Here is a 110,852-nt window from a genome sequence, read left to right as displayed (position 1 = left end):
CCGAGCTTCGCCCTGCCGGACGTGCCCCTCACCCTCGAGACCCTGCGGATCCTGCTGCCTTACGCGGCGACGCTGGCGGCCGTCGGCCTGCTGGAGAGCCTGCTCACCGCGCAGATCGTCGACGACATGACCGACACCGGCAGCGACAAGAACCGCGAGTGCGTGGGCCAGGGCGTGGCCAACATGGCGTCAGCGGTGTTCGGCGGCATGGGCGGCTGCGCGATGATCGGGCAGTCGGTGATCAACGTCTCGTCGGGCGCCCGCGGCCGCCTGTCGACGCTGGTGGCGGGGGCGTTCCTGCTGGTGCTCCTCGTGGCACTGCAGGACCTGCTGGCCGTCGTGCCGGTGGCGGCGCTGACGGCCGTGATGATCATGGTCTCGATCAACACCTTCTCGTGGCGCTCGCTGCTGCGGTTGCGTACCAACCCGCTGCCCTCCTCGGCGGTGATGCTGGCGACCGTCCTGGTCGTGGTCGCCACCAAGGATCTCGCGATCGGCGTGCTGGTCGGCGTGCTGCTGTCCGGCGTGTTCTTCGCCGGCAAGGTCGCCCGGCTCAACCGGATCACGTCCGCCCTCTCGGCCGACGGCGGCACCCGGACCTACACCGTCGCCGGGCAGGTGTTCTTCGCCTCGGCCGGCACCTTCTCGGAGGCGATCGACGTGCTGGAGCCGGTCGAGCGCCTCGTGATCGACGTCCACGCGGCGCATTTCTGGGACATCTCGGCCATTGCGGCCCTCGACCGGGTGGTCCTCAAGGCCCGCGCCCGGAGCCGCGACGTGGCGGTCATCGGCCTCAACGAGGCCAGCGCGACCCTGGTGGAGCGGTTCGGCCGGCACGACAAGGGCGACGCCGCGGCGGTTCCGGCGGCGCACTGAGGCGGCGACCGGCCGACGCGTGGCCCCTTGCGCGGGGCCGCGCGCGACCCCATTCCCGGCGCGGGGCCGTTTTCGGGCCGGGAACAGGGATGGCAAAGCGGTGACGACGTTCTCTCCCCGCGAGATCGTGTCCGAACTCGATCGGTTCATCGTCGGGCAACACGACGCCAAGCGCGCCGTGGCGATCGCGCTGCGCAACCGCTGGCGCCGCCAGCAGCTGACCGGTCCGCTCCGCGAGGAGGTCGCACCCAAGAACATCCTGATGATCGGGCCGACCGGCTGCGGCAAGACCGAGATCGCCCGCCGCCTCGCTCGGCTCGCCAACGCGCCGTTCCTCAAGGTCGAGGCCACCAAGTTCACCGAGGTCGGCTACGTCGGCCGCGACGTCGAGCAGATCGTCCGCGACCTCGTCGAGGTGGCGATCGGCCTGACGCGGCAGGTGAAGCGCGAGGGCGTCAAGGCCAAGGCCGAGGCGGCCGCCGAGAACCGGATCCTCGACGCGCTGGTCGGCCCGACGGCGAGCCAGGCCACCCGCGACAGCTTCCGGCGCAAGCTCCGCAACAGCGAGCTTGACGACAAGGAAGTGGAGCTGGAACTGACCTCCGGCGCCCCCGCGGGCATGCCGATGTTCGAGATTCCCGGCGTTCCGGGCGCCTCGATGGGCGCGATCAACATCGGCGACATGCTCGGCAAGGCGCTCGGCGGCCAGCGCGGCAAGCCGCGCCGTGTGCTTGTGCGGGACGCCTACGCGCCGCTGATGGCCGAGGAATCCGACAAGCTGGTCGACGACGAGGCGCTCGTCCGCGAGGCGATCCGCGAGGTCGAGAACAACGGCATCGTCTTCCTCGACGAGATCGACAAGATCTGCGCCCGCGAGGGCCGCTCGTCCGGCGACGTCTCGCGCGAGGGCGTGCAGCGCGACCTGCTGCCGCTGATCGAGGGCACGACCGTCGCGACCAAGCACGGGCCGGTGAAGACCGACCACGTGCTGTTCATCGCCTCGGGCGCCTTCCACGTCTCGAAGCCGGCGGACCTCCTCCCCGAGTTGCAGGGCCGCCTGCCGATCCGGGTGGAATTGCAGCCGCTGACGGTGGACGATTTCAAGCAGATCCTGACCGCCACCGAGGCGAGCCTTCTCAAGCAGACGGTCGCGCTGATGGAGACGGAGGGCGTCACCCTCACCTTCTCCGACGACGCCGTGGACGCCCTCGCGCGGGTCGCCGTGGAGGTGAACTCCTCGGTGGAGAATATCGGCGCGCGCCGGCTCCAGACGGTGCTGGAGCGGGTGATCGACGAGATCTCCTTCACTGCCACCGATCGGTCCGGCGAGACGGTGCCGATCGACGCGGCCTACGTGCGCGACCGGGTGCAGGATCTGGCCTCGAACGCGGATCTGAGCCGCTTCATCCTGTAAGGGCCTGTCACGGACGACGCCGGGCCGGCGGACGCTCCGCTGGCCCGGGACAACGAGCCGTGCGCGCGGATGGCGTGTGCCATGAGGCCGAGCGTGGGCCGCGGCGGCCCCGGCATCTGCTATGCCCGCGCCAGGTCCCGGTCCTCAGGAATGTCGCCCCCGTGTCACGCAACAGGTTCGGCCTCGGCGATACGGTGCTGTCCGTGGCGGCGCTGGTCACCGGCATGGTGTCGCTCCAGTGCGGCGCGACCTTCGCCAAGAGCCTGTTCCCGGCGCTCGGCGCGGCGGGGACCTCGGCCCTCCGGGTCGGCTTCTCGGCGCTGATCCTGATCGCCGTCTGGCGGCCCTGGCGGCGCAGCCTCCCGGCGCGCGAGGCCGGCTGGATCGCCCTCTACGGGACGGCCCTCGGGCTGATGAACCTCCTGTTCTACCTCGCGCTGGCACGGCTGCCGCTCGGACCGGCCGTGGCCATCGAGTTCGTCGGGCCGCTGGCGGTCGCGCTGATCGCATCGCGCCGCCGCTCGGATTTCCTGTGGATCGGCGTGGCGGTGGCGGGGCTCGCGCTGCTGCTGCCGATCGCCGGCGCGGACGGCCTCGACCCGGTCGGCGTCGTCCTCGATCTCGGCGCGGCCCTGTGCTGGGCGCTCTACATCCTGTTCGGGCAGCGCGCGGGGCGGATCGACGGCGGCCAGGCCGTGTCCCTGGGCATGCTGACGGCGGCCCTCGTCGTGGCGCCGTTCGGCGTGGCGGAGGCCGGACCGGCCCTGCTCGCGCCCGGACTCCTCATAGCCGGCTTCGCGGTGGCGCTGCTGTCGAGCGCCCTGCCCTACTCGCTGGAGATGGTCGCCCTGCGCCGCCTGGACCGGAAGAGCTTCGGCGTGCTGATGAGCCTGGAGCCCGCCGTGGCGGCCTGCGCGGGTCTGGTCCTGCTGGGAGAGCGAATCAGCGCCGTCCAGTGGCTGGCGATCGCGCTGGTGATCGCGGCATCGGTGGGAATCACCGTGAGCGCGCGGCGCGCGGCTCCGCCGGCGGCCGTCCTGGAAGCTTGATCCCGGAGAACTACTTGCCCGCCAGGACGCGCGAGGCGACGTTGATGTATTTGCGGCCGGCTTCCTGCGCGTGCAGCACGGCGTCGCCGAGCTTCTCCTCGTCGCGGACGCTGGCCAGCTTGATCAGCATCGGCAGGTTGATCCCCGCCACGACCTCCACCGATCCGCCGTTCATGCAGGACAGCGCGAGGTTCGACGGCGTGCCCCCGAACATGTCGGTCAGCACCACCACACCGTCCCCGGTATTCACGCGACAGACCGCGGACATGATGTCCCGGCGTCGCAACTCCATATCGTCCTCCGGCCCGATCGTGATCGTTTCGATCTGATCCTGTGGACCGACCACGTGCTCCAGCGCGGCCTTGAACTCGGTCGCCAGGAGTCCGTGGGTGACGAGCACCATGCCAATCATCGACACGTGTTCCAACGTCCTGTGTGTGCCGCCATGTTGTGCATCGCACAGCCCCCCACAAGGCGATCGCGACTTTTTTGCCCGGACATTGGTGCGATCATGCCACGGCCGCCGCGTGTGCGCCATGGGGGATACCAGTCTTGGGCGAATCGAGGCGCCTGTGCGGCTGCGAAGTCACGGCCGCGGCTTTCGCAGCGCCGCACGAACTAGGAGCGGTGCGATGCCGGCCGCCCGCGCACCCCGATCGAGGACGAGGCGCGGAACAGCGAGGCCGAGGATGTCGGCGGGTTCCGGCGGCTCGGGCAGGCGCGGTGCCGTCTCCACCAGGTCGACGGCGAGATGCAGCACCGCCTCCGGCCGCACCGCCAGGCCGAGATCGGCCGCCGACAGGATCCCCTGGCCGCGGACCTCGACACGTCCGGCGAGCGCGGGATGGGGACTGGCCGTGATTCGCCCGTCGCGAATCGCGCAGACGACCCGGTCGTCCGCCACGAAGGCGCCGTCCGGCGCGGCGGCGAGCAGGAGCGCGAGGCTGGACTTGCCCGCACCCGAGGGACCGCGAATCAGGATCCCGACCCCGCACAGCGCGACGCAGGCGCCGTGCAGGGTGACCATCAGGCGTGGAGCTGCCGCGGCGCCGCCGGCAGGCGCACGATGAAGCGGGCGCCGCGCACCGTCGGCTCGCCGTCCTCGTCGGGGGCGCCGGGCCGGTTCTCGGCGCGGATCGTGCCGCGATGGGCCTGGACGATCTGGCGGGAGATCGACAGGCCGAGGCCGGAGTTTTGGCCGAAACCCTGCTCCGGCCGGTCGGTGTAGAAGCGCTCGAAGATCCGCTCCAGGGCGTGCTCCGGGATGCCAGGTCCCTCGTCCTCGCAGATCATCTCGACCTCGCCGCGCACGCGGCGCAGCACGACCCGGACCTTCGCGTCGGTCGGCGAGAACGAGCGGGCGTTGTCGAGGAGGTTGTTGACCACCTGCCCGAGCCGGCTGTCGTGGCCGATGATCGTGAACGGCGCGTCCTGCTCCGAGCCCGTCGCCTCGACGTCGAGCTGGATCAGGCAATCCTTCGGGCGCCGGCGCTCGTTGGCGACCGACACGACGGTGGTGAGCAGCCGCCGGAGATCGACGCGCCGGGCCTCGGCGCGGGCGAGCTCCGCGTCGAGGCGCGAGGCGTCGGCGATGTCGCTGATCAGACGGTCGAGGCGCTTCACGTCGTGCTGGATGATCGCCATCAGCCGGCCACGGGACTCGTCGGTCTTGGCGAGCGGCAGTGTCTCGACCGCGCTGCGGAGCGAGGTCAGCGGGTTCTTCAACTCGTGGCTGACATCCGCCGCAAAACTCTCGATCGCGTCGATCCGCCGGTAGAGGGCCTGAGTCATGTCGCGCAGGGCGCCCGACAGGTGGCCGATCTCGTCCGTGCGTTCGGTGAAGTCCGGGATCTCCTCGCGGGTCTTGATACCCATGCGGACCTTCTCGGCGGCCTCCGCGAGGCGGCGGACCGGTCCCGCGATCGCCCCCGCCAGCAGGAACGAGAGCACCACCATCACCGCCGAGGCGACGAGGAAGACCTGCAGCAGACCGAACCGCTCCGAAGCGATGACCCGGTCGATGGCGTCGCCCTGAGTCGAGATCAGGAGGGCGCCGCGGACCGAGCCCGCCCGGTGGATCGGCACCGCCACCGAGACCGTGGTCTCACCGAGCTTGTTCCGGCGCACGAGGCTGCCGCGATTGCCGCCGAGCGCCGCCTGGACCTCCCGGAGCGAGTGCCCGTTCACCGGCCCCGTCTCCTCGGTGGTCTCGGACCGGCTGCGGAACAGGCCGCCGAGCTTGGACTGGACCGCCTCGAAGGCGGATTCGAGGATGCCGGGCTTGTGGGGCTTCGGCTCGAGCGGGTCGGGCCGGCTGGCATCGCCGCGCTTGAACAGGGTGCGGGTGTCGAACAGGAGGCCGCCCTCCTGGTCGTAGACCCGGGCGCGGTTGCCCGTCGGCGTCACGAGGCGCGACAGCAGCGGCGCCACCTTCTCGGGGTTCAGCGAGAAGGCGAGCGGCTGCGATTCCTCCTCCGCCGCCTCGCCGGCCTGCTGCTGGAGCAGCTTGTCGGGATCGATGCGGATCGTGTCGGTGTCCACCGAGGCCGAGGCGGCGATCGCCCCCGCGATGATCTCGCCCTGGATGGCGAGGCTCTGGATCCGGGCCTGGATCAGGCCCTGGCGGAACTGGTTGAGGTAGAGGAACCCGACGAGGAGCGCGATCAGCCCGACGAGGTTGAGGACGACGATGCGGCGCGTCAAGCTCGACGAGGCGCGCTGGCCGACCGCCTCCCACACGGCGCGGGGCCAGCCGAGCGGTCGGGACAGGGTCTGGGCCAGGGAGGCGCGGGGCGGGGCATCCTCGGTCTGGGTCTGGGTACGTGCGGCCACGGGGCTGATCCTGGAGATCACGCCTCCTTGAAGCGGTAGCCGACGCCGTAGAGCGTCTCGATCATGTCGAAGCTCTGGTCGGTGACCTTGAACTTCTTCCGCAACCGCTTGATGTGGCTGTCGATGGTCCGGTCATCGACGTAGACTTGGTCGTCGTAGGCCGCGTCCATGAGCGCGTTGCGGCTCTTCACGACGCCGGGGCGCTGGGCGAGCGCCTGGAGGATCAGGAACTCCGTGACCGTCAGCGTCACCGGCTCGCCCTTCCACGTGCAGGTGTGCCGCTCGGGATCCATCATCAACGCGCCGCGCTCGAGCGACCGGGCCGCGACCTCGGCCTCGCCGCGGGGCGTGCTGCCGGGGGCCTCCTTGGCGAAGCGCCGGAGCACCGCCTTCACCCGCTCCACCAGCAGGCGCTGCGAGAACGGCTTATGGATGAAGTCATCCGCGCCCATCTTGAGGCCGAACAGCTCGTCGATCTCCTCGTCCTTCGACGTCAGAAAGATCACGGGAAGGTCAGATTTCTGCCGCAGGCGTCGGAGAAGCTCCATCCCGTCCATGCGCGGCATCTTGATGTCGAAGATCGCGAGATCGGGCGGGGAGTGGCGCAGACCGTCCAGCGCGGAGGCCCCGTCCGTGTAGGTCTGGATGCGGTAGCCTTCGGTCTCCAGCGCGATCGACACAGAGGTGAGGATGTTCCGGTCGTCGTCGACGAGGGCGATGGTCGGCATGCGCGGTCCCTGACTGAACGGGCTCAGGCGCGGTCCCGGCTCTTCGCACAGGCCGCGCCACGTCCCGGCCCCGAGGGGGCAGACAAAAACGCGAACCGGGCAGTTTGGGCGCAGCCCGGCACACGCAAAGGGACAGGTGCTTTAGTACGGCCGATCGGAAAAAGCGAGCGGCGGTCATAGCTTGGCCGTAACACGGGAGCGCACCGGTCCTTCCGCGGCCCATCTGACGCGGTCGCGGTGCCTCGCGCCGCCGACGCTGCGCCGCTAACGTGGCGGAGAAACCGGGCGGCTGTCCGGAGGGGAGGAATCGCGCATGGGCGAGACGATCGACACGGGTCCCGGCGCGGGCGGACCGGCCCGTCCGCTGCCGGCCGAGGCGGCGCCGTTCGACGCGATCGGCCTGGCGCGCACGCTCCTGCGCAGCGTCCGGTCCGGGGCGCTCGCGAGCCTGGAGCCGGACGGCACGCCCTTCGCCTCCCTCGTCACCATCGCCACCGACGCGGACGGCACGCCGCTGATGCTGCTGTCGCGGCTGTCGGCCCACACCCGCAACCTGCTGGCCCACCCGCGCTGCTCGCTGCTGTTCTCGCAGGGTGGCAAGGGCGACCCGCTCGCCCATCCCCGCCTGACCGTGGTCGGACGCGCTCTGCAGACCGCCGAGGCGCGGGCCCGGGAGCGATTCCTGGCCCGGCACCCGAAGGCCAAGCTCTACGCCGATTTCCCGGATTTCGGATTCTTCGCCCTGGCGCCGGAGGCCGGCCACCTCAATGGCGGCTTCGCCAAGGCCGCGACCCTGACCCGCGACCAGCTCCTCCTCGACCTCTCGGACGCGCAGGCGATCGTGGCGGGCGAGCGCGGCGCCGTCGAGCACATGAACGCCGACCACGCCGACGCCCTGGCGCTCTACGCCGCCGGCGCCGGCGGCGCGGCCGACCTGCCCTGGCGACTCACCGGCCTCGACCCCGAGGGCATGGACCTGATGGCGGCCGACCGCACGGTGCGCGTCCCCTACCCGGAGCGCGTCACCGACATGGGTGCGCTGCGCAAAAGCCTCGTTGCCATGGCCGCGCGGGCGCGCGCGACCGGTGCGGACGCGTAAACGCGCAAGGACTTGGCGATCAGGCATGGCGAAAGGTCGCTGACCGCCCCATATCGGCCCCATGAGCGATACCCAGACAGATACCTACCCCTTCAGCCTCGACGTGGAGCCGGTCGGCGAGAGCGGCTCCCTGTTCCAGTGGAGCATCCGCAAGCACGGCAAGCTGCACCAGCGCTCGGACCGGAAGCATCCGACCGAGGCCAAGGCGCGCTCCCACGGCGAGGCCGAGATCGAGCGACTGATCCGCGACCGCGGTCGCTGAGCCGGATCGCTCCTCGGCGCCAGACACGATCGTGACCCGGGGGCCGGCTCGTTCCGGCCCCCGTTCGCTTGCGTGCGATCACCGACCGGGCCCGCTCTCCCCCGGGGCGCTCAGGCCGCGCTTGGCGCCTTCCCGCCGCGCTGCTATCTCGCGCGGGAGCCGCTCCATCCGAACACGTCCCGACGTCAGACGGTGCGCGCCGGCGCGCGCCCGAACGGAATGCCGATGACAGCCCCGATCGACACCATCCGCAACTTCTCGATCGTCGCGCATATCGACCACGGCAAATCGACCTTGGCCGACCGGCTGATCCAGGCCACCGGCACGGTCGCGCTCCGCGACATGAGCGAGCAGATGCTCGACTCGATGGACATCGAGAAGGAGCGCGGCATCACCATCAAGGCGCAGACCGTGCGCCTGGAGTACAAGGCCCAGGACGGCAAGGACTACGTCCTGAACCTGATGGACACGCCCGGCCACGTGGACTTCGCCTACGAGGTCTCGCGCTCGCTCGCCGCCTGCGAGGGCTCGCTCCTGGTGGTCGACGCCTCGCAGGGCGTCGAGGCGCAGACGCTCGCCAACGTCTACCAGGCGCTCGACGCCAACCACGAGATCGTCCCGGTCCTCAACAAGGTCGACCTGCCCGCCGCCGAGCCGGACCGGGTCAAGGAGCAGATCGAGGAGGTGATCGGCCTCGACGCCTCCGATGCCGTGCCGATCTCGGCCAAGACCGGCCTCAACATCGAGGCGGTGCTGGAGGCGATCGTCACCCGCCTGCCGCCGCCGAAGGGCAGGAGCGACGCGCCCCTGAAGGCGCTCCTCGTGGACAGCTGGTACGACGCCTATCTCGGCGTCGTGGTGCTGGTGCGGATCATCGACGGCACCCTCAAGAAGGGGATGACCATCCGCATGATGGGTGCCGACGCCGTTTACGGCGTCGACCGGATCGGCGTGTTCCGGCCGAAGATGGCCGACATCGACGCGCTGGGACCGGGCGAGGTCGGCTTCTTCACCGGCTCGATCAAGGAGGTGGCCGACACCCGCGTCGGCGACACGATCACCGAGGACAAGCGCCAGACCACCGAGATGCTGCCGGGCTTCAAGGAGGTCCAGGCGGTGGTGTTCTGCGGCCTGTTCCCGGTGGACGCGGCCGAGTTCGAGAACCTGCGCTCCGCCATGGGCAAGCTCCGGCTCAACGACGCCTCGTTCTCCTACGAGATGGAGACGTCGGCGGCGTTGGGCTTCGGGTTCCGCTGCGGCTTCCTCGGGCTCCTGCACCTGGAGATCATCCAGGAGCGGCTGGAGCGCGAGTTCAACCTCGACCTGATCTCCACGGCGCCCTCGGTGGTCTATCACCTCAAGATGCGCGACGGCGAGACCAAGGAGCTGCACAACCCGGCCGACATGCCGGACATCATGAAGATCGAGACGATCGAGGAGCCGTGGATCCGCGCCACGATCCTGACGCCCGACGAGTATCTCGGCGGCGTGCTGAAGCTCTGCCAGGACCGCCGCGGCGTGCAGATCGACCTCAACTACGTCGGCAAGCGCGCCATGGTGGTCTACGACCTGCCGCTGAACGAGGTCGTGTTCGACTTCTACGACCGGCTGAAGTCGATCTCGAAGGGTTACGCCTCGTTCGACTACCACGTGTCGGATTACCGCGAGGGCGACCTCGTGAAGATGTCGATCCTGGTGAATGCCGAGCCGGTGGACGCCCTCTCGATGCTGGTCCACCGCACCCGCGCCGAGTCGCGCGGCCGGGCCATGTGCGAGAAGCTGAAGGACCTGATCCCCCGCCACCTGTTCCAGATCCCCGTCCAGGCGGCGATCGGCGGCAAGATCATCGCCCGCGAGACCATCCGGGCGCTGTCGAAGGACGTCACCGCCAAGTGCTACGGCGGCGACATCTCGCGCAAGCGCAAGCTTCTCGACAAGCAGAAGGAAGGCAAGAAGAAGATGCGCCAGTTCGGGCGCGTCGAGATCCCCCAGGAGGCGTTCATCGCCGCCCTGAAGATGGACGATTGATCCAGCTCGTCATTGCGAGCGGAGCGAAGCAAACCAGCGTCGCGCGACATCGGTATGCGTGGCGCGACTGGGTTGCTTCGCTGCGCTCGCAATGACGGTGGTGCCGCTTACCCCGGCGGCAGCACGTCGATCTGGATGCCCGCGTAGTACGCCGCGAGATTGGCGATGTCGGCGTCCGACAGTTCCTTCGCCACGACGTTCATGATCTCGTTCTGCCGCTTGCCGTCGCGGTACTCGGTGAGCGACTTCACGAGGTAGGGCTCAACCTGCCCGGCGAGGTTCGGCGCCTCCGGCAGCTTCGAGAGCCCGTCCATGCCGTGGCAGGTCTGGCAAGCGGTCGCGCGCTTCTTGCCCGCGGCCGCGTCGCCGGCCTGCGCCGAGAGCGGGACGAGGATGGCGGCGAGGACGAGAAGCGGGCGGATCATCGGGCGGGCTCGAGCTCTGAGATCAGTGAAGACTCGTCCGCTCGCGTCGGAACGGGACGCGCGCGCCCTCTCCCGCGGGTGAGAGAGGGCGCGTTGCGGCTCTCCGCGACCTGGCACCTCACGAGCGGAGAGGCGCCAGGTCACAAGAGACTACTTCTCGTAGGAGATCCGGTAGATCGCCCCGGCGGAATCGTCCGAGACCAGCAGCGAGCCGTCGAGCATCACCGCGACGTCCACCGGGCGGCCGAGATACTCGCCGTCGCCGGTGAGCCACCCTTCCGCGAACGGCTTGACCGATTCGACCTTCCCGTCGGCGCCGAGCTTGGCGAACATCACCCGGGCGCCCACCGGCTCGGTGCGGTTCCACGAGCCGTGCTCGGCGATGAAGATCCCGCCCTTGTAGGCGGCCGGGAACTGCTTGCCGTTGTAGAAGGTCATGCCGAGATCGGCCGCGTGCGGCGGCAACTCGGCCTGCGGGGCGACGGCGTCGGCCGGCGGGGTCTGGTCCTTGTACTCGACTGTGCGGACCGAGCCGCCGCCGAACCACGGGAAGCCGAAATTCTCGCCCGCCTTGGTGGCCCGGTTCAGCTCGCCCGGCGGCTTGTCGTCGCCCATGCCGTCGACCTGGTTGTCGGTGAACCACAGCGACTTGTCGGTATTGAAATCCATCCCGACCGAGTTGCGGATGCCGGTCGCGTAGACCTCGCGGTTCTTGCCGTCGGCGTCGATGCGGATGATGCCGCCGATGCCGGTCTTCTTGTAGAGGTCCGCCTTCTCGGCGGGCGGCACGTTGTAGGGCTGGCCGAGTGCGATGTAGGTCTTGCCGTCCGGCCCGACCCGGCAGACCCGGGCGGTGTGGTTGAAGCTCTCCTCGGAGGCCGGGATCAGCTGTCCCTGCTTGACCAGCACGCCGGCTGCGACGTCCGGGTTCTCGTAGAAGAACTCGGCGGCCGGGAAGGCCAGGACGCGGTTCTGCTCGACCACGGTGAGCACGCCGTCCTTCGAGAAGCAGACGCCGTTCGGGATCTTGAACGTGATGCCCGGCGCGAAGGGGCGGACCTCGTCGGCGACCCGGTCCTTGTCGCGGTCGGTGACCGTGTAGATCTTGCTCTTGCGCGTGCCGACAAACAGTACCCCGGCATTGGGACCGACCGCGATGGCGCGGGCATCCGGCACCACCGCGTACAGGTCGATCTTGAAGCCGTCCGGCAGCTTGATCTTCGACAGGTTCTTGCGGATCGCGTCGGGGCGGCGGCCGGTCTGCGGGATCTCCGCGGCGGCCTGGGTGTCGGTGCTGTGGAAGCCCTGGAGCTTCTCGAGATCGTCGGTCTTGGCCTTGGTCTCGGCAGGGGCCGCACCCTGCGCCAGGGCGGGGAGCACCGCCGCCGGCATGGCCACGCCCGCGAAGAGCGCGGCGAGAAGCAGAGATCGCATCGATAGAATCCTCCCGGCGGCCCTTGGACCAGGGCATTACCGGGAAGGAACGATAGGGGCGCCGCAGAGACCGGCAAGCCGCGCCGGTGACGCGGCAGGAGCCCTGTCGCTGTCCGCGGGGTTTCCGATCGTCACCTCAGTGGGGTCGCACCCTCCGTCATCGCGAGCGAAGCGAAGCGACCCAGGGCAGCGCGACTTCGAGGCGCTCAGCGCCGCCCTGGATTGCTTCGCTTCGCTCGCAAAGACGGGAGGACGACCGGAACTGGCCTCAGGCGACCTTGCGTGGCACGAGGCGCTCGCTGCCCAGGGCGACGTCGGCCCCGGACACGCCGGATTCGGTGTACTCGGCGTCCTCGTTCACCCGCCAGACGTCGTGCCGGCGCCGGCCGCAGAGGATGTTCTCCACGGTCAGCATCGCGGTCATCATCGCGTGGTCCTGGTTGTTGTACTTGTGCATGCCGTTGCGGCCCACGAGGTGCAGGCTCGGAAAATCCCGCTCCAGCTCCCGCCGCACGGTGACGACGTGGCCGGCATACTCCTCGTCGTAGACCGGGTAGGCCTTCGGCTGGCGGACCACGCAGGCATCGACCACGTCGGCCGGGTCGATCAGGCCGATCTGCCCGATCTCGCGCTTGGCGAGCTCCACCAGCTCGGAATCGTCGGCGTTCCAGAGTCCGTCACCCTCGAAGCAGAAATACTCCAGGCCCAGGCAGGTGTGGTCCGCGTCCGGCACCATCTCGGGCGACCACGACCGGAAGTTCTGCACGCGGCCGACCTTCACCGACGGGTCGTGGATGTAGATCCAGTTGTCCGGGAAGTTCTTGTCCGACTTCGCGATGAGCGCCACCGTCAGGAAGTCGCGGTACTTCAGCGCCCGGGCGTTGAAGGTGCTGAGCGGCCGCGGGCGGATGGCGTCGACGAGCTCGCGGACCGGCGCGGACGAGACGACGTTGCGGGCCGTGAAGGTCTCGCGGCTGCCGTCCGAGCGGCGGGCCGCCACCGTCCAGATGCCGGTGCCGGCATCGTAGCTGAGGGAGTCGACGCCGCGGTCGAGCTTCAGCTGCCCGCCCTGGGCGCGGATCTTGGCGGCTGCCGCCTCCCACATCATGCCGGGGCCGCGGCGGGGATAGCGGAACGACTCGATCAGAGTCTTGATGACGGGGCCGCCGGCCTTCGGCGCCTTGCGCAGGCCCAGCGACCGCTTGATGCCGTCGCGGATCGCCGCGCTGAGGTCGAGCCCCTTGATGCGCTGCGCCGCCCAGTCGGCCGAGATCGCGTCGCACGACATGCCCCACACCTTCTCGGTGTAGGTCTTGAAGAAGATCGAGAACAGGCGCTCGCCGAACTGGTTGCGGACCCAGGCATGGAAGGTCTTGGGCTCCGCCACCGGCCGCAGGCGGGCGTAGAGGTAGGAGGCGACGCAGGCCGCGCTGGTGAGGATCCCGAGGTTGCGCAGAGCCTCGAAGGCCTTCAGCGGGTAGGCGTAGTAGCGCCCGCGATAGTAGATCCGCGACAGGCGCGGGCGCTCGATGAAGTCGTCGGGGAGGATCTCGTCCCAGAGATCGACCACGGCCTCGGACTTCGAGAAGAACCGGTGGCCGCCGATGTCGAACAGGTAGCCGTTGTGCGAGACGGTGCGCGAGATCCCGCCGACCTGCGCCGGATCCCGCTCCAGGACGGTGACGGAGCGGCCCTTCTTCGACAGCAGGTAGGCGGCAGTCAGACCCGCAGGCCCGGCGCCGATCACCAGCGTCTCGGTGTGGTGGCTCATCCCATGCTCCGGCGATTGGTGCGGCGCGCGACGCGCAGGACGCCGACCGGTCGCCAGGATGCCCGGTCGTGGTTAAGGAATCGCTGGCGCCGCGGGGCCGGATCGACGGCCGGGCCGCGCATCCGGTGCCCTTTGACCGCGCGTTAAGCGGAACCGCGCGAGCATGCCGGCGAGGGCATCGACCGCCCGCCCGGGTGATCCACCAACCATGCCGGCTCCGGCGCTACCCCTCTCCCGACCGCGCGGGCGGATCGAGGCCCGCACGCTGCTGTGGATCCTCGCCGCCCTCTGCATCGCGACGATGAACGCGCCCCACGCGGTTTGGGAAACCATCCAGCACCTGCGCGTCCCGGATACCGACGACGCGATGCGCCTCGTGGAAGTGCGCGACCTGCTGGCCGGCCAGGGCTGGTACGACAACGTCCAGTACCGATTCCTGCCCCCGGGCGGCGTGCCGAGCCACTGGTCGCGCCTCGTCGACGCGCCCATCGCCGGCCTGATCCTGGCGCTCACGCCCCTGACGGGCCCCGCGCTCGCAGAGGGCCTGACGGCGGCACTCTGGCCCGTGCTGCTCTTCGGGGTCTACGGCTGGCTCCTGTATCGCGGGGTCCGGCACAGCTTCGGCAGCCGCGCCGCGCTCCTGGCCGTGATCGCGGCCACGCAGACATTCGGTGTGACGATCCAGTTTCAGGCCGGGCGGGTGGACCACCACAATCTGCAGATTCTCTCGATCCTCGGTCTCGCTTTCTGCATGATCCGCGGCGGCCTGCGATCCGGCCTGATCGGCGGGATCCTGGCAGCCGTGTCGCTGGCGATCGGGCTCGAGGGCCTGCCCTTCGTCGCGCTGGCGGCACTCTTTCTCACGGGCGACTGGTGCCTGCGCGGACGGCCCGCGCTGGCGTCGCTCGCGGGCTTCGGCCTGGGTCTCGGCCTCGCCGCCCCCGCGCTGTTCGCCGTCCAGACGGCCCCCTCGCTCTGGGGTGTCTCCCACTGCGACGCGCTCTCGCCACCCTGGCTCTGGCTCACCCTGGGCGGCCTCGCCCTCGCCGCGATCGCCGCCGCCGCGGGCGAGCGCCTCGCGACGGTCCCGGCGCGCCTCGCCCTGGCGGGCCTCGCGGGCAGCGTCCTGCTGGCCGGGTTCGCCGCCGCCTTCCCGTCCTGCCTCGGCGGCCCGTTCCCCGACATGCCGCCGCAGGTGCGGATCCACTGGCTGCTCACGGTCAACGAGATGGCGCCGCTGGCGAAGTTCGTGGCCCTCGGCCGGTGGGAGGCGCTGGTCTTCTACCCGGTCGTGATCCTCGCGAGCCTCACGGCCGCCGGGATGGCGTGGCGCGGCCCCGAACGCCGGGCCTGGTCGGTGGTCGCGCTGTTCCTGTGGCCGGGGCTGATCCTCGGCGTCGCGCAGTTCCGCGGACTCTACATCGTCTCCGGCTTCGTGCCGCTGGTGGCGGGTGTGGTCCTCGACCGCGCGCTGGCGCGGGCAGCCCTGCCGGCCGGGGCGCGGCGCTGGCCCGTCGCGCTCCTCGGCGCCGCGATGGTCAGCAGCCTCTGGATGATCCCGTCGCTCCTGGCGGAGACCCTGGCGCCCGGCCTGCGCACCGCGCCCGACGCGGCCGAGACCACTGCCTGCCTCGGCGATGCCGCGGTCCGCCCCCTGGCGCACCTGCCGGAAGGCACGGTGCTCGCCCCGATCTTCATGGGGCCGTCGATCCTCCTCCGTACCCCGCACCGGATCGTCGCCGCGCCCTATCACCGGGCCATTCCCGGCCTCACGGCGGCGATCGAGGGGCTGGGCGGCACCGAGGCCGACCTCGACCGGGTGCTGACGGCGTTCGACGTCCGCTACCTCGTCGCCTGCCCTGCCCGGCCGGCCGAGAACCTTCAGGCGGAGACGGCGTTCGCCACGCGGCTCGCCGCGGGCGCGGCCGGGAGCGCGCGCCTCGTGCCGCTGGACGTGCCCGGTCCCCTCAAGGTCTGGCGCGTCGCGCCCTGACGATCAGAGCAGGCGCCGATCGAGGCGGATGATCCGGCAGGGATCGCCGGCGCGCGCGGCCGGCGCGTGCGGGGCGCGGATCAGCAGGGCTTCGGACCGTCCGAGGACGGCGAGCATCGACGAGTCCTGACGCCGCTCGGCGGTCGCGACCGGTAGACGGTCGGGCTCGAGGGCGAGGCTCGCCCGCATGTAGTCGGCCCGGCCGTCATTCTCCGGCATGTCGCGGCCGAGCGTCGCCGGCTCGCTCCGGTCGGCACCGGCCCGCGGATCACCCTGGAGCGCGCGGATGGCGGGCACCACGAACAGGAGCCCGCACACGATGGACGAGACCGGGTTGCCCGGCAGCCCGATGACCAGCATGTCGCCGAGGCGGCCGTGCATCAGCGGCTTGCCCGGCCGGAGGGCGACCCGCCAGAAGCCGAGCTCCAACCCCTCCTTGGCGAGCGCGGCCTGAACCAGATCGTGGTCGCCGACGGAGGCGCCGCCGAGGGTGATCAGCAGGTCGGCCCGCGCCGCGCGGGCGCGACGGAACGCGTCCGCCAGGGCGTCGTGGTCGTCCCCCGCGATGCCGAGATCGACGATGTCGGCGCCCGCCTCCGCGGCGAGGGCACCGAGCGCGAGGCTGTTGGAGGCGACGATCTGGTCCCAGCCGGGCGTCGCGCCCGCCTCCACCAGCTCGTCACCGGTGGCGAGGATCGCGACGCGCGGCCGGCGGCGGACCGTGAGGCGCGGATGACCGGCCGCCGCGGCGAGCGCCAGCCGCCGCGCATCGAGGCTCATGCCGGCCGGGATCAGGGTCTCGCCGGCGGTAAAGTCGAGGCCGGCCCGGCGGATGAACCGCGCCGGCTCCACGGGCTCCAGGACGCGCACCGCGCCCGCCTCGGCGGCGGCGTTCTCCTGGATCAGGATCGCGTCCGCGCCCTCCGGCACCGGAGCCCCGGTGAAGATCCGGACCGCCTCGCCCGGGCCGATGCGGCCGGAGAAGCCGTGACCGGCCGCGCTGGCGCCGATCAGCCGCAGGATCGCCCCGACCTCCCCGGCGTCGGCGCCGCGCACGGCGTAGCCGTCCATGGCGGAGGCCGGGAACGGCGGCTGGGTCCGTGAGGCGACGACGTCCGCGGCGAGCGTCCGGCCGCAGGCCTGCGCCAGCGGGACGGTCTCCGGCTCGACCGGCGCGGCGACGCTCGCGAGCACCCGCGCCAGCGCCTCGGCGACCGGGATCAGGCCGCTCATTCCGCCGGGGCCCGGTAAGTGCCCGAGCGGCCCCCGTCCTTGGCGGTCAGCCGGATTCCCTCGATCCGCATGCCGCGATCGACCGCCTTCACCATGTCGTAGACCGTGAGACACGCCACCGAGACGGCGGTCAGCGCCTCCATCTCGACGCCGGTCGGGCCCTGGACCCGGACCTCGGCGGCGATGCGCAGGCCCGGGAGCGCGTCGTCGGGCTCGCACTCGACCCGCACCTTCGACAGCAGCAGCGGGTGGCAGAGCGGGATCAGCTCGTGGGTGCGCTTGGCCGCCATGATGCCGGCGAGCCGGGCCGTGCCGATCACGTCGCCCTTCTTGGCGTCGCCCTCGCGGATCAGGGCCAGGGTCTCCGGCCTCATCACGATCTGGCCTTCCGCCCGGGCGGTCCGGTCGGTGGCGGGCTTGTCGGTGACGTCGACCATGTTGGCCGCGCCGCTGGTGTCGAGATGGGTCAGCGTCGAGCCCGGCCGCATGCCTTACGCCTTCTTCCGCGGCTTGCCGCCCTTGGCCTCCGCGGCGCCGAACAGCAGGGCGCGGGCCGCCTCCGCGACGTCCGGCTGCCGCATCAGGCTCTCGCCGACCAGCACCACGCCGAGGCCGTTGTCCCGCAGCCGGACCACGTCGGCGTGGTCGCCGATCCCGCTCTCGGCCACGGCGATCCGGTCCGCCGGGATCCCCGGCGCCAGTCGGATCGCGGTCTCGAACGAGACCTCGAAGGTCTTGAGGTTGCGGTTGTTGATGCCGATCAGCGCCGTGCCGAGGGGGATGGCCCGCGCCAGCTCGGCCTCGTCGTGCACCTCGACCAGGACGTCCATCCCGAGGAGGTGTGCCGTCTCGACCAGGGCGACGGCCTCGTCGTCGTCGAGGCAGGCCATGATGACCAGGATGCAGTCGGCGCCCCAGGCCCGGGCCTCGTAGACCTGATAGGGCTCGAACAGGAAATCCTTGCGCAGGACGGGCAACGCGCAGGCGGCGCGCGCCGCCGTCAGGTACTCCGGCCGCCCCTGGAACGAGGGCTCGTCGGTCAGCACCGACAGGCAGGTGGCGCCGCCGGCCTCGTAGGCGGCGGCGAGGCTTGCCGGGTCGAAATCGGCGCGGATCAGGCCCTTCGAGGGCGAGGCCTTCTTCACCTCGGCGATGAGCGCCGGGCGGTCCGCGGCGAGGTGGCTCCGGATCGCCGCCGCGAAGCCGCGCACCGGCTCCGCCTGCGCGACCTTCCGCTCCAGCTTGGCGAGCGGCACCCGCAGCTTCGCCTCGGCGATCTCGCGGCGCTTGTAGGCCTCGATGCGGGCGAGGACGTTCGGCCGCTCGGTCGGCGTCCCGGCGCCGGTCTCCGGGGTCGCCTCGTGCGTCAGCGAGCTCATCGGCCCTCCTGCCCGTTGGAGTGGTCGTTCGAGGCCCGGACGAGGCGGACGAGCGTCGCCCGGGCGGCCCCGGAATCGACGGCATCCTGCGCCTGCGCGACGCCGTCCGCCAGGGCCTGCGCGGCCCCCGCGACCACGAGCGCCGCCCCCGCGTTGAGGACCGCGATGTCCCGGTAAGCGTTCCGCGCACCCGCCAGGACGGCCTCCAGGGACCGCGCGTTGTCGGCCGGGTCGCCGCCGCGCAGCTCCTCGGGCGCGCGCAGCGCCAGACCGAAGTCGCGCGGGTCGATGGTGAAGTGGGACAGCCGCCCCTCGTCGAGGGCGACAACCCGCGTCGGACCGGTGACGGTGATCTCGTCGAGCCCGTCGGACCCGTGGACGGTCCAGACCCGGCGGCTGCCGAGCTCGGCCAGGACCCGCGTCAGCGGCTCCGCGAGCGCCTCCTGGGCGACGCCGAAGAGCTGGTAGCCGACGCCGGCCGGGTTGCTCAGCGGCCCCAGCAGGTTGAAGATCGTCCGCACGGGCAGTTCGGACCGGACCGCCGCGACGTGGCGCATGGCCGGGTGGTGGGCCTGCGCGAACAGGAAGCAGAGTCCGGCCTCGGCGAGGCAGCGGGTCTGCGCGGCGGGGTCGAGCCCGAGCCGCACGCCCAGGGCCGCGAGCACGTCGGCGGCGCCGGAGCGCGAGGTCGCCGCCCGGTTCCCGTGCTTGGCCACCGGCACGCCGCAGGCGGCCACGACGATCGCCGCCAGGGTCGAGACGTTGACGCTGCCGGAATGGTCGCCGCCGGTGCCGACGACGTCGACGGCGTTCGCGGGCGCGGCGACGCGGGTCATGCGCGCCCGCATGGCTTCGGCCGCGCCGACGATCTCCTCGACGGTCTCGCCGCGCACCTTGAGGGCGGTCAGGAAGGCGCCGGCCTGGACCGGCGTGACCTCGCCCGACAGCAGGTCGTCGAAGGCGGCGCGGGCCTCGGCGCGGTCGAGGGCGAGGCCCCCGGCGACCTTCGCGAGATGGGGTCTGAAGCTGTCCATGGGTTCTTACGGAGGGCCGCCCCGGCCCCCGGCGTCAATGCACGTCGGCACGCGTCCTGTCACGCGCCGTGTTCCAGGCGGCGGCGAGATCGAGAAAGTTCTTCACGATCTCCGTGCCGTGCTGCGACCGGATGCTCTCGGGATGGAACTGGACGCCGTGGAGCGGCCGGTCGGCGTGCTCCAGGCCCATGATCAGGCCGTCGGCCTCGGCGGTGACCCGCAGGGCCGTCGGACAGGTCGCGCGGTCGACCACCAGGGAGTGGTAGCGCGTCGCCTCGAAACTGTCGTTCAGGCCGCGGAACAGGCCGCGCGCGCCGTGCCGGATGGTCGAAACCTTGCCGTGGAGCGGTAGCGGCGCGCGCACGACGTCGCCGCCGAAGGCCTGGCCGATCGCCTGGAGGCCGAGGCACACGCCGAAGATCGGGATCTCCTCGGACAGGTCGCGGACCACGTCGAGGCAGATCCCCGCCTCCGTGGGCGTGCACGGCCCCGGCGACAGCACGATCGCGTCGGGCGCCTTGGCGCGGATGTCGGCGATCTTGAGCGCGTCGTTGCGCGCGACCTCGACCGCGCCGCAGAGCGGCCCGATCAGGTGCACGAGATTCCACGTGAAGGAATCGTAGTTGTCGATGACGAGGACGTTGGGCATCGCGGCGGCACGCTCGGGCATGCAGGCGATGTGACCGCTCGCACCCGCGCGGTCAACCGTCGGCGTCGGACGGCGGCGCAGCCGCGCGTCTGCCCTACTGGCCGCGCTTCGCCTGGGCGGCGAAGCGCACCGCCTCCTCGGCGGCCCGGAACAGCGCCTTGGCCTTGTTGACGCATTCCTGCTGCTCGGAGGCGGGATCGGAATCGTAGACGATACCGGCCCCGGCCTGGACGTGCATGGTCCCGTCCTTCACCACCGCGGTGCGTAGGACGATGCAGGTGTCCATCTCGCCCCGCGCGCCGAAATAGCCGATGCAGCCCGCGTACGGCCCGCGCTTCTCGCGCTCCAGCTCGTCGATGATCTCCATGGCCCGCACCTTCGGGGCGCCCGAGACCGTGCCGGCCGGGAATCCCGCCGCCAGGGCGTCCAGGGGATCGTGGCGCGGGTCGAGGTCGCCCTCGACGTTCGACACGATGTGCATGACCTGGCTGTAGCGCTCGATGAAGAACGAGTCGGTCACGCGGACGCTGCCGATCCGCGAGACCCGGCCGGCGTCGTTGCGGCCGAGGTCGAGCAGCATCAGGTGCTCGGCCCGCTCCTTCGGGTCGGCGAGCAGCTCCTCGGCGAGGGCAGAATCCTCGGCCGGGGTCGCGCCGCGGCGGCGCGTGCCCGCGATCGGGCGGACCGTGACCACGCCGTCGCGCACCCGCACCAGGATCTCCGGCGAGGAGCAGACGATCTGGAAGCCCTCGAAATCGAGGTAGCAGAGGAACGGCGCCGGGTTGGTCCGCCGGAGCGAGCGGTACAGGCTGAAGGCCGGCAGCGTGAACGGCGCCGAGAACCGCTGGGACAGCACCACCTGGAAGACGTCGCCCGCGACGATGTACTCCTTGGCGCGCGCCACCATGGCGAAGAAATCGTCCGGCGGCGTGTTCGAGACCGGCTCGGGCGGGGCGACCGCCGACAGGTCCACCCGCGCCTCGATCGGCAGCGGGCCCTCGAGGGCGGCGGCGACCCGGTCGACGCGCTGCAGCGCGTCCTCGTAGGCGGCCCGGGCCGCGGTGCCGGGGGCGGGCCGGATCGGCGAGACGACCGTGATGACGTCGCGGATCGAATCGAACACCACCATCACCCGGGGGCGCACCAGGATCGCGTCCGGCACGCCCAGCGGATCCGGGTTCGGCTCCGGCAGCCGCTCCATGGCGCGGACCATATCGTAGCCGAGGTAACCGAACAGGCCGGCGGCCATCGGCGGCAGGTCCTGGCCGTCCGACTCGCCGATGGCGCTCTCGGCAATCAGGGCCCGCAGGCTCGCCAGCGGCGCCCGCGAATCCGGCTCGAACCGCGTGAGATCGGCCCCCCGCGCGATCGCGGGCGCGCCCGCCCGGCAGCGCCAGATCAGGTCCGGATCGAGGCCGATCATCGAGTACCGGCCGCGGACGGCGCCGCCCTCGACCGATTCGAGCAGGAAGGCCGGCCCGGCATGGCCGGCGCGCAGCTTGAGGAACGCCGCCACCGGCGTCTCGAGATCGGCGACGAGGCTCACCGCCACGAGGCTCGGCTGCCCGGCCTCGTAGCGCGCCGCGAAGGCCGCGTAATCGGGCGCGTCGGCCATGCCTCAGTACTCGCCGCCGATGGCGCGCCGCAGGGCCGCCGGATCGACCTTCACGCCGGCGTTCTTCTGGACCTCGCTGATGTACTCGGACAGCACGTCGTCGGCGAGCGCCGCCTGGAAGCTCTGCGTGATCTGCTTGTCGCTCGGGCTGTCGGCCACGAAGGCCGGCACCGTCGCCGCCGTGACCTTGAAGACCGCCCGCGAATCGCCGGCAGCCGCCGTGCCGGCCTTGCCCACCGGGGTCGCGAAGATCAGGTTCACGACGTCGGCCGTGAGCATGTCCTTGGCTTGGTTGCGGGCGAGATCCTGCGCCTCCTGCAGGTTGACGCCGACCTCCTGGGCGGCGGCCTCCATGGTCTCGCCCTTGTTGATCTTCTCGACGAGCTCGCGGCCCTTGGCCTGGAGGCGCTTGGCGATCTCGGTCGCGCTCCAGCCGGCCTTCACGCCGTCCTTGACCTCGTCGAGGGGCTTGTCGTGGGCGGCGTCGATCCCGGTGACGTCGTACCAGACGTAGCCGCCGGTCTTGGTCCGCAGGGGCTCGTTGTCGCCGCCGATCTCGGCGCGGAACAGGGCCGGCAGGGTGGTCTCGGGGTCCGGGATGTCGGTGATCCGCTGCCCGTCCGGTCCCTTGCCGTTCACGTCCACCGCCTTCACGGCGACGACCTTGAGGCCGCGCTCGGCCGCGATGTCGGCCAGCGGCTTGGCGCCGGCCCGCTGGTCCTCGATCGCGTCGCGGGTGGTCTCCATGGCGTCGCGGGCGCGGGCCAGGGCGAGGGCCTTGCGGATCTCGCCGTCCACCGCCTCGAACGGCTTCACCGTCCCGGCCTCGATCTTGGTCACGCGCAGCAGCACGGTGCCGAACCGGCCCTGGACCGGCTGGCTCACGCCGCCCTCGGGCAGCGCGAAGGCGGCGTCGGCGACGGCCTTGTCGAACAGCTCGCTCTTGGTCAGCGTGCCGAGGGTCAGGTCCTTCTCGTCGGTGCCGCGCTCGGCCGCCACTGCGTCGAAGGTCTTGGAGCCGTCCGTGATCGCCTTGCGGGCCGCCTCGGCGGCGGCCGCGTCGGGGAACACGATCTGCTGGATCGTGCGCTTCTCGGGCGTGCCGTAGCGGTCCTTGTTCAGCGCGTAGGCGGCGCGGGCGTCAGCCTCGGTGATCGCGTCGGGCTTCGCCATCGCTTCGGGCTCGACCACGAGGAGGTTGGCCGCCCGGAACTCCGGCGCCCGGAAGCCGGACTTGTTGGCCTCGTACCAGGTCTTCAACTCGTCGTCCGTCGGCTCGGGGATCTGGCCGGCCACCGAGGGCGTCAGCATCAGGTAGGCGGCCGCGCGGCGCTCGGTGGTGTAGCGATGGACGGCCTCCCGCATGGCGAGCGGCACGTGCAGGTCCGACGACACCGCCTCGGCCAGCTGGAGGCGGGCGATCACCGAGCGCTGCTCGCGCACGAACAGACCCTCGTTGAGGCCGGCGCGCTGCAGGGTCTGGTAGAAGAGCTGCGGCTCGAACTGACCCTGCTGGTTCTGGAAGCTCTTCTCCTCGTGGATCGCCTTGATCACCGAGGAATCCGGCACCGTGAGGCCGAGATCGTGGGTCTTCTGATCGAGGGCGGCCTCGGTGATCAGCTGGGACATCACCTGCCGGTCCAGGCCGAGCATCCGCGCCTGGTCGGGCGTCAGCGGACGCTTCAGCTGGGTCTGATAGCGCTGCAGCTGGTTCTGGTAGGCTTGGCGCACCTGCTCGGCCGTGATCGGCGTGCTGCCGACCGTGGCCACCTTGTTGCTCGCGCCGCCGCGGAAGAACTCCTCCACCCCGAAGATGCCGACACCGGCGATCAGCAGCGTGAAGATGATCGTCAAGACGATCTTGCCGAGCCAGTGCTGGCTGGCGTTGCGGATGCCCTGAAGCATGGTCTGTGATCGAGTACCTTCGGCAGCCGCCCCGTCACCGGGCCGGCGCTGTCCCTGAGAGCCGACCGCGATAGACCATTCGCGTCCACAGGCAAAGGCTCGGGCGGTCCCGGCCGTTTGCACGCTCAAGCTCGCTCTGGTAGGCCCCGGCGACTTCGAGAAAGCCGCGGCGGAGCGAGGGCAGGAATGACGCAGTCTGGGCGCAAGCCGCTTGTCGCCGGCAACTGGAAGATGAACGGGACCCGGGCATCCATCCAGGTTGTCGAGGCGATTCGCGACGGGCTCTCGCCGGACCTCGCGTCGCGCATCGACGTGCTGATCTGCCCGCCTGCGACGCTGATTGGATCCTGCGTGGCGGCGGCGGCCGGATCGCCGATCGCGATCGGCGGCCAGAACCTGCACGCCCGGCCGAGCGGCGCCTTCACGGGCTCGATCTCGGCCGAGATGCTCGCCGATCTCGGCGCCAAGTACGTGATCGTCGGCCATTCCGAGCGCCGGGCCTACCATCACGAGACCGACGACGGGGTCCACGCCAAGGCGCTGGGCGCCCGCCGCGCCGGCCTGTGCGGCATCGTCTGCGTCGGCGAGACCATCGAGGAGCGCGAGCAGGGCCGCGCCCTCGACATCGTCCGCGCCCAGCTCGCCATCGGCCTGCCGAAGGGCGCGACGGCGGCCGACACGGTGATCGCCTACGAGCCGGTCTGGGCGATCGGCTCCGGGCGGACGCCGACGCCGCGCGACATCGCCGAGGTCCACGCCTCCCTGCGGGAGATGCTCGACAAGCTCGTCGGCGACGAGGCGCAGAAGATCCGCATCCTCTACGGCGGCTCGGTGAAGCCCGGGAACGCCAAGGAACTCCTGTCGGTGGACAACGTCGACGGCGCGCTCGTGGGCGGCGCGAGCCTCGTGGCGGAAGACTTCCTGGGGATCTGCGCCGCCTACGCCTGAGCGCGGGCCCGCGAAGCCTGGCTGGGCGCGGCGCGACAGACGCGCCGCGCGACCGTCAGATCTTGAAGGCCTGCCGGGCGAGCAGCCGCCAGCGGCCGCCGTCGCTATGCCAGACCTGCATCACGCCGATATGGACCGGCGACGTCTTGCCGCCCGAGACCACCTCGCCGGTGAAGACGTGGCGCGCGATGGCGTCGTCGCCGACCACCGAGACGGAGCGGTCCGACAGGGTGATGCTCGGGAAGGTCGAGCGCTTGCTGGTCAGCGTCTCGATGAAGGCCGCCTTGTCCTGCACCTGACCGCTGGAATGGCCGTAGCTCAGCCCGTCGAGGGTCAGGGCGTCGAGGGCTGGACCGTCGGCGGCGAGGAGAGCCTTGGTGAGGGCGTCGACCGCCTGCTCGACCGCGGCGCCCCGGGCGGAGGGATCGGTTCCGGCCGCGGAGCCGGAGCCCGGGCGGATCAGGACGGGTGCGGCGATGGCGGCGGCGAGCGCCGCACGGCGTGACACGGACATGGCTTGCCTCCCGGACCGGGCGGCGCGTTCGGTCGGCCGCCCTGCCCCGGCAGAGAGCACGGTGCGCCGACGAAGGCGAGGGTCGGAGCGGACAGTCGGCCGCGCGCGTCAGGTTGGCGGCGGGCGACCGGTGGTGTATGCCGTCGCCAAATTCCGGCCGGTCCGCCCGAAGCGTCCCCCGAAGCCCCCGCCGCACGCCCGTGCGTCGGGGCGGTTCGTGGACGATCGCGGGCCCCGGCCCTCGTGCGTTCGTCTTCCGGTGCCCGCTGCCGGCGCGCGGCGCTGAAGAAGATCCTGGAACACCGATGCAGACCGTCCTGATCGTCGTCCACCTCATCATCGTGCTCGCGCTGATCGGCGTCGTGCTGCTCCAGCGCTCCGAGGGCGGACTCGGGCTCGGCGGCGGTGGCGGCGGTGGCGGCGTCGGCGGGTTCATGACCGGCCGCGGCCAGGCCAACGCTCTGACGCGGGCCACCGCGATCCTGGCGGCCCTGTTCTTCGCCACCAGTCTGACCCTCGCGATCCTGTCGCACCGCTCGGCGGCGCCGAAGTCGATCCTCGACACGGGCGCGCCGCAGACGTCCGGCCAGCCGGCCAAGCAGCCGACCGGTGCCGACAACCTGCTCGACACGCTGCGCCAGCAGCAGGACCGGGCGCCCGCGAACGCCCCGGCCCAGCCGGCACCGGCTCCGTCGTCTCCCGCGCAGCCGGCGGTTCCGGAAGCGCCGCAGTCGCGCTGACGGCGCGCGCCACCGGCGGCGCAGCGTCCGACCCTTGTCCCGACGGACCGGCGCTCGGCCGGTCCACGCCATGCGTTCCGCGATCCCCAGCCCATGCGCGGGCCGGGGCCTCCGTCGTTTGGCAAATGCCAGCAGCTTCTTTATGGACCGAGGCCCATGACGCGGTACGTTTTCATCACCGGCGGCGTGGTCTCCTCCCTCGGCAAGGGCCTCGCCTCGGCGGCCCTGGCGGCGGTCCTCCAGGCCCGCGGCTACCGGGTCCGGATGCGCAAGCTCGACCCCTACCTGAACGTCGATCCGGGCACGATGAGCCCGACGCAGCACGGCGAGGTGTTCGTCACCGACGACGGCGCCGAGACCGACCTCGACCTCGGGCATTACGAGCGCTTCACCGGCGTTCCGGCGAGCCGGGCCGACAACATCACGACGGGCCGGATCTACCAGGACATCATCGCCAAGGAGCGCCGCGGCGACTACCTCGGCGCCACGATCCAGGTGATCCCGCACGTCACCAACGCGATCAAGGACTTCGTCCTCGACGGCAACGACAGCTTCGACTTCGTGCTGGTGGAGATCGGCGGCACGGTCGGCGACATCGAGGGCCTGCCGTTCTTCGAGGCGATCCGGCAGCTCGGGCAGGAGCTGCCGCGGGGCACCTGCTGCTACGTCCACCTGACGCTGCTGCCCTACATCCCGTCCGCCGGCGAGCTGAAGACCAAGCCGACCCAGCACTCCGTGAAGGAGCTGCGCTCCATCGGCATCCAGCCCGACATCCTGCTCTGCCGCTGCGACCGGCCGATCCCGATGGACGAGCGGCGCAAGCTCGCGCTGTTCTGCAACGTCCGCCAGACCGCGGTCATCGAGGCCCTCGACGTGGCCTCGATCTACGAGGTGCCGCTCTCCTATCGGACCGCGGGCCTCGACCGGGAGGTGCTCGGCCACTTCGGCCTGGAGCACGGCGAGGAGCCGGATCTCGGCCGCTGGCAGACCATCGCCGAGCGCGTGCGCAATCCCGAGGGCGAGGTCTCGATCGCCATCGTGGGTAAGTACACGGGGCTGAAGGACGCCTACAAGTCGCTGACCGAGGCGCTGACCCACGGGGGCATCAGCCACCGGGTGAAGGTCAATCTCGAGTGGATCGAGGCCGAGGTGTTCGAGCGCGAGGATCCGGCGCCCTTCCTCGAAGGCCTCAACGGGATCCTCGTGCCGGGCGGCTTCGGTCAGCGCGGGGCCGAGGGCAAGATCCGCGCGGCCCGCTACGCCCGCGAGAAGCGCATCCCCTATCTCGGCATCTGCTTCGGCATGCAGATGGCGGTGATCGAGGCGGCCCGCTCGCTGGCCGGGATGCCGGAGGCCAACTCCACGGAGTTCGGCGACACCGCCGAGCCGGTGGTCGGCCTGCTCACCGAGTGGCTGCGCGGCAACGAGCTGGAGCGGCGCGCGGCGGCCGGCGATCTCGGCGGCACGATGCGGCTCGGCGCCTACGAGGCGAAGCTCGACCCCGAGTCCAAGATCGCCCAGATTTACGGGTCCGATCAGATCTCGGAGCGCCACCGCCACCGCTACGAGGTCAACATGGCCTATCGCGAGCGGCTGGAGGCCAAGGGCCTGCGCTTCTCGGGCGTGTCCCCCGACGGCCTGTTGCCCGAGACGGTGGAGCATGTCGGGCACCCGTGGTTCATCGGCGTGCAGTTCCACCCGGAGCTGAAGTCGCGTCCGTTCGAGCCGCACCCGCTGTTCAAGGGCTTCGTCGGCGCCGCGATCGAGCAGAGCCGCCTGGTCTGAGGCCGCGGCGGCGCGCCGCTGCTCGCGCGGCGGCCCGCGGCCCTATATCCTCGGTGCCGTGACCGAGATCCTCTTCTACCATATGCAGCGGCAGCCCCTGGAGAAGGTGCTGCCGAACCTCGTCGAGCGCTCGCTGGACCGCGGCTGGCAGTCCGCGATCCAGGCGGCGAGCGAGGAGCGCCTGCAGGCGCTCGATGACCACCTCTGGACTTATTCCGACGAGAGCTTCCTGCCGCACGGCACCGACCGCGAGCCCGACGCCGCGAGCCAGCCGGTGGTGCTCACGCTCCGGGACGTGAATCCCAACACCGCCTCGATCCGCTTCCTGGTGGAGGGCGCCGACCTGCCGCCCGACGCCGGGCAGTACGAGCGGATCTGCATCCTGTTCGACGGGACCGACCAGGACGCGCTGCTGCGCGCCCGCGAGCAGTGGAAGCAGGCCAAGGACGCCGGTCACGCGGTGGCCTACTGGCAGCAGGACGAGTCCGGACGCTGGAACAAGAAGGCTTGATGGTGGCCCCCCACGCACGTCTCGCGCGCGCCGCGCTCGCCCTCGCCCTGGCTCTGGCCGCGCCCCCAGCCACCCTCGCCCAGGACGCGCCGCACGGCCATCCCGCGGAGAGCAAACCGGCGCAGCGCGGACCGGAGGGGCGCCGCCTGCCGCCCGATTCGACGACCAAGCAGAGCGTGACGCTGCCGGACGGCCGGACCCTCGACTTCACCGCCACCGCCGGCAGCCTGCCCCTCGTCGACGAGGCGGGCAAGCTGCAGGCCGAGATCGCCTACGTCGCCTACACGATGGCGCCGCAGGCCGGCCGGGAGCGTCCCGTCACTTTCGCGGTCAATGGCGGCCCGGGCGCCGCCTCGGCCTATCTCAATATCGGGGCGATCGGGCCCTGGCGGCTGCCGGTCGGCGGCGACAGCATCAGCCCGTCGCAGCCGGTGACGCTGACGCCCAACGACGGGACGTGGCTCGGCTTCACCGACCTTATCTTCCTCGATCCCGTGGGGACCGGGTACAGCCGGGCCGCGGACGGGAACGGCAAGGCCTACTGGTCGATCGAATCCGACGCCTCGACCCTGGCGGCGACCATCGCGCGCTACCTGCGCGTCAACGACCGCATGGCGAGCCCGAAATTCTTCGTCGGCGAGAGCTACGGCGGCTTCCGCGGCCCGCTGATCGCCGAGAAGCTCCAAGAGGAGATCGGCGTCGGCCTGTCCGGCATGGTGCTGCTCTCGCCGGTGCTCGATTTCGCGTGGCTGGAGACGCCGCGGGCCAATCCGTGGGGCTACGTGCTGAAGCTGCCCTCGCTGGCGGCGGGCGCGCTCGAGCGGGCCGGCACGGTGCCGACGCCGACCCTGCTCGGCGACGCGGAGGCCTACGCCTCGGGCCCGTACCTGAGCGACCTGCTCAAGGGGCCGAGCGACACGGCCGCCGTCGCCCGGATGACCGAGAAGGTCGCGCCCCTCGTCGGTCTCGACCCCGCCCTGGTGCGCGCGCAGGCGGCGCGCCTCTCGACCCGCAGCGTCCAGCGCGAGATCGACCGCGCAGAGGGCCGCGTGACCAGCGCCTACGACACCGGCATCACCGGCTGGGACCCGAACCCGGACGCCGCCCAGTCGAGCTTCGAGGATCCCCAGCTCACCGCCCTCCAGGCACCGCTGACGAGCGCGATGCTCGACCTCTACGCGCGGACGCTGAAATGGCCGGTGACCAACATGCGCTACGAGCTCCTGAACAACGCCGTCAATCGCGGCTGGAGCTGGGGCTCGGGCCGGCAGGCGCCCGAGGTCCTGTCGAACCTGAAGGGCGATCTGGCGCTCGACGGGCACCTGCGCGTCCTCGTGGCGCACGGCTTCACCGACCTGGTGACGCCCTACTTCGCCTCGAAGCTCCTGCTGGCGCAGGTCCCGGCCTACGCCGCCGGCCGCCTGAGCCTCGCGGTCTATCCGGGCGGGCACATGTTCTACACGCGTCCGGATTCGCGCGCCGCCTTCCGGGCGGACGTGGAGCGGATGTACACGGACGCCCTGAAGGTGCGCGACGCCGGCTCGACCCGTCCGGCCGGAGCCCCCGCCGAGCATCTCCGGACGGCGCCGTAGCGCCTCCGGCCCGCCGCGCCGGTCACGCGTCGTCGAAGGCGAGGGCCTCGGCCGGGTAATCCACCATCGTCCGGCGCTGCGCGTCGGTGTTCTGCCACTCGCCGACCTTCATGTAGCGGCCCTCGAGATCGCGGACCTCGACCACCTTCCCGATGGTGGGGATCGACTGGAAGCCCTGCGGCCAGTTCGACGCGAAGTAGAAGACCTGCTCGACGTGGTCCGAGAGGTGGCAGATCCCCGGCCCGAAGGTCCCCAGCCCGAAGACGAGGTAGCGGCCGTTCACGAGCGCCGCGACGTCGGAGATCAGCGACTCGCTCTGGATCTCCACGGGCAATCCGCGCCGCTCGGCGTACGCCTCCACCTCGGCGATGACCGGATTCAGTCTGTTCTCGAAGACGAGCTTGACCGAGCGGATCCGACCCTCGGCCAGGAGCCGGTCGATGACCATCCGGTAGAACGCGAAGGGCGGCTGCGGGTAGTGCGGATCGACCCAGGTGCTGAAGATGTCGCCCGACCGGATGTGGATCAGGAGTTGGTCGTGGGGCTTCACCGGGAAGCTCTTCGGCAGGCCGTTGAACAGCGGCCGGATCACGCTCTGCACGATCGCGCGCGAATCCGTCGGCCCCCGCAGCGCGGTCACGCGCTCGAACTGCGTCGGGTCGAAATACAGGCCCGACAGGAAGTAGCCGTCCGCCGGCAGCGGCTCGTCCGGCGGGATGAAGGTGATCCCGTCGCAGGTCAGCCGCTCGGTCAGGAAGATCACCTTGCTGCGGTCGACCTTGGGTACCTTGATGTACTTCAGGTTGAGCGCCTTCGCGATGGACACCGCGATGATGTACTGGACGAGGCAGTTGCCGAAGGCGCCGTTCTCGAACAGCGACAGGCCGACCAGGGCGTGGCTGGCGCGGTCGGGCGCCGACTGGAGCGCGTAGGTGACGTAGACGTTGGCGCCGGGCTTCTCGTTCAGGAGCGTCACGTCGAGGCCGAGCATCGCCCGCAGCGCGATCAGGTCGACCGCGGCCTCGTCGGCGCGGATGCCGATGCCGGCGATCCGGGCCGGTTCGGGCGCGGCGATCCGGACCGCGCGCGCCCAGGCCCGCTCGTCGGGGACGATTGCGGCGACGAGGGTGTCCGGGGTCGCGGTCCAGCCGGCGAGGTCCGGCTCGGCCCACGTCACGCCGTCCTGCGAGACCGCCACCGCGACGTCGCCGGGCTCCGCGGGAACCGCCCCCTCCCCCGGCCGCAGGGCGACGGAATGGATCGGGAAGCGGCCGCCGAGGTCGACCTCGAGCCACGTCGTTCCCGTGCCCGCATCGGAGACGATCCGCGGCTCACGGCCGGCCGCGAGATCGACGAGAACCGGGATCGGATCGTCTGTCGGGGCCATCGGGTCTCCGGGAGTTCAGCGCCCGCGCCGGGGCCGGGCGGGTATCGGGTGCGGCGGTGCCCGCTCCGGGGCGCGGCCGTCAAGCCCGCCCCGATCGCGGGGCGGGCACGGGAAACGGCCGCGATCCGGCGCCGCTCCGTTGTGTCCCGGCGGTCATGCGTCTACAACGGCCGGGCGACGGTGCCCCGGAGACGGGGTGAAAAGGGAATGCGGTGAGGGGTTTGAAGCCCCGATTCCGCGGCTGCCCCCGCAACTGTGAGCGGCGAGCGCCCGCCAAGCGCCACCGGAGCGATCCGGGAAGGCGGTGGGCGCGCCGAGCCGCGAGCCAGGAGACCTGCCGTCGTGACAGGATCCCGCAATGCCGCCGGTGGGGCGGCTGGAGACGCTTCTGATGACGACGCAAACCCTCGCCCCCGTCGCCGCCGGCACCCGCGCGTCGGAGCGCCCGATCGCCGTCGCGCTCGCGGCCGTGTTGGGCCTCGGCCTGCTGTTCATGGCGGGCTTCTCGCCGGCGATCGCGCTCCACAACGCGGCGCACGATTTCCGGCACACTCAGAACTTCCCCTGCCACTGACGTCCCGGGACCAGGGATGATCATCCGGCTCCTGTCGGCGGCCCTCGCCGCCGGCTTCTTCGCGGCTGCCATCGTGACGGGGCTCGAACTCACGCTGACCTCGCCGCTGATCGTCGCGGTCGAGCGCTACGAGCAGCAGGAGGCGCCGAACCGGGCTGCCAAGGCGCTCCCGATCAAGGCGTTCCCGATCGTGCTGGCCCATGCCGGGCACGACCACGCCGCGCCCGACGCCGCGCCGGAATGGCAGCCCGCGCCCGGCCTGCCGCGGATGGCCTTCACCGGGCTCGCGACCCTCGTGGGCGGCGTTGGCTACGCGCTGCTGCTCGGCGCGGTGATGCTCGCCTGCGGCCGCGAGCCCACGCCGCAGGTCGGCCTCGCCTTCGCGGTGGCGGGCTTCGCCAGCGTCGCCCTCGCGCCGGGCCTCGGCCTGCCGCCGGAATTGCCCGGCAGCGCGGCGGCCCCGCTCGCGACGCGGCAGGCGTGGTGGGTGATGACCGCCGCGGCGACCGGCATGGGGCTCTACCTGATCACGATCCGCCGCGCGCTGATCACGATCCTCGGGGGGCTCGTCCTGATCATCGCCCCGCACGTCGTCGGCGCCCCGCAGGCGCCCGAGGCCGCATCCGAACTTCCGGCGGCGCTCGCCGCGCAATTCGCCGCGCGGTCGCTCGCCATCAGCTTCGTGTTCTGGATCCTGATCGGGCTGGGGCTCGGCTGGGCGTGGCAGGCCTTCGCCCGCGGCGCGGATCGGGGAGCGGCCCGTGCCTGAGACCGTTCTCTACGTCTGCACCACCTGCCGCCGCCCGGACGACGATCCGGACGGGCCCCGCGCCGGGGCCCGCCTGCTGGAGGCGCTCCGGGGGCGGAGCGGCGCTACGCCGGACCTGCGGGTCGAGGCGGTGGAGTGCCTGTCGGTCTGCAAGCGGCCCTGCACCGTGGCGGTCGCCGCGGCCGACCGCTGGACCTACGTCTACGGCGACATGGATCCGGCCGCCTCGGCCGAGATCATCCTCGGCGGTCTCGCGGCCTACGCGGCGACCCCGGACGGCATCGTGCCCTGGCGCGAGCGTCCGGAGGCGTTCCGCAAGGGCGTGATCGCCCGCATCCCCCCTTTCCCAGAACCCCGCCCGGTCCCCGCCGGCACCCTGGAGCCCGCGGAATGACCCTCGTGAACAAGATCCCCTGCACCATCGTCACCGGCTTCCTCGGGGCCGGCAAGACGACCCTCGTCCGCCACGTGGTCGAGAACGCCAAGGGGCGCCGCCTCGCCATCCTGGTGAACGAGTTCGGCGACATCGGCTTCGACAAGTCCTTCCTGGCCGCCTGCGGCGTCGAGGGCTGCACCGAGGACGCCATCGTCGAGCTGCCGAACGGCTGCATCTGCTGCACGGTCGCGGACGATTTCGTGCCGGCGCTGGAGACCCTGCTCGGCCGCGCCGAACCGCCGGAGCACATCCTGATCGAGACCTCGGGCCTCGCCCTGCCGAAGCCGCTGGTCCAGGCGTTCCAGTGGCCGGCGATCCGCTCGCGGGTGACCGTCGACGGCGTGGTCGCGGTGGTCGACGGCCCGGCGGTGGCCTCGGGCGCCTTCGCGGAGGACCCGGAGGCCCTCGCGGCCCAGCGCGCCGCCGACCAGTCGGTCGACCACGACAACCCCCTGGAGGAGGTGTTCGAGGACCAGCTCCTCTGCGCCGACCTCGTGGTCGTCAACAAGGCCGACCTGATCGACGCCGCGACGCGGGCGCGGGTCCGCGCCGAGGTCGAGGGGCACCTGCCCCGCGCCGTGAAGGTGGTCGAGACCGAGAACGGCGCCATCGACCCGCGGGTGCTGCTCGGCCTCGGCGCGGCCGCCGAGGACGATCTCGACGCCCGACCCTCGCATCACGGCGAGGGCGAGGACCATGACCACGACGATTTCGAGACCGTGGCGCTGCCGGTGCGCCCGGCGGTGACCGCGGGGGATCTCGCGGCCCGGGTTGAGGCGGCGGCCGAGGCCGCCGGCGTCCTGCGCATCAAGGGCTTCGCCGAGGTCGAGGGCAAGCCGATGCGCCTCGTGGTGCAGGGTGTCGGCCGGCGCGTGACCCATCATTTCGACCGCCCCTGGCGGGCCGGGGAAGCCCGCGACGGGACGCTGGTGGTGATCGGCCTCAAGGGCTTCGACAAGAACGCCGTCGCGGCGGCCCTCGCGGGATGAGGCCGGTCGCGCACGCCCGCCCGGACTCGCTCTAGGGGCCGCCGCGGTGCATCTCGTGCGCATCGATGCCGTCTCCCTCGACGAGGGCGAGGCGGCCGTGGATCTCGGGCAGGAGCCCGGCGACCTCGTGGTGCTGTCCTTCACCGACAGCGACCTCGCGTCGGTCGGGCAGGCCCACGCCGCGGAGCCCGGCCTGCCGAGCCTGCGGCTCGCGAAGCTCGCCAGGCTGCGGCACCCGCTCTCGGTCGACCTCTACGTCGAGCGCGTCGTGGCGCGCGCCAAGGTCGTGGTGATCCGCTGCCTGGGCGGCCTCGATTACTGGCGCTACGGGATCGAGCGCTGCGCCGAGGCCGCGCGGGCGCACGGCGTCGTCCTCGCGGTCCTGCCGGGCGACGACCGGCCGGACCCGCGCCTCGCCGCCTTCTCCACCGATCCCGACCTCGCCGGGCAGCTCGACGCCTATTTCCGGGCCGGCGGCCCCGACAACCTGCGGCGGATGCTGCGGCGCCTCGCGATCCGCCTGGGCGCCGACGGCCCGGTCGAGCCGCCGCAGCCGCTCCCGCGCGGGTTTCCCTGGTGCCCCGGCTGCGGAGTTCTTCCCCTCGAGGCAGCCCTCGCCGCGGCCGCAACCGCGGTCCCGCTCGCCGGAGCGCGCAGCGCGGCGGAGCCCGTCGCGCTCCTGCTGATCTACCGCTCCGCCGTGCTCGGAGGCGACACCGGCCCGTTCGTCGCCCTCGCCGCCGCCCTGCGGGCGCGCGGGATCGGCGTGCTGCCGATGGCCGTATCCAGCCTGAAGGAGCCACAGGCCGCCGCCGCGGTCGCCGCGGCCGTGCGCGCGCGCAGGCCCGACCTCGTGATCGCCGCGACCGCCTTCTCGGCCCGCGAGGACGAGACCGGTTTCGTGCTCGACGGCGGCGACTGCCCGGTTCTCCAGGCCTTCACGGTCGGCTCGCCCCGCGCGGCCTGGGAGGCCTCCGCCCGCGGTCTCGGCGCGGCCGATCTCGCCATGCAGGTCGCGCTGCCGGAATTCGACGGCCGGCTCTCGGGCTTCCCGATCTCGTTCAAGGAGGAGAGTGCCGAGATCGCCGGCTTCGCCGAGCGGCGCGCCGTGCCCTACGAGGCCGGCATCGCCGCGCTGGCCGACCGGGCCGCGGGATGGCTGCGGCTGTCCGCCCTGCCCCGGGCGGCGCGGCGCGTCGCCCTGGTCCTGTCCGACTACCCTGCCCGCGGCGGCCGGGCCGGCTTCGCGGTCGGCCTCGACACGCCCGCGAGCGCCCGCGCGATCGCCGCCGACCTCGCGGCCGCGGGCTACGCGGCGGGCGCGCTTCCGGAGCCCGGAGCGCTGATGGCGGCGCTCACGGAGGGCCCGGCCGCCTTCCGGGTGCCGCTCGCGGACTACGCGGCGTGGTGGCGCACGCTCTCCGAGGACGTCCGCGCCGCCGTGACCGACAGCTGGGGTGAAGCCGAGGCGGACCCGGCCTGCGTCGACGGCGCCTTCCGGTTCCGGATGGTCCGGGACGGCGGCCTCGCGGTCTTCCTCCAGCCCGACCGCGGCCGCGATCCCGATCGCAAGAAAGGCTACCACGACCTCGACCGCGCCCCGACCCACGCCTACCTGGCCTTCCATCTCGGCCTGCGGCAGCAATTCGACGCCCTGGTGCAGCTCGGCACGCACGGCACCGCGGAGTGGCTGCCGGGCAAGGCCGTGGCCCTGTCACCCGACTGCTTCCCGGCGCTCTGCGTCGGCGGGCTGCCGGTGATCTACCCGTTCATCGTCGACGACCCGGGTGAGGCCGCGCCGCTCAAGCGCCGCCTCGGCGGCGTGGCGCTCGGGCACCTCACGCCCGACACCGCCGTCCACGCGCTGACGCCCGAGGCGGCCCGCCTCCGCGAGCTGGTGGAGGAGTATTCCGCCGCCAGCGTGCTCGATCCCCGCCGGGCCGATCTCATCGCCCGCGCCATCCTGGAGGAGGCCGGATCGGCCGGACTGCTGGACGGGGCCGGGATCGGCGCGGACACGCCGATGGACGAGGCGCTGACGCGGCTCGACGCGCATCTCTGCGATCTCGGCGAGACCGTCTTCCGCGACGGCCTGCACGTCTTCGCCCGCGCTCCGGACGAAGCCGCGGAGGCCGTCGCGGCGAGCGCGGACTCCGAGCGCGCCGGTCTGCTCGCCGCCCTCGACGGGCGGTTCGTCCGGCCCGGCCCCTCCGGCTCGCCGTCCCGCGGGCGGGCCGACGTGCTCCCGACCGGGCGCAACCTCGCGACCCTCGACCCGCGGGCCATCCCGAGCCGCGCCGCCGCGCTCCTCGGCGAGAAAGCCGCCTCCGCCGTGGTGACCCGCTACCTCCAGGACGAGGGCGCCTATCCGGCCCGGATCGTCATGGATCTCTGGGCCTCGCCGACCCTGCGCACCGGCGGCGAGGACGTGGCCCACGCCCTCGCCCTGATGGGCGTGCGGCCGGTCTGGGACCACGCCAGCACCCGCGTCACCGGCTTCGAGATCCTGCCCCTCGCCATGCTGGACCGGCCGCGGATCGACGTCACCGTGCGGGTCTCCGGCGCGTTCCGCGACACCTTCCCGGACACGCTCGCGCTGCTCGACCGCGCCGCCCGCGCCGTGGCGGACCGGGACGAGGCCGACGAGGAGAATCCCCTCGCGGCGGCGCGGCGGCGGGGCGACGCGTCGGTGCGCGTCTACGGGGCCGCGCCCGGCCGCTACGGCGCCGGCACCGCCGCCACGGCCCTGGACGGCGCCTGGGAGGACCGCGCCGATCTCGGCCGCGCCTACCTGGCCGCGAGCGGCCACGCCTACGGCGACCGCGAGGGGCCGGACGCCGATTTCGCCGCCAGGGTCGCGGCGGCCGACGCCTATCTCCACGCCTTCGACGTGGCCGAGCGCGACCTGTTCGACGGCGACGCCGCCGTCGACGCAATGGGCGGTTTCGCGGCGGCGGCGGCCCTGGAGGGGGCGAGCCCCACCCTCTACAGCCTCGACGTGTCGGTCCCGGAACGGCCGAAGGCGCGGACGGCCCGGGAGGATTCCGCCCGCCTGATCCGCGGGCGCCTCGCCGATCCCCGCTGGATCGCGGCCCAGCTGCGCCACGGCTACCGGGGCGCGCAGGAACTCGCCCAGGGGCTCGACGCGGTCTTCGTCCTGGCCGCCGCGAGCGACGCGGTGACGGATGCGGGCTTCGAGGCGCTCTACGCGGCCTGGATCGCCGACGCCGAGGTGTTCGAGCGCCTGCGCGCCGCCAACCCCGCTGCAGCCCGCGCGATCCTGGAGCGGTTCGACGAGGCCCAGGACCGCGGCCTCTGGCACAGCCGACGCAACGCCCTCCCGGCCGACGCCCTGATGCGCGAGGCCGCCGAGTGAGCGCGGCCTTGCATCGGCGCGCCCTGCCCGAGGCGCCGGCCCGCCGGGGCTGGTGCCCCGGTCTGACGCGTCCCATGCCGACGGGCGACGGCCTGCTCGCGCGCGTCCACCCGCCGCTCGGGCTCCTGACCCTCGATCAGGCCCGCGCCGTGGCGGAGGGCGCGCGCCGCTTCGGGAACGGGCACCTGGACCTGACCGCACGGGCGAATCTCCAGATCCGCGGCGTCTCCGAGGCGACTCGTGCGCCGCTGGCCACCTGGCTCGCGGCCCGGGGGCTCGGCGACGTGCGCGCCGACGGCGGCCCCCAGCGCCTGACGCTCACGAGCCCCCTGGCCGGCCACGACCCGGACGAGACGATCGACGTGCCGGCCCTCGCCCGGGCGATCGAGACCGCGGGGCTCGCGATCCCGGGGTTGCCGGCCAAGACCCTGGTCGCTGTCGAGGGCCGCCCCGGCCGGGTGCTGCCGGAGGCGGATCTCTGCGTCGTCGCCGAGGGGCCGGGCCGCGTCGCGATCACGGTCGCGCACGGTGAGACCCAGCGGACGCTCCTGACCTGCGCGGAGGACGCGGCGCCGGGCCACGTGGCGGCCCTGCTCGGAGCCTTCGCGCGGACTGGCCGGCGCCGGATGCGCGACCTATCGAACAGCGAACTGACCGCGCTGACCGAGGCGCTTCCGTCAGGAGAGTCCCCCGCAGGACCGGCACAAGCGCACCGGAGCTTCGCACGGGAATGGGAGCCGGCACGTCCGGCGGGCGGACGCCACCTTAGAAGCGTCGCCGTCGACGCGCCCTTCGGACGCTGTACCGCCGACGCCCTCGACCGGATCATCGCCGCAACGGCGGCACTCGGCGCGAACGAGATCCGCCTCTCGCCCACGCGCGGATTCGTGATGCTGGTGCCGGCCACCGCCTCCGACGCGGCGGCGGCCGCGGCGGCGCTCGCGGCGGAGTTCATCGTCGTCCCCGACGATCCGCGGCGCGCGATCGCGGCCTGCACGGGGGCGCCGGGCTGCGCCTCCGGATCGACCCCCACGCTCGCGGACGCGGCGCGCCTCGCGGAGGCGTTCGGCCCCCTGGCGGTCGCGGGGCATGCCGCGCACGTCTCGGGCTGCGCCAAGGGCTGCGCGCGGCCCGGCCCGGCCGACCTGACCCTCGTGGGCCGGGACGGCCTCTACGGCGTGGTGATCGGGGGTGCGCCCGGCGATGAGCCGGCGATGGATCTCCCTATCGAGGCCGTGCTGGAGCGGCTAGGAAGGGCCGAGATCGACGGGCTCTCCGCCGCCTTCGCGCCGGAGATCACCCCTTCGGAATGCGGGAGGACCAGGAGACCGGCATGAGCGCGAGCCAGAACGCCCTGCGCCAGACAGGATCGGAGCCGGCCGCGGCCCACGAGTCCCCGTCCCGCTACGACTACATCCGCGACGGCGGCGCGATCTACGCGCGCTCCTTCGCGATGATCCGCGCCGAGTCCGATCTCGGGCGCTGGTCGGGCGCCGCCGAGCGCGTCGTCGTCCGCATGATCCATGCCTGCGGCATGACCGACCTGCCGGCCGACGTGGAGATGGCGCCCGGTTTCGCCGAGGCCGGCGTCGCGGCCTTGAAGGCCGGCGCACCGATCCTGTGCGACGTCCGCATGGTCGCCGACGGCGTCACCCGGGCCCGCCTGCCGGCCGACAACAGGGTGATCTGCACCCTGGGCGACCCGCGCGTGCCGGATCTCGCCCAGAGCCTCGGCACGACCCGGTCCGCGGCCGCCATGGAGCTGTGGCGGGAGCACCTCCCGGGCAGCGTCGTGGCGGTGGGCAACGCCCCGACCGCGCTGTTCCGGCTCCTGGAACTGCTCGATGCCGGCGTGGCGCCGCCCGCCGCGGTGATCGGCATCCCGGTCGGCTTCGTCGGCGCGGCGGAGTCCAAGGAGGCCCTGGCGCGGGACGGCCGCGTGCCGTTCGTGGTCGTGCACGGGCGGCGCGGCGGCAGCGCCATGACGGCCGCGGCGGTCAACGCGCTCGCCAGCGAGGTCGAGTGATGGACGGTTTCGAGCGCCTCGACGGCCCGACCGAGGAGATCCCCGCGGCCGCGGTGACGGGCACGCTCTACGGCGTCGGTATGGGCCCGGGCGATCCGGAGCTGCTGACCGTGAAGGCGCAGCGCATCCTGATGCGCGCGCCGGTGCTGGTGCATTTCTGCAAGCGCGGCCGGCGCGGCAACGCCCGCACCATCGCGGACGCGATCCTGCGCGACCCGGCCCGCGAGATGGCCCTCGCCTATCCCTACACGACCGAGATCCACCCCGAGCACCCGGACTACGTGGCGGCGCTCGCCGGCTTCTACGACGACGCGGCCGGGCAGCTCGCCGACCACCTGGGCGCCGGGCGGGACGTCGCGATCCTGTCGGAGGGCGACCCGTTCTTCTACGGGTCGTTCATGCACCTGTGGCGGCGCCTGAAGGACCGCTTCCCCGTGGAGGTGGTTCCGGGCGTCACCGGCATGTCGGGCTGCTGGACCCGGGCCGGCACGCCGATCACCTGGGGCGACGACGTCCTCACCGTCCTGCCGGCGACCCTGTCGCTCGACGCGTTGACCGAGCGCCTGCGCGGCACGGACGCGGCCGTGGTGATGAAGCTCGGGCGCCACCTGCCGAAGGTGCGGGCCGCTCTCTCGGCCGCCGGGCTGCTGGCGCGCGCCGTCTACGTGGAGCGCGGCACGATGGCGGGCGAGCGGGTCGTGATGCTGGCCGACAAGGCCGACGACGACGCGCCCTACTTCTCGATGGTGCTCCTGCCCGGAGAGGGCCGCCGACCGTGAGCGGAAGCCTCACCGTCGTCGGCCTCGGGCCGGGCGACGCGGCCCTGCTGACCGAGTCGGCCCGCCGGGCGCTGGACGCGGCGGAGGACGTCGTCGGCTACTTCCCCTACGTGGCCCGCGTGCCCGAGCGTCCCGGCCTCGTCCGGCACGCCAGCGACAACCGGGTGGAGGTCGACCGGGCGCGCCACGCGCTGCAGCTCGCCGCCTCCGGCCGCAGGGTCGCGGTCGTCTCCGGCGGCGATCCCGGCGTCTTCGCCATGGCCGCGGCGGTGTTCGAGGCGGTCGAGTACGGCGAGCCCGGCTGGCGCGACCTCGCCATCACGGTGGAGCCGGGCATCACCGCGATGCTCGCCGCCGCGGCCCGGCTCGGGGCACCGCTCGGCGGCGACTTCTGCGCGCTCTCGCTCTCGGACAACCTGAAACCCTGGCCGGTCGTGACCGCGCGGCTGGAGGCGGTGCTGCGCGCGGATTTCGTGGTGGCGCTCTACAACCCGATCTCTACCGCCCGGCCCTGGCAGCTCGGGGCGGCGCTGGAGATCGCGGCCGGGATCCGCGCGCCCGAGACGCCGGTGATGTTCGCCCGCGCCGTCAGCCGGCCGGACGAGGCGATCCGCGTCGCGACCCTCGCCGAGGCGCCCGCGGTGCCGGCCGACATGGCCACAATGGTGATCCTGGGCGCCTCGACGACGCGGCTGATCCCGCGCGCGGGCCGGGCGCCCTTCGTCTACACCGCCCGCAAGGTCGAGGGTTCGGCGTGATCGCCCGCGTCCAGCCAGCGGCGCGCGCCCGCGGCGTCCGCGACGCTCGGCACGTCGGGCTTGCCCGGCCGCCGCACCATCACGACCGGGATGCCGAGGCCGCGCGCCGCCGCGATCTTGCCGTAGGTCGCCGCGCCGCCCGCGTTCTTGCTGACCACGATCTCGATCCGGCTGGCCCGCATCAGGGCCGTCTCGGACGCGGCGTCGAACGGTCCGCGCGCCTCCAGGGCGGTCAGATGCGGCACCGGAAGGATCCCGCCCAGCGGCTCGACCGTCCGCGCCAGGTAGCTGTGCTGCGGCGCCGCCGCGAAGGCCCCGGCCTCCTGCCGGCCGATCGTCAGGAACACGCGCCGGGGCTCGGGGCCGAGGGCGGCGACCGCCTCCTCCATCCGGTCGACCTCGACCCAGTCGTCGCCGGGCTCCCGGCTCCAGGCCGGCCTGCGGATCGCGAGGAGCGGCACGCCCGTCAGGGCCGCCGCGCGCGCGGCGTTGGCCGACATCCGCGCGGCGAACGGGTGGGTCGCGTCGATCAGCCGGGTGATCGCCTCGGCCTCCAGGTAGCGGGCGAGGCCCTCGGCGCCGCCGAAGCCGCCGATCCGGGTCGGCACAGGCTCGGGCTTCGGCGCCGCCGTCCGTCCCGCCAGCGAGAGCGTCACGGCGCGATCCGCCTGACCCGCGAGCGACCGCACCAGGGCGCTCGCCTCGCCGGTCCCGCCGAGGATCAGGATCCGCATCGTGCCGGTGATCGGGGGCGGCGTGTTCATGGGCGCCTTGTCCATGAGCGCTGACTCGCTGTCGAGCGCCCCGTGGCTGTCGATCGTCGGGATCGGCGAGGACGGTCGGGCCGGGCTGACGCCGTCCGCCGCCGCCGCGCTCGACGCCGCTAAAGTGGTCTATGGCGGCCGGCGCCACCTCGCCCTCGCCGGGCCGCTCGACGCGGAGACGCGGCCCTGGCCGAGCCCGATCCACGAGGCCTATCCCGAGATCCTGGCGCGGCGCGGCCGGCCGACCTGCATCCTCGCCACGGGCGACCCGTTCCACTACGGCATCGGCGCCGAGATCGCCCGGCTGGTGCCGGCGGACGAGATCCGCGCCTTCCCGCAGCCTTCGGCCTTCAGCCTCGCCTGTGCCCGGCTCGGCTGGCCGCTCGCCGAGTGCGCCCTGGTCACGCTCCACGGTCGCGCGCTGACTCGGATCGTCCCGCATCTCCAGCCGGGTGCGCGGCTGCTCGTCCTGTCGTGGGACGGCACGACGCCCGGCGCCCTCGCCGCCCTGCTGCGCGACCGGGGCTTCGGCGCGTCGACGCTGACGGTGCTGGAGGCGATGGGCGGTCCGCGCGAGCGCGTCCGCACCCTCCGCGCCGACGCGTTCGACGGCGCCGACTTCGATCCGCTGAACACGGTGGCGCTCGCGGTGGCGGGTGCCGGCCGCGCCCTGCCCCTCGCGCCAGGCCTCGACGACGACCTGTTCGAGAATGACGGGCAGCTGACCAAGTCCGAGATCCGGGCCCTGACCCTGTCGGCGCTGCGCCCGCATCCGGGACAGCATCTCTGGGATGTCGGTGCGGGCGCCGGCTCGATCGCGATCGAGTGGATGCTGCGCCACGCGAGCCTGCGCGCCACCGCGATCGAGGGAAGGCCGGACCGCGTCGAGCGGATCCGCCGCAACGCCGTCGCGCTCGGCGCCCCGGACCTCGCCGTCGTCGCCGGCACGGCACCGGGCGCGCTCGCCGGCCTGCCCGCGCCGGACGCGGTTTTCATCGGCGGCGGCGTCTCGGAACCGGGGGTCCTCGCGACCGTGCTGGCGGCGCTGCGGGGCGGCGGTCGCTGCGTCGCCAACGCCGTGACCCTCGAGGGCGAGGCCGCGCTGCTCGCGGCCTTCGCGGCGCATGGCGGGAGCCTGCGCCGCTACGGCGTGGAGCGGGCGAGCCCGGTCGGGGAAATGCACGGCTGGCGCCCGGCCATGACGGTGATCCAGTGGGCCTGGACCAAGCCGTGACCGGAGCGCTGGTCGCCGGCATCGGGTTCCGCCGGGGCACCGAGGCCGAGGAGATCGCGGAGTTGATCGAGCGCGCTCTCGTCCTGGTCGGCGCCGCGCGGTCGAGCCTCGCGGCCGTGGCCACGGCGGACGACCGGGCGTCGGACCCGGCGATCCGCGCGGCGACGGCCCGGTTCGGCCTGGCACCGCATCCCATCGCCGCCGCCGCGCTGGAGGCCCGCGACGCCGAGATCGTCACCCGCTCGGCGCGGATCGAGCGCCTGCGCGGCGTCGGCTCGCTGGCCGAAGCGGCGGCCCTCGCCGGCGCCGGGCCCCGGAGCCGCCTCGCCCTACCCCGGATCGCGAGCGGCGGCGCCACTTGCGCCCTGGCCGTCCGATACGACACGACACGGGAATCATGACCGTCCACTTCATCGGCGCCGGCCCCGGCGCGGCCGACCTGATCACGGTGCGCGGGCGCGACCGCATCGCGGCCTGCCCCGTCTGCCTCTACGCCGGTTCGCTCGTCGCACCCGAGATCCTGGGCTGGTGCCCGCCCGGTGCCCGGATCATCGACACGGCGCCCCTCGACCTCGACGCCATCCTGGCGGAGATCCGGACGGCGCACGCGGCCGGCCAGGACGTGGCGCGCCTGCATTCCGGCGACCTGTCGATCTGGAGCGCCCTGGCCGAGCAGATGCGCCGGCTCGACGCGCTGGCCATTCCCTACACGGTGACGGCGGGTGTCCCCGCCTTCGCGGCCGCGGCCGCGCTGCTGCGCCGGGAGCTGACGGTCCCGGGCGTGGCCCAGACCGTGGTCCTGACCCGCACCTCCGGGCGGGCGAGCGCCATGCCCGAGCGGGAGACGCTGGCGGCCTACGCGGCCACCGGCGCGACCCTGGCGATTCACCTTTCGATCCACGTCGTCGAGGCCGTCGCCGCCGAGCTGATCCCCTTCTACGGCCCGTCCTGCCCGGCGGCGGCGGTGTTCCGAGCCTCCTGGCCGGACGAGCGGGCGCTCGTGGGCGATCTCGCCGCGCTGCCCGGGCTCGTCGCGGAGGCCGGTCTGGAGCGCACCGCCCTGATCCTGGTCGGACCGGCGCTGGGCGCCGCGGAGTTCCGCGAGAGCGCTCTCTACGCGCCCGACTACGACCGGCGCTACCGGCCCGGCGGCACGGTGGGGTCGCGGTCGTGAGCGCCCCCGGCCTCCTCGTCGCGGCGCCGCGCTCCAGCTCCGGCAAGACGACCGTCGCCCTCGCGCTCATGCGCGCCCTCACCCGGCGCGGCCTTCGGGTGCGCGGCGCGAAGTGCGGCCCGGACTACATCGATCCGGCCTTCCACCACGCCGCGACCGGCCATCCGAGCTTCAACCTCGACAGCTTCGCCATGGCGCCGCCGCTCCTCGACGCGCTGGCGGGCGCGACGGCGGCGGCGGCCGATCTGCTGATCGCCGAGGGGTCCATGGGCCTGTTCGACGGCGTCCGCGCGGCCGAGAACCGCACCGGGGCGAATGCCGACATCGCCGCGCGCTACGGCTGGCCGGTGGTGCTCGTGGTGGACGTGTCGGGCGCGGCGCAATCGGCGGCCGCCGTGGCGCTCGGCTGCAAGCTCTACGATCCCCGCATCCGGATCGCCGGCGTGATCCTCAACAAGGTGGCGAGCGCCCGTCACCGGCGCCTCGTCGAAGCCGGCATGGAGCGCGCGGGACTGCCGGTGCTCGGCGCGCTGATGCGCGACGCGCAGCTCGTCCTGCCCGAGCGCCACCTGGGGCTCGTGCAGGCCGGCGAGACCGCGGATCTCGCCGCGCGCCTCGACAGGCTCGCCGACCTCGCGGAGGCGGGCATCGACCTCGACGCCGTGAGGGCCTGCGCGAGCGGCACCGTACCGCCCTCCGGTGGCCGCCTGCCCCGGCCGCCCGGACAGCGCGTGGCGGTCGCCCGGGACGCGGCGTTCAGCTTCCTCTATCCGCATCTTGAGACCGGGTGGCGGATGGCCGGCGCCGAACTCGTGCCGTTCTCGCCCTTGGCCGACGAGGGACCGCCCGAGGATTGCGACGTCTGCTGGCTGCCGGGCGGCTATCCGGAACTGCACGCGGGCCCGATCGCCGGCGCGACCCGCTTCCTGGACGGGCTGCGCCGCTTCGCGCGGACCCGGCCGGTCCACGGGGAGTGCGGCGGCTACATGGTCCTGGGCGAGACGTTGCAGGATGCCGACGGAGCGACCCATGCCATGGCCGGACTGCTACCGGTCGCGACCTCGTATCACCGGCGCAAGCTGCATCTCGGCTATCGCGTCGCGCAACTCTGCGAATCCGGCCTGCTCGGCGCCGCGGGCACGCGCCTCGTCGGCCACGAATTCCACTACGCCAGCGAACTCTCGCCGATCGCGCCGGAGGAAACGGCGCTCGCCCGCGTGACGGATGCCGAAGGTGTCGATCTGGGACTGGCCGGCCACCGGGTCGGACCCGTCACCGGCAGCTTCTTCCACCTGATGGCGACCGATCCGCCGTGACGCCGGGCTCGGCGCAGCCGCTTCGAAGGTCCCCGAGGTGAAGCCTGTTTCGCGCGCCGGTCAGGCCGGATCCGTCGTCGGCGCGGTTGCGCCGCGGTTCTGCGCGAGTCGCGCGGCGCTGCGGACCAGCGCGAGCACGTCGCGGCGCATCTGCTCGTCCTCGATCTGGGCGTAGGCGCGCAGCAGCTCGATGGCGCCGTGGGCGCTGAGGAAGCCGAACACGTCCTCCTGCGCGTTCTCGCGCGGCTCGTTCTCCTCGAAGAACGCGGAGACCGGAACCTCGAGGAGGCGCGCGATCTCGCGCAGCCGGCCGGCCCCGACCCGGTTCTGGCCCTTCTCGTATTTCTGAACCTGCTGGAAGGTCACGCCGACCGCGTTGCCCAGCGCGGTCTGGCTCATGCCGCGAGCCTTGCGCAACGCTGTGATCCGGATGCCGACGAGGCGATCGACGTCCGTCGTCTGCTTCGGCATCGTCTGGCCGGAGGAATCCTTGTCCATGGCGTGGGCTGCATCCTCCTGCGGACGGGGTGTCTTCGCCTCGCTGTCGCGCCGCTTCACCGTCCGCCCCTTAGTCGCATGTCCTGCACGCCAGGTTGCCGGTACTCCGTGCCGATGTCCGGCTATAGCCCTGATCCCGACACAGGTGAACCGCGGCGCAGTAGGACACCAAGTTGTCAAGCTTCGCAAGTCGAAGGTTACATCTTCTAGTTTAAGCCCACACATCTTTGCAACATTGTTGCTCAAATGTCGACGTGGAGGTCAGGGCTGCTTTCGAGGTGCGCCTTGTCGCCGCGCGGCGGTACCCCTTAGGACCACAGGGACATGTAGGTTCGGTACCGCGCAGGAGGCACGCATGTTCATCGCGATGAATCGCTTCAAGGTCGTTAAGGACGCGACGGCGGATTTCGAGGCCGTCTGGCTCGGGCGCGACAGCCACCTCGGCGAGATGCCGGGCTTCGTCGAGTTTCACCTGCTGCGCGGCCCCGAGCACGAGGACCACGTGCTCTACGCCTCGCACACGATCTGGCGATCGCGTGCCGATTTCGAGGCCTGGACCCGGTCCGAGCAGTTCCGCAAGGCGCATGGCCGCGTGCCCTCGACCAAGCCCCTGTATCTCGGCCACCCCCAATTCGAGGGTTTCGAGACGATCCAGACGGTCGGCGGGACGGCCGATGCGCGCCAGGACGCGGACGCCGTCTGAACGCGGCGGACCCCGGCCGCCCTTCGGCCGGGGTCATTCGAGCCGCCGATCCGGTTGAAACCGCGATGAAAGAAACCCGCGTGAATTGAAATAGCTCCGGCGAAAACGGTCCCCCGTCAAACCTCGTGACGGCTGGCTGCGCCGAACAGTCACTCAGCATTAACTATGTATTGCCTCCTCCGGAAGCAGGCCCTAAGTCGCAGCGCTCATCCGCGACTGCGATCGTGAACCCGCCGGGCCCGCGGCTTGCTCCGTGACCGTCACCAGGCGGCGCTGAAACCTTTCGTGTCTCAGACTGGTACAGAGTCCGACTAAGACGGGACGTTGCGGGTCAGATGTTTCACGATCGGCTTCCGGAGACGTTTCAGGCGCTACCGACCTCGGCGGAGCGCCGCCGCAATGTGTGGTCGGCCCTGCTGCCGCGCCGCGGCCGTGCGCTGGCGCGCATCGCCCTGTCCATGACTCTCGCCGCCACCGACATCGCGGCGATCGTGGCGGTCACGCTGGGCCTCGAATGCGCCTACCAAGTCCTCGCGCAGGACGGCACGGTGTGGGCGGGTCTCGTCCGCGGCTCGCGGCTGTCGGCGCTGCTGGCGCTGGTGATCGTCGCCACGAACGTCCTGCGCGAGGAGTACAGCCTCGAGAACGTGATGGCGCAGAAGCCGGGCGTCCAGCGGGTGGCCTCGCTCTGGCTGATCGCCTGGGCCGCCGTGCTCGTCGTCAGCTTCATGACGAAGACGACCAACGATTACTCGCGGCTCGTCTCGCTCGGGATCTTCGCCGCCGGCCTACCGGTGCTCATCGCGGCGCGGGTCGCGGTGCGCCGGCTCGTGCGCGAGCGGCTGAGCGCCGGATCGGCCACCGCCAGCCGGATCCACCTCGTGGGCTACGAGGAGGACATCGCGCGCTTCTACGCCGGCAAGGAGGTCGACCAGCTCGGCTCGCGGATCATCGGGACGAGCTACCTGCGGCGGGTCGATCCCGGCGCCGACGCGGCCACTCGCCACGACCAGTTGCAGGAGGATCTCGACCTCGCCGTCTCCGTCGTCCGCTTCCTGCGGCCGGACGACGTCTTCGTGCTGGTGCCCTGGGCCGACACCGCGGAGGTCGAGCGCTGCATCGACGCCTTCCTGCGGGTGCCCTCGGCCCTCCACCTGCGTCCCGGCGCGGTCCTCGACCGCTTCCCGGACCTGCAGGTCGCCCGGGTCGGCGGCGTCTCGGGGATCAACATCGGCCGCCGTCCTCTCAACGTCGGCGAGGTCATGCTGAAGCGCGCCCTCGACCTGACGGTGGCGACCATCGCCCTCGTGTCGCTGTCGCCGCTGCTCGCCGCGATCGCGGTGGCGATCAAGCTCGACAGCCCCGGCCCGGTCTTCTTCCGGCAGAAGCGCTACGGCTTCAACCAGCAGCCGTTCGGCGTCTTCAAGTTCCGGTCGATGCGGGCGGATCCGAACGCCGCCTTCCGGCAGGCGACCCGCAACGACAGCCGCATCACCCGGATCGGCGCGATCCTGCGCCGGACGAACCTCGACGAGCTGCCCCAGTTGATCAACGTCCTGCGCGGAGAGATGTCGCTGGTCGGCCCCCGTCCGCACGCTTTGGCGCACGATCGGAGCTTCGAGCGCCGGATCGCCCTCTACGCCCGCCGGCACAACGTGAAGCCCGGGATCACCGGCTGGGCCCAGGTCAACGGCTACCGCGGCGAGACGCAGACCGACCTCGCCATGGAGCGGCGCGTCGCCTGCGACCTGCACTACATCGACAACTGGTCGATCTGGTTCGACATCCAGATCATGATCCAGACGGTCGTCTCGCGCCGCGCCTACCAGAACGCCTTCTGACCGGCACCCGGCGGCCGTCCGCCCTGGAAGTGGCGCCTCAGGGGGCCTGCTTCCGCTCCCGGCAGGCGCCGCAATCGCCCTCGACCTCCAGGATACTGTGGGTCGGGGTGAAGCCAGCCCGCTCCAGCGTCCGCCCCAGGCTGCCCTCGACTTCCTCCGACGAGGCCTCGTCGACGCCGCCGCAGGTGCGGCAGATCAGGAAGATGACCCCCTCCCCGGGGGCGTGGCCGTGCGCGCAGGGGATGAAGGCGTTGCGGCTCGCGATCCGGTGGACCAGCCCCTGCTCCATGAGGAAGTCGAGGGCGCGGTAGACCGAGACCGGGGCCACGCGCTTGCCCGGCGCGCTCAGCCGCTCCGCGATATCGTAGGCGCCCTGAGCCTTGGCGGACTCGGCCACGGCCTCGAGCACCTCCCGGCGCAGGGGCGTGAACTGAAGACCGCGCTCGCGACACAGGGCCTCGGCCCGCGCGAGCATGTCACCGGTGCCGGCGTGGCACGCGTCGTGACCCTCGTGACGGTGCATGATCGCTCCAGACGTGATCCGCAGGTTGTCCCGCGGGTTTGTTACAGTGTATCACCGCCGCCCAGCACCGCGCCAGTAGCCCCGCGTGGTGCCCGCGCCGGCGTGAGCGCGCGACGAGGACCCCGTGCCGACCATTCCCAGCCCGAGACACGCGGCGCGGCGATCGCTGTTCCAGAGCGGGATCGGCCCGCGGCTGGCGCTCGCCGCGCTGCTCTCGGCGCTGGTCTGGCTGACCATCGCCTGGGCGCTGGCGACATGAGCGGCGCGCGCCCGGATCCGATCCGCCTCGTCGGTCTCACCCTCGGTTACGACCGGCATCCGGCGGTCCACCACCTCGACGGGTCCGTGCGGGCCGGCGACCTGCTCGCCCTCGTCGGCCCGAACGGGGCCGGCAAGTCGACGCTCCTCAAGGGCATGGCCGGGGAAATCCGCTGCCTGGACGGGCGCATCGAGCGCGCCGGCGCCCTCGCCTACATGCCGCAGGTCGACGAGATCGACCGGAGCTTCCCGCTCACCGTCATGGATCTCGCCGGCATGGGCCTCTGGCGGCGCGCGGGGGCGTGGCGCAGCCTCACCCGGCGGCGCCCGGCGATCGAGGCGGCGCTGGCCACGGTCGGCCTCGACGGCTTCGCGGCGCGGCCGATCGGCACCCTGTCGGGCGGACAGTTCCGGCGCGCCCTGTTCGCCCGTCTGATCCTGCAGGACTGCCCGGTCGTGCTCCTCGACGAGCCGTTCACCGGCATCGACGCGCGGACGGTCGACGATCTCCTGGCGCTCATCCGCACTTGGCACGCCGAGGGCCGGACCGTGGTCGCGGCCCTCCACGACCTCCAGCAGGTCCGCGCGCATTTCCCGACGACGCTGCTGCTCGCCCGAGAGCCCGTGGCCTGGGGTCCGACCGCGCGGGTCCTGACGGCCGAGAACCTCGCGCGCGCCCGCAACCTGTCCGAGGCCTGGGACGAGGGCGCGGCGATCTGCGCCGGGCCGCGATCCGTCGCGGCGGCGCACGACCACGGCGGCGCGGACCATCACCACCACGAGGACGCCGCGTGACCGATCCGCTCGGATCCCTGTTCGCGCCGTTCGTGGAGTTCGGCTTCATGCGCCGGGCCCTGGCGGGCTGCCTCGCCCTGTCGGTCTCGGCGCCGCCCATCGGCGTGTTCCTGACGCTGCGCCGCATGAGCCTGATGAGCGACGCGATGAGCCACGCGATCCTGCCCGGCGCCGCGGTCGGCTTCCTGGTCGCCGGCCTGTCGCTGCCGGCGATGACGCTGGGCGGCCTCGTGGCCGGCCTCGCAGTCGCTCTCCTCGCGGGCGCCGTCACCCGCGCGACGGTCGTCCGGGAGGACGCGAATCTCGCGGCCTTCTACCTCATCTCGCTCGCGGCCGGCGTGCTGCTGGTCTCCCTGCGCGGCTCGCAGATCGACCTCATGCATTTCCTGTTCGGCTCGGTCCTGGCGCTCGACGACGCCGCGCTGTGGCTGCTCGGCGGCATCAGCACGCTGACCCTGCTGGTCCTGGCCCTGATCTACCGGCCGCTCGTGATGGAATGCGTCGATCCCCTGTTCCTGCGGAGCGTCAGCCGCAGCGGCGGCCCGGTTCACCTCGCCTTCCTGGCGCTGGTGGTGGTGAACCTCGTCGGCGGGTTCCAGGCCCTCGGCACGCTGCTGGCGGTGGGGCTGATGCTGCTGCCGGCGGTGGCGGCCCGGTTCTGGGCCCGCGACCTGGCCGGCCTGATCCCGGTCTCGATGCTAATCGCGGCCCTGGCGAGCGTGTCGGGGCTCAGCCTGTCGTACCGGTACGACGTGCCGAGCGGGCCCGCCATCGTGCTGGCGGCCGGTGCCCTCTACGTCGCCTCGATGATGGTCGGCCCCCGCGATGGCCTGCTCCGCCGCCTCGTCCGGCCGCGCCACCTCGAGGCCTGATCAGGGCTGGTCCTTGAGGGCCGCGAGTCCCTCGCGATAGGTCGGGTAGGCGAGCACGACGCCGAGCTCGTCGCGGATCAGCCGGTTCCGGACGCGCTTGTTCTCGCCGTAGAAGCTGCGCGCCATCGGCGACAGGTCGGCGGTCTCGAAATCGATCTCGGGCGGCAGCGGCAGGCCTGTGAGGGCCGCGGCGTGCTCGGTCACGGTCTGGGGCGCGGTCGGCTCGTCGTCGGTGACGTTGTAGATCGCCCCCGGCCGCGGCCGGTCGATGGAGGCGATCAGCGTGGTGGCGATGTCGTCGACGTGGATGCGGTTGAAGACCTGCCCGGCCTTCACGATGCGCTGCGAGCGGCCCTCCCGCAGCTTCACGATCGGGTTGCGCCCGGGTCCGTAGATGCCCGAGAGCCGGAAGACCTGAACGGCCTTTCCGGTCGCGGCGCCGAGCGCCAGCCACGCCGCCTCGGCGTCGACGCGCACCTTGGACCGGGCGCTGCGCGGGGTCGCCGGCGCGGTCTCGTCGATCCAGGCGCCGCCCTGGTCGCCGTAGACGCCGATGGTCGACAGGTAGCCGATCCACCGGATCCGGCTCGCCGCGACGGCGTCGGCGTAGCGGGCCAGCACCGGGTCGCCGGCCTCGCCGGGGGGCGCCGAGACCAAGAGCACGTCCGTGTCAGCGAGGTCCGCCGCGATCCGGGGGTCGTCGGCCTCCGGCCCGAAGGCGCGCATCGCGAAACCGGTCTCCGCCGCGATGCGGTCGGCGGCCGCGGGGTCGGTGACGGTGGCGCGGACGGTCCCGAAGCGCGCCCGTGCCCGCTCGGCGAAGTGGCAGCCGGTGAAGCCGAGCCCGAAGACGAAGAGGTTCATGCCGCGGATGTCTCGTCCGTCCGCGGTTCCGTCAAGCCGGTGGCGGCCCGCCACTCGTCCCGCACGTGGGCGTCGGTCTCGGAATCGCCGTGCTGGCGCCCGAGCGCGCGCACGGCCTCGGGCGGCAGCAGCCGGCCGCAGGCCCAGACCGCCATGCCGCGCACCAATGGAGACGGGTCGTGCAGGCGCGCGACGGCCGCCTCCGCGAGCGACGGGTCATCGGAATTCCCGATCGCGATCATGACGTTGCGGAGGAAGCGGTCGCGCCCGGTGCGCTTCACCGGCGTGCCGGCGAAGAAGGTGCGGAACGCCGCGTCGTCGAGGCCCGCGAGATCCGCGAGCGCCGGGGCCGCCAGGTCCGCCCGCGCGGCGAGGCGGCTCTCCGCCGCGGTGCGGGCGAACTTGTTCCAGGGGCAGACGGCCAGGCAATCGTCGCAGCCGAACACCCGGTTGCCGATCGCCGCCCGGAACGCCGCCGGGATCGGCCCGGCATGCTCGATCGTCAGGTACGAGATGCAGCGGCGGGCATCGAGCCGGTAAGGCGCCGGGAACGCGTCGGTGGGGCAGACGTCCAGGCAGGCGCGGCACGAGCCGCAACGGTCGGGCTCCGGCGGGTCGGGCTCGAACTCCGCGCTCGTGTAGATCGCGCCGAGGAGCAGCCAGTTGCCGTGCCCGCGGGAGATCAGCACCGTGTGCTTGCCCTGCCAGCCGAGGCCGGCCGCCTCCGCCAGGGTCTTCTCCATGACGGGGGCGGTGTCGCAGAAGACCTTCACCCGCACGTCGCCCTTGGCCGACAGATACCCACCCAATTCTTTCAGGCGGCCCTTCAAAACCTCGTGATAATCCCGCCGCTGCGCGTAGGCGGCCACGGCACCGCGGTCGCGAAGCGCCACGAGGTCGAGGGGATCGTGCTCGGGCCGGTAGCTCATCGCGAGGACCAGGATGCTGCGCAGACCGGGCCACAGCGCGACCGGGCTGGCGCGCTGGTCGGCCCGCTCCGCCATCCAGTCCATGGTGCCCTGCGCGCCCTCGGCGAGCCAGGCGGACAGGCGGCCGGGCAGGTCGGGCAGCCGGTCGGGTCGGGTCACGCGCAGGCCGCAGAACCCGAGCGTCCGCGCCCGGGTCTCGACGAGGCGGCGCAGGTCGGCGCCGTGGTAGGTCCGTCGGGCGTTCAGAAATCCAGATCCGCGTAGTGGGCGGCCGGTGCCATCCCGGCCACCCGGTCGGCGAGCAGGGCGCGGAACGAGGGCCGCGACTTGACGCGGGCGTACCAGTTCCGCGCCATCTCGTCCTCGTCCCAGGGCACGTCGCCCAGGTAGTCGACGCAGGAGAGATGGGCGGCCGCCGCGAGATCGGCATAGGTCAGGTTGTCGCCGGCGATCCAGCGCCGCCGCGCGATGAGGTAGCCGATGTATTTGAGGTGGTAGCGCACGTTGGAGCGCGCCGCGCGGATCGCGTTCATGTCGGGTGGGCCGCCGCCCTCGTTGGCCGACATGAAGCGCTTCGAGATCTTCTCGTTGACGAGGTAGGCGGTCACCTCGGACTCGAACTTGACCAGGAACCAGTCGAGCAGGCGCCGCACCTCCACGCGCTCGACGGTGTCCTCCGGCAGCATCCGCCGCCCCGAGAGTCCGAGGCCGCGGGTCTCGTCGAGGTACTCGGCGATGACGCCGGCGCCGGGAACCACGAGGCCGTTCTGCTCCAGCAGCACGGGCGTGACGCCCGCCGGGTTGATCAGCAGGAAGTCGTCGCGCCGCTCCCAGGGCCGTTCTTCGAACAGCGTCGGCTCCATGCCCATCTCGGCGAGCACGAGACGGATGAAACGGGAATTCCCGCAGAAGGGGAAATGGTAGAGGGTTGCCATCGAGGCCGTGCGGGACGTTCGGTCTGCCAGCGCGGCCGGTCCCGCGCTCGTCGTGGGTCCTGAAGCGCGGGTCTTCGGCGCAGAGGACTTCGGACCGAGCGTTATTGCCCGACCGTTGCCGAGCCCTTAACACGCGCAGCCCGGCCCGGTAACTGCCCGTCAACCCTGATCGGCGAAGCCTCGGGTACAACCATTTCGCGTGGCAGGCGGTGGCCCGACGGGGGCCTCCGCGCGCGCGGCACAGGGCGTCGCGATGGATCCGGCAAGCATCGGCAAAGCAGTGCTGCTCGCCCTGGTGGAGGGGGCGACCGAGTTCATCCCGGTCTCCTCCACCGGCCACCAGCTGCTGGTGGGGCACTTCATCGGCTTCCACTCGCCCAACAACACCTTCGAGGTGCTGATCCAGCTCGGCGCGATCCTGGCGATCCTGCTGGTGTATTTCCGCCGCCTCCTGGGGATCGCCACCGCGTTGCCGTCCGATCCGAAGGCGCGCCGCTTCGTCCTCGGCATCCTGGTGGCGTTCCTGCCGGCGGCGATCATCGGCGGCCTCTTCTCGAAGCTGATCAAGGCCTACCTGTTCAACCCGTGGATCGTCTGCGCGACCCTGGTGGCCGGCGGCCTCGTGCTCCTCGTCATCGACGACACCGACCTCGAGGTGAAGAAGACGGACGTCTACGACTTCTCGCTGCCGATGGACCTGAAGATCGGCATCTTCCAGTGCCTGGCGATGATCCCCGGCGTCTCGCGCTCGGGCGCCACGATCGTGGGCGCCATGCTGATGGGCGCCGACAAGCGCTCGGCCACCGAGTTCTCATTCTACCTCGCGATGCCGACCATGGCGGGCGCCTTCGCCAAGGACCTGCTCGACAACTACAAATACCTCTCGAGCAACGATGTCGGGCTGATCGCGATCGGCTTCATCGTGTCGTTCGTCTCGGCGCTGTTCGTGGTGCGGCTTCTCCTCGACTACGTCTCCCGCCACGGTTTCTGGCTGTTCGCGTGGTGGCGGATCATCGTCGGTGCCCTCGGCTTCGCCGGCCTGATCATCCTCGGCTGACGCGGCGGGCGTCGCGCCTCGTTCGATCGGTCCGCGCGAGCCCACGGCGGCTCGGAATGACGATCCGAATCGAGGGATGTCCCTCGCCTCACCCCCGCCGCCTCACTCAAAAATCGGTGATCCGCGGCTTGAGCTTTCCTCAACCATCGGGCGATTGCCAGCGGCGGAGCGGCGTGCGAGGCAAACGCATGAAAGCGGTGCAGAAGACGCCGCGCCCTGGGACGTACCGATGGAAGACAGACCGCTCGCCGACCTCTTCGAGCCCGCAGACCGGGCGCGCTGGCTCGGCCTCGTCGAAGGCGTCCTGAAGGGCGCCGATTTCGAGAAGCGGCTGGTGTCGCGGACGGCCGACGGACTGCGGATCGAACCCCTCTACGGACCGGCCGAGCCGGCGGCGCAGCCGGTGCGTGAGCCCGGACCCTGGCGGATCGCCCAGCGGGTCGACCATCCCGACCTCGGAACCGCGAACACGCAGGCGCTCACCGACCTCGAGGGCGGAGCCGATGCCCTCGTGCTCGCCGTCGCGGGTGCGCCGGGCGCCCGCGGCTACGGTCTCACCGCGGCGAGCGTCGAGGAGCTCGACGCCGCCCTGAAGGGCGTGATGCTGCCGCTGATCGCCCTGCGGATCGATGCCGGCGGCCGCGGCCTGGAGGTGGCCCGGCTGGTCAAGGCGCTGGCGGAGCGCCGCGGCGAGGATCTCTCGACCTACGACGTCGATCTGGGGCTCGATCCCGTCGGCGTCCTGGCGGCCACCGGCAGCCTCGGAGCCGTCTGGACCGACATCGCGCCCCGCCTCGCCGAGGCCGTGGCCGAGCTGGAGGCGGCGGGTTTCCGCGGCCGGGCCTTCCTGGCCGACGGCCGGCCCTACCACGAGGGCGGCGCCGGCGAGGCGGCGGAACTCGGCGCGGTGCTCGCCACCGCCGTCGCCTACCTGCGCGCCCTGGAAGCGGCCGGTCACGATCTCGCGAGCGCGCGCGACGGCGTCGCCGTGCTGCTCGCGGCCGATGCCGATGAGTTCGTCACCGTCGCGAAGTTCCGCGCGATGCGGCGCCTCTGGGCGCGCGTCGAGCAGGCCTGCGGCCTCGACCCGAAGCCGCTGCGCCTCCACGCCGAGACCGCGTGGCGGATGATGACCAAGCGCGACCCGTTCGTGAACATCCTCCGGACCGGCATGGCGGCGGCCTCGGCCGGCATGGGCGGCGCCGACAGCGTCGCGGTCCTGCCGTACACGCAGGCCCTCGGCCTGCCCGACGCCTTCGCCCGGCGCGTGGCGCGCAACAGCCAGATCGTGCTCATCGAGGAATCGCACCTCGCGCGGGTCAGCGACCCCGCAGCCGGCGCCGGCGGTTTCGAGACCCTGACGGCCGAGCTCGCCGAGGCGGGCTGGGCGGCGTTCCAGGCGATCGAGGCCGAGGGCGGGATCGTCGCCTCGCTCAGCATCGGCAAGCTCCAGCGGCGGATCGAGCTGACCCGCGAGGCCCGCGCCAAGGCGGTGGCGACCCGCCGCGAGCCGCTCACCGGTGCGAGCGAGTTCCCGAACCTCCCCGAGAAGCCGGTGACGGTCCTCGACGTGCCGCCCGTGGCGGCGGTGCGCGGATCCAACTTCGGCGCGGGCTCGGCGGTCGCCTGCGACGCGCTGCCGTCCCAGCGCCTCGCGGAGCCCTACGAGGCCCTGCGGGACGCCTCGGACGCTTTCTTCGCCAAGACCGGTCGCAGGCCGATCGTGTTCCTGGCCAATCTCGGCCCGGTGGCGGCCTTCAACGCCCGGGCGACCTTCGCGGCCAACGCCTTCGCGGCCGGCGGGATCGAGGCTCTGTCGAACGAGGGCTTCCCCGATGCCGAGGCGGCGGCGGCGGCGTTCCGGGAGTCCGGCACGAGCCTCGCCTGCATCTGCTCCACCGACGGGATCTACGCCGAGCGTGCGGTCGCGACCGCGGAGGCGCTGACCGGGGCCGGCGCCGGACCGGTCTACCTCGCCGGGAAGCCGACGGACCTGGCCGAGCCGCTGAAGCAGGCGGGCGTGGCCGCCTTCCTGCATGTCGGTTGCGACCTCCTCGCTCTCCTCAACGCGGCACTCCGTGCGGCCATGCGGACGCCCGCGCCGCAGGCGCCGCGCTGACGGGGCGCCGGTCTCCCCGAAGCCCACGGCACTCCGGATCCGCATGACGCCCCGCATCGCCGTCGCCCTGCTCCTCGCCGGCACGCTGCCCGCCGCGTCCGCCCCCCGCGCCGCCGCCATGCCCGATCGGTTCGACGGCACCTGGAGCGTCGAGATCATCACCGAGACGGGGAACTGCGACCGTGCCTACCGCTACCCGGTGCGGATCGAGCGCGGGCGGGCGCGCTTCATCGGGACTGCCTTCGTGGTCGAGGGTGGCGTCGCGCGGAACGGGGCGATCCGCGGCTCGATCTCCAACGGCGCCGCCACCGCCGACGTGCGGGGACGCCTGGGCTCGGACGGCTTCGGTGCCGGAACCTGGGTCTCGACCGGGGCCCTCGCCTGCCGGGGACACTGGAACGCGGAGCGGCGCGGCTGAGCGCGGCTGTGGCCGTCGCGAAACAGCCCGGATCTTGCCCGGAATCGGGCACCCGGACCGAACCGCCAGCCCCGATCCCGACGCAATCATGAGCGAGAGCTGAACGCGGTTCGGACACCCGACGAGGCCGCCCGTATGAAGACTTCGATCCTCGCCACCTTCGCCGTCCTCGCGCTCGTCTCGGCCGCCGAGGCGCGGCCTCACCGGAACCCGGCCGCCCCGAAGGTGAACGCGGCGGAGGCCGAGAAGGTGTTGGCGCCGCTGCGGCAGGCCGCCACCGCGTGCTTCGCCGAGACGGTGCTGTCGAACCCGAAGGCGACGGCAGAGGCGCGCGCCGGCCGCTGGTACGAGGCCGTCGGCATCACGGGCTTCCTGTGCCGCCCGGAGGTCGCCGCGATGATCCGGACCCACGACAACCTCTACGGCGCGAAGACCGGTGAGCGCTACTTCAAGGGCGCGTACGTCAAGCATCTGGACCAGCAGCTCGCCGAGCGCCTTCAGCCGATGTTCGCCCGCAAGGCCGTCGCCAGCGCCGAGCCGCCGCTCGAGAAGGCCTCGGCGGAGGAGCCGGCCGAGAACAACTGAGCGGGAACCGTCCGGGGTCGCCGCGCCTTCCCCGACCCGGAGGCGGCGATGCCCTACGAGCTCCATTACTGGCCGATGATCCAGGGGCGCGGCGAGTTCGTCCGCCTCGCCCTCGAGGAGGCCGGCGCCGACTACGTCGACGTGGCCCGCCAGGACGACGATTCCGGCGGCATCGGACCGATGCTCGACCGACTGTCCGACCCCGCCGATCCGCGACCGCCCCTGGCACCGCCCTTCCTGCGCGACGGCGACGTCGTTGTCGGGCAGAGCGCCGCGATCCTGCTCTATCTCGGACCGCGCCTCGGGCTCGTGGGCCCGTCGGAGCGCGACCGGATCTGGACCCATCAGCTCCAGCTCACCGTCGCCGACGCGGTCGACGAGGCGCACGACACCCACCATCCCGTCGGCGTCGGCCTGTACTACGCGGATCAGAAGGTCGAGGCGCTGCGCCGGGCGGCCGAATTCCGGGGCGAGCGCATCCCGAAATATCTCGGCTATTTCGAGCGCGTGCTTGCGGCCAACGGCGGCCGCCGCCTCGTCGGCGCGGATCTCTGCTACGCCGACCTGTCGCTGTTCCAGCTCGTCGACGGCCTGCTCTACGCCTTCCCCAAGGCGACCGCTGCGGCCCTCTGGAGAACCCCGCAGGTGGCGCGGCTCCACGACACCGTGGCGCGGCGCCCGCGGCTCGCCGCCTACCTCGCCAGCGCGCGCCGGATCCCGTTCAACGAGGACGGCATCTTCCGCCGCTATCCGGAGCTGGATCCCTGAGGCGCGAGCCGGGACTCACCGACGCGGGCCGGCGATCAGGATCGCCGCGAGCACCAGCGCGACGAGCCCGAGCACCAGCGACAGCAGGCGCCAGAACAGCAGCGGGTCGCGCTCCAGGAGCGACGCCCGCCGGCCATCCGTGAAGGCCGGGTTGGGGTGGCGAAGGTCGTGGACGAAGGCCGACACGGTCGCGTAGCGCCGCTGCGGATCGGGATGGACGGCCCTGCGCAGCGCGCCGTCGACCCAGACCGGCAGCAGCGGGCGCACAGTCAGCGCCGACGCGTAGCGCAGCCGCCGCTGCGCCGCGCGCGTCCGGGCCCGGGGCACCGCGTCGCCGTAGGGCAGCCGCCCCGTGAGCATCTGGTAGGTCATCACGCCGACCGCGAAGACGTCCGACTGGGCGGTCCCCGGGGCGCCGAGGAAGCACTCCGGCGCCGTGTACTGCACCGTGCCCAGGATCTCCGCCGGGTCGTTCCGCGGGTCGCCCTCGACGACTCCGGCGACCTGGGTCGCGCCGAAATCGATGATCTGGACGGTGCCGGCCGGGTCGATCAGGACGTTGTCGGGCCGCAGGTCCTGGTGGACCATCTCCCGCCGATGGAAGGCCTGCACGCCCCGGGCGAGCTGCTCGACGAGCCCCCGCACCGCCTCCAGCTCGGGCGCCGCGTGGTCGCGCATCCACTGGGTCAGGGTCTGGCCCTCGACGTAGCGCATCACCGTGTAGAGGTGGCTGCGGCGGCCGGCCTGGGGATGGGCCTTCAGCACGTGGGGATTGTCGATCCGCCGCGCGATCCACTCCTCCATGACGAAGCGCTTCCGCTGGGCGGGATCGTCCCGCAGGTCCAGCGACAGCACCTTCAGCGCGACCTGGGCGCCGGTCTCCGCCTCGACCGCCAGGTAGACGCGGCTCCGGGGACCGGAGTGAAGGATCCGCAGCAGGCGGAAGCCGTCGAGCTCCGCGGGCGGGTCTAGTAGCGGCGCCGGGTCCAGCCCCTCGGCCTCGCCGAGGAGGTCGGCTGGCTCGCCCTCCGGCACGGTCTCGACCCGCACGATCTGGATCGTCAGGTTGTCCGGGCTGCCGGCCGCCAGGGCCATCTCGACGATCGCCCGCGCGGCCGCGCCCAGGGTCCCGGCCCGCGCGATCTCCGCGACCATGTCGCGGGGCCGGACATGCTCGTGGATGCCGTCCGTCGTCAGCACGAAGGTGTCACCGGCCTCGACGCCCACGGCGTGGTAGTCGATCTCGACGCGGCCCTGCGCTCCGAGGGCGCGGCCGAGATACGATTCCGCCGCGGAGACGACGACCCGGTGGTCCTCGGTGAGCTGCTCGAGCGACCGGCCGGACACCCGCCAGATCCGGGCATCGCCCACGTGGAAGAGGTGGGCCACGCGGGATTTCAGCACGAGGGCGTCGAAGGTCGTGACGTGGCCCCGGTCGGCATCGTTCGGATCGGCGCCGCGCCGCGTCTCGGCGTAGAGCCAGGAATTCGTGGCCGCGATCACGCGCTGCGCCGAGGTCTTCACCGACCACGTGTCCGGCGTGGCGTAGTAGTCGCTGAGGAAGCTCTTGACCGCGGTCTCGCTCGCCGCCGCGCCCGCCGCGCTGCTGCTGATCCCGTCGGCGAGGGCGACCGCGATCCCCTTTAGGCCCAGCGCCGGCTGGACGGGAACCAGCGCGCCGTTGAAATCCTGGTTGGCGGCCTTGCGGCCGGCGCTGCTGTGCTGGCCGATCGTGACCGTCAGGTCGGCCGGGCCGCGCGGTCCGGCGCTCAAGCGGCGGCCGCCGCGCTGTCGCCCCGGCCGCGGTACGACAGCGCCTCGGCGAGGTGGAGCCGGCGGACCTGCGCCTCGCCGTCGAGGTCGGCCAGGGTCCTGGCGACGCGCAGCGTCCGGTGGAAGCCGCGGGCGGAGAGGCGCATGCTCTCGGCCGCCTGGCGGATCAGCGCCGTCCCGTCGGCGTCGGGGCTCGCGACGTCCGAGATCAGCGTCGCGGGACAGGTCGCGTTGGTGGTGGATTCCGGCAGGCCGCGCGCGGCGTAGCGCGCGCCCTGGAGCGCGCGGGCCGCCGACACCCGCGCGGCCGCCTCGCGGGAGCCCTCGGCCGGCGCGGGCAGGATCAGGTCGGCGGCCGTCACCGCCGCCACCTCGACGCGCAGGTCGATTCGGTCGAGCATCGGGCCGGAGATCCGCGCCTGATACTGCGCCATGCAGCGCGCGTTCGGCCCGCGCCGGCAGGCGTAGCCCGGTTCGAGACCGTGGCCGCAGCGGCACGGGTTCATCGCCGCGACCAGCTGGAACCGCGCCGGGTAGGTGATTCGGTGGTTGGCCCGGGCAATCATCACCGCCCCGGATTCCATCGGCTGGCGCAGGCTGTCGAGCACCTGCGGGGAAAATTCGGGGAGCTCGTCCAGGAACAGCACGCCGCCATGGGCCAGGGAGACCTCACCGGGCCGCGCCCCGAGGCCGCCCCCCACCAGGGCCGCCATCGAGGCGGAATGGTGCGGCTGCCGGAACGGCCGGCGGTTCGAGAGCGCCCCGTCCTTCAGCGCGCCCGCCACCGACTGGATCACGGAGATGTCGAGCAGCTCGCGCGGCGTGAGCGGCGGCAGGATCGAGGGAAGACGCGCCGCCAGCATCGACTTGCCCGAGCCGGGCGGCCCGTTCATCAACAGGTTGTGGCCCCCGGCGGCCGCGATCTCCAGGGCGCGCTTGGCGCCCTCCTGCCCCTTGATGTCGGCGAGGTCCGGCAGCGGCCCGGCCGGCGCGGCGACGGCGGGCTCCGGCCGCGCCATCACCTGGCTGCCCTTGAAGTGGTTGGCGAGCTGGATCAGCGAGCGCGGCGCGAGCACGTCGAGGTCGCCCCCCGCCCAGGCCGCCTCCGGCCCAGTGGACGCCGGGCAGATGAGCCCGAGCCCCCGATCGGCCGCCGCCATCGCGGCCGGCAGCACGCCGCTCACCGCCGTGATGCTGCCGTCGAGGGCGAGCTCGCCCAGGACGCAGTAGCCGGCGAGCGCGTCCGCCGGGATCGCGCCGATGGCCGCCATGACGCCCAGCGCGATCGGCAGGTCGAAATGCGAGCCTTCCTTGGGAAGATCCGCCGGGGCGAGGTTCACCGTGATGCGCTTGGCCGGCAGCGCCAGCCCCGAGGCGATCAGCGCTCCGCGGACCCGCTCGCGCGATTCCGCCACCGCCTTGTCGGGCAGACCGACGACGGTGAACACCACCGAGCCCGGCACGATCTGGACCTGCACGTCCACCGCCCGCGCCTCGATGCCCTCGAAGGCCACGGTGGCGACGCGGGTGACCATTCGTGCAGTGTCCTCGCCGCCGCGTTCCGGTACGGCCAAGATGTGCGGCAGATTCGGTGGCGGCTCAAGGGGATCGTCGCCATGGAACTCCGCCGCGGCACGCCTGTTCACAGCCGGAAACAATTGCCGGATCGGAGACAGCCATGCGCCTTACCACGTCCCTTCTCGCCCTGACCTTGATCGCGGGCACCGGCCTCGCCGCCCGCGCCGACGAGAAGCTTCCGCCCGATCAGCAGGCCAAGGTCGAGGCCATGCTCAAGCAGGAGGGCTTCACCAAGTGGAAGGAGATCGAGCTCGACGACGGCATGATCGAGGTCGACGACGCGATCGACGCGAGCGGCAAGCAGTTCGACCTGAAGCTCGATCCGAAGACCCTGGCCATCGTGAAGCGCAAGGCCGAGTGAGGCAGCGCTTCGGCTGCGCTTCGACTCGGCTTCAGCAGCGCTTGCGTTCGGGCCGAGGCCCGGCCATATAGCCGGCGGGGGGTTGGCGAGGGACGTTTCACTCGCCAACCGGGTCAGGTCCGGAAGGAAGCAGCCCTAACGAGACCGAGCGGGTCTTCGTCCAGCCTCCCACCTCATTCCACGGCGCGCGGCAGCCGGACCCAGACACGGCATGGACGCTACGACCGGCACGCCTGACGACGAGCCGGGCCTGCCCGGGTTTCCAGCGCCCCCCGCCGCGGCGACGCCCTACCGGGTGCTCGCGCGCAAGTACCGCCCCACCAATTTCGGCGACCTGATCGGCCAGGACGCGATGGTGCGGACCCTCGCCAACGGGTTCGCGGCCAACCGCATCCCGCAGGCCTGGATGCTCACCGGCGTCCGCGGAGTCGGCAAGACCACGACGGCCCGCATCCTGGCGCGCGGCCTCAACTACGCCCGCGCCGGACAGCCCGACACCGGCCCGACCGTGTCGATGCCGGAACTCGGCCTCCACTGCGCGGCGATCATGGAATCCCGGCACATGGACGTGCTGGAGATGGACGCCGCCTCGCATACCGGCATCGACGACGTCCGGGCGATCATCGACGGCATCCGCTACGGGCCGGTCTCGGCGCGCTACAAGGTCTACATCGTGGACGAGGTCCACATGCTCTCCGAGAAGGCGTTCAACGCCTTCCTGAAGACGCTGGAGGAGCCGCCGCCGCACGCGAAATTCGTGTTCGCCACCACGGAGATCCGCAAGGTCCCGGTGACGATCCTGTCCCGCTGCCAGCGATTCGACCTGCGCCGGGTCGAGGCGCCGACCCTGCACGCGCATCTCGCGAAGGTCTGCGCGGCCGAGGGCGTATCGGTCGAGGACGAGGCTCTGGGCGCCATCGTGCGCGCCGCGGAAGGGTCGGTGCGCGACGCGCTCTCGCTGCTCGACCAGGCGATCGCCCACGGCGCCGGCACGATCACGGCGCAGAGCGTGCGCGACATGCTGGGCCTCGCTGACCGCGCCCGGATCCTCGACCTGTTCGAGGCGGTGATGCGCGGCGCGGTGCCGGCCGCCTTCGCGGAGCTGCGGGCGCAGTACGATTCCGGCGCGGACCCGTCGGTCGTACTCTCGGATCTCGCGGCCTTCACGCACCTCGTCACCCGGCTCAAGGTGGTGCCGGAAGCCGCCGCCGACCCGACGCTCAGCGAGACCGAGCGCGTCCGCGGCGCCGCGTTCGCCGAGAAGCTTTCGATCCGCGCCCTGTCGCGGGCGTGGCAGATCCTGCTGAAGGCGATTCCCGAGGTCCAGGCGGCGCCCCGGCCCCTCGCGGCCGCCGAGATGGCGATCGTGCGCCTCGCCTACGCGGCCGACCTGCCCACACCCGACGAGGCCCTGCGCCAGCTCCGGGCCGAGGCCGCCGCCGCGCCCGCGGACGAGGCCCCGGCCGCCTCAGCCCGGCCGCCCCTCCCGCCGATTCCCGACCTGCGCGGCGGCGGTTCCGCGGCGCTCGCCGCGGCACCCCGCACGGTCGCGCCGGAGCCCGTCCCGGTCGCGGCGCCCCTGGCCGCGCCCGTCGCGGTGAACGCGCCGGCGAGCGTCCCGATCAGCGCGCCCGCAAGTGCGCCCGTCGGTGCGCCGGCGCCGAGGCCGGCGCCCGCGGCACCGCCGACGCCGCGTCTCGGTCGGTTCGAGGACCTGATCGCGCTGGCCGACGCCAACCGGGACATCCTTCTGCGGACCGCGCTGGAGCGCGACGTCCACTTGGTGCGCTTCGAGGAGGGCCGGATCGAGTTCCGCCTCGCCTCCGGCGGCCGGTCGAGCCTCGCCAACGACATCGCCGCCGCCATCGAGCGCTGGACCGGGCGGCGCTGGGTGGTGGCCCTGTCGAAGGACGAGGGCGCCCCGACCCTCGACGCGGCCGCCCGTGCCGCGACCGAGACACGCCGGGAGAACGCCGCCGCCGACCCGTTCGTGCGCGAGGTTCTGACGCGCTTCCCCGGGGCCGAGATCGTCGACGTGCGCGAGACAATCTCCGAGGCCCTCCCCTCCGCCGAGCAGGAGATCCTCGGGGAAGGTGACGCCGCGCGGGTCGGCGAGGTCGAGGACGACGACGCCTGACGCACGGTGGCGCCCGGGCCGCGCCATACCCAGATCAGACGAGGAAACGGAAAGAGAGCCGCATGCGCGACCTGATGGGCATCATGAAGCAGGCTCAGGCCATGCAGGAGAAGATGGCCAACCTGCAGTCCGAGATGGACGAGATCGAGGTGACCGGCGCCTCCGGCGGCGGCTCCGTCCGGGTCACCATGAGCGCCAAGGGCCAGATGAAGGGAGTCAGCATCGACCCCTCGCTGATGGTGGCGGACGAGCGCGAGATTCTTGAGGACCTGATCGTCGCGGCCTGCAACGACGCCCGCGGGAAGGCCGAGGCGACCATGCAGGAGCGCATGGCCGAGCTGACCAAGGGCCTGCCCCTGCCGCCGGGCATGAAGCTGCCGTTCTAGGACGCATCCCGGACAGGACGTCCGAACCGTCTTCGCGAGCGCAGCGAAGCAACCCGGTCGCGCTACGCTCGCAGATGTCGCGCTGCCCTGGATAGCTTCCCTGCACTCGCGAAGACGAACGGGACGGGCGGCCCCGCGGGCCGCCCGCTTTCGGTTACGCCGCGATCGCCTGCGCGGTCGGCCCGGCGGCGCGCACGTCGGCGTCGACATGGGCCTCGAACCGCTTGAAGTTGTCGTCGAACATCTTCACGAGCCGCGCCGCCGTCTCCACGAAGGCGCCCTTGTTGGCCCAGGTCTTCACCGGGGTCAGGATGTGCGGCTCGACGCCCGGAACCGAGACCGGCACCGCGAAGCCGAAATACGGGTCGCGGCGGAACTCGGCCTGCGCCAGCGAGCCGTCGAGGGCGGCGCTCAGCAGGCGGCGCGTCACGCGGATCGGCATCCGCCGGCCGGTGCCGACGCCGCCGCCGGTCCAGCCCGTGTTGACCAGCCAGCAATCGACGCTGTGCTTGGCGATGAGGTCGCGCAGCAGGTTGCCGTAGGTGCTCGGATGCCGCGGCATGAACGGCGCGCCGAAGCAGGTCGAGAAGGTCGCCTCGGGCCCGGTCAGGCCGCGCTCGGTGCCGGCCACCTTGGCGGTGTAGCCCGAGAGGAAATGGTACATCGCCTCGGCGCCGGTGAGCTTGGCGATCGGCGGCATCACCCCGAAGGCGTCGCAGGTCAGCATGACGATATTCTTCGGATGCCCGGCCCGTCCGGAGGCGCTGGCGTTGGCGATGAAGTCCAGCGGGTAGGCACAGCGGGTGTTCTCGGTGAGAGACGCGTCGTCGAAATCCGGTGCGCGGGTGACCGGATCGATGATCACGTTCTCCATCACCGTGCCGAAGCGCTCGGTGGTGGCGTAGATCTCCGGCTCGGCGTTGCGCGAGAGGCGGATGGTCTTGGCGTAGCAGCCGCCCTCGAAGTTGAAGATCCCCTCGTTCGACCAGCCGTGCTCGTCGTCGCCCAGCAGCTGGCGGGAGCTGTCGTTCGACAGCGTCGTCTTTCCGGTGCCCGAGAGGCCGAAGAAGATCGCCGAGCCGCCCTCGGCGTCGAGCGCCGCGTTAGCCGAGCAGTGCATCGGCATCACGCCCTGGCCGGGCAGGATGTAGTTCAGGTAGGTGAAGACCGACTTCTTCATCTCGCCCGCGTAGGCCGAGCCGCCGATCAGCACGAGCTTCTTCGAGAAGTCGATGGCGATCACGGTCTTCGACCGGCAGCCGTGCCGGGCGGGATCGGCCTGGAAGCTCGGCAGGTCGATGATCGTCATGTCCGGCACGTAGGACGCGATCTCGGAGCGGTCCGGCCGGATCAGCAGGTTGCGGATGAACAGCGAGTGCCACGCGAACTCGGTGAAGACCCGGGCCTTGACCCGGTAGGCCGGATCGGCGCCGCCGTAGAGGTCCTGGGCGAACAGCTCCTTGCCCTCGGCGTGCTTCAGGAAGTCCTGGCGCAGGGTCTCGAACTGCTCGGGCGTGATGGCGCCGTTGTTGTCCCACCAGACCTCGTTCTCGGTGCCGGCGTCGCGCACCACGAACTTGTCCTTGGGCGAACGGCCGGTATGGCTGCCGGTGGTGGCGACGAGGGCGCCGCCGCGGGCGAGCTGCGCCTCCTTGCGGGACAGGGCCTCCTCGTAGAGGCGCGGGGCCTCGAAATTCCAGTGGACGGCCTTGAGGTCGCGGAAGCCCGCCGCCTCGGCACCGTGGGCCGCGTTGTGATCACCGATGTTGGTCATGATCGTATCTCCCGGGCCCCTGTTCGACCGTCGACGCGACTGAGCCGGACGGCACCGCCGTCCGGGTTTGCCCGGGAGACGTCCGTGCGGTCGTACAGGACCGCCGCACGCAGGTTCTCCGTTCCCGGCCGCTCGCCATCCCACTCACGCGTAGGCGGCGAAGCTTCGCTGTCATAATGGGCTCTGCCAGGAGCCCGCAACGTGTACAAACAGGTTAGACCACAGTCGTGGACTCAGGAACCCAGGTCTGTAAGCAGTTCCGTTCGTCGTGCAGCATAATGCCACCGGCGAAGCGGCGTCGGAATACCCATATACCACATACGATGGACCGCATCGGCGCGCGGACCCTTGCGCGGCGCTCGGCGCCGTCTATGCCCGTCCCGATCCGCAGCCCCTTCCTCGCCCCAGAGGCACGATGCCCCAAGCCGTCGCCGGCCCCGAGATCGAGCGCCTGATCCAGCTCCTCGCCCGCATGCCGGGCCTCGGACCGCGCTCGGCGCGGCGGGCCGCCCTGCAGCTCATCAAGAAGCGCGACACGCTGCTCGGGCCCCTCGCCGACGCGATGCGGGTGGCGGCCGACCGCATCATCGTCTGCACCAGCTGCGGGAACGTCGACACCTCGGACCCGTGCACGATCTGCCGCGACGCCGAGCGCGATCCGACGACGCTCGTGGTGGTGGAGGACGTGTCCGACCTCTGGGCGCTGGAGCGGTCCGGGGCCGTGAAGGCGCGCTACCACGTGCTCGGCGGCGTCCTCTCGGCGCTCGATGGCGTCCGTCCGGAGCACCTGAACCTCGCGAGCCTCGTGGAGCGCGTCGCCCGGCCCGAGGTGACCGAGGTCATCCTGGCGCTCAACGCCACCGTCGACGGCCAGACCACCGCCCACTACGTCACGGAGTCGATCCGGCACTGCGACGTGAAGGTCACGCGCCTCGCCCACGGCGTGCCGGTCGGCGGCGAGCTCGACTACCTCGACGAGGGCACGCTCTCGGCGGCGATCCGCAGCCGGACGGTGTTCTGAGGGCCGGCGACAGGTCGCGAACCGGTATTTGACCGGTCCTCGGCCGCATCCTATTCGACGGTGAGCCCGGACCCGTCCCGGCGCCTTCCCTGCCGGTTCCCGCCATGACCATCCGCCCGCTCGTCATCCTTCCCGATCCCGTCCTGCGCCTGGGCTCCGAACCGGTCGGGCCGATCACCGCCGAGATCCGGACCCTCGTCGCCGACATGTTCGAGACGATGTACGACGCTCCTGGCGTCGGGCTGGCGGCGATCCAGATCGGCGTGGCGAAGCGCGTCGTGACGATCGACACGTCGAAGGAGGAAGGCGTCCGCAACGCGCGGGTCTTCATCAATCCCGAGATCGTCTGGTCGTCCGAGGAGAAGCGGGTCTACGACGAGGGCTGCCTGTCGATCCCGGACTACTACGCCGAGGTCGAGCGCCCGGACCGGGTGCGCGTGAAGTTCCGAGACCTCGACGGCAAGGAGCAGGAGATAGAGGCCGACGGCCTGCTCTCGACCTGCATCCAGCACGAGATCGATCATCTCAACGGCGTGCTGTTCATCGACCACCTGTCGAAGCTGAAGCGCGACCGGGTGATCAAGAAGTTCACCAAGGCGGCCAAGCGCGACGCGGCCTGAGCCGGCCATGCGCGTCGTCTTCATGGGCACGCCGGACTTCGCGGTGCCGACGCTCGCGCGACTCGCGCAGGACGGGCACGACATCGCGGCGGTCTACACCCGCGCGCCCGCCAGGGCCGGCCGCGGCATGAGCCTGCGCCCCTCCCCGGTCCACGCGCTCGCCGACACGCTCGGCGCGCCGGTCCTGACGCCCGCGACGCTCCGCACGCCCGAAGCCGCCGAGACCTTCGCGGCGCACCGGGCCGACGTCGCGGTGGTCGTGGCCTACGGGATGCTGCTGCCGCAGGCGATCCTCGACGCGCCGCGGCACGGCTGCCTCAACCTGCACGGATCCCTGCTGCCGCGCTGGCGCGGCGCGGCGCCGATCCAGCGCGCCGTGATGGCGGGTGATGCCGAGAGCGGCGTCGGCTTGATGCGGATGGAAGCCGGCCTCGACACCGGCCCGGTCGCCCTCGAGGCGCGTCTGCCGATCACCCCGGGCATGACGGCGGGGGCCCTGCACGACGCGCTCATGCCCCTCGGCGCCGACCTGATGGCGCGGGCCCTCGCGGCGCTCGACGCGGGCACGCTGACCTTCGCGCCGCAGCCTGAGGACGGAATCGTCTACGCCCACAAGATCACCAACGACGAGGCGCGGATCGACTGGTTCCGCCCGGCGGCTGAGGTCGCCAACCGGATCAACGGGCTGTCGCCGTTCCCCGGCGCCTTCTTCGAGGTCGATCTCGGCAAGGGCTCCGAGCGCGTGAAGGTGCTCCGCGCCGCCCCGGCGGAGGGTTCGGGCGCGCCGGGCACGCTGCGCGATTCCGAAGGCACCGTCGCCTGCGGGGACGGCGCCGTCCGGCTCCTGGAGCTGCGCCGCGCCGGGAAGGGCGGCAGCGCCAACGGGGCCGAGTTCGTCCGCGGCGCCCGCCTGACGCCCGGCGCCCGCCTCGGCTGATGCGCGTCGCCCGTTCACGGCATTCGGCACGCGGCCCGACCCGTCATCGCGAGCGCAGCGAAGCGACCCAGGGCAGCGCACCCTGGCGAGGCTCGGCGCGACGCCGGATCGCTTCGCCACGCTCGCAGAGACGATCGCGCGCGCAGCTTTCCGAAGCTCTGTGCCGTATCGCGAGATCGAACATCGGAGCGCTATCGAGAGACCTTGAGGGCGCCGGCTGATGCCCCGCTACAAGCTCGTCATCGAGTACGACGGCGGTCCGTTCTGCGGCTGGCAGCGGCAGGCGGACGATCCCACGGTCCAGGGCGCGATCGAGGCGGCGGTCACGCGCTTCTCCGGCGAGGAGGCCCGGCTCACCTGCGCGGGCCGGACCGATGCCGGCGTGCACGCGATCCATCAGGTCGCCCATCTCGACCTCGCCAGGGACTGGCGGACCGACACGGTGCGAGACGCCCTGAACGCCCATCTGCGGCCGCAGCCGGTGGCGATCCTGTCCGCCGAGACCGTGCCGGAGAGCTTCGACGCCCGCCACTCGGCGATCCGCCGGCACTACCGCTACCGCATCCTCAACCGGCGCAGCCCCGCGGCGCTGACGCGCGCCCATGTCTGGCACGTGCCGTGGACCCTCGACGCGGACCTCATGCACGAAGCCGCCCAGCGCCTCGTCGGCCGCCACGACTTCTCGGCCTTCCGGGCCGCCGAGTGCCAGGCGAACAGCCCGATCCGAACGCTGGAGCAGCTCGACGTCGCCCGCGCGCCGATGGCGCTCCACGACGAGATCGTGGTGGCGACGTCGGCGCGCTCGTTCCTGCACCATCAGGTGCGGGCGATGGTCGGCACGCTGATGCTTGCCGGTTGCAGCCGCCTCTCGGCGGACGAGGTCGCCGCCATCCTGGCCTCGGGCGACAAGCGCCGGTGCGGGCCGCTGGCCCCGGCCGCCGGGCTGACCTTCGTGGGCGTCGACTACGAACCGGGGAAGTAGGCGTCGAGCACGCGCCCGTAGATCGCCGTCAGCCGCTCCAGGTCGGCGACCGCCACGCACTCGTCGATCTGGTGCATGGTCTCGCCGACGAGGCCGAACTCGATCACCGGGCAGGCATCCTTGATGAAGCGGGCATCCGACGTGCCGCCCGTCGTGGAGAGCGTCGGGGTCAGGCCGGTCTCGGCCCGGATCGCCTCCGCGACCAGCGTCACGAAGGCGTCCGGCCGCGTCAGGAAGGCCGGCGCGTTCGAGGGCTGCAGATCCAGGCTGAAGCGCACTGCGTTCCCGGCCGCCTGTTCCAGGCGCCGACGGATCTCTTCGCCCAGGCTCTCGGCCGTCCAGTCGTCGTTGAAGCGGACGTTGAAGGTCGCCCGGGCGGTCGCCGGGATCACGTTGGTGGCCGGGTTGCCGACGTCGATCGTGGTGAATTCGAGGTTCGAGGCGTCGAAATGCGCCGTCCCGCGATCCAGCGGCTCGGCGACCAGCGCCGAGGCGAGGCGCAGTAGGCCCGGGATCGGGTTCTCGGCCTTGTGTGGGTAGGCGACGTGGCCCTGCCGGCCGAGAACGGTGAGCTTGCCGGTCAGCGACCCGCGCCGACCGATCTTGATCATCTCGCCGAGCCGGCCCGGATTGGTCGGCTCCCCGAGGACACAGTGGTCGAACCGCTCGCCCCGGCGCCGCGCCCAGTCGAGGAGCTTCACGGTGCCGTTGACCGCCGGTCCCTCCTCGTCGCCGGTGATCAGGAACGCGATGGAGCCGCCGAAATCGGCGCCGCGCCGGTCGAGGAAGGCGAGGGTCGCCGCGAGCATGCAGGCGACGCCGCCCTTCATGTCGGCCGCTCCCCGCCCGTACAGCATCCCGTCGGCCACGGCGCCCGCGAAGGGATCGTGGCGCCACGCGCCCTCGCCCTCCGGCACGACGTCGGTGTGGCCGGCGAAGACGAGGCACGGACCGTCCCGCCCGACGCGGGCGTAGAGGTTCGGCGTGTCGGGATAGCCCGGCTCCGAGAAGACCGGCCGCTCGACCGCGAAGCCGGCCGGCCGGAGCGCGTCGGCGACGACGTCGAGGGCGCCCCGATCCTCCGGCGTCACGGACCGGCACCGGATCAGATCCTGCGCGAGGCGCAGGGCCGCGTCGGGGGCGTGATGATCTGCCGGCATGAACCCGTCCTCGGCGGCGCGACGTGCCGCGCGGCCCGCTTAACCCGAAGCGGGCCGCCCCGGAACTCCCGTCCCGGGCCCTACTTGGTGACCACCACCTGCACGTCGCCGTGGCGGCGCTGCACCGACACGGTGACGTCGTCGTCATAGCGCTGGAACCGGATGTCCAGGCGCGAGCCACCGAGCTTGACGTTGTAGAGCGTCACCCCGTCGAGGAAGCCCGGCAGGATCGGGTTCTTGAGCCGGACACGGTTGCGCTCGTGGTCCAGTTCGAGGCCGAGGCAGGCCGCCAGGAACGCGAACGGCGCCGCCGCCGCCCAGGCCTGCGGGCTGCAGGCGACCGGGTACGAGACGGGGCCGCGCTGCTTGCGGCGCATGAAGCCGCAGAACAGCTCCGGCAGCCGCTTCTGGTCCTGGTACAGCGAGGTGTCGAACATCCCCTGGAAGATGCGCGCGGCCTCGTGCTTGCGGTCGTAGCGCGCCAGACCCATCGCGATCAGCGCGTTGTCGTGCGGCCAGATCGAGCCGTTGTGGTAGGACATCGGGTTGTAGCGCGCCTCGCCCTTGGCGATCGTGCGCACGCCCCAGCCGTTGAAGCCGTCCTTGCACAGCAGCGTCTCGGCGACCCGCGCCGCCCGCTCCGGCTTGGCGATGCCGGTGAACAGGGCGTGGCCGGCATTGGAGGAGCGCACCGCGCACTGCTTCTTGGCGCCGTCGAGCGCCAGCGCGTAGGTGCCGATCTCCTCGTTCCAGAACGCCGCGTCGAACCGCTCGCGCAGGCGCGCCGCCTCCTGGGTGAGGCGCTCCGCCATCGGGTCGTGGCCGAGGAGCGCCGCGAGCTTCGCCATGCCGTTCTTGGCGGCGTAGACGTAGCCCTGCACCTCGCAGAGGGCGATCGGGCCCTTTGCCAAGTGACCGTCGGTGTGGAAGATCGAGTCGTGGCTGTCCTTCCAGCCCTGGTTCTCCAGACCCTTGTCGGTGTCGCGGGCGTACTCGACGAAGCCGTCGCCGTCGCGGTCGCCGTAGCGGTCCATCCATTCGAGCGCGAGTTCGAGGGCCGGCCAGATCGCCCGCACGGTCTCGAGGTCGCCCGTGACCGCGTAGTACTCCCAGGCCAGCATCACGAAGAGCGGCGTGCCGTCGATGGTACCGTAATAGTGCCTGAACGGCACCTCGCCGAGCATCGCCATCTCGCCGCGCCGGGTCTCGTGGAGGACCTTGCCGGGCTGCGCGTCGGCGGCCGGATCGACCGCCTTGGCCTGGGTCGAGGCGAGGTAGCGCAGCACGCCCCGGGCGAATTTCGGGTCGATCCAGAGCGCCATCATCGCGGTGATGATGCCGTCGCGCCCGAACACCGTGGAGTACCAGGGGATGCCGGCGAAGGGGTAGATGCCCTCCGGGGTTCGGCTCGCGAGCATGTAGAGGTCGGCGGTCGCCCGGCACAGGCCCTCGTTGAACTGGTCGTTCGACGAGATGATCGTGGTGATGCCCGCCGTCAGCGCCCGCAGGTCGCGCCGCGAATCGCGGTAGGCGCGGGCGAAGATCGTCCCCTCGCCGAGATCCTTCGGCTCGCGCCGGGCACCGCCGGCATTGGCGGCGAGCGTCAGCTTGGCGGCCGCGTCCTCGCCGACCATCGTGTCGGTCGGGGGCTTGGTGAAGGCCCGGTGCGCCTCGAAGGTGACGCGGATGAACAGGGAGGTCCGGCCCTCCGGCGGGAGCGACACGTCGAACACCACCTTGCCGGGCTCGATCGAATCGGGCTTCGGGCCGAAATGCAGGGAGGTCGTCCGGACGATCTCGTCCAGGCCGACGTAGCGGAACTGCACCTCGCGGTCGCTCGCCACGAGCACGCCGCGCTTGCCGCGCTCCTGTCGATCTGTCCCGCGGACCTCGAAGAGGTCGCGGAAATCCGCGTCGAAGGTGACGGCGATGCGCAGGCGCCGGTGCTTCGAATCGTAGGAACGGAGGCCGATCCGGTCGTAGCAGGCGCCGCGGAACAGGAACTTGGTGCGCTCGATCGCGATCGTCTCGCGGGGGATCGAGGTCTCGTCGTGGGCGTCGATGCGGATATCGGGCGTCGTCATGTCGACGCTGAGCGCGCCGTTATCGTCCTGCATCACCGAGGAGAGCATCAGCGGGCGCTGGCCCTCGACCGTCACCTCCAGGCGCGAGAGGTAGCGGGTATCCTGGAAATAGAGGCCTTCCGGGCCGGGCTGGACGCCGATATCGCCGTAGGAATCGAGGACGCCGAAGGCTTCGCCGAACTTCAGCGAGCGCAGCGGCCGCTCGACCAGGGAGGTCTGCGCCTCGATGTGATAGGTCGGGAGGACGTCGTCCGCGTCCTGGAATCCGTGCGCCACGCTTCCGGCGCTCGCCGCGGTCCGGGCCTTCGCATCGTGGGCCGCTGCCGTGTTGTCCGCCGCCATGCAGGGCATCTCCGGGTGCAAGTGAGGGGTGCGAATCGAGAGGGCTGCTGCATCCCTTCGATGCAGCAGCCCTTGTTCACCCTACGGATGAGTCGCCTTTAAGACGCTAGGCCGAGCCGGACCCGCCTCGCAAGCCCGGTGCCGGTTATCAGGCCGGCATGGCGGCGACCGGGATCGCCGGACGCGCGGAGCCGTTGACCTCACCGTACTGCGGCATGAAGCCGGACTTCGGCAGCTTGATCACGTCGGCGCCGCGGGCGAGCAGGTCCTCGTAGGCGGCGACGTACTTCTTCACCATGCACTCGGCGGTGAAGGCGCTCTCGAAGTGGCGGCGCACGCCGGCGCGGCTCATGGTCTTGACCTTGGCAACCGCGGCCACGGCGTCGTCCATGTTCTCGCAGAGGACGCCGCCCACGCCGTCCTTGATGACCTCCGGCACGGAGCCGTTCCGGAACGCGATCACCGGGGTGCCGGCCGACATCGCCTCGATCATCACGAGGCCGAAGGGCTCCGGCCAATCGATCGGGAAGGCGAGCGCCAGGGCGTTGCCGAGGAACTCCTTCTTCTGCTCCTCATTGATCTCGCCGATGTACTCGATCAGCGGGTGATGGATCATCGGCTCGATGACCTCGTCCCAGTAATCCTGGTCGGCCTTGTCGACCTTGGCGGCGATCTTGAGGGGCGTGCCGGAACGGATCGCCATCTCGATCGCGCGGTCGGGCCGCTTCTCGGGCGAGATCCGGCCGAGGAAGGCCAGGTAACCGCCCTTGGCGTCCGGGTAGTACGGGCAGTTCTCGGCCGGCAGGCCGTGATGGATCGTCGCCAGCCAGTTCGAGGTCGGCGGCATGGGCAGGCGCTGGTTGTCGGAGATCGAGACCAGCGGCATGCCCGTGAAGGTGCGGTAGACCGGCATGAAGTCCGGCACGTCCAGGCGACCGTGCATCGTGGTGATGCACTTATGGTTCAGATCCTCGAACATCGGGTACTGAAGCAGGTCGATGTGGAAGTGCAGGATGTCGAACTCGTGCGCGCGGCGGTGCACCTGATGCAGCATCGCCAAGTGGCTGGCCGTGTGATCCCGGTAGCCGAGCAGGCGCAGGCCTTCGGGCGTGCAGGCCGCGAGCTTGGCAGTCGTCTCGGAGTCACCGCTCGCGAACAGCGTGACTTCGTGGCCCTGGCGAACCAGTTCCTCTGTAATCCAGCTGACGACGCGCTCGGTGCCGCCGTAGAACTTCGGAGGGACGGCCTCCGACAACGGAGCGATCTGGGCAATGCGCACGAAGTGTCTCCTGGTTGGCCAATTTGACGGGGGGTCTAACCCTGCCGGCCTGAGCGGGACATGAATGAAACCGACGGCTAAGGTTATGGTTCCTGGCGCACCCGCTGTCCCTCGCCGTTTTGTGCGGCGCGCAAGCCGTCCCCGAATTCCTCCGAATCAGCACGGGCGAAACGGCCGCTGCCCCGCCGTTGCCGGCTCGCCGGCGCGGGTGTGTGCAGAGAAGCCCGGTCCCAGGGCTCGTTACGCCGGAGCCCGGCGACGCGTTCCCACGGATCTCGATCTCGTGCTCGGATCCGCGGGCGTTGCCGCCGCGTCAGCTTTCTGTCATAAGCCGCCCCGCGTCGAACCGCCCGGCCGATAGGGCTGCCGTGGCGGCTCGTGCTGCTCCACCAGAAGCATCAGCGCGCGAACCTCATCCGATCCTCCCGGGTCGGTCCGGGATCATTTCGCGCAACGGAGAGCCAAATGCCCAAGTTGAAGACGAAATCGGGCGCGAAGAAGCGCTTCAAGATCACCGGCACCGGCAAGGTGATGTACGCCCAGGCCGGCAAGCGCCACGGGATGATCAAGCGGACGACCAAGCAGATCCGCAACCTGCGCGGCACCACGACCCTGTTCGAGGGCGATGCCGCCAACGTGAAGAAGTACTTCCTGCCGAACGCGCGGTAAGTCCTTCAGCACCCGTTGCCACTGTCTTTCGTCGAATCCAGGAGATAACCGATGGCCCGCGTCAAGCGCGGCGTGACCAGTCACGCGAAGCACAAGAAGGTTCTGAAGGCCGCCAAGGGCTATTACGGCCGGCGCAAGAATACGATCCGCATCGCCAAGCAGGCGGTCGAGAAGGGCATGCAGTATGCCTACCGCGACCGCAAGAACAAGAAGCGCACGTTCCGCGCCCTCTGGATCCAGCGCCTCAACGCGGCGGTCCGCGAGCACGGCCTGACCTACTCGCGCTTCATCGACGGCCTGGCGAAGTCCGGCATCGTCGTCGACCGCAAGGCCCTGTCGGAGCTGGCGATCCACGAGCCGGCGAGCTTCGCCGCCGTCGTCGAGAAGGCGAAGGCCGCGCTGCCGCAGAACACCGCCAAGGCCGCCTGATCCAGGCCTGAGGCGAGACGGACGGAAGGCGCGGTTCCCCAGGGAGCCGCGCCTTCGTCGTTTACGAGGTCCCGCGCTTGCGCCGGCGCCCGCAACGCGCGAGAGCACGGCCCGACGGCCGACTCCGCCAACCCTGCTCGAAGACAGCGATGACCGATCTCGACACCCTGGAACGCGACCTCCTGGCCCAGGTGAGCGCGGCCTCCGACGAGGCCACCCTCGACGCGGTCCGCGTCGCCGCGCTCGGCAAGAAGGGCAGCGTCTCGGATCTGCTGAAGACGCTCGGGTCGATGACGCCGGACGAGCGCAAGGAGCGCGGGCCCCTGATCAACGGGCTGCGCGACCGGGTCCAGGGCGCCGTCACCGCCCGCAAGACCGAACTCGCCGAAGCCGCCCTGGAGGCCCGCCTCGCCTCCGAGCGGGTCGACGTGACCCTGCCGGTCCGCGAGGCCCCCGAGGTGCGCGGCCGGATCCACCCGATCTCCCAGGTAATTGACGAGATCACCGCGATCTTCGCCGACATGGGCTTCGCGGTCGCCGAGGGTCCGGACATCGAGACGGACGAGCTGAACTTCACGGCGCTCAACTTCCCGCCCGGCCACCCGGCCCGCGAGATGCACGACACCTTCTTCCTGGCGCCCGACCGCGACGGGCAGCGCAAGGTGCTGCGCACCCACACCTCGCCCGTACAGGTCCGGACCATGCGGGCGCAGACGCCGCCGATCCGCGTGATCATCCCGGGGCGGACCTACCGGCACGACTCTGACCAGACCCACACGCCGATGTTCCACCAGGTCGAGGGGCTGGTGATCGACAAGGCGGCCAACATCGCCAACCTGAAATGGGTGCTGGAGGAGTTCTGCAAGGCGTTCTTCGAGGTCGACGGCGTGAAGATGCGCTTCCGCCCGTCCTTCTTCCCCTTCACCGAGCCCTCCGCCGAGGTCGACATCCAGTGCTCGCGCAAGGGCGGCGAGATCCGCTTCGGCGAGGGGGACGACTGGCTGGAGATCCTGGGCTGCGGGATGGTCCACCCGAACGTGCTGCGCAATTGCGGGCTCGACCCGGACGCGGTGCAGGGCTTCGCCTTCGGTGTCGGCATCGACCGCATCGCCATGCTGAAATACGGCATGCCGGACCTGCGCCCGTTCTTCGAGGCCGACGTCCGCTGGCTCGACCATTACGGCTTCCGCCCGCTCGACGTGCCGAGCCTCGTGGGCGGCCTCACCGGCTGAGCCGCCCCGGCCCCGCCGCGGCCCCCGGCCCCGGCGACGGCCCCGCGATCCTGTTCCTCCGACGGTCGAGCCGATACCGGGCTCTCGAAGGTCCATCATGAAATTCACCCTCTCCTGGCTCAAGGACCACCTCGACACCGAGGCCTCCCTCGACACCGTCGCCGAGACGCTCACGCGGATCGGCCTTGAGGTGGAGGGCGTCGAGGACAAGGCCGCCGCGCTCAGGCCCTACGTGATAGCCCGGATCCTGACGGCCGAGCAGCACCCGAACGCCGACCGGCTCCGGGTCTGCACGGTCGACACCGGCACGGGCGCCCCCGTGCAGGTGGTGTGCGGCGCCCCGAACGCCCGGGCCGACCTCGTCTCGGTCTTCGCGCCGCCCGGCACCTACGTCCCGGGCAAGAACATCACCCTGTCGGTGGGCACGATCCGCGGCGTCGAGAGCCACGGCATGCTGTGCTCGGGCGCCGAGCTCGGCCTCGGCGACGACCACGACGGCATCCTGGAACTCCCGACCGACGCGCCGGTCGGCCAGGCCTACGCGCTCTACGCCGGGCTCGACGATCCGGTCATCGAGATCAACCTGACGCCGAACCGTCCGGACTGCACCTCCGTCCACGGCATCGCCCGCGACCTCGCGGCGGCCGGCCTCGGCACGCTCAAGGGCGAGGCGCTGCCGGCGCTGCGCGGCGAGGGTCCCTGCCCGGTCGCGGTCGAGCTCGCCCTCGATCCGGCCGACCGGCACCTCGCCCCGATGTTCGCCCTGCGGCTCGTGCGCGGCGTCCGGAACGGCCCGTCGCCGGCCTGGATGCAGGCCCGGCTGCGCGCCATCGGCCTGCGGCCGATAAACAGCCTCGTCGACATCACCAACTACGTCACCTTCGACCGCGGGCGGCCACTGCACGTCTTCGACGCCGCCAGGGTCGCCGGCACGCTGACCGTGCGGCGGGCGCGGGCGGGCGAGAGCCTGCGCGCCCTCGACGGCCGGACCCACACGCTGACCGACGACACCGTGGTGATCGCCGACGCGAACGGCGTCGAATCCATCGCCGGCATCATGGGCGGCGAGGCGTCGGGCTGCGACGCCGGCACCACGGACGTGCTGATCGAGTCGGCCCTGTGGGACCCGACCAACATCGCCCAGTCGGGCCGACGGCTCGGCATCATCACCGACGCGCGCTACCGCTTCGAGCGGGGCGTCGACCCGGCCTTCACGGTTCCCGGCCTCGACCTCGCGACGCGGCTGGTGGTCGATCTCTGCGGCGGAACGCCGACCGAGGCGCACGTCGCCGGCGCGCCGCCCGAATCCCGGCGCAGCATCGACTTCCCCTGGACCGAGGTCCGCCGCCTCGCCGGACTGGACGTGCCGCGCACCGAGATGCAGCAGATCCTCGAGACGCTGGGCTTCCACGTCTCCGGCTCCGGGGACCGGGTGACGGTGCTGCCCCCGTCCTGGCGGCCCGACGTCGAGGGCAAGGCCGACCTCGTCGAGGAGGTCGTCCGCATCGCCGGGCTCGACCGGATCGTGGCCGAGCCCCTGCCGCCGCTCGCCGGGATCGGCCGCCCGCTGCTCACCGTGATGCAGAAGCGGACCCGCCTCGCCAAGCGCGCCCTGGCGAGCCGCGGCCTCATGGAGGCGGTCACGTGGTCGTTCGTGCCGCACGACGACGCCGTCCTGTTCGGCGGCGGCGGGGCCGACCTCGTGCTGGCCAACCCGATCGCCTCGGAGCTGTCCGACATGCGGCCGAGCCTCGTACCGGGCCTCCTGCGCGCGGCGCAGCGCAACGCCGACCGCGGCTACCCGGACGCCGCCCTGTTCGAGGTCGGCCAGTGCTTCGCCTCCGACGTGCCGGAGGGCCAGACCGTCCGCGCGGCGGCGGTCCGCCGCGGCGGCGCGACCCTGGCCGGCGCCGGGCGGCACTGGGACGGCACGGCGGCGACCGTCGACGCGTTCGACGCCAAGGCGGACGCCATCGCGTTGCTCGGCAGCCTGGGCGTGCCGACCGGCGGCCTCCAGATCACGCCCGGCGGCCCGTCCTGGCTGCATCCCGGCCGCTCCGGCACGCTGCGTTTCGGTCCGAAGACGGAGATCGGCTGGTTCGGGGAGGTGCATCCGCGAACGCTGCAGGCCCTCGACCTGAAGGGAACGCTCGTGGCCTTCGAGATCGTCCTCGACGCCCTGCCCCTGCCCAAGCTCAAGCCGACCAAGGCCAAAGCCGCCCTGGCACTGTCGGAATTCCAGCCGCTGTCGCGGGACTTCGCCTTCGTGGTCGGCCGCGACGTGCCGGCGGGTGACATCGTCAAGGCCGCCCAGAACGCCGAGCGCAAGCTGGTGACGGGTGTCGACGTGTTCGACCTCTACGAGGGGCCGGGCGTGCCGGACGGCGCGAAGTCGGTGGCGATCGCGGTGCGTCTCCAGCCCGTCGAGCGGACCCTGACCGACGCGGAGATCGAGGCGGTGAGCGCCAGGATCGTCGCCGAGGTCACCCGCAAGACGGGCGCGACGCTCCGGGCCTGAGGCGCCGCCATGGACCGGATCGCCCTGCTCATCGACGACCTCGCGGCGGCCGAGTACCGGCCGAAGGCGGCGTTGCGGGAGGCCCTGAACCACCCCGCCGCCGTGGCGGAGGCGACGCTGCCGCTGCTGGAGGCGGCCGCCGACGGGCGCGAGCTGGCAGCGGAGGAGACAAACCTCCTGTTCTGGGGCCTGCACGTCATGGCCCATGCCCGGGACACGCGCGCTCTCGCGCCGCTCCTCAGGCTGCTCCGGCACGACGAGGAGACCCTCGACGCGGTGCTGGGTGACGCCGTCACGGCGACGCTGGCCAAGGTTGTGGCGAGCCTGTTCGACGGCGATCCGCAGCCGCTGTTCCGGCTGATCCTGGACAGCACGGTCGACGATCACGCGCGCATGGCGCTGATGTGCGCCTGCACCTTCCTGACCCTGGAGGGACGGATCGACCGGGCCGCGATGCACGACCTGCTGGTCCGTTTCGACGACGCGCAGGCCGCCGTGGAGGACGGGCCGGCCTGGGTCGGCTGGGAGGAGACGATCGCGCATCTCGGCTTCCGGGACCTCGCGCCCCGCGCGGCCGCGGCCCGCGCCGACGGACGGCTCACCGACGAGATCAGCGACGCCGACTGGTTCAAGGAGGCCCTGCGCAAGGCCGAGACCAAGCCGGACGACCGGGACCGGCTCGGGCCCTACCAGTACGGCTACCTCGACGATCCGGTCGAGGCTCTCGACTGGGCCGAGGAGGGCGCGGGCGAGCCGCAGCGCAACCCGTTCAAAGATGTCGGCCGCAACGATCCCTGCCCCTGCGGCTCGGGCAAGAAGTTCAAGAAGTGCTGCCTCGGCAAGGCGGAGGCGGAGGGGCCTTGGATGCCGCCGGAACCCCTAGGCCGCTGAGGCGCCGCTGCCGCTGAGCGGGTTCTCGGGATCCCAGCCGTAGCTCAGGGTCTCGAACCGCATGGCGCGGGCGTCGACCATGAGGAGGCGCCCGACGAGGGGCTCGCCGAAGCCCGCCACGGCCCGGATCACCTCCATGGCCATCAGCGAGCCCATGACGCCGGCGAGCGCGCCGAGCACGCCGGCCTCCGCGCAGGCGGGCACACTGCCGGGCGGCGGCGGGTTCGGGAAGAGGCAGCGATAGGTCGGGTTCGGCGTCCCGTCGGGCCCCGTCTCGTGGGCCCGGATCGTGGTCAGCGTGCCGTCGAAGCGGCCCAGAGCCGCGGTCACCAGCGGCCGACGCGCCCGGAAGCAGGCGTCCGACACCGCGTAGCGCGTGGCGAAATTGTCGGACCCGTCCGCCACGAGGTCGTAGCCGGCGATCAGGTCGACGGCGTTGTCCGCGTCGATCCGGAACGGGTGCGGGACCACCGACACGTGCGGGTTGAGGCGCGCCACCGCGTCGGCCGCGCTCTCGACCTTCGGCCGACCGAGATCCGGCGTCCCGTGGATCACCTGCCGCTGCAGGTTCGACAGGGAGACCGTGTCGTCGTCGACGAGGCCGATCGTGCCGATCCCCGCGGCGGCGAGGTACTGGATCAGCGGCGCGCCGAGGCCGCCCGCCCCGACGACGAGGATCCGGGCGGCCTTGAGCCGGGCCTGACCGGGACCGCCGACCTCCGCGAGAACGAGGTGGCGGGCGTAGCGTTCGATCTCATCGGGAGCGAGGGCCATCGCCTGCCCATAATCCGCGGCGCCGCCGATCGGAAGCGCTGAAAAAGACAACGCCGCCCCGGTGAGGAGGCGGCGCGGGTCTCGCGTCTCTGGATCCGGGCCGCTCAGCGCGGCGCGAGGATCATGATCATCTGCCGGCCTTCGAGCATCGGCTCGCTCTCGACCTTGGCGATCTCGGCGGTCTCGCTCTTCACGCGCTCCAGGAGGCGCAGACCGATATCCTGGTGAGCCATCTCACGACCGCGGAAGCGCAGGGTCACCTTGACCTTGTCGCCCTCCTCGAAGAAGCGGTGCACCGACTTCATCTTGGTGTCGTAGTCGTGCTTGTCGATGCCGGGGCGGAGCTTGATCTCCTTCACCTCGACGGTCTTCTGCCGCTTGCGGGCCTCGTTCTGCTTCTTCTGCTCGTTGAAGCGGAAGCGCCCGTAATCGAGCAGCTTGCAGACGGGCGGCACGGAGTTCGGCGCGATCTCCACGAGATCGAGACCGGCCTCCTCGGCCAGATTGAGGGCGTCGAAGAAGGGAACGACGCCGCGGTTCTGCCCGGTGTCGTCGATCAGCTGCACTTCCCGCACACCGCGAATGTCGCGGTTGGCGCGCGGCCCGTCCTTCTGCGGGGCCGGCATGGCTCTCATCGGTCTACGAATGGCTTAGGTCTCCTGCTGCAACGGCGAAACGGCGGATCTTCAGGAAGATCTCCTGACCGCCAGCCGCTCCGGTCTCATCCGGACATACAACGTTGGTGGAACCGCGGCCAGAGTCAACCGGCTACCATCGCGACGCCGGAAATAATCGGCCGCCGCGTCGCGATTCGAGTCCGATGCCCTCAGGTCGAACGGCCGAGCAGCTCGGCGTAGACCGCCAGCGTGTCGCCGACCATCCGCTCCAGGGAGAAGTGCGCCTCGACATGCGCGCGGCTGCGCCGACCGAGGGCGTCGCGGGCGCTCGCGCCGAGGGAGAGGGCCTCGGTCAGAGCGGCGGCGAGCGCGGCCGGGTCGCCGGGCGGCACGCGCCATCCGGTGCGCTGGCCGGCGGGGGTCTCGGGCGGTGCCAGCACCGTCTCCGGCACCGCGCCGAGATCCGAGACGACCACGGGTGCGCCGAGCGCCTGCGCCTCGACGGCCGAGCGGCCGAAGGCCTCGGGCTCCACGGACGGCACCGCCACCACCGATGCGGCGCGGAAGGCCGCCGGCATGTCGGTGCAGTGCCCGACCCTGCGGACGATGCCCTCGAGCCCGCGCGCGGCGATCAGTGCGTCGAGCTCGCGCTCGTAGGCGGCGCGGCCCTGCGGGTCCCCCGCGAGGACCACGGCCAGGTCCGGGACGCCGCGATCGCGCATCCGCGCGGCGGCCTCGATCAGCACGCGGTGGCCCTTCCAGGCCGTGAGGCGGGCGGCCAGCAGGATCACCCGCTCGTGCGGCGCCACGTTCCAGCTCCGGCGCAGCGCCTCGACCCGGGCGGCCCCGACCGCCACCGGGTTGAACACCGCGAGGTCGGTGCCGCGGTGGATGACCCGCACGCGGTCGCCGGCCTGCTCGGCGTGCAGCCGGTGGATCAGGTCCGCGGTGTAGTGCGAGTTGGCGATCACCACGTCGCCGCGGGCCATGATCGAGTTGTAGAGAACCTTCACGCCGGTCCGGCCGGAATAGCTGCCGTGATAGGTGGTCACGAACGGGAGCCCGAGCCGGCGCGCCGCCCCGAGGGCGACCCAGGCGGGCGCGCGGGAACGGGCGTGGATGATCTGCACCTTCTCGCGGCGGCAGAGCGCCATCAGCCGCAGGACATTCACCGCCATCGACGCCGGGTTCTTCGACGCGGCCGGGAATCGGAGCCAGTGCCCGCCCTTGGCCTGCAACTCGCCGACGAGCCGTCCGCCCTCGGTCGCCACCAGGGCGCGGGCGCCCACGGCCGCGAGGCCGCCCGCGACGTCGACGGTGGTACGCTCGGCGCCGCCCGCGTCGAGTTCGGGGATGATCTGCAGGATTCGCGCGCCGACCAGCGCCCCGACCTCCGCCGGGAAACCCGACAGGGCGTGGGGTCCGTCGCCCGTTCGCGGGCCCTCGGCGAGGACGCGCAGGCCCCCGGCCGGTATCTGCCAAATGCTCGCTGCCATTGATCCAGCATCGCCGCCGGGCTTTACGGTCCGGTAAACGAGAGTTGAAGCCGAACCGTTCAGGACCGGACTTCTTCCATGTCGAGACAGGGATACCGGAGAGAACGATGACGGATACGGCCCCCGAGTTCCTGACCGTCGGCATCGGCGACGCGGCCCGTCGCATCGCCGTGCGGGTGCGCGCGGGCGGCGGGCCGCCGGTGGTCTGGCTCGGCGGCTTTCGCTCCGACATGACCGCGACCAAGGCGACGGCGCTCGATGCCTGGGCCGAACGGACGGGCCGGACGCTCGTGCGGTTCGACTACGCCGCGCACGGTGCCTCGGGCGGCACGTTCACGGACTGCACCATCTCGTCGTGGCTCGAGGACGCGCAGGCGGTCCTGGCGGCCTACGTGACGGAGGCGCCGGTGCTCGTCGGCTCGTCGATGGGCGGCTGGATCGCTTGCCTCGCTGCCCGCGACCGGGCCGCGCGCGGGGAGGCCACGGCGGGGCTGGTGCTCATCGCGCCGGCCCTCGACTTCACCGAGGAGCTGATCTGGAACCGCCTCAGCGAGGCGGCGCGCGCCATGCTGATCCGCGACGGCGTTCTCAGGAAGCCCAGCGACTACGCGCCGGAGCCGGACCCGATCACGCGGGCCCTGATCGACGACGGCCGCCAGCACTGTATGCTGGGCGGCCAAGTCGATCCGGGCTGCCCGGTGCACATCCTCCAGGGCATGCGGGACACCGACGTCCCTTACACGCACGCCCTGAGGATCCTCGACCGCCTGCCGGCCGAAGGAACGGTGCTGACGCTGATCGCCGACGGCGACCACCGGCTGTCGCGGCCGCAGGACATCGCGCGGCTCGTGGCGGCGGTCGCCGAGATCGCCTGACCGGTCTCCCGGCCAGGCCTCTCAGCGGGTCGGGTGCAGGGTCAATGCAGGCTGACGGGCTGCAGGTCGTGCGCGGCGGCGTTGGCCAGCACGACGTCCCGCGAATCGGCGAGCATGATCGGCGCGCCGCTCGCCGAGAGCAGGGCGAACAGGTCGAGGCCGGGCGTCAGCTCGGGGGCCTGCGGGAAGAAGCGGCGGACCTCGTCGGACCGGATCGGCCGGACGTAGGCGATGTGCCCCTCGCCCAGCGCCGCGAGATCGGCCGGCTGGAAATCGGCCGGATCGAGATCGGCGGGGGTCAGAGGAGACGGATTCAGATCGGTCATAAAGCCCTCCTGGGGTGGCAGAGCGTCCACCGCCGATCCTGAAGGCATCGGCGGCTCCACCCTGATGTGGGGATCCGCGCCGGCCAATCAATCGGTCGGCGTCAGCCGCGGGCGCCGATATCGATCTTGCGCACGATGCGGTCCGGCTCCGGCCGGACCAGATCGATCGACAGGAGGCCGTTGGCGAGGTCGGCGCCGAGCACCTCCATGCCGTCCGCGAGCAGGAAGGCCCGCTGGAACTGCCGCGCCGCGATGCCGCGGTGCAGGAAGTGGCGCTCGCGCTCATCGACCTGCCGGCCGCGCACGACGAGCTGGCTCTCCTCCAGCATCACGTCCAGCTGATCGCGGGTGAAGCCGGCCACCGCCAGGGTGATCCGCAGGCGCTCGGGCTCGCTCTCGGTGCGGGGCAGACGCTCGATGTTGTAGGGCGGGTAGCCGTCGTTGGCGGCCTTGGAGACTCGGTCGAGGGCCTGCTCGATCTCGTCGAAGCCGAGCAGGAACGGGTGCCCGAAGGGCGAGGATCGAGTCATCGCGGCCATCATCCAGAAAGCGAAGCCTCCGACCCCGGGATCTGCCGCAATCCCGGGATGCTCGAGCACCTCGTCGACAGGAGCCCGCCCGGGGCAGCGCTCCGCCGGACGCGACGACGCCGGCGACTCGGAGATATGGCCAAGGCCTTCCGGGCCATCAAGGGAGGGGACCGGAATCGACGGCGACCCGTGGTCGCGCATTTCCGGGGAGTTTCGGCAAATTTATGCGGGATCGATAGGCAAAGCCTGCAACGGCCACGCTTTCTTCTAACAGTTTGGAACTGCTCTGATTTTCTCGCCGGGCCTTGATCCGGGCGGCGGGCCTGGATACTGCCGCGGCAGGCGACGATCCGGCTCCCGAGCTCGATCGCCGCGATCCATTTCCGCGAGGCGCCGGAGCCGTGAGCACGCCCATGACCCCGTCGGACCACGCGGCGATGCGGCGCGTCGCAGACGTGTGCGGCGACGAGGCCGACATCCTGGCCCTGTCGGTGGCCCGCTTCGTGGCGGCCGGCTACATGACCAGCGACGTCGCCTGCTGGAACGCGGCCTTCGACGGGGCCGAGCAGTTGCTCGGGCCGACGGAAGGGTGCCGCTTCGTCGCCTGCGTGGTCGCGATCATCCGGGCGCTCCGCGCGGAACGCGACGGCGACTGGTCGTTCATGCCGGCGAGCTGCTGCCGCGTGACAGGCCACGAATGCGCGCTGGTGAAGCTGATCAACCGGGGCCGGCAGCGCCTCTGGGCGGATCTCGAGGCCGCCGCGGCCGAGATCACCGGCCAGGACGCGGCGCCGCGCCTCGTGGCGGCGGTCCGCGCCGCGGTCGGGCCGCTCGACGCGGCGGCCGAGCGCCTCGCCCCGGCCTCCTGCCCCGCCGGAACGGTGCTGCACTGATCCGGCTCCCCGTCACCCCGGACCGCGCGGCCCGAGCCGCCGGCCGGCGCGAACTCGAAGAGGACTTTGTCACGGTGCTTGCCCTGCGCGCTCCCCTGTACCGCCGTCGGATCGGGCGTGTCGCCCTCGACACGGCGGCCTGCTTCGCGCTCTCGGCGCTGCTCGTCGTGTCGGCCCTGGCGCAGGACGCCTCCGAGAAGGCGCCGATCAAGTTGCAGCTCAACAAGGTCGAGACCGCGGGCGAGGCCTGCCGGATCACCATGGTGATCGACAACAAGGGTTCGGGCCTCAAGTCCTACAAGGTGGATCTCTTCGCCTTCGACCCCGAGGGCGTCGCGCAGAAGCGCGTGGCGGTCGAACTCGGGCCGCTGCCGCCGAAGAAGACCACCGTGAAGATCTTCGATTTCCCCGGCATCGCCTGCAACAAGGTCGGTCGCGTCCTTCTGAACGACGTCCTGACCTGCGACGGCGGCGATCCGGGCCGCGAGGCCTGCCTCGAGCGGACCGAGACCGACAGCAAGGCCGGCCTGCCGTTCGACCGCTGATGCGGATGGTGTGACGGCTGACGAGACCAAACCGCCCGGCGGCGAGAGCCGCCGGGCGGCCTGCGGCTTTCGCCGCACCCCGAGACGATGGCGGCGCGACGCCGCGTGAGACCAGGACGCCAGGAGCCCGCGATGGACCCGACACAAGCCCCGATCGAGGCGGCCCACGACTTCTCGTTCCTCGGCCTGTTCCTGCAGGCCGACCCGATCGTGAAGGGCGTGATGATCCTGCTGGTGATCGCCTCGATCGCCTGCTGGACGGTGGTGTTCGAGAAGGTCATCCGGCTCGCCGCCGCGCGGCGCCAGGCCAAAGCCTTCGCGAATCTGGTCCGCTCCGGGGGCAGCCTCGACGGCGAGCATCGCGGCATCGCCGGCCACGTGGTGAAGGCGGCGATCGACGCGTGGCGCGATCAGGATTCTTCCGAGACCCGGGCCGAGCGCCGCGACCGCATCGAGCGGGCGATGAAGGGCGCCCTCGCCATCGAGGTGAAGCGCCTGCGCACCGGCCTGTCGCTGCTGGCGACCTCCGGCTCCACGGCCCCGTTCGTCGGCCTGTTCGGCACCGTCTGGGGCATCATGAACTCGTTCTCGTCCATCGCCCGGAGCCAGGACACCTCCCTCGCCGTCGTGGCGCCGGGCATCGCGGAGGCGCTGTTCGCCACGGCGATCGGTCTCGTCGTCGCGATCCCGGCGGTGATGGCCTACAACAAGCTCTCGAGCGACGTGAGCGGCATCCAGAGCACCTTCTCGTCCTATATCTCGGTCCTGGGCAACCGCCTCGCGCGCGACCGCGCCGGCGCCCACCGCGCGGCCGCCGAGTAGCGCGGCCGGCGCCAGCCCCCAGAGAGCCGAACGTAAAGGTACCGGAGACGCCCCATGGCGATGGGATCCATTCGCGCGAACGACGACGACGACCTCGACGACGTGCCGATGTCCGACATCAACGTCACCCCGATGGTCGACGTGATGCTCGTGCTGCTGATCATCTTCATGGTCGCCGCGCCGCTGATGACCACCGGCGTGCCGGTCCAGCTGCCGAAGACCGCGGCGCCCAAGGTCGCGCAGTCGAAGAAGCCCGCCGAGGTGACGGTCGACAAGGACGGCAACCCGTCCATCGCCAAGGAGGTGTTCACGATGGAGAGCATCGTGCCGCGCCTGCGCGAGATGGCGGCGGCCGACAAGGATCAGGTGATCCTCGTGCGCGGCGACCGCGACGTGCCCTACGGCAAGGTCATGGAGGTCATGGGCCTCGTCGGGCAGGCCGGCTTCACCAAGGTGTCGCTGATCGCGCAGTCGCCCGGCGGCGCCGCTCCGGCCTCGCCTGGCGCCGCCCCGGCCGCCCCCGCCGCCCCCGCAGGGACCGCGCGCTGAGCCGATGAGCACCTACACGTCGACGGATATGCCGGCCGGTCTCGGCGAGCGCCGCCCGTCCGGGCTGCTCGCCGCTTTCCTGGTCGCCCTCGGGCTGCACGCCTGCGTGCTCGCCGCCGTGATGTTCCTGCGGCTCTCCCCGCCCGCACCGCCCGGCGAGCAGCAGATCACCGTCGACCTCGCGCCGCTCATGACCGACGCGGCCACCGAGGCCCCGGCGGAGCAGCAGATGAGCCAGGAAGCCCCGCCGGAGGCGAAGCCGGTGGACACGCCGCCCGACGAGGCCGTCCAGCCGCCGCCGCCGACCGAGATGACCGAGGTGAAGCCGGAGGACACCCAGGCGGTCGAGATGCCGCAAGAGGCTCAGCCCGTGGAGGCGCAGAGCCAGGTGATCACCTCCGCGTCCGAGGCCGCCGAGCCGCTGGCGCCGCCGCCCACCGAGGTCGCCAAGTCCGAGGAGCCGCCCAAGCCGACGCCCGATCCGGCGAAGCTGAAGGCGGAGCGCGAGGCCAAGCTGCGCAAGATCCGGGAGGAGAAGCTCCGCGAGCAGAAGCGCGAGGAGGCGCGGCAGGAGCGCCTGGAGGAGATCCGCGAGGCCAAGGCCAAGGCTGCGCGCGAGGCGAAGGCGCGCGAGGCCAAGGCACGGGCTGGCGCCGAGCGGAGTTCGGCGTCGGCCTCGCGGGCTAACGCGGCCGGCCGGGCCGCCGCGGGCAACGATCCAAGCGCCATGCGCCAGTGGCAGGGCGCCATCAGCGCGGCGATCCACAGCCGGATGAACGTGAACGCGGCCGTCGGCACCGGCGGCGGGACCGCGGTGGTGCGCTTCACCGTGATGCGCTCGGGTCAGGTGACGGGCGCCGGCGTGGCCCGGTCCAGCGGCGTCGGCCAGATCGACAGCGCCGCCCTCGCGGCGGTGCGCGGATCGATGCCGGCGGCGCCCCCCGGCGTGACGCAGTCCAGCCTGTCGGTCTCCATTCCGCTCAACTTCCGCGTGCGCTGATCGGAGGACGATCCGGGCCGGATCCCGCCCGGCCGACCGCGAGCCCGATCCGGATCGTCCGGCGAACGCGTACGAATGGTGTGCGCCGTCAGTCCCACCCGGCGATCCGGATTCGCCATCGGCCGCGCGGGCATGCTAAAGCCTTCGTGAACCTGCCTTCCCCGCGCGCCTGACGGCGATGCGGGAGGGCGCCGATCCGGCCTTGCCCCCCGCCCCTCGAACAGGCCGGACCCGCTCAGACCCCGTCCCGCGCAGGCTGCGCCGGGTCGGACCCGTCGAGCCGGGGTGAAAGGGACAGGATGAACGACGACACTGAGTACGACCTCGACGAGGTGAATGCCACCCGCGACGCGGAGGCGGAAGCCAAGACCCGGGCGGAGAACCGCGCCGAGCGCGCGGAACGGGCGGAGCGCATGGCTCGCGAGGGCGCCCAGGCGATGGCGGAGCACCACGCGGCCATCAAGGCGATGGACGAGCGGACGGTGCGGCTGCGCTCGCTCCGGCTCGCCAAGGAGGCCGCGGACGCGCAGGCCAAGGCGGCCGAGAAGGAAGCCAAGGCGGCCGCCAAGGGCAGCGCGAAGAAGGCCGCGCCGAAGAAGACGACCGCGAAGGGCTAGAGGTCGATGGCCGAAGACCGCAACCGCCGCCGCTTCACCGACCCGCGCGCGGCAGCCGAGGCGGCCTTCCGGGCCGCGACGAGCCCGAAGACGGCCGCTCCGCCGCCTCAGGCCGCGCCGCGGCCGGCGACGGTCCCGGGCTCCCGGGAAGTGGTGAGCCTGCGCCTCGACAGCGCCGTGCTCGCGCATTTCCAGAAAGACGGCCCGGGCTGGCAGGACCGCATCAACGAGGCGCTCAAGGCCCTCGTCCCGGCGGCCGAGGCCTGAGACCTCCCGCGCGGGGAACGCCGGCGCGCCTGGGACCGGTGCTCAGACCGGCTTCGGCCGCTCGCGCAGGATCCGGTTCACCGCCCGGTCGAGGGCGGACAGGAAGGCCGACCGGTCGGCGCGCGAGAACGGTTTCGGCCCGCCCGTGATGGTCCCGGCCTCGCGCAACGATTGCATCAAGTCGCGCGTCGCGAGGGCGAGACCGATCCCGGCCTCGCTGAACGGCTTCCCAGTAAACGCCAGGACCGTGGCGCCGGCCTTCACGCAGCGCGCGGCCAGCGGAACGTCGGCGGTGAGGACGATGCTCCCGGGTCCGGCCCGCGCGGCGATCCAGTCGTCGGCGGCGTCGAGTTCCGGGCCGACGACCACGCGCTCGATCCAGGGCTCGCGCGGCAGGTTCAGCACGCTGTTGGCGACGACGTGGACTGTCAGGCCGTAGCGCTCGGCGACCCGGTAGGTCTCGTCTTTGACCGGGCAGGCATCGGCGTCGAGGTAGATCGGCGGGCGCGCCGGCGCGTCGATCATGGCCGGGGCACCAGCTTCGAGGTGAAACCCGCCAGGATCAGGAGCACGCCCAGGGCGAACTGGCCGTGCTCGATATCGCCGCCCACCGACAGAACGACGGCGCGGCCGAAGACCGCGAGCCCGATCAGCGGCAGCCCGAAGCGCAGCGCCATCTTCACGGCGATCAGGGTGTTCGCCCGCGCGGTGCTCGCCCCGGCCATCAGCGGGCGACCGCGGCGCGGCGCGGCGCCAGATCCGCCACGGGCGCGGTCTCGGCGGGTCCGCGCTCGAGCGTCGCCACCGACAGCGGCGCGCCGCGGCCGCGGAGCGCGTGGGCGCCGAGGGACCGTGCCCGGACGCCGGCCGGAAGGCGCGGGAGGCGGTTGAGCAGATCCTGCGAGATCAGGATGCCGACGCCCAGCGGGCGGCACAGGGCCTCGATCCGCGACGTCACGTTCACGGCGTCGCCGAAATACGCGATCTTGTGGCGGTCGACCCCGACTTCGGCCGTGACCACCGAGCCGCCGTGCAGCGCCGCCCGGAGCCGCGGGACCGTCCCGAACCGGGCGGTCCAGGCCGCGGCGTCGGCCTCGATCCGGTCGAGCACCTCGAACACGCAGGTGACGCAGCGCGCGTCCTTCAGGCCGCGGGCCATCGGCCACGTCACCATGGCGAGATCGCCGATATAGTCGTCCACCGAGCCGCCGTTGCGCCGCACCGGCTCGGCGAGCGTGGCGAACACGGCGCTGAGATATTCCTGGGCGCGCAGGTCGCCGTGGGTCTCCGCGAAGGCCGTGGAGCCGACCACGTCGAGGAACAGGAAGACCCGCTCCTCCGCCACCGGCTTGTGGTAGCGGCCGATCATGAAGTTCACGAACACCTCGCCGCCGATCAGGTCGCGCATGCGGATGACGAAGACCAGCAGGCCGGACACCGCGAGGGCGTAGGCGAGCACCCGCGCGGTCATGCGGGTCGCGGTCGTGAGGTCGTCCGGTGTCAGGGCGAACGCCCAGACGAGCAGGCCGCCCAGGGCGTTGCCCGCCATGATCATCAGGACGTAGGCGAGTTCCGCGGCCAGCACGTAGAGCCAGGCCGGCAGCCGCCGGATCTTCGCCTGCAGGCCGGCCAGGATCAGCCCGCGGTCGAAGGCCAGCACCGTGGCGCCCATGCAGAGGCCGTACGTGAAGCCGGCAAGGGGCGAGGCGCCGGCCGCGAAGATGATGTTGTAGAGCAACCCCGCGCCGGCCGCCGCCAGCAGGATCAGACCCCAGAATATCCGGTGGGCCGGCAGCATCGAGGCATCTCCAGCATGGCCAGCCGACGGACCGTGCGCGGGTCCGGGCGTCGCGTGGCCCTGCGCGGCGGCACTGCGCGGGGCGGCGCAGACTCGGCAAGCCCGCGCCGCCGGACTTCGGGCATGGGCCTAAAGTTTAGCGCCGCGGGAGGCCGCATGCCATTGCTCAACGCCCCAAGATGGCGCGAGTAAGGCGTGCCGGGTTGTTGCGCGGCCGAGCCGTGATACGCCGGCGGCCCGGGACTCGACCGGACCGCCGCCAGCAACCCCCTGTGACAGCGAAGAGGGAGCGCTGCCATGTACGCCAGGAGCTTCGGCGCGACGCGCGTCTCTGTGCCGGTTATCGGCCAGGGCACGTGGCACATCGACAGTTCGGACCGGACGGACGCGGTCCGGGCGCTGCGGGCCGGGATCGACGCCGGCATGACCCATATCGACACCGCGGAGATGTACGGGGACGCGGAGGCGATCGTCGCCGCCGCCGTCGCGGATTGCCGCGAGGAGGTGTTCCTCGTCTCCAAGGTGGTGCCCGGTAACGCGACGCGCCGGGGCGTCGCGCGGGCCTGTGAGGCGTCGCTCCAGCGTCTGCGGACGGACCGGCTGGACTGCTACCTGCTGCACTGGCCGGGTCAGCACCCGCTCGAGGAGACGATCGCGGGCTTCGAGGATCTGCGCCGGGCCGGCAAGATCCTGTCCTGGGGCGTCAGCAACTTCGACGTCGAGGATCTCGATCGCGTCCGGGCCATCGCGGGGCCGGACCGGATCGCCTGCAATCAGGTCCTCTACCACCTGAACGAGCGGGCCATCGAGCACGCCGTGCTGCCCTGGTGCGAGAAGCACGGCGTCGCCATGGTGGGCTACTCGCCCTTCGGCAGCGGCGACTTCCCCGATCCGGCCAGCGCGGGCGGCCGCGTCCTGGCGGGCATCGCGCAGAACCACGGCACGACGCCCTACGCGGTGGCCCTCGCCTACCTGACCCGGCTGCCGGGCACGTTCACGATCCCCAAGACCGGTCGCCCGGACCGGGCCGTCGAGAATGCCGGCGCGGCGGACCTGCACCTCGGTGCGGCCGAGATCGCCCTGATCGACGCGCATTTCCCGCGTGGACCGCGGCCCCGGATGCTGCCGATGCTGTGAGCCGCGGGGCCGCTCAGGCCCGCAGCGCCAGGGCCACGGGATCCGCCGGCGCGGCGGCGCGGACGCGGTTGCGCCCGGCCTTCTTGGCCGCGTAGAGGGCTCCGTCGGCCGCCGTGAACAGCCCTTCGGGCGGATCGCCGCCGGCCGGATCGGCACAGGCGACGCCGATGCTCACCGTCGCGATGCCACCGACCTCCGGGGCGTGGGGGATGCGGAGGTTCACCACGGCCCGGCGGACGCGCTCCGCCGCGACGCTGGCGGCCGTCGCGTCGACGCCCGGCAACAGGGCGACGAACTCCTCGCCGCCGATCCGGAAGCTCAGGCCGGCGGTATCGAGGGAACGTTGCAGGCACTCCGCCACCGCCTTCAGCGCCTCGTCGCCGCACTGGTGACCGAAGCGGTCGTTGAACTGCTTGAAGTGGTCGGCATCGACGATCAACAGCGCCAGGGGCGTCCGCAGCTGTGCGGCCCGCTTCCACTCCACGGCGAAGTGCTCGTCGTAGCTGCGCCGGTTCGGCAGGCCCGTCAGGCCGTCGGTCCGCGCGAGCACGGCGAGCGCGGCGTTGGCCTCGCGGCTGGAGGCTTCCGCGGCCACGTGGCGCCCGACCTCCCGGTGCAGCAGGATCGTCAGGCCGAAGGCGAGGAGGCAGAGGCACAGGATCAGGACGGCGACGATCGCCGCCTTGTAGATCCAGACGCTGCGGATGCTGTCGACGTCCGTCGCCACGGTCACGATCAGCGGCAGGTCGTCGAGGTCGGCGAAGCTGTAGACCCGCTCGACGCCGTCGAGGAACGAGCGTCCCTGGAACTCGCCGCGCGGCTTGGCCCGGTACATCTTGTAGCCGGGGCTCGCGCTGATGTTCTGGCCGAGCGCCTCCGGCCGTGCCGGCGCCCGGATCAGCAGCGTCCCGTCCCGGTGGAAGACGTTCAGAGCGATGCCGTCGTCGAAATGCAGGCGCTCGAACAGCGCCTGAAAATGCGCGAGCCTGATCGATCCCGACACGATCCCGGCGAATGAGCCGTCGGGCGTCCGGATCCGCCGGGTCATGCGGATGATGGGCTCACCGGTCATGAGAGATACGGTCGGCCCGGACAGGATCAGGCCGCCTTCGGGATTCGACCGATGGAATTCGAATTCCGGCAGCGTGCACATGTTGGGCCGGGTCCGCACGCCGGGATCGCTGGTCAGCCGGACGTCGCCGGCCGCGTCCGTGACGGCGATCGGGCCGAGGCCGGAGCCCGCCACAGCCGTGTCGAACAGCGCCAGGCGCCGAATATCCGGGTCCAAGGCCGCGATGTCGGCGCGGCTCGCGAGCCGTGCGGAGTTCCGCAGCGAGAGGTCGTAGACCCGCAGGCTGTGGCCGACGCCCTCCTCGATCACCGCCAGCAGATTCCCGGCGTTGCGGCGGGCGTTGTGCCAAGCGACGTCCCGCAGATCCAGGCAGAGATAGACGCCGAGCAGCGCGAGGCAGAGCAGCAGGCATGTGCCGGCCGCCGCGATCAGGCGCGAGGCGCGATCATCCAGGTGAGCTCTGATCGCTGTAGCGGTCGCGCGCAGGAGCATGGGCTCGATCGGGCTGCCACGAACCGCGCCATTGCGGTTGACGGGCTTACTGTTCACCCGATCTTACGTCCACGAAGATTGAAAAAGCGGTTATTGGCGGCACTAAGAAGCGCTGAATCGCCGCTAATACAAATACAGGCCGCCGCGGCTGTCAGTCCCGCCTCGACGCGGTCGCCTTGAGCCGGAGCCCAGGCGTAGTCGCGCGGATGCGCGACGGCGCGCGCCGCGGGCCGCCGCCTGGTCCCGACGAATGCGGAGACCGCGGAGCGTCAGTCACCGATGCCGAACAGCTTCTCGATGAAGTTGCGGTCGTCCTTCGGCGCGCGCCGCGACGGCGCGGCCTGGCGCGGCGCCGGGGCCTCCGGCTCACCGAGGATCTGGCCCAGGAGCCCGCCCGGGCCCGCCGGGGCGGCGCTCGCCACCGAGGCGGTCGTCTCCGGCTGGCGGCGCCAGCGGTTGAGGCCCGGGAGCGGGACCGGCGTCTGCCCCTTCAGGGCCTGGGTCATATAGGTCTTCCAGATCTCCGCCGGCAGGTTGCCGCCGGTGACCTTCTTGGTGAGCTCGCCGTCGTCGTTGCCGAGCCAGACGCCGGTCACGAGGCTGCCCGAGAAACCCATGAACCACGCGTCGCGATAATCCTGGGTGGTGCCGCTCTTGCCCGCGAGGTCCCAGCCGGGGATGTCGGCCTTCTTGCCGGTGCCGCTGACGAAGGTCTCGTGCATCATGGCGTTCATCATGCCGTCGGCGTTGGCGTCGATGACCCGGCCCAGACCGTTGTCGGAGCGCTTGTAGAGGACCTTCCCGTCCTGGCTCTTCACGGCGGTGACCACGTAGGGGATCACGCCGATGCCGCCGTTGGCGAAGGCCCCGTAGGCGCCGACCATCTCCAGGAGCGTGACCTCGGACGTGCCGAGGGCGATGGAGCCGTTGGCCTGGAGCGGCGAGGTGATGCCGAGCCGCTGGGCGGTCTGAACCACGGTCTTCGGCCCGACCTCCTGGCCGAGGCGCACCGCGACGGTGTTGAGCGACTGGGCGAGCGCTGTCCGCAGGGTGACGGGACCCTCGTAGCGGTGGGAGTAGTTCTCCGGCGCCCAGTTACCGATCCGGATCGGCGCGTCCTCCCGGACCGTGTCGGGCGTGGCGCCGTGCTCCACGGCCGCGAGGTACACGAAGGGCTTGAACGAGGAGCCGGGCTGACGCTTGGCGGTCGTGGCCCGGTTGAACTGGCTCTGCGCGTAGTCGCGGCCGCCGATCAGGGCGCGGATGGCGCCGTCCGGCCGCATCGAGACCAGCGCCCCCTGGCTGACGTTGTAGCGCGTGCCCTTGGCGTTGAGCTCGTCGGTGAGCGCCTTCTCGGCCGCCGCCTGGAGGCTCGGATCGACCGTGGTCTGGACCGTGATGTCGGTGTCGAACTTGCCGACGTAATCGTCGAGCACGTCCATCACGAGGTCGGCGACGTAGTTGGCCGACCCGCCGCCGCGGGCGTTGGCGGGCTTCGCCGGCTGGGCGAGCGCCACCTTGACGTCCTGCGCCGACGCGAAGCCCAGCTCCTGCATGGCGGCGAGCACCTGCGCGGCGCGGGCCTGGGCGGCCGGGAGGTTGCGGTTCGGGGCAAGGCGCGAGGGCGCCTGCACGAGGCCGCCGAGCATCGCGGCCTGCGCGAGGCTCACCTCCTTGGCAGGCTTGCCGAAATAGCGCTGCGCCGCCGCCTCGACGCCGTAGGCGCCGGCGCCGAAATAGACGCGGTTCAGGTAGAGTTCGAGGATCTCGTCCTTCGTGTACTTGTGCTCGAGCCAGAGCGCGAGGATCGCCTCCTGGATCTTGCGCGAGGCCGAGCGCTCCGGGGTCAGGAACAGGTTCTTGGCGAGCTGCTGGGTGAGGGTCGAGCCGCCCTGCGCCACGCCGCGCCGGGTCAGGTTCTGGCCGATGGCCCGCATGATGCCGACCGGGTCGACGCCGAAATGCTGGTAGAAGCGCCGATCCTCGATCGCCACGAAGGCGCGCGGCAGGTAGGGCGGCAGCTCCTTGATCGACACGACGCGGCCGCCGGTCTCGCCGCGATTGGCGAGCAGGGAGCCGTCGCTCGCCAGGATCGCGATGTTGGGCGGCCGCTTCGGCACCGCGAGCTGGTCGATCGGCGGCAGCTGCGAGGCGTGGTAGGCGATGAGCCCCGCGAGCCCGATCACGCCCCAGAGGCCGAGGACGACGCAGCCGTAGACGATGCGGCCGAGCCAGGAGCGCCGGCGTCGGCCGCGACCCGAGGCCTTCGCCCGCCCCGTTGTCCGCGCCGGCGCCTTGCTCGGCTGCCGCGCTCCGCCGCCCGATCGCTTCGCCACGCCGTCTCCTGCCCCGGGGCGGTCCTCACGGGTCAGGCGCAGGTCGAGTTCGCCGCGATCCCGCGCGCGCCCTTCGGGCACGTCGAAGTTCGGCTCAATCCTGCCCCGACCCTTGGCCATGCATCCCGTTCTCGAATGTTCCGCCGCGATGCGCGACCGTCAGGCACGCCGCAGGACGGTTTCCGCACGCCAAATGCGGCGGTTTCGCGCCCCGTCCGGCAACGACACCGGGGCCGGCACCGCCGGCGATCCTTGTCGAAACCGTTTGTGACCGCTTCGCGGTACGGTGCGGAAAAAGGCTGGCCAATCCGTTAAGGACCGCGCCGGACGGTCGGGATCGAGCCCGGCCACCGCGTGCCGGGAGGACGCCGCCCTAGCGCGCGGCGCCCTGAAGCTCGCCGGTGCTCGCCAGGATCGTCTCCTGCAGCGCGGTCGCCGCCGCGTGGTGGCGACCCGGGCCGAGCACGACGAACTCGACCGCGCCGAGCGGCGGCAGGCCGGCCGCCTCGGAGATCGCGGCGAGGCCCGGCGGCAGGATCTTGGCCGAGTGCGGCGCGATGCCCAGGCCCGCCTCGACGGCGGCCCGCAGCCCCATCAGGCTTCCGCTGGTGCAGGCCACCCGCCAGGACCGGCCCACCGCCGCGAGGGCGTCGAGCGCCAAGGTGCGGGTCATCGACGGTGGCGGGTAGAGCACGAGAGGCAAGGGCTTGGCCCGATCCGGCACGAGGCCGGGTCGGCCCGTCCAGATCAGATCCTCCGCCCAGGCCAAGGTCCCGCGCGGGTCGCCGCGCCGCCGCTTGCAGAAGATCACGTCGAGCTCGCCCGCATCGTAGCCCTGGTAGAGGGCGCGGCTCAGCCCGACCGTGATCTGCAGATCGACCGCGTCGTGCCGATCGGCGAAGCGGGCCAGGACCTGTGCCAGGGTCGACAGGGTGTAGTCCTCGGAGACGCCGAGCCGGATGCGGCCGCGCAGGCCTTCCGGCGAGAAGAAGGCGCGCAGCCGGTCCTGCGCGTCCACCACGTCGCGGGCGAAGCCGATCATGGCCTGACCGTCCGGCGTGGGCGCGACCCGGTGGGTGTCCCGCGTCAGGAGCGCGCGACCGAGCGCCTGCTCGAGCCGGGCGATGTGCCCGCTCACCGTGGATTGCCGCAGACCGAGAGCCTGCGCCGCGGCGGTGAAGCTGCGGCTCTCGACGACGGCCAGGAACGAGCGCAGCAGCTCGATGTTCGGGTTGCCTATCATGAGTCACGATAACCGATATCGGTAACCTGCGGGTGCCGCGCAGCGTTAGGGTTCGGGACAGCCTCGTCCCAGAGCCGCGCCGCGAAGCCTTGCCCGATGTCCGCACCCGTTATCGTGACCACGCTGTTCGTCGGCGGCCTCATGGCGATCCCGACGCTCGGGAAATGGGCGACGCAGGTCACAGAGGTGCTCGCCTCCCTGCTGGCGATCGCCACCGTGCTGGTCGCGATCCTGTATCTCTGCGATCGCTGGCCCGACTACTTCGCCAATCCGCGGATGCCGGTCGGCCTGACGGCGACGCCCTTCGCCGACTGAGACGATGACCGGTCCCGCGCGAGCTCGGAGACCGGGGACCGGTCCCTTCGCCGGCGCCGCCCTGGCGTTCGTCGCCGGCTTCGTCGACGCGGCGGCCTTCATCGCCCTGACCGGACTCTTCACGGCTCACGTCACCGGCAACTTCGTCCTGATCGGCGCCGAGCTGGTCGCGAGCTCCAGCGGCGTGGTTGCCAAGCTCCTGGCGCTGCCCGTCTTCGTCGGAGCGGTGGCGGGGGCTCGAATTCTGGCCCTGGCGCTGGAGCGGCGGGCTTTCGACCCCCTGCCCTGGCTCCTCGCCGTGGAGGTGACCCTGCTCGCGGGATTCGGGCTGTGTGGCACCGTGTGGTCGCCCCTCGGCGGAGCGGACAGTGCCGCTTCCATCGCCGTCGGCATGCTCGCGGTCGCGGCCATGGGGTTACAGAACGCCATCGGCCGCCTGTCTCTCGGCCATCTCGCCCCCACCACGGTCATGACGGTGAGCGTCAGCCAGGCCGTCATCGACGCGACCGACCTCGTCCTGGGACGCGGCCCACAGCGCGATCAGACCCGGGAGAGGTTCCTGCGCGTGCTCCCGGCGATCGCGGCCTTCGCCGCGGGCGCGCTGTTCGGCGCCTTCGGGATCGCCCATCTCGCCTTCGGCAGCATCGTCCTGCCGCTCGGCGTTCTGACGGCCCTGATCGTCCTGGCCGCGGCGCCCGGAGACGCCGGCGCCGGGCCGTGAGGAGCCGCGCCGCGCGGCGCTCGGGCGGCGACCGCCGTCACCGCTCGGCCGGCGGTTCGGGCGATGGCTTACCCAGCACCCGTCGCGCCTCGGCGAGCAGCACGGGATGGCGGGCCGCCTGCGGACCGGAATCCGGCGTCTCGCGGCCGAGCCGGGCGATGCGCGCCCCGAACAGGCGCCGGCGCAGACCGAACCGGCGGACGCTCATCAGCAGCGCCTGAAGCACGAGGCGGACGGCCTCGGTCCGCTCGCGCTCCTCCACGATCGCCGCCGCGAGAGCGGCCTCGCGGCGGAGCGCGGCCTCGAGCTCCTCCCGGACGGCGGCGCGGGCCGCCTCGTCCTTGCGCGCCGCGTCGAGCTGGATCCGGCATTCCTGGAGCGCGCTGAGCAGCAGAAGCTCCTGCGCGGACGCATCCCTCATCAAGGCCTCCCGGCTCGCTGTCTTCCGTCCGACGACGGGGCGTTCCGCCCGATCACCGTCGCGCCGGCCGCGGACCGGCCCGCGCGCATCCTGGTGCGACGCCATAGCGAGCGCGGCCGCTGGCCGGAAGCCGCCGACCGGATTATTCGGCACCCGCACCGCGAACCACGGGGGAATCGGGGACGTGCAGATTCGGATCGCTCTGGCCTTCGGGGCCATCATGCTGGGAGGCGGCGCGCTGGCACCCGCCCCGGCCCAGGCCTACCAGCTCGACACGGTGAACCTGGTCGGCTGCGCGCAGGAGGGCGGCGTCTGCCGGATGCCCTATCCCACCAACGTCTATTACGGCGTGCCCGGCCGGACGAACGGCCGGCCGTTCCCGCAGGGCGGCGTCGTGCCCTGCAACACCCAGACCTTCGGCGATCCGGCGCCGGGCCAGGCGAAGAGCTGCTGGTACGCCCCGCGGATCAACGCGGGCGGCGGTGGGGGCTACGGCGGCGGCTACGGCGGTGGCGGCGGGGGTGCCTACGGCGGCGGGGGCGGCTACCGGAATGACGGCTACGACGACCGGCGCGACGCCTACCGCGACCGCCGCGACTACGACCGCCCGCCGCCGCGCCGATCCTACGACGACGATTACGGGCCGGGGCCACGCCGCCACCGGGGTGATCCCGACGAGTACTGATCTCGGTCGAGCAGGGTAGGCACGGGAACGTATTTGCCCTGTTAACCGCGATCCGGCATCGTCCGGCTCCGCGGAGCCGCGAGACGGGACGGAGGAGCTGATGACGGAGAATCGCCGCGGCACCTTCCGGAAGAACGCCTTCACGTTCGGCGCTGTGCTGCTCGACGGCGGCGAGGTGAGCTGCCTGGTCTGGGACGCCACCGACGTCGGCGCGCAGATCGAGGTCGAGGACGATCAGGCCGTGCCGGACCGCTTCGCGCTTCGTGTCAGCACGGGCACCGAACCGCGCCCGGCCACCGTGGCGTGGCGGCGCAGCCGGCGGATCGGTATCGCCTTCGACGGCTGAGGACCCTCAGGTCGCCTGCAGGGCCGGGCTCGGCTTAGGCCCGGACCCGGCCAGCCGGAACCGCCGCGGCCGGACGAACAGCAGGTCGAGCGCCGTCCCGCGGACCAGCCGCTCCAGCACCAGCGGCAGGATCACCGCCATCGCCATGACGGTCAGGCTCGCGAGGCCGATATCGGTGATCGCGCCGGTGCGCACGAGGATCTCCCGTGTCGCCGCCATCGGCAGCGAGAAGGCCAGGTAGATCACGATCGAGCGCTGGCCGCAGGTCCGGACCGCCTCGGCGGCCGGACCGCCGGCGCGGCCGATGAGAGCCGCCGCCACCACGATCGCGAGGGCACCGGCCCCGCCGAGGGCGAGGCTCACCAGCGGCAGGCTGGCGAGGGTCGGATGATCCGGCAGGCCCGACGGGGTCAGCGCGAGCCAGCCTTCCAGGACCGCCCAGGCGCCGAGGCCGCAGAGGGCGAGCGGGACGCGGCGGCGCGCCGCGTCGGCGAGCGCGAAGATCCGCCCGGCGAACAGGTAGCCCGCGACGAAGTAGACGTAGCGGGCGCAGAACTCCTCGATCAGGGTCGACTCGCTGCGGATGTCGGCGATCTGCAGCAGGGCGGCGCCGGCGAGGAGCACGCCGCCGGGCACGCGGCGCAGGGCCTTGGTGACCACCGAGAACACCGCCAGCAGGTAGATGAACCAGAGGCTGGAATAGGGCTCGATCAGTGCGTGGGCGAGATGCGCCGCGAAGGCCGCGGGACCGGCATCGCCGACGATCTTGCCGTACTTGGCGACCGACTGGATCACCAGCCAGAGCAGGTAGAAATAGGCGAAGTGGACGACCCGGCGGTCGGAGAACAGGCGCCAGTCGCGGTCGATCACCCGTCCCACGAACAGGCCGGAGAGCAGGAAGAAGTCCGGGATGCGGAACGGCTTCGCGAAGGCGACGACCGGGTGGAGGAAGCCCTCGCCGCCCATGGCCTCGCCGGTGCCGATGACCGAATGCATCATGACGACCAGGAGGATGCAGATCCCCTTGGCGATATCGACCCAGGCGAGCCGATCCCCCGTATCCCCGACCCCGGCCATCGTCCGAACCCTCGCGATCGGGGCGATCCTGGACCGGTTCGGGTTGACGGCAAGGAACGGGGCGGCGGCCACCTGCGGATGTGACGAACGCCCGGTAAACGCCGGCCGGGCAGGTGTCAGATCTTGCGGCGCGCCGACTTCCGCTCGCGGGTCATGCGCGTGGCGGCGTGGAAATCGTCGGGCTTGCCGCGGACCCAAACGAGGAAGCGCGCGATCTCCGGATCGGCGCGCAGGGCCTCGACGTCGGCGAGGCGCTTGGCGATCTCCGCCTCGCTGTAGCGGGCGTGGATCGCCGAGTGGCAGATCTGGTGAAGCCGGACCGTGCCGCGATGGGTCCCGCCCTTCAGCTTCGGCGTGAGGTGATGGAGGCTGGAGCGGGCGCGGCGCGGGATCGGGCGCTCGCAGAGGGGGCAGACCGGGTCCGGCGGGCCCGGGACGCCCGGCGCGTCCGGATCCTCGGCGCTCCAGCGCTGCGAGCGCCGTCCGACCACGCGAGCCTCCCTCTCCTACCCCTGCTGGTCCACCGGCTGCGGGCAGGCCGGACCGACGCCCTGTCCGAACAGCGCCTCGGCCTCGCGATCCCGGCTCCCCAGGATGGAGACGTGGTCCCCCGGGATCACGTCGATCCGCGCCCGCGGGCCGGCCGCCTCAGCGAGGTTCCGCGCCAGCTTGGCCGGCACCACCGTGTCGTCGCGGCCCTGCACGATCAGCACGGGCGCCGACCCGTCGCGGATGCGCAGGTCCGAGCGGTACGTGTCGCGCAGGAGCCAGATCGGGGCTAGCGGGACATGCAGCCGCACGGTGTGGGTCATCGAGTCGAACGGCGCCTCCAGGTACAGGCCGATCGTCGGCACCCGTTCGGCGACGGCCACGGCCACGGCGGCCCCGAGGGAGTGTCCGTGGAGGAGGATAGGCGCGTCGGGCGCCCGCGCCCGCGCGGCCTCGACGGCCGCCAGCCCGTCGCGGATCAGCCCGTCCTCGCTGGGGCTGCCGGTGGAGCCGGGATAGCCGCGATAGGCCACAGTGAGCACGCCCCAGCCGCGCGCCCGCCAGGGCTCCGCGGCGAAGCGGGCCGCGTGCGGCTCGGGGCGGGACCCGTTGCCGTGGAAGCTCACGACGACGCCGCAGCCCGGCCGCGGAGGCCGCCACAGGCCGTGCAGGGTCTCGCCGTCGGGGGTCGCGACCGTGATCGTCGCGAGGCCCGGCGGGATCGTCCACGGGTTCTGCGGCCCGAAGGCGCCCGGATAGAGGAACCGGCGCTGCCCGAGCGCGAGCGCGGCGCAGGCCAGCCCGCAGAGGAGGAGCGCGGCGAGCAGGAGGCCGGCGATGAGGCGCATTGCGGTGAGATTGCGGCGGGGGAGAACGCGTGCGTTCGGACGAACGGTTTCGGGGATGTGTTTTCTAGGGCGGCCGGTCAGCATTGACAAAGCCGTCCGCGGGCCCGAGTCTGGAACCGTTCCGAGGGGGGCCCTGAAGAGGGCTGAGATTGGGCACGCTGCCCTGACCCTTGAACCTGATCCGGCTCATACCGGCGGAGGGACGGGAACCTGCGGTCGCATCTCGCGCGACCTCATCTCATCTCGGCCATCGCGTGGACCGGACCGCTCCAGCACGAGGAGAGGCCCACGATGAACGCACCCGTTCTCCCGAAGGACGTGAAAGGCAGCCCCGAGACCGTGACCACGGGTCCGGTCAGCGGATCGCGCAAGGCGTACGCGAACCCGGCCGGGCGGCCGGACATCCGCGTTCCCTATCGCGAGATCGTCCTCTCCGATCCGAAGGAGGAGCCGGTGCGGGTCTACGACCCGTCGGGCCCCTATACCGAGACCGATGCCCGTATCGACCTCAACGCCGGCCTTCCCGGCGTGCGCGAGCCTTGGGTCGCGGCCCGCGGTTACACGGCCGTCGCGCCGCGCGCGGTGAAGCCCGAGGATAACGGATTCGCGGGCGACAAGCTCGTGGCCCCCTGCCCCGCCGAGCGGACCATCCGCAAGGCGGCCCCGGGCCAGATGGTGACCCAGTACGAGTTCGCCCGCGCGGGGATCATCACCGAGGAGATGATCTACGTCGCCCATCGCGAGAACGTCTGCCGCGAGGCCATGCTCGCGGGCGCCGAGGCCGCGCTCGCGGACGGCCAGAGCTTCGGGGCCTCGGTCCCGCCCTTCATCACCCCGGAATTCGTGCGCGACGAGATCGCCCGCGGCCGGGCGATCATCCCGGCCAACATCAACCACACCGAGCTGGAGCCGATGGCGATCGGCCGGAACTTCCTGGTCAAGATCAACGCCAACATCGGCAACTCCGCCGTGACCTCCTCGGCCGCCGACGAGGTCGAGAAGCTCGTCTGGTCGATCCGCTGGGGCGCCGACACGGTCATGGACCTGTCCACCGGCCGCAACATCCACAACATCCGCTCGTGGATCATCCGCAACAGCCCGGTCCCGATCGGCACGGTGCCGATCTACCAGGCGCTGGAGAAGGTCGGCGGCGACCCGCTCAAGCTCGACTGGGAGGTCTTCAAGGACACGCTGATCGAGCAGGCCGAGCAGGGCATCGACTACTTCACCATCCATGCCGGCGTGCGCCTCGCCCACGTGCCGCTGACCGCGCGGCGCGTCACCGGCATCGTCTCGCGCGGCGGCTCGATCATGGCCCGCTGGTGCCTCGCCGGGCACCGGGAATCGTTCCTCTACGAGCGGTTCGACGAGATCTGCGACATCATGCGGGCCTACGACGTCTCGTTCTCTCTGGGCGACGGCCTGCGCCCGGGCTCGATCGCCGACGCCAACGACGCCGCCCAGTTCGGCGAGCTTGAGACGCTGGGCGAGCTGACCAAGGTCGCCTGGGACAAGGGCTGCCAGGTGATGATCGAGGGCCCCGGCCATGTGCCGATGCACAAGATCAAGGTCAACATGGAGAAGCAGCTGAAGGAGTGCGGCGAGGCGCCGTTCTACACTCTCGGCCCGCTGACCACCGACATCGCCCCCGGCTACGATCACATCACCTCGGGCATCGGCGCCGCCATGATCGGCTGGTTCGGCACCGCGATGCTCTGCTACGTCACCCCGAAGGAGCATCTCGGCCTGCCGGACCGGGACGACGTGAAGACCGGCGTCATCACCTACAAGATCGCCGCCCACGCCGCAGACCTCGCCAAGGGGCATCCCGCCGCGCAGCTCCGGGACGACGCGCTCAGCCGCGCCCGGTTCGACTTCCGCTGGGAGGACCAGTTCAACCTGGGCCTCGATCCGGATACCGCCCGGCGCTTCCACGACGAGACCCTGCCGAAGGACGCCCACAAGGTCGCGCATTTCTGCTCGATGTGCGGGCCGAAATTCTGCTCGATGAAGATCACGCAGGACCTGCGCGCCGAGGTGCTGGCGATGGAGGAGGCCGGCGAGGTCGTGGGCGCGGCGCCCGCGATGTCGAAGGCCGAGGCCGAGGCCGGCATGCGGGCGAAGTCGCAGGAATTCCTGGCCGAGGGCGGCAAGCTCTACGTCGACGCCGCCGAGTGAGATGGCGGCGCGCCCGGTCCGCTCAGGATTCGGGCGCGCCGCAGCCCCGCCCCGGCGTTCCGCCGTGCGGGGCCTCGATATCGAGAATGTCGCCCGGGCGGGCGCCGTAGGCATCGTGCAGCGCCGCGAGCATCAGATCCGCGGCGATGCCCGTGTCGGGCGGCGATCCCAGCTCCACCAGGCGCGCGAAGTTCTCCGCCGGGTCCGCCTGGACGTATCCGAGCGCCGCCAGCGCCTGCCGTGCCGTCGCATCAAGCCGCAGGCGCCTTCGGCCGGGTGGCCCGTAGGCGCCCGACGCGGCCGCGCAGAACATCCGCGTATCCCGATCCTGGAAGATGCACTGGACGTAGCGCTGCGCCTGTCCGTGCGGCGCGACGACGATGAAGCGGTCGCGCGAGACGTCGACCGGCCCGCGCCTGTGGATGGCGTCGAGACGCTCCACGACGGCGCAGCGGTGCTCGCAGATGAACGGCGCGCGCGTACCCGGATCGCCAGCCGCGGCCGGCGCGGCGAGCGCGGGACTGGTCGCTAAAACGAGCATCGCCGAGATCCTGTACATCGCGTGCTCCACGCTGCGCGGGGCGGGCCGCAGTCCCGTCGCGGGAAGACGAACCGGCTGGGCGCCGAGTCGACCCAGGAGAAAATTCAGCACGGATTTGTGTCGCCCCGGTAACGCGATGTTCATCGCATCTCCGATCCCGCCGCATCATCCGGTGGACCGGCGGTCGCCATTAAGGAACGATTAGGCAGGACCGCGCCTCAATCCTTCGATCACAGGATCGCAGGAGACCGGCGATGGAGATCCGAACGCTGACATCCACGACGCCGGGGCCGCAAGGCCTCGACGCGCTCGGAGCGACGGCCGCCGCCGCCGTGACCCAGCAGGCGCCCGAGCCCGAGACCTCCGCCAAGCCGCTCGAGCCCGCGGTGAAGCTCGACATCGGCACGAACGGCGGCAAGGCGCGGTACATCCAGGATCCGGACACCAGCTCGATCGTGTTCCAGGTGGTCGATCCGTCGTCCGGCAACGTGATCGACCAGCTCCCGAGCGAGACCGCCCTGCGCAATCGCGCCTACGATTCCGCCCGCAGCACGCAGGGTTCGCAGAGCGGCAGCCTCTCCCGCGTCGCCTGAGCGGAGTCGCTCAGGCGCGCAGCCGGCGGACCGAGTCATCGACCGGCGGCGCGGCCAGGCCGAACTGCGCCAGCGGCAGGATCTCCACCGGCGCGTCCCGCCGCGCGACGAGCACGCTGTTCTCGGCGACCGTCGTCCAAGTGCCGTGATCCCGGTCGAGCGGCTCCGAGGCGACGACCACGCCGCCCTCCGAAGCGCGGTAGTAGAGCGAGTTCGCCTTGTCGTTCGCGGCGTAGCGGAACGCGTAGAGATCGCGCCCGTCGGCCAGCGCCGCGGTGAACCGGAACGGATGCGGCCCGGCGAGATCGGTGAGGCGCGCGAGCGCGCGCGCCGTCGCCTCGACAGGATCGCGGCGCGGCCCCGGTCCCATCAGGCCGCAGCCCAGCAGCCCGAGGAAGATCGCTTCGGAATCGGTGGTCCCCGCGCGCGACGGGTACAGCTCGTCCGGGATCAGCGCCTCGACCGGGCGCCGCAGGCGGCTCCAGTCGCCGATATAGCCGTTGTGCATGAACAGCCACGGACCGCAGGCGAAGGGATGGCAGTTCGGCCGGGTGATCGGCGTCCCGGTCGCGGCGCGCACGTGCGCGAAGAACAGGTGCGAGTGCAGGTGCCGGCACAGGTAGCGCAGGTTGTCGTCCGACCAGGCGGGCTGGACCTCGCGGTACCGGCCGGGCTCCGGGTGATCGCCGTACCAGCCGAGCCCGAACCCGTCGCCGTTGGTCGCCGCGGTCGATTCGAGCGCCGCGATGCTCTGCGAGACGAGGCTGTGGGACGGCTCGGTGACGTAGTGCTCCAGCGGGATGGTGCGTCCCGCATAGGCGATCCAGCGGCACATCGACGGGCTTCTCCGGGTGTCTGTCGACCGGCTGATCCGGGACGATCGTGGACAAAGCGCGGCACCTTGAGCGCGCGATCGATCACGATCCATCGCGAAAGGCGTGCCGCGGCCCGTCTCAGACGCCGTGCGTCTGGAGCCAGCTCTCCAGAAGGGCCACCTGCCAGAGCTTCGAGTTGCCCTTGGGCGTCAGCGTGCCGTCGGGATCGGCGAGCAGGTGATCGACGTAGGCGCGGTTGAAGATGCCGCGCGCGCGCGCCTCGGGACGGTCCAGCACGTCGCGAACGTAGTCGAGGAACGGGCCGCGGATGTGCTTCAGCGCGGGAACGGGGAAGTACCCCTTCTCGCGGTCGATCACCTCGGCGGGGACGACAGCCCGCGCGGCTTCCTTGAGGATGTACTTGCCGCCGTCCCGGACCTTGAGCTCCGCCGGGATGCGTGCCGCCAGCTCGACGAGGTCATGGTCGAGGAACGGCACCCGCGCCTCGAGGCCGCAGGCCATCGTCATGTTGTCGACCCGCTTGACCGGATCGTCGACCATCATGACCTCTTGGTCGAGTTGCAGAGTCTTGTCGATGGCGCTGTCGCTCCGCGAGTTCGCGAAGAAGGTCGCGATGTAGTCGGTGCTGTGATCGCCGCCGACCATGTCGGGCGTCAGGGCCTCCCGCATCTCGGCATGGTCGCGGTCGAAATACGCTTTCGCGTAGTCGGCGACCGGGTCCGTCGAGCCCATCAGCTTCGGATACCAGTGATAGCCGCCGAACACTTCGTCGGCGCCCTGCCCGCTCTGGATCACAGTCACGTGCTTGGCGACCTCCTGCGAGAGCAGGAGGAAGGCCACCGCGTCGTGGCTCATCTGCGGCTCCGACATCGCCGCGATGGCCGCGGGCAGCGCCTCCAGCGTCCGGGTGCCGTCGACCGCGAGCTTCGTGTGGTCGGTGGCGAAGGTCTCGGCGATGATGTCCGAGTACTTGAACTCGTCGCCTTCGACGCCGTTCACCGCGTCGAAGCCCACCGAGAAGGTCTTGAGGCCGCGCTGGCCACCGCGCGCCAGCAGGGCCACCAGCAGCGAGCTGTCCAGGCCGCCCGAGAGGAGAACCCCCGTCGGGACGTCGGCGACCTGCCGGCGCTCGACAGCGGTGCCGAGGGCGTCGAGGACGGCCTCGCGCCAGTCCGCCTCGGTCCGGCCACGGTCGGCCGCGCGGGGGCCGATCGCCAGGGTCCAGTAGGTCGACGCGTGCCGCGTCCCGTCCCGCTCGATCGTCAGGATCGTCGCCGGTGGCAGCTTGCGCACGCCCTTGAGGATGGTGAGCGGGGCCGGGACGCCCGCGTGCCAGCTCATGTAGTGGTGGAGCGCGACCGGATCGACCGCGGTATCGACGTCGCCGGCGGCGAGCAGGGCCGGGAGCGACGAGGCGAAGCGGAAGCGGCCCTTCGTCTCGCTGTAATAGAGCGGCTTCACGCCGAGCCGGTCGCGCGCCAGCACGACCCGCCCGGAATCCCGCTCCAGGATCGCGAAGGCGAACATGCCGGCGAAGCGCTCGACGCAGGCAGTTCCCCAGGCGTGGAAGGCCTTGAGCACCACTTCGGTGTCGCTCGTCGAGAAGAACGCGTAGCCCTTCGCCTCGAGTTCGGCGCGCAGCGCGCGGAAATTGTAGATGCAGCCGTTGAACACGATCGCGAGCCCGAGGGCGGGATCGATCATGGGCTGCTGCCCGGCCTCGGACAGGTCGATGATCTTGAGCCTGCGATGGCCGAAAACGACCCGGCCGGAACCGAAGAGCCCCGCTGCGTCGGGCCCGCGCGGCCGCAGAGATCCCATCATCGCGTCGACGGCGGCGGGGTCCGCCGGCCGGTCGAAGCAGATCTCGCCGCAGATTCCGCACATAGTGTCAGCAGGGTCTCGGTCCGGCGCCACGCGCGCTTCTTCGAGCGAAACGGCTCGCGCGCCGCGGCGTTCCGCCGACCCGGCCGGGACGCCGCGCCGGGCTCACGCGGGGTCGCCCGGGGATCACGACCGGGAGATGCCGGACCCGTTTGACGCCATCGCCGTCGAACTGCTAGACCATGGCCGTACATGAGCGCACGGCGCCGTTCGGAGCTCGCGCTCCGCGACAGACCTTATCCGTGCCGACCATGTCGGCGGGCGTAGTTCAGTGGTAGAACGTCAGCTTCCCAAGCTGAATGTCGTCGGTTCGATCCCGATCGCCCGCTCCAACTAACTCGTTGAAGCGTCAGCCTTTCTGACAGTCTACCGCTGATCTCGCGTTCCCCACGTTCCCCATCGCGTTCTGGCCTGCCCCCATGCGGTGGCCCAGGTTCGAAGTTAGTGCATCGTCGGTCGCGTGACGATGGCTGGGCGAGCGAGCGGCGCTGAAGTGCTCGGTTCCGTTAGATCGGAAGAGCGTCNTGGCCTGCCCCCATGCGGTGGCCCAGGTTCGAAGTTAGTGCATCGTCGGTCGCGTGACGATGGCTGGGCGAGCGAGCGGCGCTGAAGTGCTCGGTTCCGTTGGCCAGATGACGACCTCCGGCGCAGGTGGCTGGTAGCCGAGCGACGAGTGGGGTCGAATGGTATTGTAGTCTTTCCGCCACTGCTCGATGACGACGCTGGCTTCTTTGAGGGTGTAGAACACCTCGCCGTTGAGGAGTTCATCCCGCAGCTTTGCGTTGAAGCTCTCGCAGTAGCCGTTCTCCCACGGACTGCCCGGCTCGATGTAGGAGGTCGTCGATCCAACCGCCGTGATCCAGTCCTGAACGGCTTTGGCGATGAACTCTGGCCCGTTGTCCGAGCGGATATGCCCTGGCACCCCGCGGAGGCTGAACAGGTCCGAGAGCACGTCGATCACGTCGAGGGCCTTCAGCTTGCGAGCGACCCGGATGGTCAGGCACTCGCGGGTGAACTCGTCGATGACGTTCAGCATCCGGTACTTCCTGCCGTTGTGCGTGCGGTGCTCGACGAAGTCGTACGACCAGACGTGGTCGGGGTGCTCAGGCCGTAGTCGCAGGCAGGAACCGTCGTTGAGCCAGAGACGCGCTCGCTTCGGTTGCCGAGCCGGGACCTTGAGCCCTTCGCGGCGCCAGATCCGTTCGACCCGCTTCACGTTTACCGTCCAGCCGTCACGCCGGAGCAAAGCCGTGATCCGACGGTAGCCGTAGCGCCCGTACTGCAGAGCCAGGGCCACGATGGCGGCTGTGAGAGTGGCCTCGTCCTCGAGCACCACAGCACACTTGCGCTGGGTCGAACGATGCTGTCCCAGGACACGGCAGGCAAAGCGTTCCGACACGCCATGCTCGGCAACGACGTAGTCGACACAAGCCCGGCGGCGAGCCGGGCTCAGAAGTTTCCCGATGCGGCCTCCTTCAGGATCAGCTTCTCCAAAGTCAGGTCGGAGATCGCCCGACGAAGCCGTTGGTTCTCCGTCTCCAGGGACTTCAACCGCTTGACCTGGTCACCCTTCAGGCCGCCGTACTCAGAGCGCCAACGGTAATACGTGACCTCGGTCACCTCGATGGATCGAATTGCTTCAGCTACCTTGCGTCCTTGCGAGACCAGAACGTCCACTTGGCGAAGCTTGGCAACAATCTCTTCAGCCGTATGCTTCTTCCGTCCCATGATGACATCCTCCACATGGCTCAAAGCCATACCTTAGGGAGGACCACTTTTCAGGGGGCAGGCCA

109 protein-coding genes, 1 tRNA gene, 1 other RNA gene and 2 riboswitches (1 of these 113 running past the window's edge) are annotated in these 110,852 nt (G+C 71.8%); of the genes, 64 read left to right on the top strand and 47 right to left on the bottom strand.

Features of this window, described 5'->3' with window-relative positions; translation table 11 throughout:
- The 3 genes from ASG32_RS16430 to ASG32_RS16420 all read left to right on the top strand — a co-directional run.
- Nucleotides 1-876, top strand: the 3' portion of a protein-coding gene (locus tag ASG32_RS16430; protein ID WP_107351963.1) for a SulP family inorganic anion transporter. 567 nt of this gene lie to the left of the window's left edge; the window shows 876 of its 1,443 coding nt (coding positions 568-1,443); the start codon falls outside the window, past its left edge; the stop codon is at nt 874-876.
- 100 nt (nt 877-976) lie between these two features.
- The gene (hslU, locus tag ASG32_RS16425) at nt 977-2,290 is read left to right on the top strand and encodes an ATP-dependent protease ATPase subunit HslU (RefSeq protein WP_056528150.1); all 1,314 of its coding nucleotides are present in this window, start codon (nt 977-979) and stop codon (nt 2,288-2,290) included.
- Between the two features lie 161 nt (nt 2,291-2,451).
- On the top strand, nt 2,452-3,339 hold the full coding sequence (locus ASG32_RS16420) for a DMT family transporter (protein WP_056528147.1): 888 nt from the start codon (nt 2,452-2,454) through the stop codon (nt 3,337-3,339).
- 10 nt (nt 3,340-3,349) lie between these two features.
- On the opposite strand, the gene ASG32_RS16415 is transcribed toward ASG32_RS16420, so the two are convergent.
- The 4 genes from ASG32_RS16415 to ASG32_RS16400 all read right to left on the bottom strand — a co-directional run bounded on the left by ASG32_RS16415 (nt 3,350) and on the right by ASG32_RS16400 (nt 6,899).
- Nucleotides 3,350-3,751, bottom strand: coding sequence for a PTS sugar transporter subunit IIA (locus ASG32_RS16415; RefSeq protein ID WP_010682249.1), 402 nt, complete (start codon nt 3,749-3,751; stop codon nt 3,350-3,352).
- 174 nt (nt 3,752-3,925) lie between these two features.
- Entirely contained in the window at nt 3,926-4,366 is a 441-nt protein-coding gene (locus ASG32_RS16410; RefSeq protein WP_056528144.1) for an aldolase, read from the bottom strand.
- Complete coding sequence (locus ASG32_RS16405; RefSeq protein WP_020094606.1) at nt 4,366-6,171, bottom strand: sensor histidine kinase; 1,806 nt, start codon at nt 6,169-6,171, stop codon at nt 4,366-4,368. The genes ASG32_RS16410 and ASG32_RS16405 overlap by 1 nt, the downstream gene beginning before the upstream one ends.
- Before the next feature lie 17 nt (nt 6,172-6,188).
- Nucleotides 6,189-6,899 carry a response regulator transcription factor gene (locus tag ASG32_RS16400; RefSeq protein WP_020094607.1) on the bottom strand — a complete coding sequence of 237 codons (711 nt, stop codon included), beginning with the start codon at nt 6,897-6,899 and terminating at the stop codon, nt 6,189-6,191.
- A gap of 313 nt (nt 6,900-7,212) precedes the next feature.
- On the opposite strand from ASG32_RS16400, the gene ASG32_RS16395 reads away from it, so the two are divergent.
- The 3 genes from ASG32_RS16395 to lepA all read left to right on the top strand — a co-directional run bounded on the left by ASG32_RS16395 (nt 7,213) and on the right by lepA (nt 10,288).
- Nucleotides 7,213-7,998 (top strand): DUF2470 domain-containing protein, encoded by a 786-nt coding sequence (locus ASG32_RS16395; RefSeq protein ID WP_056528141.1) that lies wholly within the window; start codon nt 7,213-7,215, stop codon nt 7,996-7,998.
- A gap of 61 nt (nt 7,999-8,059) precedes the next feature.
- On the top strand, nt 8,060-8,260 hold the full coding sequence (locus tag ASG32_RS16390; RefSeq protein WP_010682254.1) for a hypothetical protein: 201 nt from the start codon (nt 8,060-8,062) through the stop codon (nt 8,258-8,260).
- 225 nt (nt 8,261-8,485) lie between these two features.
- Complete coding sequence (lepA, locus tag ASG32_RS16385) at nt 8,486-10,288, top strand: translation elongation factor 4 (protein WP_042669970.1); 1,803 nt, start codon at nt 8,486-8,488, stop codon at nt 10,286-10,288.
- Between the two features lie 107 nt (nt 10,289-10,395).
- On the opposite strand, the gene ASG32_RS16380 is transcribed toward lepA, so the two are convergent.
- The 3 genes from ASG32_RS16380 to ASG32_RS16370 form a co-directional block, all read right to left on the bottom strand.
- Entirely contained in the window at nt 10,396-10,713 is a 318-nt protein-coding gene (locus ASG32_RS16380; RefSeq protein WP_056528138.1) for a cytochrome c, read from the bottom strand.
- Between the two features lie 150 nt (nt 10,714-10,863).
- Entirely contained in the window at nt 10,864-12,147 is a 1,284-nt protein-coding gene (locus tag ASG32_RS16375; RefSeq protein ID WP_056528135.1) for a PQQ-dependent sugar dehydrogenase, read from the bottom strand.
- Nucleotides 12,148-12,415: 268 nt separating this feature from the next.
- Entirely contained in the window at nt 12,416-13,918 is a 1,503-nt protein-coding gene (locus ASG32_RS16370; protein ID WP_056528131.1) for an NAD(P)/FAD-dependent oxidoreductase, read from the bottom strand.
- Between the two features lie 208 nt (nt 13,919-14,126).
- On the opposite strand from ASG32_RS16370, the gene ASG32_RS16365 reads away from it, so the two are divergent.
- Entirely contained in the window at nt 14,127-15,911 is a 1,785-nt protein-coding gene (locus ASG32_RS16365; RefSeq protein ID WP_056528128.1) for a hypothetical protein, read from the top strand.
- A 3-nt stretch (nt 15,912-15,914) separates the two neighbouring features.
- Here ASG32_RS16365 and glp read toward each other — a convergent pair whose 3' ends face one another.
- The 7 genes from glp to ASG32_RS16330 all read right to left on the bottom strand — a co-directional run bounded on the left by glp (nt 15,915) and on the right by ASG32_RS16330 (nt 23,726).
- Nucleotides 15,915-17,144, bottom strand: a complete 1,230-nt coding sequence (gene glp, locus ASG32_RS16360) for a gephyrin-like molybdotransferase Glp (protein ID WP_056528125.1) — start codon at nt 17,142-17,144, stop codon at nt 15,915-15,917.
- Nucleotides 17,141-17,632 (bottom strand): cyclic pyranopterin monophosphate synthase MoaC, encoded by a 492-nt coding sequence (moaC, locus tag ASG32_RS16355; RefSeq protein WP_056528122.1) that lies wholly within the window; start codon nt 17,630-17,632, stop codon nt 17,141-17,143. The genes glp and moaC overlap by 4 nt, the downstream gene beginning before the upstream one ends.
- Before the next feature lie 3 nt (nt 17,633-17,635).
- Entirely contained in the window at nt 17,636-18,523 is an 888-nt protein-coding gene (trpC, locus tag ASG32_RS16350; protein WP_056528117.1) for an indole-3-glycerol phosphate synthase TrpC, read from the bottom strand.
- Entirely contained in the window at nt 18,520-19,557 is a 1,038-nt protein-coding gene (gene trpD / locus ASG32_RS16345) for an anthranilate phosphoribosyltransferase (RefSeq protein WP_056528114.1), read from the bottom strand. The genes trpC and trpD overlap by 4 nt, the downstream gene beginning before the upstream one ends.
- Nucleotides 19,558-19,591: 34 nt before the next feature.
- On the bottom strand, nt 19,592-20,206 hold the full coding sequence (locus tag ASG32_RS16340; protein WP_056528112.1) for an aminodeoxychorismate/anthranilate synthase component II: 615 nt from the start codon (nt 20,204-20,206) through the stop codon (nt 19,592-19,594).
- A gap of 94 nt (nt 20,207-20,300) precedes the next feature.
- Nucleotides 20,301-21,821 carry an anthranilate synthase component I gene (gene trpE / locus ASG32_RS16335; RefSeq protein WP_056528109.1) on the bottom strand — a complete coding sequence of 507 codons (1,521 nt, stop codon included), beginning with the start codon at nt 21,819-21,821 and terminating at the stop codon, nt 20,301-20,303.
- 3 nt (nt 21,822-21,824) lie between these two features.
- On the bottom strand, nt 21,825-23,726 hold the full coding sequence (locus ASG32_RS16330; protein WP_056528106.1) for a peptidylprolyl isomerase: 1,902 nt from the start codon (nt 23,724-23,726) through the stop codon (nt 21,825-21,827).
- Nucleotides 23,727-23,912: 186 nt separating this feature from the next.
- Between ASG32_RS16330 and tpiA the strand changes: the two genes are divergently transcribed.
- A complete protein-coding gene (gene tpiA, locus ASG32_RS16325; RefSeq protein ID WP_020094621.1) occupies nt 23,913-24,674 on the top strand; it encodes a triose-phosphate isomerase in 762 nt (253 codons plus the stop codon).
- 55 nt (nt 24,675-24,729) lie between these two features.
- Here the strand turns inward: tpiA and ASG32_RS16320 are convergent, their stop codons facing one another.
- A complete protein-coding gene (locus tag ASG32_RS16320) occupies nt 24,730-25,188 on the bottom strand; it encodes a nuclear transport factor 2 family protein (RefSeq protein WP_056528103.1) in 459 nt (152 codons plus the stop codon).
- Between the two features lie 305 nt (nt 25,189-25,493).
- Here ASG32_RS16320 and secG point away from each other — a divergent pair, with 305 nt between their 5' ends.
- The 4 genes from secG (at nt 25,494) to ASG32_RS16300 (ending at nt 29,816) form a co-directional block, all read left to right on the top strand.
- Complete coding sequence (secG, locus tag ASG32_RS16315) at nt 25,494-25,928, top strand: preprotein translocase subunit SecG (RefSeq protein ID WP_020094623.1); 435 nt, start codon at nt 25,494-25,496, stop codon at nt 25,926-25,928.
- A gap of 156 nt (nt 25,929-26,084) precedes the next feature.
- Nucleotides 26,085-27,713 carry a CTP synthase gene (locus ASG32_RS16310; RefSeq protein WP_020094624.1) on the top strand — a complete coding sequence of 543 codons (1,629 nt, stop codon included), beginning with the start codon at nt 26,085-26,087 and terminating at the stop codon, nt 27,711-27,713.
- Nucleotides 27,714-27,771: 58 nt separating this feature from the next.
- Nucleotides 27,772-28,224, top strand: coding sequence for a DNA polymerase III subunit chi (locus ASG32_RS16305; RefSeq protein WP_056528099.1), 453 nt, complete (start codon nt 27,772-27,774; stop codon nt 28,222-28,224).
- A complete protein-coding gene (locus tag ASG32_RS16300; protein WP_056528096.1) occupies nt 28,224-29,816 on the top strand; it encodes a peptidase S10 in 1,593 nt (530 codons plus the stop codon). The genes ASG32_RS16305 and ASG32_RS16300 overlap by 1 nt, the downstream gene beginning before the upstream one ends.
- A gap of 22 nt (nt 29,817-29,838) precedes the next feature.
- On the opposite strand, the gene ASG32_RS16295 is transcribed toward ASG32_RS16300, so the two are convergent.
- The gene (locus ASG32_RS16295) at nt 29,839-31,203 is read right to left on the bottom strand and encodes a discoidin domain-containing protein (protein ID WP_056528093.1); all 1,365 of its coding nucleotides are present in this window, start codon (nt 31,201-31,203) and stop codon (nt 29,839-29,841) included.
- A gap of 161 nt (nt 31,204-31,364) precedes the next feature.
- Nucleotides 31,365-31,560, top strand: a riboswitch (cobalamin riboswitch).
- A gap of 34 nt (nt 31,561-31,594) precedes the next feature.
- Between ASG32_RS16295 and ASG32_RS16290 the strand changes: the two genes are divergently transcribed.
- From ASG32_RS16290 to cobJ, 9 genes are read left to right on the top strand one after another with little or no spacing between them, the layout of a single operon-like run.
- Entirely contained in the window at nt 31,595-31,777 is a 183-nt protein-coding gene (locus tag ASG32_RS16290; RefSeq protein WP_024829520.1) for a CbtB domain-containing protein, read from the top strand.
- A gap of 16 nt (nt 31,778-31,793) precedes the next feature.
- Nucleotides 31,794-32,546 (top strand): CbtA family protein, encoded by a 753-nt coding sequence (locus ASG32_RS16285; protein ID WP_056528090.1) that lies wholly within the window; start codon nt 31,794-31,796, stop codon nt 32,544-32,546.
- Complete coding sequence (locus tag ASG32_RS16280; protein ID WP_056528087.1) at nt 32,539-32,940, top strand: DUF1636 domain-containing protein; 402 nt, start codon at nt 32,539-32,541, stop codon at nt 32,938-32,940. Before ASG32_RS16285 ends, ASG32_RS16280 begins: the two co-directional genes overlap by 8 nt.
- Nucleotides 32,937-33,971, top strand: a complete 1,035-nt coding sequence (gene cobW / locus ASG32_RS16275; protein ID WP_056528083.1) for a cobalamin biosynthesis protein CobW — start codon at nt 32,937-32,939, stop codon at nt 33,969-33,971. The genes ASG32_RS16280 and cobW overlap by 4 nt, the downstream gene beginning before the upstream one ends.
- Before the next feature lie 46 nt (nt 33,972-34,017).
- Nucleotides 34,018-37,347: a cobaltochelatase subunit CobN gene (gene cobN, locus ASG32_RS16270; protein WP_056528080.1), complete on the top strand. Its 3,330-nt coding sequence runs from the start codon at nt 34,018-34,020 to the stop codon at nt 37,345-37,347.
- A complete protein-coding gene (gene cobG / locus ASG32_RS16265; protein WP_056528077.1) occupies nt 37,344-38,684 on the top strand; it encodes a precorrin-3B synthase in 1,341 nt (446 codons plus the stop codon). The genes cobN and cobG overlap by 4 nt, the downstream gene beginning before the upstream one ends.
- Nucleotides 38,681-39,373, top strand: coding sequence for a precorrin-8X methylmutase (locus ASG32_RS16260; protein ID WP_280141585.1), 693 nt, complete (start codon nt 38,681-38,683; stop codon nt 39,371-39,373). Before cobG ends, ASG32_RS16260 begins: the two co-directional genes overlap by 4 nt.
- Nucleotides 39,373-40,152 carry a precorrin-2 C(20)-methyltransferase gene (locus tag ASG32_RS16255; protein ID WP_012320065.1) on the top strand — a complete coding sequence of 260 codons (780 nt, stop codon included), beginning with the start codon at nt 39,373-39,375 and terminating at the stop codon, nt 40,150-40,152. The genes ASG32_RS16260 and ASG32_RS16255 overlap by 1 nt, the downstream gene beginning before the upstream one ends.
- On the top strand, nt 40,149-40,910 hold the full coding sequence (gene cobJ / locus ASG32_RS16250; RefSeq protein ID WP_020094636.1) for a precorrin-3B C(17)-methyltransferase: 762 nt from the start codon (nt 40,149-40,151) through the stop codon (nt 40,908-40,910). The genes ASG32_RS16255 and cobJ overlap by 4 nt, the downstream gene beginning before the upstream one ends.
- Here cobJ and ASG32_RS16245 read toward each other — a convergent pair.
- Nucleotides 40,877-41,689, bottom strand: coding sequence for a cobalt-precorrin-6A reductase (locus ASG32_RS16245; protein ID WP_056528074.1), 813 nt, complete (start codon nt 41,687-41,689; stop codon nt 40,877-40,879). The two genes, cobJ and ASG32_RS16245, sit on opposite strands and share 34 nt — an antisense overlap.
- Between ASG32_RS16245 and ASG32_RS16240 the strand changes: the two genes are divergently transcribed.
- The 4 genes from ASG32_RS16240 to ASG32_RS16225 are packed head-to-tail and all read left to right on the top strand — an operon-like array spanning nt 41,688 to nt 45,398.
- Nucleotides 41,688-42,908 (top strand): bifunctional cobalt-precorrin-7 (C(5))-methyltransferase/cobalt-precorrin-6B (C(15))-methyltransferase, encoded by a 1,221-nt coding sequence (locus tag ASG32_RS16240; protein WP_056528071.1) that lies wholly within the window; start codon nt 41,688-41,690, stop codon nt 42,906-42,908. The genes ASG32_RS16245 and ASG32_RS16240 overlap by 2 nt on opposite strands.
- Nucleotides 42,905-43,309 carry a cobalamin biosynthesis protein gene (locus ASG32_RS16235; protein ID WP_244492000.1) on the top strand — a complete coding sequence of 135 codons (405 nt, stop codon included), beginning with the start codon at nt 42,905-42,907 and terminating at the stop codon, nt 43,307-43,309. Before ASG32_RS16240 ends, ASG32_RS16235 begins: the two co-directional genes overlap by 4 nt.
- Complete coding sequence (gene cobM / locus ASG32_RS16230) at nt 43,306-44,082, top strand: precorrin-4 C(11)-methyltransferase (protein WP_056528065.1); 777 nt, start codon at nt 43,306-43,308, stop codon at nt 44,080-44,082. Before ASG32_RS16235 ends, cobM begins: the two co-directional genes overlap by 4 nt.
- Nucleotides 44,079-45,398: a cobyrinate a,c-diamide synthase gene (locus tag ASG32_RS16225; protein WP_056528062.1), complete on the top strand. Its 1,320-nt coding sequence runs from the start codon at nt 44,079-44,081 to the stop codon at nt 45,396-45,398. Before cobM ends, ASG32_RS16225 begins: the two co-directional genes overlap by 4 nt.
- A 60-nt stretch (nt 45,399-45,458) precedes the next feature.
- Here the strand turns inward: ASG32_RS16225 and ASG32_RS16220 are convergent, their stop codons facing one another.
- Nucleotides 45,459-45,896, bottom strand: a complete 438-nt coding sequence (locus ASG32_RS16220) for a helix-turn-helix transcriptional regulator (RefSeq protein ID WP_020094642.1) — start codon at nt 45,894-45,896, stop codon at nt 45,459-45,461.
- Between the two features lie 355 nt (nt 45,897-46,251).
- Here ASG32_RS16220 and ASG32_RS16215 point away from each other — a divergent pair, with 355 nt between their 5' ends.
- Together ASG32_RS16215 and ASG32_RS16210 are read left to right on the top strand one after the other, a co-directional pair.
- A complete protein-coding gene (locus ASG32_RS16215; RefSeq protein WP_042672224.1) occupies nt 46,252-46,599 on the top strand; it encodes an antibiotic biosynthesis monooxygenase in 348 nt (115 codons plus the stop codon).
- Between the two features lie 335 nt (nt 46,600-46,934).
- Complete coding sequence (locus ASG32_RS16210; protein ID WP_056528059.1) at nt 46,935-48,440, top strand: undecaprenyl-phosphate glucose phosphotransferase; 1,506 nt, start codon at nt 46,935-46,937, stop codon at nt 48,438-48,440.
- 37 nt (nt 48,441-48,477) lie between these two features.
- On the opposite strand, the gene ASG32_RS16205 is transcribed toward ASG32_RS16210, so the two are convergent.
- Entirely contained in the window at nt 48,478-48,963 is a 486-nt protein-coding gene (locus ASG32_RS16205) for a transcriptional repressor (protein ID WP_020094645.1), read from the bottom strand.
- Between the two features lie 124 nt (nt 48,964-49,087).
- Here ASG32_RS16205 and ASG32_RS35620 point away from each other — a divergent pair, with 124 nt between their 5' ends.
- Genes ASG32_RS35620 through ASG32_RS16195 form a run of 3 tightly spaced genes read left to right on the top strand, consistent with a single transcriptional unit; the run spans nt 49,088 to nt 50,888 of the window.
- Nucleotides 49,088-49,222 carry a hypothetical protein gene (locus tag ASG32_RS35620; protein ID WP_280141584.1) on the top strand — a complete coding sequence of 45 codons (135 nt, stop codon included), beginning with the start codon at nt 49,088-49,090 and terminating at the stop codon, nt 49,220-49,222.
- The gene (locus tag ASG32_RS16200; protein ID WP_056528056.1) at nt 49,219-50,016 is read left to right on the top strand and encodes an ABC transporter ATP-binding protein; all 798 of its coding nucleotides are present in this window, start codon (nt 49,219-49,221) and stop codon (nt 50,014-50,016) included. Before ASG32_RS35620 ends, ASG32_RS16200 begins: the two co-directional genes overlap by 4 nt.
- 47 nt (nt 50,017-50,063) lie before the next feature.
- The gene (locus tag ASG32_RS16195; RefSeq protein WP_056529225.1) at nt 50,064-50,888 is read left to right on the top strand and encodes a metal ABC transporter permease; all 825 of its coding nucleotides are present in this window, start codon (nt 50,064-50,066) and stop codon (nt 50,886-50,888) included.
- On the opposite strand, the gene ASG32_RS16190 is transcribed toward ASG32_RS16195, so the two are convergent.
- Genes ASG32_RS16190 through ASG32_RS16180 form a run of 3 tightly spaced genes read right to left on the bottom strand, consistent with a single transcriptional unit; the run spans nt 50,889 to nt 53,616 of the window.
- On the bottom strand, nt 50,889-51,752 hold the full coding sequence (locus tag ASG32_RS16190) for an SDR family oxidoreductase (protein WP_056528053.1): 864 nt from the start codon (nt 51,750-51,752) through the stop codon (nt 50,889-50,891).
- Entirely contained in the window at nt 51,749-52,894 is a 1,146-nt protein-coding gene (gene queG, locus ASG32_RS16185; RefSeq protein WP_082557945.1) for a tRNA epoxyqueuosine(34) reductase QueG, read from the bottom strand. Before queG ends, ASG32_RS16190 begins: the two co-directional genes overlap by 4 nt.
- A 29-nt stretch (nt 52,895-52,923) precedes the next feature.
- On the bottom strand, nt 52,924-53,616 hold the full coding sequence (locus tag ASG32_RS16180; RefSeq protein ID WP_056528048.1) for a glutathione S-transferase family protein: 693 nt from the start codon (nt 53,614-53,616) through the stop codon (nt 52,924-52,926).
- Nucleotides 53,617-53,869: 253 nt separating this feature from the next.
- Between ASG32_RS16180 and ASG32_RS16175 the strand changes: the two genes are divergently transcribed.
- The 5 genes from ASG32_RS16175 (at nt 53,870) to ASG32_RS16155 (ending at nt 58,563) form a co-directional block, all read left to right on the top strand.
- On the top strand, nt 53,870-54,673 hold the full coding sequence (locus tag ASG32_RS16175) for an undecaprenyl-diphosphate phosphatase (protein ID WP_056528045.1): 804 nt from the start codon (nt 53,870-53,872) through the stop codon (nt 54,671-54,673).
- 229 nt (nt 54,674-54,902) lie between these two features.
- Entirely contained in the window at nt 54,903-56,792 is a 1,890-nt protein-coding gene (locus ASG32_RS16170; protein ID WP_056528042.1) for a methylmalonyl-CoA mutase subunit beta, read from the top strand.
- 43 nt (nt 56,793-56,835) lie between these two features.
- A complete protein-coding gene (locus tag ASG32_RS16165; protein WP_056528039.1) occupies nt 56,836-57,210 on the top strand; it encodes a hypothetical protein in 375 nt (124 codons plus the stop codon).
- 135 nt (nt 57,211-57,345) lie between these two features.
- Nucleotides 57,346-57,795, top strand: a complete 450-nt coding sequence (locus tag ASG32_RS16160) for a hypothetical protein (protein WP_056528036.1) — start codon at nt 57,346-57,348, stop codon at nt 57,793-57,795.
- A 48-nt stretch (nt 57,796-57,843) separates the two neighbouring features.
- Nucleotides 57,844-58,563, top strand: a complete 720-nt coding sequence (locus ASG32_RS16155) for a glutathione S-transferase (RefSeq protein ID WP_056528033.1) — start codon at nt 57,844-57,846, stop codon at nt 58,561-58,563.
- A 15-nt stretch (nt 58,564-58,578) separates the two neighbouring features.
- Here the strand turns inward: ASG32_RS16155 and ASG32_RS16150 are convergent, their stop codons facing one another.
- Both ASG32_RS16150 and ASG32_RS16145 read right to left on the bottom strand, forming a co-directional pair.
- A complete protein-coding gene (locus ASG32_RS16150; RefSeq protein ID WP_056528031.1) occupies nt 58,579-60,336 on the bottom strand; it encodes a bifunctional protein-serine/threonine kinase/phosphatase in 1,758 nt (585 codons plus the stop codon).
- Nucleotides 60,333-61,871: a YifB family Mg chelatase-like AAA ATPase gene (locus ASG32_RS16145; protein ID WP_056528028.1), complete on the bottom strand. Its 1,539-nt coding sequence runs from the start codon at nt 61,869-61,871 to the stop codon at nt 60,333-60,335. Before ASG32_RS16145 ends, ASG32_RS16150 begins: the two co-directional genes overlap by 4 nt.
- A 143-nt stretch (nt 61,872-62,014) precedes the next feature.
- Here ASG32_RS16145 and ASG32_RS16140 point away from each other — a divergent pair, with 143 nt between their 5' ends.
- The 4 genes from ASG32_RS16140 (at nt 62,015) to ASG32_RS16130 (ending at nt 64,798) form a co-directional block, all read left to right on the top strand.
- Nucleotides 62,015-62,275, top strand: a complete 261-nt coding sequence (locus ASG32_RS16140; protein WP_020092787.1) for a PepSY domain-containing protein — start codon at nt 62,015-62,017, stop codon at nt 62,273-62,275.
- A gap of 75 nt (nt 62,276-62,350) precedes the next feature.
- Nucleotides 62,351-62,449: signal recognition particle sRNA small type (ffs, locus tag ASG32_RS32650), an RNA gene on the top strand.
- A 37-nt stretch (nt 62,450-62,486) separates the two neighbouring features.
- A complete protein-coding gene (locus tag ASG32_RS16135; protein WP_056528026.1) occupies nt 62,487-64,412 on the top strand; it encodes a DNA polymerase III subunit gamma/tau in 1,926 nt (641 codons plus the stop codon).
- A gap of 62 nt (nt 64,413-64,474) precedes the next feature.
- Nucleotides 64,475-64,798, top strand: coding sequence for a YbaB/EbfC family nucleoid-associated protein (locus ASG32_RS16130; RefSeq protein WP_020092789.1), 324 nt, complete (start codon nt 64,475-64,477; stop codon nt 64,796-64,798).
- A 154-nt stretch (nt 64,799-64,952) separates the two neighbouring features.
- Here the strand turns inward: ASG32_RS16130 and ASG32_RS16125 are convergent, their stop codons facing one another.
- On the bottom strand, nt 64,953-66,572 hold the full coding sequence (locus ASG32_RS16125; protein ID WP_020092790.1) for a phosphoenolpyruvate carboxykinase: 1,620 nt from the start codon (nt 66,570-66,572) through the stop codon (nt 64,953-64,955).
- A gap of 415 nt (nt 66,573-66,987) precedes the next feature.
- Here ASG32_RS16125 and recR point away from each other — a divergent pair, with 415 nt between their 5' ends.
- The 4 genes from recR (at nt 66,988) to truA (ending at nt 70,132) form a co-directional block, all read left to right on the top strand.
- Complete coding sequence (recR, locus tag ASG32_RS16120) at nt 66,988-67,593, top strand: recombination mediator RecR (RefSeq protein ID WP_020092791.1); 606 nt, start codon at nt 66,988-66,990, stop codon at nt 67,591-67,593.
- 104 nt (nt 67,594-67,697) lie between these two features.
- A complete protein-coding gene (gene def, locus ASG32_RS16115; protein ID WP_056528023.1) occupies nt 67,698-68,213 on the top strand; it encodes a peptide deformylase in 516 nt (171 codons plus the stop codon).
- 7 nt (nt 68,214-68,220) lie between these two features.
- A complete protein-coding gene (gene fmt / locus ASG32_RS16110; RefSeq protein ID WP_056528020.1) occupies nt 68,221-69,150 on the top strand; it encodes a methionyl-tRNA formyltransferase in 930 nt (309 codons plus the stop codon).
- 220 nt (nt 69,151-69,370) lie between these two features.
- On the top strand, nt 69,371-70,132 hold the full coding sequence (gene truA / locus ASG32_RS16105) for a tRNA pseudouridine(38-40) synthase TruA (RefSeq protein WP_056528017.1): 762 nt from the start codon (nt 69,371-69,373) through the stop codon (nt 70,130-70,132).
- On the opposite strand, the gene dapE is transcribed toward truA, so the two are convergent.
- The 3 genes from dapE to ASG32_RS16090 form a co-directional block, all read right to left on the bottom strand.
- A complete protein-coding gene (gene dapE, locus ASG32_RS16100) occupies nt 70,114-71,292 on the bottom strand; it encodes a succinyl-diaminopimelate desuccinylase (RefSeq protein ID WP_056528014.1) in 1,179 nt (392 codons plus the stop codon). The two genes, truA and dapE, sit on opposite strands and share 19 nt — an antisense overlap.
- A gap of 80 nt (nt 71,293-71,372) precedes the next feature.
- Nucleotides 71,373-73,718 (bottom strand): amylo-alpha-1,6-glucosidase, encoded by a 2,346-nt coding sequence (locus tag ASG32_RS16095; protein WP_056528011.1) that lies wholly within the window; start codon nt 73,716-73,718, stop codon nt 71,373-71,375.
- A gap of 148 nt (nt 73,719-73,866) precedes the next feature.
- On the bottom strand, nt 73,867-74,997 hold the full coding sequence (locus tag ASG32_RS16090) for a glycosyltransferase family 4 protein (protein ID WP_056528008.1): 1,131 nt from the start codon (nt 74,995-74,997) through the stop codon (nt 73,867-73,869).
- A gap of 465 nt (nt 74,998-75,462) precedes the next feature.
- Between ASG32_RS16090 and rpmI the strand changes: the two genes are divergently transcribed.
- From rpmI to ASG32_RS16065, 5 genes are all read left to right on the top strand, one after another.
- Entirely contained in the window at nt 75,463-75,666 is a 204-nt protein-coding gene (rpmI, locus tag ASG32_RS16085) for a 50S ribosomal protein L35 (protein WP_007561407.1), read from the top strand.
- 51 nt (nt 75,667-75,717) lie between these two features.
- A complete protein-coding gene (gene rplT / locus ASG32_RS16080; protein WP_012320099.1) occupies nt 75,718-76,095 on the top strand; it encodes a 50S ribosomal protein L20 in 378 nt (125 codons plus the stop codon).
- A gap of 149 nt (nt 76,096-76,244) precedes the next feature.
- Nucleotides 76,245-77,327 (top strand): phenylalanine--tRNA ligase subunit alpha, encoded by a 1,083-nt coding sequence (pheS, locus tag ASG32_RS16075; RefSeq protein ID WP_042674687.1) that lies wholly within the window; start codon nt 76,245-76,247, stop codon nt 77,325-77,327.
- Nucleotides 77,328-77,424: 97 nt separating this feature from the next.
- Nucleotides 77,425-79,845, top strand: a complete 2,421-nt coding sequence (gene pheT / locus ASG32_RS16070; protein WP_056528005.1) for a phenylalanine--tRNA ligase subunit beta — start codon at nt 77,425-77,427, stop codon at nt 79,843-79,845.
- A gap of 9 nt (nt 79,846-79,854) precedes the next feature.
- A complete protein-coding gene (locus ASG32_RS16065) occupies nt 79,855-80,736 on the top strand; it encodes a DUF1186 domain-containing protein (RefSeq protein WP_020092800.1) in 882 nt (293 codons plus the stop codon).
- On the opposite strand, the gene moeB is transcribed toward ASG32_RS16065, so the two are convergent.
- The 3 genes from moeB to ASG32_RS16050 form a co-directional block, all read right to left on the bottom strand.
- Entirely contained in the window at nt 80,725-81,510 is a 786-nt protein-coding gene (gene moeB / locus ASG32_RS16060; RefSeq protein WP_056528002.1) for a molybdopterin-synthase adenylyltransferase MoeB, read from the bottom strand. The genes ASG32_RS16065 and moeB overlap by 12 nt on opposite strands.
- A 104-nt stretch (nt 81,511-81,614) precedes the next feature.
- Nucleotides 81,615-82,136, bottom strand: coding sequence for a translation initiation factor IF-3 (gene infC / locus ASG32_RS16055; protein ID WP_020092802.1), 522 nt, complete (start codon nt 82,134-82,136; stop codon nt 81,615-81,617).
- 200 nt (nt 82,137-82,336) lie between these two features.
- Nucleotides 82,337-83,623 (bottom strand): glycosyltransferase family 4 protein, encoded by a 1,287-nt coding sequence (locus ASG32_RS16050; RefSeq protein WP_107351962.1) that lies wholly within the window; start codon nt 83,621-83,623, stop codon nt 82,337-82,339.
- A gap of 107 nt (nt 83,624-83,730) precedes the next feature.
- Here ASG32_RS16050 and ASG32_RS16045 point away from each other — a divergent pair, with 107 nt between their 5' ends.
- The gene (locus ASG32_RS16045; RefSeq protein ID WP_056527999.1) at nt 83,731-84,498 is read left to right on the top strand and encodes an alpha/beta hydrolase; all 768 of its coding nucleotides are present in this window, start codon (nt 83,731-83,733) and stop codon (nt 84,496-84,498) included.
- Nucleotides 84,499-84,539: 41 nt separating this feature from the next.
- Here the strand turns inward: ASG32_RS16045 and ASG32_RS16040 are convergent, their stop codons facing one another.
- Nucleotides 84,540-84,824 (bottom strand): DUF1150 domain-containing protein, encoded by a 285-nt coding sequence (locus tag ASG32_RS16040; protein WP_020092805.1) that lies wholly within the window; start codon nt 84,822-84,824, stop codon nt 84,540-84,542.
- A 101-nt stretch (nt 84,825-84,925) separates the two neighbouring features.
- A complete protein-coding gene (locus ASG32_RS16035) occupies nt 84,926-85,354 on the bottom strand; it encodes an Hsp20 family protein (protein ID WP_012320108.1) in 429 nt (142 codons plus the stop codon).
- A 413-nt stretch (nt 85,355-85,767) separates the two neighbouring features.
- On the opposite strand from ASG32_RS16035, the gene ASG32_RS16030 reads away from it, so the two are divergent.
- The 7 genes from ASG32_RS16030 (at nt 85,768) to ASG32_RS16000 (ending at nt 90,047) form a co-directional block, all read left to right on the top strand.
- Nucleotides 85,768-86,247, top strand: coding sequence for a hypothetical protein (locus tag ASG32_RS16030; RefSeq protein WP_020092807.1), 480 nt, complete (start codon nt 85,768-85,770; stop codon nt 86,245-86,247).
- 74 nt (nt 86,248-86,321) lie between these two features.
- A complete protein-coding gene (locus tag ASG32_RS16025) occupies nt 86,322-86,792 on the top strand; it encodes a hypothetical protein (protein ID WP_056527997.1) in 471 nt (156 codons plus the stop codon).
- 132 nt (nt 86,793-86,924) lie between these two features.
- A complete protein-coding gene (locus ASG32_RS16020; RefSeq protein ID WP_020092809.1) occupies nt 86,925-87,614 on the top strand; it encodes a MotA/TolQ/ExbB proton channel family protein in 690 nt (229 codons plus the stop codon).
- A gap of 54 nt (nt 87,615-87,668) precedes the next feature.
- Entirely contained in the window at nt 87,669-88,163 is a 495-nt protein-coding gene (locus tag ASG32_RS16015; RefSeq protein ID WP_056527994.1) for an ExbD/TolR family protein, read from the top strand.
- A 4-nt stretch (nt 88,164-88,167) separates the two neighbouring features.
- Nucleotides 88,168-89,163, top strand: coding sequence for a cell envelope integrity protein TolA (gene tolA / locus ASG32_RS16010; RefSeq protein WP_056527992.1), 996 nt, complete (start codon nt 88,168-88,170; stop codon nt 89,161-89,163).
- Between the two features lie 299 nt (nt 89,164-89,462).
- Nucleotides 89,463-89,780, top strand: a complete 318-nt coding sequence (locus ASG32_RS16005) for a hypothetical protein (RefSeq protein ID WP_020665400.1) — start codon at nt 89,463-89,465, stop codon at nt 89,778-89,780.
- Nucleotides 89,781-89,786: 6 nt separating this feature from the next.
- On the top strand, nt 89,787-90,047 hold the full coding sequence (locus tag ASG32_RS16000) for a BrnA antitoxin family protein (RefSeq protein ID WP_056527989.1): 261 nt from the start codon (nt 89,787-89,789) through the stop codon (nt 90,045-90,047).
- Nucleotides 90,048-90,089: 42 nt separating this feature from the next.
- Here the strand turns inward: ASG32_RS16000 and ASG32_RS15995 are convergent, their stop codons facing one another.
- From ASG32_RS15995 to ASG32_RS15985, 3 genes are read right to left on the bottom strand one after another with little or no spacing between them, the layout of a single operon-like run.
- Nucleotides 90,090-90,572 (bottom strand): YaiI/YqxD family protein, encoded by a 483-nt coding sequence (locus ASG32_RS15995; protein WP_056527986.1) that lies wholly within the window; start codon nt 90,570-90,572, stop codon nt 90,090-90,092.
- On the bottom strand, nt 90,569-90,772 hold the full coding sequence (locus ASG32_RS15990; RefSeq protein WP_056527984.1) for a hypothetical protein: 204 nt from the start codon (nt 90,770-90,772) through the stop codon (nt 90,569-90,571). The genes ASG32_RS15995 and ASG32_RS15990 overlap by 4 nt, the downstream gene beginning before the upstream one ends.
- Nucleotides 90,772-91,845: an adenylate/guanylate cyclase domain-containing protein gene (locus ASG32_RS15985; RefSeq protein ID WP_056527981.1), complete on the bottom strand. Its 1,074-nt coding sequence runs from the start codon at nt 91,843-91,845 to the stop codon at nt 90,772-90,774. The genes ASG32_RS15990 and ASG32_RS15985 overlap by 1 nt, the downstream gene beginning before the upstream one ends.
- Nucleotides 91,846-92,142: 297 nt before the next feature.
- Between ASG32_RS15985 and ASG32_RS15980 the strand changes: the two genes are divergently transcribed.
- The gene (locus tag ASG32_RS15980; protein WP_056527978.1) at nt 92,143-92,982 is read left to right on the top strand and encodes an aldo/keto reductase; all 840 of its coding nucleotides are present in this window, start codon (nt 92,143-92,145) and stop codon (nt 92,980-92,982) included.
- 13 nt (nt 92,983-92,995) lie between these two features.
- Here the strand turns inward: ASG32_RS15980 and ASG32_RS15975 are convergent, their stop codons facing one another.
- The 3 genes from ASG32_RS15975 to ASG32_RS15965 all read right to left on the bottom strand — a co-directional run bounded on the left by ASG32_RS15975 (nt 92,996) and on the right by ASG32_RS15965 (nt 98,125).
- Nucleotides 92,996-94,603, bottom strand: coding sequence for a sensor domain-containing diguanylate cyclase (locus tag ASG32_RS15975; RefSeq protein ID WP_244491998.1), 1,608 nt, complete (start codon nt 94,601-94,603; stop codon nt 92,996-92,998).
- A gap of 212 nt (nt 94,604-94,815) precedes the next feature.
- The gene (locus ASG32_RS15970) at nt 94,816-97,002 is read right to left on the bottom strand and encodes a transglycosylase domain-containing protein (protein WP_020092817.1); all 2,187 of its coding nucleotides are present in this window, start codon (nt 97,000-97,002) and stop codon (nt 94,816-94,818) included.
- Between the two features lie 253 nt (nt 97,003-97,255).
- Nucleotides 97,256-98,125, bottom strand: a complete 870-nt coding sequence (locus ASG32_RS15965) for a LysR family transcriptional regulator (protein WP_199866128.1) — start codon at nt 98,123-98,125, stop codon at nt 97,256-97,258.
- A 96-nt stretch (nt 98,126-98,221) separates the two neighbouring features.
- Here ASG32_RS15965 and ASG32_RS15960 point away from each other — a divergent pair, with 96 nt between their 5' ends.
- Nucleotides 98,222-98,440, top strand: a complete 219-nt coding sequence (locus tag ASG32_RS15960) for a hypothetical protein (RefSeq protein WP_020092819.1) — start codon at nt 98,222-98,224, stop codon at nt 98,438-98,440.
- A 4-nt stretch (nt 98,441-98,444) separates the two neighbouring features.
- Nucleotides 98,445-99,161, top strand: a complete 717-nt coding sequence (locus tag ASG32_RS15955; protein WP_056527972.1) for a DUF1275 family protein — start codon at nt 98,445-98,447, stop codon at nt 99,159-99,161.
- A 37-nt stretch (nt 99,162-99,198) separates the two neighbouring features.
- Here ASG32_RS15955 and ASG32_RS15950 read toward each other — a convergent pair whose 3' ends face one another.
- Nucleotides 99,199-99,582 (bottom strand): hypothetical protein, encoded by a 384-nt coding sequence (locus ASG32_RS15950; protein ID WP_026604872.1) that lies wholly within the window; start codon nt 99,580-99,582, stop codon nt 99,199-99,201.
- A gap of 184 nt (nt 99,583-99,766) precedes the next feature.
- Between ASG32_RS15950 and ASG32_RS15945 the strand changes: the two genes are divergently transcribed.
- A complete protein-coding gene (locus tag ASG32_RS15945; protein WP_056527969.1) occupies nt 99,767-100,267 on the top strand; it encodes a hypothetical protein in 501 nt (166 codons plus the stop codon).
- A 100-nt stretch (nt 100,268-100,367) separates the two neighbouring features.
- The gene (locus ASG32_RS15940; RefSeq protein ID WP_020092823.1) at nt 100,368-100,613 is read left to right on the top strand and encodes a hypothetical protein; all 246 of its coding nucleotides are present in this window, start codon (nt 100,368-100,370) and stop codon (nt 100,611-100,613) included.
- 6 nt (nt 100,614-100,619) lie between these two features.
- Here ASG32_RS15940 and ASG32_RS15935 read toward each other — a convergent pair whose 3' ends face one another.
- The 3 genes from ASG32_RS15935 to ASG32_RS15925 form a co-directional block, all read right to left on the bottom strand.
- Nucleotides 100,620-101,690 (bottom strand): acyltransferase family protein, encoded by a 1,071-nt coding sequence (locus tag ASG32_RS15935; protein ID WP_056527964.1) that lies wholly within the window; start codon nt 101,688-101,690, stop codon nt 100,620-100,622.
- A 116-nt stretch (nt 101,691-101,806) separates the two neighbouring features.
- Nucleotides 101,807-102,181, bottom strand: coding sequence for a restriction endonuclease (locus tag ASG32_RS15930; RefSeq protein WP_020092825.1), 375 nt, complete (start codon nt 102,179-102,181; stop codon nt 101,807-101,809).
- Nucleotides 102,182-102,196: 15 nt separating this feature from the next.
- On the bottom strand, nt 102,197-103,027 hold the full coding sequence (locus ASG32_RS15925) for an alpha/beta hydrolase (protein ID WP_020092826.1): 831 nt from the start codon (nt 103,025-103,027) through the stop codon (nt 102,197-102,199).
- Nucleotides 103,028-103,141: 114 nt separating this feature from the next.
- Nucleotides 103,142-103,247: riboswitch (TPP riboswitch) on the top strand.
- Nucleotides 103,248-103,318: 71 nt separating this feature from the next.
- Between ASG32_RS15925 and thiC the strand changes: the two genes are divergently transcribed.
- Nucleotides 103,319-105,205: a phosphomethylpyrimidine synthase ThiC gene (gene thiC, locus ASG32_RS15920; RefSeq protein ID WP_056527962.1), complete on the top strand. Its 1,887-nt coding sequence runs from the start codon at nt 103,319-103,321 to the stop codon at nt 105,203-105,205.
- Nucleotides 105,206-105,227: 22 nt separating this feature from the next.
- Here thiC and ASG32_RS15915 read toward each other — a convergent pair whose 3' ends face one another.
- A complete protein-coding gene (locus ASG32_RS15915; RefSeq protein ID WP_199866127.1) occupies nt 105,228-105,746 on the bottom strand; it encodes a hypothetical protein in 519 nt (172 codons plus the stop codon).
- Between the two features lie 254 nt (nt 105,747-106,000).
- Here ASG32_RS15915 and ASG32_RS15910 point away from each other — a divergent pair, with 254 nt between their 5' ends.
- Nucleotides 106,001-106,339, top strand: coding sequence for a flagellar protein FlaG (locus ASG32_RS15910; RefSeq protein WP_020092829.1), 339 nt, complete (start codon nt 106,001-106,003; stop codon nt 106,337-106,339).
- Between the two features lie 10 nt (nt 106,340-106,349).
- Here ASG32_RS15910 and ASG32_RS15905 read toward each other — a convergent pair whose 3' ends face one another.
- Together ASG32_RS15905 and ASG32_RS15900 are read right to left on the bottom strand one after the other, a co-directional pair.
- Nucleotides 106,350-107,174: a class II glutamine amidotransferase gene (locus tag ASG32_RS15905; RefSeq protein WP_020092830.1), complete on the bottom strand. Its 825-nt coding sequence runs from the start codon at nt 107,172-107,174 to the stop codon at nt 106,350-106,352.
- Between the two features lie 118 nt (nt 107,175-107,292).
- Nucleotides 107,293-109,062, bottom strand: a complete 1,770-nt coding sequence (locus ASG32_RS15900; RefSeq protein ID WP_056527957.1) for an N-acetylglutaminylglutamine amidotransferase — start codon at nt 109,060-109,062, stop codon at nt 107,293-107,295.
- Nucleotides 109,063-109,316: 254 nt separating this feature from the next.
- Between ASG32_RS15900 and ASG32_RS15895 the strand changes: the two genes are divergently transcribed.
- Nucleotides 109,317-109,391, top strand: a tRNA-Gly gene (locus tag ASG32_RS15895).
- 227 nt (nt 109,392-109,618) lie between these two features.
- Here ASG32_RS15895 and ASG32_RS15890 read toward each other — a convergent pair.
- A protein-coding gene (locus ASG32_RS15890) for an IS3 family transposase (protein WP_107351968.1) occupies nt 109,619-110,787 on the bottom strand; the annotation gives its coding sequence in 2 pieces (ribosomal slippage) (nt 109,619-110,523 and nt 110,523-110,787; 1,170 coding nt in all).
- Between the last annotated feature and the right edge of the window lie 65 nt (nt 110,788-110,852).

Origin of the sequence: Methylobacterium sp. Leaf361 (genome assembly GCF_001424445.1) — a bacterium.
Lineage (GTDB): Bacteria > Pseudomonadota > Alphaproteobacteria > Rhizobiales > Beijerinckiaceae > Methylobacterium.
Note: the sequence above shows the minus strand (reverse complement) of the source record. Positions and strands in the feature narration are given on the sequence as shown.

Bases quoted from the DNA above. Each gene is read 5' to 3' on its own strand.
- ASG32_RS16310 (WP_020094624.1), top strand. From the start codon at position 26,085: ATGACGCGGTACGTTTTCATCACCGGCGGCGTGGTCTCCTCCCTCGGC.
- ASG32_RS16240 (WP_056528071.1), top strand. From the start codon at position 41,688: ATGAGCGCTGACTCGCTGTCGAGCGCCCCGTGGCTGTCGATCGTCGGG.
- ASG32_RS16160 (WP_056528036.1), top strand. From the start codon at position 57,346: ATGAAGACTTCGATCCTCGCCACCTTCGCCGTCCTCGCGCTCGTCTCG.
- ASG32_RS15970 (WP_020092817.1), bottom strand. From the start codon at position 97,002: ATGGCCAAGGGTCGGGGCAGGATTGAGCCGAACTTCGACGTGCCCGAA.
- ASG32_RS16260 (WP_280141585.1), top strand. From the start codon at position 38,681: ATGAGCGCGAGCCAGAACGCCCTGCGCCAGACAGGATCGGAGCCGGCC.
- ASG32_RS16400 (WP_020094607.1), bottom strand. From the start codon at position 6,899: ATGCCGACCATCGCCCTCGTCGACGACGACCGGAACATCCTCACCTCT.
- ASG32_RS16295 (WP_056528093.1), bottom strand. From the start codon at position 31,203: ATGGCCCCGACAGACGATCCGATCCCGGTTCTCGTCGATCTCGCGGCC.
- ASG32_RS15935 (WP_056527964.1), bottom strand. From the start codon at position 101,690: ATGGCCGGGGTCGGGGATACGGGGGATCGGCTCGCCTGGGTCGATATC.
- ASG32_RS15965 (WP_199866128.1), bottom strand. From the start codon at position 98,125: ATGATAGGCAACCCGAACATCGAGCTGCTGCGCTCGTTCCTGGCCGTC.
- infC (WP_020092802.1), bottom strand. From the start codon at position 82,136: ATGCCGGCCCCGCAGAAGGACGGGCCGCGCGCCAACCGCGACATTCGC.
- ASG32_RS16155 (WP_056528033.1), top strand. From the start codon at position 57,844: ATGCCCTACGAGCTCCATTACTGGCCGATGATCCAGGGGCGCGGCGAG.
- ASG32_RS15960 (WP_020092819.1), top strand. From the start codon at position 98,222: ATGTCCGCACCCGTTATCGTGACCACGCTGTTCGTCGGCGGCCTCATG.
- ASG32_RS16365 (WP_056528128.1), top strand. From the start codon at position 14,127: ATGCCGGCTCCGGCGCTACCCCTCTCCCGACCGCGCGGGCGGATCGAG.
- rplT (WP_012320099.1), top strand. From the start codon at position 75,718: ATGGCCCGCGTCAAGCGCGGCGTGACCAGTCACGCGAAGCACAAGAAG.
- ASG32_RS15980 (WP_056527978.1), top strand. From the start codon at position 92,143: ATGTACGCCAGGAGCTTCGGCGCGACGCGCGTCTCTGTGCCGGTTATC.
- cobM (WP_056528065.1), top strand. From the start codon at position 43,306: ATGACCGTCCACTTCATCGGCGCCGGCCCCGGCGCGGCCGACCTGATC.
- rpmI (WP_007561407.1), top strand. From the start codon at position 75,463: ATGCCCAAGTTGAAGACGAAATCGGGCGCGAAGAAGCGCTTCAAGATC.
- cobW (WP_056528083.1), top strand. From the start codon at position 32,937: ATGACCCTCGTGAACAAGATCCCCTGCACCATCGTCACCGGCTTCCTC.
- ASG32_RS15950 (WP_026604872.1), bottom strand. From the start codon at position 99,582: ATGAGGGATGCGTCCGCGCAGGAGCTTCTGCTGCTCAGCGCGCTCCAG.
- ASG32_RS16020 (WP_020092809.1), top strand. From the start codon at position 86,925: ATGGACCCGACACAAGCCCCGATCGAGGCGGCCCACGACTTCTCGTTC.
- tolA (WP_056527992.1), top strand. From the start codon at position 88,168: ATGAGCACCTACACGTCGACGGATATGCCGGCCGGTCTCGGCGAGCGC.
- moaC (WP_056528122.1), bottom strand. From the start codon at position 17,632: ATGCGGCCGGGCTCGACGCTGACCCATCTCGACACCAGCGGCGCGGCC.
- trpC (WP_056528117.1), bottom strand. From the start codon at position 18,523: ATGAGCTCGCTGACGCACGAGGCGACCCCGGAGACCGGCGCCGGGACG.
- truA (WP_056528017.1), top strand. From the start codon at position 69,371: ATGCCCCGCTACAAGCTCGTCATCGAGTACGACGGCGGTCCGTTCTGC.
- ASG32_RS16410 (WP_056528144.1), bottom strand. From the start codon at position 4,366: ATGGTCACCCTGCACGGCGCCTGCGTCGCGCTGTGCGGGGTCGGGATC.
- glp (WP_056528125.1), bottom strand. From the start codon at position 17,144: ATGAGCGGCCTGATCCCGGTCGCCGAGGCGCTGGCGCGGGTGCTCGCG.
- ASG32_RS16125 (WP_020092790.1), bottom strand. From the start codon at position 66,572: ATGACCAACATCGGTGATCACAACGCGGCCCACGGTGCCGAGGCGGCG.
- tpiA (WP_020094621.1), top strand. From the start codon at position 23,913: ATGACGCAGTCTGGGCGCAAGCCGCTTGTCGCCGGCAACTGGAAGATG.
- ASG32_RS15940 (WP_020092823.1), top strand. From the start codon at position 100,368: ATGACGGAGAATCGCCGCGGCACCTTCCGGAAGAACGCCTTCACGTTC.
- ASG32_RS16375 (WP_056528135.1), bottom strand. From the start codon at position 12,147: ATGCGATCTCTGCTTCTCGCCGCGCTCTTCGCGGGCGTGGCCATGCCG.
- ASG32_RS15910 (WP_020092829.1), top strand. From the start codon at position 106,001: ATGGAGATCCGAACGCTGACATCCACGACGCCGGGGCCGCAAGGCCTC.
- trpD (WP_056528114.1), bottom strand. From the start codon at position 19,557: ATGGACAGCTTCAGACCCCATCTCGCGAAGGTCGCCGGGGGCCTCGCC.
- ASG32_RS16390 (WP_010682254.1), top strand. From the start codon at position 8,060: ATGAGCGATACCCAGACAGATACCTACCCCTTCAGCCTCGACGTGGAG.
- ASG32_RS16005 (WP_020665400.1), top strand. From the start codon at position 89,463: ATGAACGACGACACTGAGTACGACCTCGACGAGGTGAATGCCACCCGC.
- lepA (WP_042669970.1), top strand. From the start codon at position 8,486: ATGACAGCCCCGATCGACACCATCCGCAACTTCTCGATCGTCGCGCAT.
- ASG32_RS16130 (WP_020092789.1), top strand. From the start codon at position 64,475: ATGCGCGACCTGATGGGCATCATGAAGCAGGCTCAGGCCATGCAGGAG.
- ASG32_RS16245 (WP_056528074.1), bottom strand. From the start codon at position 41,689: ATGGACAAGGCGCCCATGAACACGCCGCCCCCGATCACCGGCACGATG.
- ASG32_RS16210 (WP_056528059.1), top strand. From the start codon at position 46,935: ATGTTTCACGATCGGCTTCCGGAGACGTTTCAGGCGCTACCGACCTCG.
- ASG32_RS16220 (WP_020094642.1), bottom strand. From the start codon at position 45,896: ATGGACAAGGATTCCTCCGGCCAGACGATGCCGAAGCAGACGACGGAC.
- ASG32_RS16045 (WP_056527999.1), top strand. From the start codon at position 83,731: ATGACGGATACGGCCCCCGAGTTCCTGACCGTCGGCATCGGCGACGCG.
- ASG32_RS15955 (WP_056527972.1), top strand. From the start codon at position 98,445: ATGACCGGTCCCGCGCGAGCTCGGAGACCGGGGACCGGTCCCTTCGCC.
- ASG32_RS16015 (WP_056527994.1), top strand. From the start codon at position 87,669: ATGGCGATGGGATCCATTCGCGCGAACGACGACGACGACCTCGACGAC.
- fmt (WP_056528020.1), top strand. From the start codon at position 68,221: ATGCGCGTCGTCTTCATGGGCACGCCGGACTTCGCGGTGCCGACGCTC.
- ASG32_RS16030 (WP_020092807.1), top strand. From the start codon at position 85,768: ATGACCCCGTCGGACCACGCGGCGATGCGGCGCGTCGCAGACGTGTGC.
- ASG32_RS16180 (WP_056528048.1), bottom strand. From the start codon at position 53,616: ATGGCAACCCTCTACCATTTCCCCTTCTGCGGGAATTCCCGTTTCATC.
- ASG32_RS15990 (WP_056527984.1), bottom strand. From the start codon at position 90,772: ATGGCCGGGGCGAGCACCGCGCGGGCGAACACCCTGATCGCCGTGAAG.
- ASG32_RS16140 (WP_020092787.1), top strand. From the start codon at position 62,015: ATGCGCCTTACCACGTCCCTTCTCGCCCTGACCTTGATCGCGGGCACC.
- ASG32_RS16290 (WP_024829520.1), top strand. From the start codon at position 31,595: ATGACGACGCAAACCCTCGCCCCCGTCGCCGCCGGCACCCGCGCGTCG.
- ASG32_RS16065 (WP_020092800.1), top strand. From the start codon at position 79,855: ATGGACCGGATCGCCCTGCTCATCGACGACCTCGCGGCGGCCGAGTAC.
- ASG32_RS16370 (WP_056528131.1), bottom strand. From the start codon at position 13,918: ATGAGCCACCACACCGAGACGCTGGTGATCGGCGCCGGGCCTGCGGGT.
- moeB (WP_056528002.1), bottom strand. From the start codon at position 81,510: ATGGCCCTCGCTCCCGATGAGATCGAACGCTACGCCCGCCACCTCGTT.
- ASG32_RS15915 (WP_199866127.1), bottom strand. From the start codon at position 105,746: ATGCTCGTTTTAGCGACCAGTCCCGCGCTCGCCGCGCCGGCCGCGGCT.
- ASG32_RS16300 (WP_056528096.1), top strand. From the start codon at position 28,224: ATGGTGGCCCCCCACGCACGTCTCGCGCGCGCCGCGCTCGCCCTCGCC.
- ASG32_RS16320 (WP_056528103.1), bottom strand. From the start codon at position 25,188: ATGTCCGTGTCACGCCGTGCGGCGCTCGCCGCCGCCATCGCCGCACCC.
- ASG32_RS16035 (WP_012320108.1), bottom strand. From the start codon at position 85,354: ATGACTCGATCCTCGCCCTTCGGGCACCCGTTCCTGCTCGGCTTCGAC.
- pheT (WP_056528005.1), top strand. From the start codon at position 77,425: ATGAAATTCACCCTCTCCTGGCTCAAGGACCACCTCGACACCGAGGCC.
- ASG32_RS16395 (WP_056528141.1), top strand. From the start codon at position 7,213: ATGGGCGAGACGATCGACACGGGTCCCGGCGCGGGCGGACCGGCCCGT.
- ASG32_RS15925 (WP_020092826.1), bottom strand. From the start codon at position 103,027: ATGCGCCTCATCGCCGGCCTCCTGCTCGCCGCGCTCCTCCTCTGCGGG.
- ASG32_RS16000 (WP_056527989.1), top strand. From the start codon at position 89,787: ATGGCCGAAGACCGCAACCGCCGCCGCTTCACCGACCCGCGCGCGGCA.
- ASG32_RS16145 (WP_056528028.1), bottom strand. From the start codon at position 61,871: ATGGTCACCCGCGTCGCCACCGTGGCCTTCGAGGGCATCGAGGCGCGG.
- thiC (WP_056527962.1), top strand. From the start codon at position 103,319: ATGAACGCACCCGTTCTCCCGAAGGACGTGAAAGGCAGCCCCGAGACC.
- ASG32_RS16170 (WP_056528042.1), top strand. From the start codon at position 54,903: ATGGAAGACAGACCGCTCGCCGACCTCTTCGAGCCCGCAGACCGGGCG.
- ASG32_RS16415 (WP_010682249.1), bottom strand. From the start codon at position 3,751: ATGATTGGCATGGTGCTCGTCACCCACGGACTCCTGGCGACCGAGTTC.
- ASG32_RS16285 (WP_056528090.1), top strand. From the start codon at position 31,794: ATGATCATCCGGCTCCTGTCGGCGGCCCTCGCCGCCGGCTTCTTCGCG.
- ASG32_RS16380 (WP_056528138.1), bottom strand. From the start codon at position 10,713: ATGATCCGCCCGCTTCTCGTCCTCGCCGCCATCCTCGTCCCGCTCTCG.
- ASG32_RS15900 (WP_056527957.1), bottom strand. From the start codon at position 109,062: ATGTGCGGAATCTGCGGCGAGATCTGCTTCGACCGGCCGGCGGACCCC.
- ASG32_RS16215 (WP_042672224.1), top strand. From the start codon at position 46,252: ATGTTCATCGCGATGAATCGCTTCAAGGTCGTTAAGGACGCGACGGCG.
- ASG32_RS16190 (WP_056528053.1), bottom strand. From the start codon at position 51,752: ATGAACCTCTTCGTCTTCGGGCTCGGCTTCACCGGCTGCCACTTCGCC.
- ASG32_RS16095 (WP_056528011.1), bottom strand. From the start codon at position 73,718: ATGGCGGCGGACAACACGGCAGCGGCCCACGATGCGAAGGCCCGGACC.
- ASG32_RS16135 (WP_056528026.1), top strand. From the start codon at position 62,487: ATGGACGCTACGACCGGCACGCCTGACGACGAGCCGGGCCTGCCCGGG.
- recR (WP_020092791.1), top strand. From the start codon at position 66,988: ATGCCCCAAGCCGTCGCCGGCCCCGAGATCGAGCGCCTGATCCAGCTC.
- trpE (WP_056528109.1), bottom strand. From the start codon at position 21,821: ATGGCCGACGCGCCCGATTACGCGGCCTTCGCGGCGCGCTACGAGGCC.
- ASG32_RS16175 (WP_056528045.1), top strand. From the start codon at position 53,870: ATGGATCCGGCAAGCATCGGCAAAGCAGTGCTGCTCGCCCTGGTGGAG.
- ASG32_RS16040 (WP_020092805.1), bottom strand. From the start codon at position 84,824: ATGACCGATCTGAATCCGTCTCCTCTGACCCCCGCCGATCTCGATCCG.
- ASG32_RS16200 (WP_056528056.1), top strand. From the start codon at position 49,219: ATGAGCGGCGCGCGCCCGGATCCGATCCGCCTCGTCGGTCTCACCCTC.
- ASG32_RS16205 (WP_020094645.1), bottom strand. From the start codon at position 48,963: ATGCACCGTCACGAGGGTCACGACGCGTGCCACGCCGGCACCGGTGAC.
- pheS (WP_042674687.1), top strand. From the start codon at position 76,245: ATGACCGATCTCGACACCCTGGAACGCGACCTCCTGGCCCAGGTGAGC.
- ASG32_RS16330 (WP_056528106.1), bottom strand. From the start codon at position 23,726: ATGCTTCAGGGCATCCGCAACGCCAGCCAGCACTGGCTCGGCAAGATC.
- ASG32_RS16165 (WP_056528039.1), top strand. From the start codon at position 56,836: ATGACGCCCCGCATCGCCGTCGCCCTGCTCCTCGCCGGCACGCTGCCC.
- ASG32_RS16340 (WP_056528112.1), bottom strand. From the start codon at position 20,206: ATGCCCAACGTCCTCGTCATCGACAACTACGATTCCTTCACGTGGAAT.
- def (WP_056528023.1), top strand. From the start codon at position 67,698: ATGACCATCCGCCCGCTCGTCATCCTTCCCGATCCCGTCCTGCGCCTG.
- dapE (WP_056528014.1), bottom strand. From the start codon at position 71,292: ATGCCGGCAGATCATCACGCCCCCGACGCGGCCCTGCGCCTCGCGCAG.
- ASG32_RS16195 (WP_056529225.1), top strand. From the start codon at position 50,064: ATGCGCCGGGCCCTGGCGGGCTGCCTCGCCCTGTCGGTCTCGGCGCCG.
- ASG32_RS15995 (WP_056527986.1), bottom strand. From the start codon at position 90,572: ATGATCGACGCGCCGGCGCGCCCGCCGATCTACCTCGACGCCGATGCC.
- ASG32_RS15905 (WP_020092830.1), bottom strand. From the start codon at position 107,174: ATGTGCCGCTGGATCGCCTATGCGGGACGCACCATCCCGCTGGAGCAC.
- secG (WP_020094623.1), top strand. From the start codon at position 25,494: ATGCAGACCGTCCTGATCGTCGTCCACCTCATCATCGTGCTCGCGCTG.
- ASG32_RS16255 (WP_012320065.1), top strand. From the start codon at position 39,373: ATGGACGGTTTCGAGCGCCTCGACGGCCCGACCGAGGAGATCCCCGCG.
- ASG32_RS15985 (WP_056527981.1), bottom strand. From the start codon at position 91,845: ATGCTGCCGGCCCACCGGATATTCTGGGGTCTGATCCTGCTGGCGGCG.
- ASG32_RS16050 (WP_107351962.1), bottom strand. From the start codon at position 83,623: ATGGCAGCGAGCATTTGGCAGATACCGGCCGGGGGCCTGCGCGTCCTC.